Source organism: Bacillus sp. HMSC036E02 (assembly GCF_001836235.1).
Lineage (GTDB): Bacteria > Bacillota > Bacilli > Bacillales > Bacillaceae_G > Bacillus_A > Bacillus_A cereus.
The window spans coordinates 521-98,674 of sequence record NZ_KV827836.1 but is presented as its reverse complement, the minus strand read 5'-3'; the positions used below and the strand labels follow the sequence as shown (position 1 = coordinate 98,674).

The window sequence follows — 98,154 nt, the reverse complement described above, 5'->3', positions numbered from 1 at the left end:
AAAAACCGCCAATTGGCGGTTTTTTAATTTACCTTTTGCTCATTTTCCATTTCCCATAACTTTTCAAAAAATGGCTGTCCTTTTACGAGACGCTCGCATAATTGTTCATGCTTATCAGACCAGCCTGTTTTCGCTTCATCATACAGCTTAACCCAAATATCTTCAAATTCCATATGTTGAACCATTCCATATGCTGATGGATCCCACTCTGTGAACCAATAGCGAATTTCTGCTGTATTTTTCGTTGTATGTAATTGATCTAACGCCATAAATAATAATTGTTTTAGCTGTCTTTCTTTACGAGTCAAGCCATTCATAATGAAAGGCGATGGTGATAAAATGTGATGTTCTTTTTCTGTTTCTTCTACTTGGAACTCATACTTTTCTGCTTGTACGTTTTCTACCATCTCATATACCATCTGCTCTTGGCGTGGTATAAGTCTGCTTTTGCGAATTGGTACATTGTAGCCAATTGTGTCAATCGCAATAATTCCTTTTCCATCTGTAACAACAAAGCAATACTCTTGCTGCAAACGTTCATGATTTTTACGAATATAAGCCTTATGATGTACGTCTTCCAGCATTTTTTGCGGAAGCTCTAACAATTCGTTCTCGATGTAATGATATAATGTGGCATCTACTTTTAATAATGGCACTTGATCTAATAGCTCAATCGTATCATCTTTCCGCCATTCGTAAAAATGACAAACGTTATACCCATTTTCTTCACCTTCAAACCAATTTACCCATACATCATGTAGATATAACATTCACTACCCCTCACTTCACTACTGTTTGTACCAATCATTATGTTCATTTTTGCTTAACTTTATTCCACTTGAGGAAATATATTCTAATTATTATTTTTTCTTCTATTAATACTAAAAAAACAGGAAATAGAAATCCTGTTTTTTTATATATGAAATGTACTTGCTTTATTCAATATTTCTTTTGCATCTATAGATAATAAAGAAAGTGTATCTTCTCCTTCCAAAGTTACACAATCTTTGACAATATGAAATCCAAGCGCATAGCCAAGCATCTTCGGATAAGAGTGAAAGCCATTTAATAAGATGTCATGTTCCCTTGTTCCTCGTTTTATACTTATTCTTTCATGTACAATATTTTTCCAATAATAAATAGCCTCTTCCTTTGAAAGATACGTCGTCCACGGTGCATTGTTTTTTTCTGTATACCTTTCTGTTACTGCTTGTTCAGCTAGCCCTTCCATAATCATCGTATCAAGTAATGTATATTCTGTTTCTTTCGTCTCAATTTGATGTAACCTGCATATGTGATGATATTCATGCGCTAATAACACTTTTAATTCTTCTACCGAATTCCGTCCACATACGAATAAGAAAATAACATGACGCATAGATAATCCAGCCCTACCGTTATACTCTTCTTGTACAGTTCGATTATAGGAATCTGATAATAAAATAAAGACAGGGACATCTGGACCTTTTAACCAGTTTTTCAGTTTATCATACTCCAGGCTCAATTCTTTCCAAATTTCCTTTTCCTCTAATTCTTTAATTTCCTTTTCTCCGCGCATGATCGGGCGATACATCCCTTTTGAAATTAAAAAGCGATACAACCTTTCTTTTGGCAACGGAATATACTTCGTAAATTTCTCACAAAGTTTTTCTGGCCGCCCATAATATAAATGTAGCCATTCAGCTGTTTCAACAATCCCCATCTTTATCCCTCCTTTTTCTTATGTATATGCTACAGGAGAAAAAGGCGTAAAAATAAATAAGGAGTTTTTTCGCAATATATTGCGAAAAAACTCCTTATTTTATCTATTATTTATACGATTTAAATACTAATACTGCGTTATGACCACCGAATCCTAATGAATTACTTAACACCGCGTTTACTTCTTGGTGTCTCGCTTGATTCGGTACGTAATCTAAGTCACATTCTGGATCTGGTGTCTCATAGTTAATTGTTGGCGGAATTACTCCGTCTGTAATTGATTTAATAGAGAAAATCGCTTCAACAGCACCAGCTGCTCCTAATAAGTGACCTGTCATTGATTTCGTTGAGCTAATCGCTACTTTATACGCGTGCTCACCGAAAGTTTCTTTAATTGCCATCGTTTCATATTTTTCATTCGCATCCGTACTTGTACCATGCGCATTAATGTAATCAATATCTTCTGGCTGTAGGCCTGCATCAGCTAAAGCTTGACGCATTGCACGCACTCCGCCTTCACCACCAGGAGCAGGCATTGTAATATGGAACGCATCTCCAGTTGCACCATAACCAGCAATTTCCGCGTAAATGTGAGCACCACGCGCTAATGCGTGCTCTAATTCTTCAAGAATTAGAATACCTGAGCCTTCACCCATTACAAAACCGCTACGATTTTTATCAAATGGACGGCAAGCCGTTGCTGGGTCTTCATTAAATGTTAATGCTTTCGCTGAGCTAAATCCTGCGAATGCCATACTTGTTAGCGGTGCTTCTGCTCCGCCTGTAATCATTGCATCAGCATCACCACGCTGAATTGCTTTAAATGCATCACCAATTGAGTTTGCACCAGATGCACAAGCCGTTACAGAACAAGTGTTAATTCCTTTTGCTCCTGTTGCGATTGATACTTGACCTGCTGCCATATCCGGAATCATCATCGGTACGAAGAATGGGCTCACGCGGCGTGGGCCTTTCTCAGTAAAAATCTTAAATTGTTCTTCGTATGTTTCCATACCGCCAATACCTGATCCAATCCATACACCAATTCGAGGTCCGTTTTCTTCTGTAATTTCAAGCTTTGCATCTGCAACTGCCATTTTCGCTGCTGCTACTGCATATTGTGTAAAGCGGTCCATACGGCGCGCTTCTTTTTTATCAATATATTTCTCGACTTCAAAGTCGTTAATTTCTGCTGCTACTTTTGCTGGAAATAGTTCCGGATCAATTCTTGTAAGTCGTCCGATTCCAGATACACCCTTTTTAATGTTTTCCCATGCTGTTTCAACATCTGTTCCGACCGGTGTAACAGCTCCTAGTCCTGTAATTACGACCCTCTTTTTTTCCATACAAAATACACTCCTTTTTTTCTCTCAGTCCTTATTTACCCCAACGAAGAGCGACTGCTCCCCATGTTAATCCGCCACCAAAACCAACAAGTATAATTAAATCACCATCTTGAATACGTCCATTTTGCAATTCCTCTACCATTGCAATCGGAATTGAAGAAGCCGATGTATTACCAAACTTTTCAATTGTCATACTCATTTTTTCTTGTGGCAAATTTAATCTCTCTCTTGCAGATTCCATAATACGAATATTCGCTTGATGCGGTACTAAGAAATCCACATCCTCTTTTGTAAGACCAGCCTTATCCAGCACGCGAAGACAAGATTCACCAAGTTGACGAACGGCAAATTTAAAGACTTCTCTGCCATTCATCATAACATACTCGTCTTGATATAGATGCTTACCGCCGCTTCCGTCTGCTCCTAATTCGAAAGATAGAACGCCTCTTCCTTCTGAAACTGCTCCCATTACGATAGCACCGGCTCCGTCTCCAAATAATACCGCTGTATTTCGATCATTCCAGTCTACAATTTTAGATAGCTTATCACTACCAACTACTAATACGTTTTTATAAGTCCCCGTTTGAATAAATTGCTGCGCTGTAATCATTCCGTACATAAAACCAGCGCATGCTGCACCTACATCCATTGCAGCTGCATGTTTCGCTCCAATCGCTTCTTGAATGACACAAGCTACTGCTGGAAACGCACGATCTGGTGTTACTGTCGCCACTAAAATAAGATCGATATCTTCTCCGCTAACCCCTGCATCTTCAAGTGCTTTTTTTGCAGCCTCTACGGCCATATATGAAGTATCTATTGTATCATCGGCAATGCGTCTTTCTGCAATTCCCGTTCTCGTACGAATCCATTCATCGGATGTATCCATTATTTTTTCTAAATCGTGATTTGTGACTACTTTTTCTGGCACATATCTTCCGATCCCTAAAATGCCCACGTTCACATCGCAGCCCTCCGTTTTATATCAATTATTATGACTTGGTACTAATTTTAAAACATAAATGTATTTTTGTCTAGAATATATTTCGCATAAAACAGAAAGCTAACGCATTATCCACTTTATTTTTCATTAAAAGAAACAGAAACATACCTCTCAAATATAAAAAGACTCAAACCGCTTCTGTTCACGGTTCGAGCCTCTCTTCCATCTAAAAAGATGCTTTTTATTCTTTATCTGCTTTCCCGAGCTCATAAGCCTCGTTCATAACTTTCATTAACAACTCTAACACCGGCTGTGCCTTCTCCATATCAAGTGCAATTCCATTATCATCTAAAATTGCCTTTGCTTCCGGTAAATGCTTCATTGCGATTTGTAAAAACTGCATGCTTTTTTCGTTCATATTATACTCTTCCTCTCCATTAAAACTTTCACATACAATAGTGTAACACGCGTACTACCCTTCGTATAACTCTTTATATTTTTTCATGTGTGCCAGTTGCTTATTTAAACCGTATTCTAACGGAGTATTTCTTTTTATCGAAATTACTTCGATAGCCTCATCTCTTACTTCGCTATTATTTTTATTTACTTTATCATCCGCGCGTAAAAGATTCATACCTTTTTCCCATAATGACTGTTTACCACTAAGTAAATTGTATATACCAAGATGCGCCCCGTTCGTTCCATGTTCCCATAAGTATTCACATACATCTTCAACGTAAAGTAAATCATTCCCCTTTTCCTCAATCGTACAACGGCACTCTTTTTCAACTAATTCTGATAAAATAAGCTGATGAAACATCATAAAGGACGGTTGCCACGGTCCATATAATGTTGGAACTCGAAATACACTATATTGTAAATTCCCTTTTTTCAATCCTTCTTCTACTTTCAAAAATAGGCGCTTATTTTCGGATTCATCTGTACTTCCTACTTCAATAGAAGAAATTAAATTTAACTTCACTTTTTGTTCTTCACACATTCTTATAATTCGCTTTAAATATTGTAATATGACTCTTTCATTCCGAAATCCACTTTGCTGATTTGGCTCATATAAGCAAAAGTAAACAGTATCGAATCTCTCTTCCTCAACCGATCTCCATCCATCTTCATCTCTTATCGAATAATACGTAAATAACGCATTTCGCCCAATTAATAATAACTTCTCTTCATTAATTTTGGTCATACTATCGAATTCATCAAAATCAAGACCATAGACTTCCACTTCTTCTGCAATCATTTTATTTACAAGGTGATAACCTACAAACGTAAGTGCACCTATTATCAGCACGCGTTCCATACCACCAACCCTTTCCCTCTGAAACAAATAGCTCCTCATTTATGTATATGGGAGCTTCATAATTCTTCTTCATATTTTTTAAAGAAATCGGTCGTTTGCCTAACCATTTTATATTTCACATCTTGCAGATGGAACAAGACAGAAGTATCACATTGATTTAGTTGCCTCATTTTCTCATATCTACGCAACTGCTGTTTTCTTCCTCTTTTTTCTTGTGTTGATACGAAAATTTTAACAGGTACACAAGATGGAAGAAGCGTAAATGATTTCTTATTTATTTTTAATTCTAATTCTTCTTCTTTGGAATCATACGCCAAACTTAATTCCTTCACCAGTCTCTTGTAAAAAAACTTATGCTCTTTCTCAAACTCCACATATTCTGGTAAATCTAAACACGGATTTAACATAATGACAGAGCGTATACACTCAGGATATTTGTTCATCATTTCAAGTGCTACAAGTGCTCCCATACCATCTGCCATAATGTGCATTTTCGCATTCAATGTCTCTTTTCTCAACACAACGTCATATAAACGTTTTGCTAGACGAACAGATTGGTCGTTTCCCCAATGTCTTCCGTATAAATTAGAAGAAAAGACAGTGTAGCCTTGCTCAATAAGGCCATGTAAAAAATAAGATCTACCCGCATGCTGTGTCCATAAACTTGTACCATTCTCAATAAAGTAGTTGTAATCACCAAGAAGCATTACAGAAAATCCATTTGGCTTCTCCGGTAAATAAATGACACATGGTTCTTTTTCTAAGTAAAAAAAACGTTCCGTAATACTCATTTTTCCCCCGCCTTATTTTCTAAACATATAAAACCACTCTTTTATAATGTATGAACGGAATGCAAATTTGCGTTGAAAAATCTACAAATATTTTTCTATATTCTTTTTTCAATTGTGTTACAATAAGGACAGATTGAACGAATAGAGGTGTAAAATATGCGTTTCATTTGGGCATTAATTTGGTCGTTCTTACTTGTACATATGATGAGCTATGTAATCGGCTCTATGACTGGCGGTACATACGACTTTAACCAAGCGTCTATTTTCTCAGTTGTTCTTGCTGTGTTAGTACTCGCAATTTCAGCTGCAATTCCAAACGAGCCAGTAGAACAACACTAAAAAAAGAGTCCGGATTTTATCCGAACTCTTTTTTTATTTTTATTTCACATGAACGACTAATTCGTTATTTTCTACATCAACAACTACGTGACTATTGTCAGTAATTGTTCCTGCAATTAATTCTCGTGCTAATTTCGTTTCCACTTGACGTTGTACGTATCGTTTTAATGGACGAGCTCCGTACATTGGGTCGAAACCAGCTTCCACAACAAATTCTTTTGCTGCATCTGTTAATTCTACTGTAATGTGACGGTCAGCTAGACGACCTTGTAGTTCTTTTACAATTTTATCAACAATGCTTTTAATTTCATTCGTTGTAAGAGGTTTGAATAAAATAATTTCATCAACACGGTTTAAAAATTCAGGGCGGAAATGTCCTCTTAATTGTCCCATTACAAGGTCTCTTGATTCCTCTTTAATCGAACCATCTTCTTCTAATCCATCTAGTAAATGAGCAGATCCGATATTTGAAGTCATAATAATAACTGTATTTTTAAAGTCCACTGTACGACCTTGCGAATCTGTAATGCGCCCATCATCTAACATTTGTAATAAAATGTTGAATACTTCTGGATGTGCTTTTTCAATTTCATCTAATAAAACAACGGAATATGGTTTACGTCTTACCGCTTCAGTTAATTGACCACCTTCCTCATATCCTACATATCCAGGAGGTGCACCAATTAAGCGTGACACTGCGTGTTTCTCCATATACTCAGACATGTCAATGCGAATCATTTGCTCTTCACTATCGAATAAAGACTGGGCTAGCGTTTTTGCAAGTTCTGTTTTACCAACACCTGTTGGTCCTAAGAAGATGAAAGAACCAATCGGGCGGTTCGGATCTTTAATACCAGCGCGAGCACGAAGAACTGCGTCTGACACTAAGCTTACTGCTTCCTCTTGTCCGATGACACGCTCTGATAAGATTTGCTCTAAGCGTAATAATTTCTCGCGTTCACCTTCCACGAGTTTCGCAACAGGAATACCAGTCCAGCGTGAAACAATATCTGCAATTTCTTCTTCACTTACTTCCTCACGTAATAAACGATTTTCTTGTTTATTATGCGCGCCCATTTCTTCCGCTTCTTTTAACTCTTTTTCAATTGCTGGAATTTTTCCGTGACGAAGTTCGGCTGCTTTATTTAAATCGTAATTACCTTCTGCTTCTTCTAATTCACGACGCAGACGTTCTAAATGTTCACGTAAGTCACGAACTTTGTGAATTTCTTCTTTTTCTTTCTCCCATTTCGCTCTCATACCACTTGCAACTTCTTTTAAATCCGATAATTCACGTTGCAATGTTTTTAGACGCTCTTGGCTACCACGATCCGTTTCTTTTCCAAGAGCCGCTTCTTCAATTTCCAGCTGCATAATGCGGCGCGTTACTTCATCTAATTCTGTTGGCATAGAATCGATTTCTGTACGAATTGTTGCACACGCTTCATCAACAAGGTCAATTGCTTTATCAGGTAAGAATCGATCTGAAATATACCGATCTGATAAAACTGACGCTGCTACAATCGCACGGTCATGAATATTTACACCGTGATAAATTTCAAAGCGTTCTTTTAATCCACGTAAAATTGAAATTGTATCTTCAACAGTTGGTTCTTCTGCTAATACTTGTTGGAAACGTCTTTCTAGCGCTGGATCTTTCTCAATATATTTGCGATATTCATCGAGCGTCGTCGCCCCGATACAATGCAGTTCACCACGCGCAAGCATCGGTTTTAACATATTTCCTGCATCCATGGCTCCTTCTGTTTTACCAGCTCCAACTATTGTATGAAGTTCATCAATGAATAATAAAATGCGTCCTTCACTCTTTTTAATTTCATTTAATACAGCTTGCAGACGCTCTTCGAACTCACCACGGAATTTCGCACCTGCTACGAGTGCACTCATATCTAACGCAAAAATCGTTCTATCTTTCAATCCTTCAGGTACATCTTTTTTCACAATACGCTGTGCTAATCCTTCAACGATTGCTGTTTTACCAACACCTGGCTCCCCAATTAAAACCGGATTGTTTTTCGTTTTACGTGAAAGAATACGGATTACACGTCGTATTTCACTATCACGGCCGATTACAGGATCGATTTTCCCTGCTCTCACTTCCGCCACTAAATCACGGCCATATTTTTCTAACGCTTCATAAGTTGCTTCTGGATTTTGACTAGTCACTCTTTGATTCCCCCGAACTGTCATTAAAGACTGTAATAAGTTATCTTTCGTAATATGCAATCTTGTAAATAATTGATTTATATCGCCTTTTTCTTCAGAAAAAGCAAGCAATACATGTTCTACTGAAATGTAATCATCCTGCAGTTTTTCTGCTTCTTTCCCTGCTCTTACAAGCAGTTGTTGCAGAGCGCTCGTTACATACAATTTTCCAACTTCTGCACCGCTCCCCGTTACAGAAGGTTTCTTTTTAATTAAACTTTCTGCACCTTGCTTTAATGCTTCTATATCAACATTCATTTTTTGAAATATACGTACTGCTAATCCATCTTGCTCTTCTAATAATGCAAGTAATAGATGAACAGTATCCACCTCTTGGTGATGATGAGATACCGCTAAAGATTGGGCACTCATAATCGCCTCTTGTGTTTTTGTTGTCATTTGATTTAAGTCCATCTTTACAGCCCTCCAAAAGTTTGACTTTCTTTGACCTTTGATTTGATTATACGCCAACTGACTTTTTTATACAATAATTTTGCCTATGTATTTTCAAACTTATTATTTGAAAAAGAAAAAGAGAGCATTCATTATACTGCTAAAAAATACGGTAAATGAAATTACAATGTATAACGACAAAAAAGCCGCAATAATGATTGCGGCTTCTGTTACGGTTTTCTTTTATATGTCCACTGGCGGTTATGATTCGTGTTATCCGGAAACTTTTCACCGGCAGTTAATTTCACCATTTGCGGATCTTTCACCATACTTCCCGTTTCACCAATTTCTACGTAAATGCCATCATTCGGCGCTTTTTGTCCAGAACGAAACCTGCGATTTTGTCCCATCTTCATTCTCCTTCCATGACGTCTTGCCTCATTAGTATATCCATTTTAAAAGAAAGCTTTTCTGTCATGTTTAGGAAACAGTACTACATCTCATTCTTGTACATATATATGAATGACACAAGCGTAAGCAGGGATTTCTTTCCTACTTGTAGAAAAAAAAGAAACCAACCTACTCTAGGCTAGTTTCAAAGGAGAGTCAAACATATACGAGAAGATTACATGTTCATTATATGCCTCATCACACGAGCAATGTAACCCTTTTCACAATTTGTACATAATGAAAGAAACATTGTTTGAACTTTCTAAAAAGATGTTGACTTTTCTTAATTTCCAACGATAAATAGTAGACACCACAGCACTTTGAGACGTAAGATGGATATATAGTGAAATTTCCATCTATGGTGATTCCACCGAGTCTAACCTCTTATTTCTGCATATTAAAAACGGAAATACAGATAGATACAAAAAAATTATTATAAGAGGTGAAATTATGAACAAACAACATTTAATCGCATTAGACTTAGACGGCACTTTATTAACAGACAACAAAATAATTTCCACTCGAACGAAACATACAATTGCAAAAGCAAAGGAACAGGGACATATTGTTGTTATTTCAACAGGACGTCCATTCCGTGCTAGTTACGATTACTATAAAGAACTTGATCTTAACACACCTATCGTAAACTTTAACGGCGCTTACGTACATCATCCTCGTGATTCAAACTGGGGAACACATCACTCTCCTCTTGAGCTAGCAACAGCGCAAGAAATTGTCCGAGCTTGCTTTGATTTTGGCGTAAAAAATATATACGCGGAAGTAATGGACGATGTGTATGTTCGTGAAATTGATGAAGATAAAAAACATATTTTCGAATTCGGCTCTCCTAAGATTTTTACCGGAGACTTATTAAATATTTTAAACGATCATCCAACTTGCTTATTAATTGACGCACATGACGAGCATTCTACTGCAATTCGTCAACATTTAACGGATATGCATGCGGAAGTAATCGACCATAGAAAATGGGGCGCACCTTGGCCGATTATTGAAATTGTGAAAAGCGGATTAAATAAAGCAGTTGGATTACAAAAAATTTCTAGTCATTACAACATTCCACAAGAGCGAATTATCGCTTTCGGTGATGAAGATAATGATTTTGAAATGATTGAATTTGCTGGTCACGGCATCGCAATGGGAAATGCCATCCCTGAATTAAAATCACTCGCAAACCATACGACGTTAACGAACGAAGAAGATGGTATTGCTTTATATTTAGAAGAGGTTCTTGGGTTGTAATCTAAAAATTCCCTACTTATAGTTTCCTGCCAAATGTCCATACTATAAGTAGACGCATGAGACATTGCGTCGATTGTTTTCAGCTAAATAAAGGGGGTTTTTCGAATGGGTAAAAAGAACAAATCAAAACGTTTTATCCAACAAGGAGCCGATGCTGTTATGAAGCATGATGCAAGATTCCCGTACAGAGGTACATTAGCTGAGGCAGAAAAAGCAAGAAGTAACTCTTCTTTTGGAGGGGTTTAAATGGGGAACTTACTATTCCAACAAGCTAGAGATGCTGTTAAAAATGCCGTATCTTGTTCAAGCGGTACTGAGCAACAAGATCTCGTGTATAGAGCAAAAAATGCTTTGCAATCCGCTTACGCAAACTCTTCAACTGCTGAAAAAGTTCAGCTCCGTGAAATGCAAGAGCAATTGCAAAACATCACGAATTTACATTAAAAAAGAGGACCAACTTTGGTCCTCTTTAATCTTTCCGAAACAATCCGAACACCCCAACTGTTTGCAGTATATTTGTAAATGCACCTGGGTCCACTTGTTTAATAATCCTCTCTAATTCGTATAACTCGTAACGGGTAATAACCATCATTAACATTTCTTTATTTTCATTCGTATAAGCACCTGTTGCTGGTATCGTTGTAATCCCTCTTACTAATCGCGAGTGAATCGCCTTTCTTACGTCTGCCCCATTCTTCGTAACAATTAATGCTGTAATCTTTACATGACGAGTATGAATTGCATCAATAATTCTCGTTGATACATATAAAGTCACTAGCGTATACAACGCTTTTTCCCATCCATATACATAGCCAGCAGCGATAATGATAATTGCATTAAAAAAGAAAAAGTATGTACCGACAGGCTTATCTTTTATTTTTGATAAAATCATGGCGATAATATCTAATCCACCTGTAGAAGCACCCCACTTTAAAGCAATCCCTACTCCAATTGCCGAAATAATCCCGCCAAAAATCGCATTTAATATGATATCATTCGAAACCGCTCTAACAGGGATGATTTCTAGAAACAGAGTCATAAATATAACACAAAGAAAACTAAAAAAGGTGAAGGCCTTTCCAACCTTTTTCCACGCTAAAATAACGACAGGAATATTAAATAAGCTAAACAATACTCCCGTAGATATGTGAATCGATAAAAAATCACCTAATATTTGCGATAATAATTGAGACAATCCAGCAAAGCCGCTCGCATACACTTTTGCTGGTGTTAAAAATAAATTCATCCCAATCGCGTTTAATAAACCTGCGATGATTACAACGATTAACTTCTTTATAAGTTCAGTATAATTCAACTTCAAATCCATTTCGAATCCACCTTTACCCTTCATAAATGCACCGCTATACATAGTCTTTACGAAAAAGGAAATGATAAACGTACAACGTTTAGAAATGGAGTTGATACATATGCCACATACGAGTGATAACGACAAAAAAGCACGCGATAATAACGCAAAACGCACACAAAAAAATGAGCAAGAGCAAAAAAATATTCAGCAAGGTAAACGTGCATACTCTAAAAAGACCGATCACCTTTGATTCCATCGTACATCAACAATTATGTTGATGTACTTTTTTACATTTTAAAGGAAAAAAACATTAAAAATTCACTTCATGTTCACTTCTATATTCTACAATAGCGATAACATATTCGGATGAGGTGTTGGCATGAGAGGGAAACATATTTTCATTATTACTGCACTAATAAGTATATTGATGTTATCTGCTTGCGGACAAAAAAACGGCTCAGCTACAGTCGCTACAGCAACAGACTCGACCATTACAAAGGATAACTTCGAAAAACAATTGAAAGATCGTTACGGAAAAGACATGCTATACGAAATGATGGCACAAGACGTCATCACAAAAAAATATAAAGTATCTGATGAAGAGGTAAATAAAGAAGTAGAAAAGGTAAAAAAACAATATGGAGATCAATTCAAAAAAGTATTAGAAAATAATGGTTTAAAAGATGAAGAGGATTTTAAAAATCAAATTAAGTTCAAACTTGCTATGAATGAAGCGATTAAGAAAAGCATTACAGAGAAAGACGTAAAAGACCACTATAAGCCAGAAATTAAAGCGAGTCACATTTTAGTAAGTGACGAAAATGAAGCGAAAGAAATAAAGAGTAAACTAGATGCTGGTGCTTCATTTGAAGAATTAGCAAAACAAGAATCACAAGATCTACTATCAAAAGATAAAGGCGGAGACCTTGGATACTTCAATTCAGGTACAATGGCTCCTGAATTCGAAACGGCTGCCTACAAACTAAATGTTGGACAAATTAGCAATCCCGTAAAATCATCAAACGGTTATCACGTTATTAAATTAACTGATAAAAAAGATTTAAAACCTTACGATGAGGTAAAAAACTCTATTCGCAAAAACTTAGAGGAAGAACGTACTGCTGATCCTGTATTCAGCAAAAAATTGTTACAAGAGGAATTAAAAAAGGCAAATATTAAAATAAATGATAGTGATTTGAAAGATACATTTACTCTTGTTTCTCCGCAAGGAAATTAAAAAAAGCACACCCTTATCTTTTTAGATAAGGGTGTGCTTTTTAATCTTTCATCTTATTTCTTAAAGTACGTCCAACCTTCTTCTTGGTAAACCTTTTCTTCTTTCATCAACTTACCAAGTGCGCGCTTAAATGCAGCTTTACTCATGTTAAAGCGTTCTTTAATATCTTCTGGATGGCTCTTATCCCAAAACGGCATTGCTCCGCCTCGTTCTTCCATATATGCATAAATTACTGCAGCATCATCTTCCATTCCTTCTTCTTTACGAGGAAGAAGTGAAATGTTAATTGTACCGTCATCTTTTACGTCAATAATACGGCCCGTTACACGCTGACCGATGCGGACTTGTTCTTTTCTTTCTGTATGGTGTAGGAAAGCACGGAAATGCTCATCCGTTAGTATGAATGAACCAACTTGAAGTGAACGATATACACGTCCGTTTACGTTTTTATTACGCATAGATGGCGTTGCATCTACGATAATTTCTTGCATATCACTGTCTCTTGCCGGAAGAGCAATTAAACGATCACGATTCGTTAATTTTAACGTACAATATAATTCGTCGCCTACTTCTGGCCATACCGGCATATAAATCGGGAACTCATCAGCTGGAATTAGTATATCTTTTGACACACCAATATCAACAAACACACCTAAACTAGGAATAACTTCTACAACCTTTACCCAGTTCCAATCATAAGTTGTAATAATCGGTTCCTTCATTGTTGCTGAAATACGATTTTGGTGATCAAGGTATAAGAATACATCAATCGTATCGCCTTCTTCAATTTCTCCAGCCACTTCGTTTTTATGTAGGAAAATTTCTTCTTCTTCATTCCCAACCATATATCCGATTTCCGTTTCGCGTAAAACAGTTACCTGTTCAATCGATCCTATTTGCAAATACATATTTTTTAATTCCCTTCTATATATATAAAATTATCTTTTTTATCATTCCAAACAAAAGTTAATTATAACATGATTTTTCTTATATTTGTCCAACTGCCCAAAATTCACTATAATAAAATGAGGTTACATGAATATAAGTACGAAAACACTTAAGTCTAGACTCGTTTTCAGCTATACTTTAGTATGTACAGTACATAAAAAGATTAGAAATTTATTTGGAGGTGCTAACTATGGCAAAAGATAGTTCTTTTGACATCGTTTCGAAAGTAGAATTACCTGAAGTAACAAACGCAATTAATATCGCATTAAAAGAAATCCAAAACCGATATGACTTTAAAGGAAGTAAAAGTGATATTAAATTAGAAAAAGAAGTACTTGTTTTAACTTCTGATGACGAGTTTAAATTAGAGCAAGTAAAAGACGTTCTTATCTCTAAACTTGTAAAACGTAACGTTCCAATTAAGAACTTAGATTACGGAAAAGTTGAAGCTGCAACTGGCAACACTGTTCGCCAACGCGCAACACTTCAACAAGGTATCGATAAAGATAACGCGAAAAAAATTAACAACATCATTAAAGAAATGAAATTAAAAGTAAAAACACAAGTACAAGATGATCAAGTACGTGTTACAGCAAAAAGCCGTGATGACTTACAAGCAGTAATCGCAGCTGTTCGTAGCGCTGATTTACCAATCGACGTACAGTTCATTAACTACCGCTAAAAAGAAAACTCCTCTTAATTAGAGGAGTTTTCTTTTTTGTCTTGTAGAGACAATATTACGAGAACAAACTATAGAAAAAGGTATATGCGGTGAAAATCGCTAAGTGAACAGGGTCTAACCATACGCATACTTTACAAGTGACCGTATGATTAAACTAGGCCTTATTGTAGAATTTGTTTTATACATGTATTTAGCAGACCTTATTGAAAATAAGAAAAAGACACCTCAAGACGTTTCCCCCTTCGATTTGAATTACTTTTCTTAGTAACTACACCCTAGACCAAAGTCATCTTAAAAATCGCTGTAACTCATAATTCCTCCCCCCGCCAAAACGTAACAATTTATGAGTATAAGAATATTTCCCAACCTTTAATGTATTGTAAAATTAATAAGGAACTTAAAAAATGTTAATTAAAAAAGAGTTAGAAGTGGTTATATGAAGAAATTAATACTATGGTTTTTATTGGCCACATTCTCCCTAAATACTGTAGGATGTTCTAATAATGCGAATTCACTAACGGATAAGTCTAACTGTATCAACAAAGCTTGGTACAAAAAAACTATGTCATGTAATCATTTAAAAAAACATTAAATAGTTAATGATAAAAGTCATAAAAAAAGACACCTCAAAGCGCCTTCCTCCGACTTGAACCATCTTAATTTTAATTATATTTGGATGGAGTTAAAAAGAAGCATAAATTTTTAATAAAGATGCAACTATTGTTTATTTCAAAGGCCTTTCTCTATCCGTATGGACACAAAAACAGGTTAGGAAGAAGGCTTTTTCTCCCTAACCTGAAATCCCCCTCTCATTAGAGAAGTTTTCATTTTCGTATCGTTTCTCTTAAGAAATTTCATATCAACAGAATAACACTATTGCCCACCGAACAAACTTACAAATACAATAAGAAGACATGAACATAGAACGAGCAACTTCTCATCTACGTTTCCTTTTAACCGCAATTAAAAACGCAATAAATAATACATTTACACCAACGATTAAGGAGATAAATAACCAATTCACACCTGTTTCTCCGTTAACTTTATACACGTTTGATTCTTCACGCTTTAAAACGAGATAAAATTTCCCGTTTTCCTCTCTTATAATTTCATCCTGCAACAATCCTCTTAACTCTTGTTTTTCACCAATTGCACTTGCAGGTAAGGAGACTTTTTGTGTTTCTTTCGTATTATTAATTGCTACTAAAGTTACTTCATCTTTATATTTTCGTTTTAGTATGCTCATCCCGCTCTTATCATACAGAAGCTCAAACGTACCGCGTCGTAAAGACGGTCTCGCCTGCCTAAGTTCACCTAGTTTTGTTATGTGCTGCATAAATTTTTCGTCTGACTTAAAATCCATTAATCGTCTATTATCGGGTACACTTCCTCCATCTAATGCAATTTCAGTTCCGTAATAAAAATTCGGAATCCCAGGTGATGTTAACAAATAAGTAAGCGCCAGTTTTAAACGTGATGGCGGATAATACATATTTTCTTTTGCAATACGTGCATATCTTTTTGTTTCTTGATCATCTAAAAACGTAACAAAGTCCCCTTCTTTTTTACTCACATCGTATAACGATTTCACCGATACATCCGCTTCGGAAAACGATTCTACTATTTTTTCGTTGTATTCGCTATCCTCCTTTGTCATAATACGAAAATCTTTCTTTATCACTTGCATATCTTTTTGCGCGTTATCCCAAAAGGAACGCGGCTTTTTTTCACTATGTATAACATAACTTCCGTCTAAATCAACTTCTTTTATCCACCATTTCATTGCGTCAATTACCTGTCGTTCGTTTTCTCCAAGCGGAAATTGAAATACAACTTTCATTCCTTTTGCATGAGCTTCTTTTACAAGTTCTTTCACATCATTGTCTGTCCCGAAATGTTCATTTACCTTTTTAAAATTTCGCACGTCTAATCCATCGTACTTTCCACTTTCAAAAAGCGGCGAAAGCATAACGGTAGTAAAACCCATTTCTTTTATGTAATCCAACCTTTTTATAATTCCTCTTATATCCCCGCCTTGATACCCTTCTAAATTACCAACTTCTAATTGTTTGTCATTTTTCGGTTCTCCATTATTGAAGCGATCAATCATAATGGAGTATATAACTTCATCTTTCCACTCTCTTTTTTCGTCTGCAAAAGTATGTATTGGTACAAACAAAACAAAAGCTAAGCAAAAACAAATGAATAGTTTCCTAGTCCGTATTTTTCCCACACGCATCCCCCAAGTTTTTAATTGTAAGAATATTATACCAATTATCCGAGAGAAACGCATATGTCGATTTCAATCCTCACAAAATAATCTATGTTACATTTTCTAACATCATGTATATATTTTTCTGAATTTTTAGTTGATTTTTAGTTCCTTTTCGAATATGATATGAAACATAACAAAACTATGTTATTTTTTCTAACATTATAGGAGGAGAGCTCATGAATATGGGAGATACAGTTTTTATGTTTGTGACGACAGTAATGGTCATGTTGATGACACCAGGATTGGCACTTTTTTATGGAGGTATGGTTCGCAGCAAAAATGTACTCAGTACAACGATGCATAGTTATAGTGCAATGGCTATCGTTTCGATTCAATGGATTGTTATCGGCTATTCTTTATCATTCGGACCAGATTGGCACGGGCTTATCGGTACACTTGATTGGTTCGGTCTAAACGGAGTTACCTACGCACCAAATCCAGACTACTCATCTACTATTCCTCACAATTTATTCATGATGTTTCAACTCATGTTCGCCATTTTAACTCCAGCTTTAATTTCAGGTGCATTTGCTGAAAGAATGCGATTTTCTGCCTTTCTTATTTTTATCCTTCTATGGACAACGATTGTTTACAATCCTGTCGCTCATTGGGTATGGGGCGTCGGCGGGTGGCTAAGGGAACTTGGTGCACTAGACTTCGCTGGCGGAAACGTCGTTCACATCACTTCCGGAGTTGCTGGTCTTGTATTAGCTATTTTCCTTGGAAAACGAAAAAACATAAATGATTCTTCTCCTCACCATTTGCCATTTACAATGTTAGGAGCAGGTTTATTATGGTTTGGCTGGTTCGGTTTTAACGTCGGCAGCGCATTATCCTTAAACGACGTAGCTTTAACTGCATTTATTAATACAAATATAGCCGCCGCTGCCTCCGCTCTAACTTGGATGCTTTCTGAATGGTTCTTCCAATCAAAACCGACCGCAATGGGAGCTGCTTGCGGAGTTGTTTCTGGTCTAGTCGCTATTACACCAGCTTGCGGGTTCGTTACACCTTTCTACGCCCTTCTTATCGGAGCAATTGGTGGCATATTATGCTTTGGCGCCGTTTTCTTCTTAAAAACAAAATTTGGGTATGACGATACACTTGATGCCTTTGGATGCCACGGCATCGGAGGAACTTGGGGCGGTATTGCAACAGGACTATTTGCAACTACTACCGTAAACGGGGATGGTGCGAACGGATTGTTTTACGGAAACGCCGCGTTACTGTTTAAACAACTTATAGCGATTGGCGCAACATATGCATTCACAATCATCATGACGTATGCCATTATTAAAGCGATCAACTTCTTCCTCCCTGTTCGAGTAGATGAACATGAAGAACACATGGGTCTTGATATTTCAATGCATGGTGAGAAGGCTTATGAACATGCAGAGCGAGCAAACTAAAAAAGAGATGCAATCTATTAGTAATAGATTGCATCTCTTTTTTTGCGTACTAGGCAACATACCCCACCTAGTATAAACGTAAATATATCAACGGTTTTTTGGATATATCAACGATTTTTCAAATATATCGATTGTTTCTTTCAATATATCAACGTTTCGACACAAGATATCGATTTACCAACAAATTCCGACATAACGAAACTGAAGAATACCCGCGTGTAACTTTACACATAAAAAAGACGACCGAAGCCCGGTCGTCTTTTCCTATTTATTTCGGAGCATTTCCTACATATTGCGTAATATCAACATTTAATGCCTGCGCTAAACGCATACCGTATTCTTGATCTGCACGGAAGAAGTTACAAACAGCTAATAATTTTGTGCGTTCATTTACGTCTTTTAGATCATTTGTTAAGTTTGCAATTAAGTTATCTTGCTCTTCTTTAGAGAACGAACGGTAACGCTCACCTGCTTGTTTGAAGTCATTTGGTTTCTCAATTTTTTCACGAGATACATAGCCTTCTACTTTCATAGTTGAATCGCGGTAAGCTTTGTCTTCAACTGGATTCTCTGCATGACGACTCGGTTCGTAGTTGATTGTAGATGGGTTTTGATTCACTTGCATCGCACCATCACGTTGTTGATTCTGAACAGCTGCGTATGGGCAGTTTACAGGAATTTGTAAGTAATTTGCACCAAGACGATAACGCTGTGTATCTGGGTAAGAGAATAAACGACCTTGTAATAATTTATCTTCCGATGGCTCAATACCATTTACAGTTGCACTTGGAGAGAACGCTACTTGCTCTACTTCTGCAAAGAAGTTTTTCGGATTACGATTTAACGTCATTGTCCCTACTTCCATTAATGGGAAGCGATCTTCTGGCCATACTTTCGTTGGATCTAGTGGATCAAAGTCTAAAGAGTCCATTTCATCTAATTGCATAACTTGTACGTGTAAATCCCATTTTGGGTAATTTCCTTTTTCGATTGCATCGAACAAGTCACGAGTTGCATGATTGAAGTCTTTCCCTTGTACTTCTTGCACTTCTTTCGCATTTAAGTTACGTACACCTTGCTGTGGTTTCCAGTGGTATTTAATATAAACAATTTTGCCTTCTTCATTAATCCATTTAAATGAATGGACGCCGAAACCTTCCATTTCACGATAGCTTGCTGGTGTACCGTAATCAGAAAATACCCATGTCATCATATGTGTAGATTCTGGACTTAACGTCATGAAATCCCAATAACGATCTGGCGTTTGAATATTCGTATCAGGTGCTGGTTTTAAGGAATGTACCATATCAGGGAATTTAATTGCATCACGAATGAAGAAAACTGGTAAATGATTACCTACGATATCGTAGTTTCCTTCTTCTGTATAAAATTTAACAGCAAACCCACGTGGGTCACGTGCTGTTTCAGGAGAACCTTGACCATGAATAACCGTTGAAAAACGAACAAATACAGGCGTTTCAGTTCCTTCATTTTGTAAAAATGCTGCTTTCGTATATTGCTTCATACTATTTTTCGTTACGAATACACCGTGAGCACCTGCACCACGTGCATGCACAACACGCTCCGGAATACGTTCACGATCAAAGTGCGCAAGTTTTTCTACTAAATGATAGTCTTCTAATAATACTGGTCCACGACGACCAGCCGTACGAGAATTTTGGTTGTCTCCAACTGGAGCACCTTGGTTTGTTGTTAAGCGATTATTTGGATTCATCTAGGGGGATCCTCCTCTTTCTTTCGTAGTAATCATTATTTATTTAAAATCATTATAAATTAATTATTATTCAAAACTAAATCTTTGTCAACTATTTCCTTCACTTTTTTGGAAACAATTTCAGCCAAACAGTCGATAAATGCAGATTTTGCATTCGGCATATTTGGTCTGAAATATTTGGCATTTAATTCATCCGTTACAACTTTACATTCATAATCGTTGTCATATAAAACTTCTAAATGCTCCGCTACAAAACCAACTGGGCAATATACGAAAGATCCGTACCCATGCTCTTCATATAAATCTTTCGTTAAATCTTGCACATCTGGACCAATCCACGGATCTGGAGTATTCCCAGCACTTTGCCAACCGATTGTATAGTTTTGAATATTTGCAGCTTCTGCAATTAAATCTGCCGTATGCTTTAGTTGTTCTACATATGGGTCTCCTGTTGCAATAATTTTTTCTGGCAAACTATGCGCTGAAAAAATTACGACTGCTTTCTCTTTATTATCAATTTCTGTAAACGTCTCTTTTATTTGGTCTGCCCAATACGAAATAAATTTCGGTTCATCATACCATTGTTCAATTGGTTCAATAACAGGACCACCAATTTCTTGCGAAAGACGAATAGCACGGTCATTATACGCTTTAATGCTAAATGTAGAGTAATGTGGCGCTAATACGATACTAATCGCTTGCTCAATCCTATCACGCTTCATTTCTTCTACCGCATCTTCTATAAATGGTGCAATATGTTTTAAACCTAAGTAACAAGTAAATTCATACTCTGTAAATATGTTATTCATTGAATCTGTTAATTTATGCGCCTGTTCTTTCGTAATTTTTGCAAGCGGCGAAATTCCACCAATCGCTTTATAGCGCTCGATTAAATCTTGGAGTGCCTCTTTGGAAGGTTTACGACCGTGGCGAATATGTGTGTAGTACGCTTCTACATCATCTAATGATTCTGGCGTTCCATACGCCATTACGAGTAAACCTATTTTTTTCTTTGTCATCTATATAACACCTCAATTTTATAAATGAGAATCTTTTTCAAGAACATTTGTTTCCAATTATAGCAAACAACAATAAGTACGTAAAGATAATCATTCTAAATAAGTATTTTTTCTAATATGATTTTTAATTTCATTTGACAATTTCTTTAATAAAAAGCGACTTACATAAAAGTAAGTCGCTTTTCCCTTATTCCCTAATATTTACCCCATACTCTTTAAACCAAACGTGAATTTGTGCTAAATGAGCTAAAAGTTGAGGACCTGTCATTAATTGCCCGAACCAAGGTGATTGAAATGCACTGCCGCCAGACTGAATCAATCCGCTCAACTGCTCTTTATCAAATAGTTCGTGTAAAATTGAACCTTTATCTGTTAATAAATCTTGCAGCCATACTGTGACCGCTTTCGTATAGTGCGGATTATGCGTTTTCGGATACGGGCTCTTCTTTCTATATAAGATGTCATGCGGAAGCACATCTTCTAACGCTTTACGTAATAGACCTTTTTCGCGGTTTTTATACATTTTCATTTCCCAAGGAATATTCCACGCATATTCGACAAGACGATGATCTGCAAATGGAACACGTACTTCTAAGCTTGCCCCCATACTCATGCGGTCTTTTCTGTCTAATAATGTTGTCATAAACCATACCATATTTAAATAAAATAATTGGCGTCTTTTTGCTTCTAGCGGACTTTCCCCCTCTAAAATAGGAACTTCTTGAATCGACTCTTCATAACGCCTTTGTACATATTGTTGTAAATTTAATTTATTTCTCCATTCTTTTTTTAGAAGTTGTTCACGCGCTTCTGTAGAACGCATCCATGGAAATGCACTCGATTGTAAATCATCTTCTCTATAAAACCACGGATATCCACCAAATATTTCATCTGCACATTCTCCAGATAAGCCGACGACAAAATCTTGTTTAATTTCGCGGCAAAACCATAATAATGACGAATCGATATCTGCCATACCAGGCAAATCACGAACGAGTACCGCCTCCGTTAAATACTCTGCTAGTTTTTCATTCGAAATGACGCAACGATGATGAGTTGTTTGAAACGTCTCTGTCATCAAATTAATAAACGGAGCATCTGAATTTGGCTGAAACGCATTCGCTTTAAAGTATTTGTCATTATCTTCGTAATCAATTGAATACGTGTGTAATTGTCCTTTTCCTGATCTCTCGTATTCTTTCGCCGCAATAGCTGTAATAGCGCTCGAATCTACACCACCTGATAAAAAGGTACATAGTGGTACATCAGAAACAAGCTGTCTTGTAATGGCATCTTGTAGTAAAAAGCGCGTTTTCTCTACTGTTTCTTCAAAAGAGTCTTCATGTTTTTTACTTTCTACATTCCAATATCTCCATATACATAAACCGTTCTTTGAAAATGTCATCGCATGACCTGGACGTAATTCTTTTATACCAGCATAAATACCGTGGCCAGGCGTTCTTGACGGTCCGAGTCCGAATATTTCTGATAACCCTTCTAATGTTACTTCCGCCTTCACATCTGGATGCGACAATATCGCTTTTAACTCCGAACCAAATAGTAAGCGTCCGCTATCATATTTATAAAAAAGTGGCTTTACACCTAATCGATCTCTCGCAATAAATACTTGTTCTTTCTGTTCGTCCCATACTGCAAACGCATATATACCGTTTAAATGATCGACACATTCTTCTTTCCATTCAATATAAGAAGCTAATAATACTTCTGTATCAGAATGACCTTTGAACGTATACCCTCTTCTTAATAATTCCTTTCGAATGTCTTCTGTGTTATAAAGTTCACCGTTATAGCAAATGGCGTAATTCGTTTCATCTTTTAAACAAGTCATCGGCTGTTTACCGCCCTCAGGGTCTACAACGATTAACCGTTTATGCCCAAATGCGACATTTCCTTTAATCCAAACTTTATTATCATCCGGCCCCCGCTTCGCTAACGTCTCAGCCATCTTCGTAACGACATCTCTTTCTCCTTCTAATGAGCGTTTATAATCCACCCATCCTGTAATCCCGCACATATAAATCATCCTTCCATCTTATTTCTTTTCTTGAACGTGCAGTAATCCCCACCCTAAGAGTGCGGATCAAAAAATGAAAAACTTGACGATAACCTACTATCCACATATGGAATAGCATTCTCACTCAGTAAAACGTGTTTTATTGTATGCCCACCTATGTCTAGATGTGTCTAGTTATAAAGAACGCATGAACTGTCTATAACAGGAATAACTACTTTTCATAAAGGAGAAATCGTATATGATACAACGTAAACATATTTTATATAACCAGCCCCGTGCTCATACAGTCGGTAATGTAGAATATATAAACAATGAATGGGTATTCTTTGATGATGAAAATGATGAAGCGTTTCTATTAGAAGATATTGCCGAAGATGGGTTTGAAATTTTGTATAATAACAATTGGTTACCAGCCCGTTTCTATGAACAAGATGTATTACAAATCGCCAACGAGCAACACCATTTGCAAAATGGTGAAATGGTACGTATTCGAAAAAAGTTACTTCTTAGCTATAATGAATGGCTCGAGGAATTACCTGACTCTGTCTTCGCATTATTAACTGAATCATTGCAATCACTTCACTACTCTTTATATGATTGCATGTATTGTCATAATTATTTATCCTTCTTACCGAAAGAGGAGTCACGCGAAGGAGTAAATATTCTTTTGTTTGATAACGACGAAATGATCTGTACACTGCAGCACCATTTCGTACGTCACACTACGTCAAATAAAAATATGTTCCGTTTTACGAAAGTAAATGGAGAAGAGTTGCATATCGATGCGACATAAAAAATAAAAACCACCTTATCTCCCAAGTCTTTGAGATTATAAGGTGGTTTTATTTTTATTTGAATACGTACCAGCCAAGTGGCAATTTCAGTCCTAAGTATAATACTGCTACTAGCGCAACAATAAATAAGCCCCAAACCGCCCCTGTTGGTTTGTTTTTGCTCATTTTTACAAGAACCATTTCCATTCCGCCGATAACTAAAATACCAGCTAACATTTTCAGGCCGTACCACATGTGCATGCTACCTGTTGCTGTCTTCACAATACTCATGTACAACATGAAGCCTGTCACAATAATGATGATATACATTAGGCGAAGCCCCATATGTACACCTTTACCTTTTCTTCCCGCTGAATAAAGTGAATACGCAACGAAAAATAAAATTAAACCTAACGCCCATGCTGTAATATGCATATGTACCATCGTATCCCTTACCTCCTCTTTTCACACTTTTTCACTCTATATGATAACATGTTCATTTATTTTCAGGAAATGTTTCGCTTTTTTACATTTAAATGATATAATATTTAGAGTATTTACAAACTTCTTGTAATAACAAAAGGGGGAACAATCATGATTCAAACTAAGGATATTATCGAACTTACAGACACATACGGAGCAAATAACTATCACCCACTTCCAATCGTTATTTCTAAAGCAGAAGGTGTTTGGGTAGAAGATCCTGAAGGAAACCGCTATATGGACTTATTAAGTGCATATTCTGCAGTAAACCAAGGTCATCGTCACCCGAAAATTATTAACGCTTTAATTGACCAAGCTAATCGTGTTACGTTAACTTCTCGTGCTTTCCATAGCGATCAATTAGGTCCTTGGTACGAAAAAGTTGCGAAACTAACTAATAAAGAAATGGTACTTCCAATGAATACAGGTGCTGAAGCTGTTGAAACTGCAATTAAAACAGTTCGTCGCTGGGCTTATGATGTGAAGAAAGTAGAAGCAAACCGCGCTGAAATCATCGTTTGTGAAGATAACTTCCACGGACGTACAATGGGTTCTGTTTCTATGTCTTCAAACGAAGAGTACAAGCGTGGATTCGGTCCAATGCTTCCTGGCATCGTTGTAATTCCTTACGGTGATTTAGAAGCATTAAAAGCCGCAATTACACCAAACACAGCAGCATTCATTTTAGAGCCAATTCAAGGTGAAGCAGGAATTAACATCCCGCCAGCTGGTTACTTAAAAGAAGCTTTTGAAGTATGTAAAAAAGAAAACGTTTTATTTGTAGCAGATGAAATCCAAACTGGCTTAGGCCGTACTGGTAAAGTATTTGCTTGTGACTGGGACAATGTAACTCCTGACATGTACATACTTGGTAAAGCACTTGGCGGCGGTGTATTCCCAATCTCTTGCGTAGCAGCAAACCGCGACATTTTAGGCGTATTCGAGCCAGGTTCTCACGGTTCTACATTCGGTGGTAACCCACTTGCATGTGCTGTTTCTATCGCAGCTCTTGAAGTGTTAGAAGAAGAAAAATTAACAGAGCGTTCTCTTCAATTAGGAGAAAAATTAGTTGGGCAATTAAAAGAGATTGATAACCCAATGATCACTGAAGTTCGTGGTAAAGGTTTATTCATCGGTATCGAATTAAACGAACCAGCTCGTCCTTACTGTGAACAACTAAAAGCAGCTGGTCTACTATGTAAAGAAACACATGAAAACGTAATTCGTATCGCACCACCTCTAGTAATCTCTGAAGAAGATTTAGAGTGGGCATTCCAAAAAATTAAAGCTGTATTATCGTAATGATAGAGAGGTTGTCCGACATGTTAGGACAACCTCTTTCTTTTTATATTCATTTATATTAAGATAAATTTGTAATTTTCTGTATTTTAAAATCATAAAGGAGGTGCGATATGCTATTAAGATATGGTAAACATGGTAAACATATTAACTATTTAGCTACATCTTTTATTTTAGTTACATTCTTTGGCTTCCTACTTTCCACAACATGGCTTACTCACCACTCAACTCCTACTACATTCACACTACTGAAAGCATCATTTTGGACTGCTGTTATTCTTACTATCATTGGTTTTGGACGAGAAAAAAGCGCACTTACGGTTATACTATTTGGCATTTGCACACTTACATTCATTGGTCTTTACACTTTTTCCGTTATTGATTACCTCTATAACCCAAGGCCATAAAAAAGAGCTATCTTTTAACAAGATAGCTCTTTTCTTCACTTCACTACATTTCGCAAAGTACCAATTCCTTCTACTGTAATAACCACTTCATCACCAGCATGTAAAAACTTCGGTGGTGTGAAACCTTTTCCGACACCAGCTGGGGTTCCTGTTGCGATAATATCGCCTGGTTCTAAAGTCATTCCTTTACTTATCGTTGAAATAATTTCTTCTATTGAAAAAATCATTTTATTTGTGTTAGAAGTTTGCCTTACTTCTCCATTTACTACCGTTTCAATGTGTAATGCATTCGGCGCATTAACCACCGATTTATGAATTAAATACGGTCCCATCGGACAAAATGTATCGAAGCTTTTCCCAAGGAAAAACTGTTTATGTTTTCTTTGAATGTCTCGAGCTGTTACATCATTGATAATCGTATAACCAAAAACATGCTCAAGCGCTTTTTCTTTTTTAATTTGTTTCCCTCGCTTACCAATAACGATAGCTAATTCTCCTTCGTAATCTAGTTCGTCCGTTGCATGAGGGTGACCATTAATTTGCTCATTTATGCCAATAACTGTTGTTGGTGCTTTCGTAAAAATCATTATATTTTCTGGAATAGACTCTACTCCGCCCATTTCTACCGCATGCTCACGATAGTTTTTTCCAACGCACAAAATATTCTTTCTTGGCCTTGGAATCGGTGCTAATATTTTCACCTCTGTTAACGGATAATACGCCGCTTCCCCGTTCTCTTTTGCCCAATTTACAATTTCACATACTTTCTCAAAGCATTCAGTCCCTCTTTCAATACACTCTAACATTGTAATAGGGATTGTAACCTTTTCCCCTTTTTGTCTTTGCGCTTCTCTTAAGTGTAATACCTTTTCTTCTTCTTCATCCACAATACCTACAAATACCTTTTCTTCTTTCTTCGCCGTTACAAAACGCAATATTTCCACTCTCCATCCTAAAACTCATGCCCTTTAATTGTATTCGCATCCGTAAGAAAAAAACCTTCTCATGCACGCTAATTTTTACAATATTCTTCTCATACCCTATTCGTTACCCTTTATCATTTGGCATAAAATGTAGAAATTTTACTTTTTTTAGCGAATGCATTTCTTTTTTATGAAGTTTTTGTATAATATGTACTACATATATACTAAAAATTTCATTTAGAGATGGAGCCGATTTCAATGTTTGAGCAAGCGATTGAAAAAAAACGTGAAAAAATGATTTATTTTGCTGAACGCTATGGAATGACTTCTCAAAAAACAGTGGATTGTAGCCAAGAACTGGACAGGCTCTTAAATGTAATTTGTCATGTACATACGGATTTACACCCTAATCAAACGTTCAAAACACACACGCAATAATGCGTGTGTTTCTTTTATTTCAAAAAAATACACATTTTATTGGAAACGCCCATACAATAGTAGAAAAGAAAATTTTAAAAACGAAGGGTGTTTTGTATGCCAGCTATGGTCGGACATATTCGTATCGTCAATATTGGATCAAGTGGTATTTTTCATATTGGAGATGTATTTGCGATTAGGCCTATTAGTTACTCACGTGCTTTCGCCGGGGCCGGCTCTTTTAATGTTGGAGATAACGTTTCTGTCTACAATTATCAAAGTGCAACGACTGTCAACGATTCAGATGTCGTCGATCAAGCGATAATTGGTTCAACTTAAAGGGGGCGATTGTATTGAATTTTTACGTAAACCAAAGCATCATCATTAACAGCATTAAAATTGATAGCATTACAACCTCTTCTGTGTTCCAAATTGGTACTGCCGGAAGTATTAAAGCCCTATCTAAATTTTCAAATACGGGCGGATTTACGGAGCCGCTTCGCCCATTACAAGCGAAAGGACAAATTATTTCTATCAAACCATCAACTAGTTCTTCTTAAGACATCCTTGTCATAAATATATAGCAGGAATATTTTTACCCTCCCTATTGAAAAGGAGGTTTCACAAATGAATCAAGATATATATACTTACTTACACCAACTTCAACAAGCTCTTCAAACACAACAAGCAGCCATCCTGAATTTAGAAGATCAAGTGCGCCAACTCCAAGAAGAGCTTAACGAATTAAAAAATCGCCCCTCCTCTTCTGTAGGAAAAGTGGAATACAAATTCGATCAATTAAAAGTCGAAAATTTAAATGGTACTTTAAATATTGGTTTAAACCCATTTTCAGCAAAAGGACAACAAATTGAAGATTTTCAAGTGGATACAGAAACATTGAAGGTAAACCCTGAAACCGAAACAAACCCAGACTTTTATCAAGGTATCCTCCAAGAAATGCATCGATACTTAGATGAAGAAGCATATAATCGTATTCTCCATTTTGAACAAGAAGAGCAAACACCGCTTGATGAAATGTATCGACAAATGATGGTGGATGACATAAAAAAACAGATGGAGCATCGACTCCCTTATTATTTATCACAAGCGCAATCATATGAAGGTATTTCAACAGATCCAGATTATTTACGAGATATCATTATTCAGGCAATGAAACAAGATATTGACAAAGCCTTTCTCTCCTTTATTCAGCACATACCGGGAAATTTCCGAAAGGAGTAAGTATGTATGAACCTTAACGTTGTAAACCGTGAGTTAAAAGTCGGACAGATTAAAATGAACGGTGTATCGTCGTCCGCACTCTTTTTAATTGGAGATGCAAATCTCCTCATTCTATCTTCTATTCTCGATACACCATTTGAAACAGTTACAGAGGGTCCATTTGTACCATTAGTAACAGATGTCCCTCCTACTCCAGGTTAAGGAGACTGAGAAATTATGTTGCATCATGTGTCTATTGTCCAAAATGTTTCTATTATTTCTTTAGGGATTGCTGCTGTATTTCAAGTTGGAGATGCAAACCAAATGGAATTAAAAAGTAGAGCTATTGCCGTCCACCGTGAAATTCCTTTTTATATACGGGGAGAAGGTCGCTTTGATGCTTTTGAAATCTTTACAGATGAACACATTACAATTCCAAAACGAACGACAGATGTAAAATTAAACATTGTAAATGAATGCCCTTTTATTGAAGTGAATAACGTTGAATTACGCACACTTTTAAATTCTGGTTGCTTTCAAATTGGAAATGTTGATTATGGTTTTAATAACTCTCGTATTATACAAATCCGCCAATATATTACGGATGAACCTTCCGCACAATAATTCATATAGTAATTAAAAAGCTTAGTAAAGTAGGTGGATGGTATGCCTTCGGTTGTAGGAAATCTCGTCGTGCAAAACAGTAACGGCTCTTTCAACTTAGGAGATTTTTATAACGTATCTCCGAAAGAAAACACGAAAGCCTATAACGGATCTGGAGCTTCCAATGTTGGGTTTGTCGTGAATACGTTTAACGGTGTTAGTGCAACGAATACATTTGATTCTGATGTGGCAGATCAAGATCAGATTGGAACAGCGTAAAAAAAGTAGGAGAATATCTCCTACTTTTTTCTTTTATCTAATTCAAAATTATTAAAATAAAATTTTAATAAGCAAGAGCTTTACTGTCCACAAATAGTGGTATAAACAAGTAAGTAGTGAAGAGGCACTATTTCATTTTATTTAAATGATAACCCGCTCTCCTCCAAAGCCCTCCTAAGCTTCGGCAAAGATGCAGGTCCCATACCATGCAATTTTAATATTTCTTTTTCACTATATTTTGAGAGTTCTTCTACAGTTTGAATTCCATGGTGTTCTAATGCCCTTCTTGCTGGCGCTGAAAGAAGAGAGAGAAAACCTTCTTTTGGTTTTCTCTCTTTCTCACAGACTGGGCAAGTTGGACAATCGCTACTTTTATAGTACTCGTGTCCCTGTTCACAAGTTCTTAACGTTTTTTCCGTTACCATTTTCAAGCCCCTCTATTCTTCAATATTTACAACGTGATTCCCATCAAAGAAGTATAAACATTTCTCTTTTACAGGATGTTGTAAGCTTTTCTCCAGTGCTTTTGCATATAACGAAAGCTGCACTTTATATCGATCTTCTAAAATTGGTTTCGCTTGTTCGAATCCGCCTGGAAATTTCCCTTCAATCGTATCTGTTTTGAAATCGATTAGCGTAATACCATCTTCTTCTTCAATCATGCAGTCGATAACCCCTTGGACAAGAATCGATTCCCCGCTATTCCCTTGCCAATCTTGATATGCTTCTTCTGCTGCAAGCATCATCGTAAATGGTACTTCACGCTCAACGCTTTTCGCCGCTAATACCCTTTTACCTAAGTCACTGTCAAAGAATGAAATTACTTTTTCAATCGCTATTTCTTCCGCCTGCTCGAATGTTAATAATTCCTTATTTACCATTCCAGCAATTTGCTCTTGAAGAACTTCAACCGTAATCGGCTTCTTCAAATCAACATGCTGCATAACGGCATGGACTGCTGTTCCGCGCTCTGCGTACGTTAACCCTTTTTTCTCCATAAAGCGCGGACGTGTTTTAATTGGTGCACGTAGTTTTTTAATAAAGGCGTTATCGCTACCTTCTTCAGATTGATAATTTCTCTTTATTTCTGTAACAGATTGCTTTGCACGATGAGATGTCGCATCCTCATATCCGTACTTCCACATTAATCTGTCGTACACTTCTTCTTTCCGTTCACTTTGCAGGGGAACAGCCTTTTTCTCACGAAGCGCTTCTAACAATTCTTGTTTTTCTTCTTGAACTGGCTCTGGTGCAAGTAGCGTATTACCATCCACAACTTCTACTTTCCAGCTCGTGTCATACCCGTAAATTTCATCTGGAATACTTCCTTGTCCTAATTCAAGAAGCATTTCACTATCACGGTGTCTATATAATGAAGGTGCAATCCAGTCTAAATAACAAGACGCCCCGGCACGTATATGATCTGGTAATAACCATTCACTATGTTCCCTCGCATCAAGCCATTTTTCCATTTCCTTATTTGCATCCTTAACTGTTCCAATTAAAATTAACTTCTCTTTCGCACGCGTCAATGCTACGTATAGTACGCGCATTTCTTCCGCAATTAATTCCATTTTCATTTTACGCTTAATCGCAAGCTGTGATAATGTTGTATATTTAATTCGTTTACGCGGATCGATAAATTGCGAACCGAAACCGAAATCTTTATGCAATAAGAAACGTTTCATTAAGTCTTGTGTATTAAAACGACGACCGAGTCCAGCTACAAATACAACTGGGAACTCTAACCCTTTACTTTTATGAATCGTCATAATGCGAACAACGTCTTCTTGTTCACCGAGGGCCCTCGCCGTACCCATATCATCACCGCGTTCTAAAATACGTTCAATAAAACGTAAGAAACGGAATAATCCTCTAAATGATGTTGCTTCATATTGTCTTGCGCGGTCATATAGTACGCGTAAGTTTGCCTGCCTTTGCTTTCCAGCTGGTAAACCGCCAACGAAGTCGTAATAACCTGTCTCACCGTACACTTTCCAAATTAAATCAGAAAGTGATTGTTGGCGCGCGAATTCACGCCATCCTTGCAGTAAGTTATAAAACCACTCTAATTTATCATGAAGTTCTTGCTCCTCTTCAAGTGGTGCCCCTTTTAAGAATGAGCTCATTACTTCATAAAATGACCCTTTCTTTCCGTGAGCACGAAGCGTCGCAAGTTCTTCGTCATTTAATCCAACGATCGGTGAACGAAGTACTGCTGCAAGCGGGATATCTTGCATCGGATTATCAATAACGCGGAATACGTTCATCATAATATTTACTTCTGTCGCTTCAAAGTAACCAGTCGCAAGGTCTGCATATACTGGAATTCCTTGTAGTTTTAACTCTTCCATAATTTGCGGTGCCCACGGCATGGAGCGAAGTAAAATAACGAAGTCGCGGTATTGTACTGGGCGCATACTATCATTTTTACGGTCATACACTTCATAACCTGAATCAACCATCGCTTTAATGCGCTGCGCCATAAGACGAGCTTCAAGCTGTGCTTTTTCGACTTCTGCACCTTCTTCACCGTCTATTACTTCTTCTTCCGTTTGCTGAATGCACAGTAGTTCTGCCGCTACATCTTCACCTTCTGGATAGGTAGCACCTAACTTTAATTCAGCGTCTGCATCGTAGTCGATTTCTCCGACTTCTTCACCCATAATTTGTTTGAAGATAAAGTTCGTACCTGCTAGTACTTCATGACGACTACGGAAGTTTTTCGCTAAGTCGATCTTCATTCCACCGCCCAATCCTTCTTGTGTGAAGCGTTTATATTTTCCTAGGAATAGTCCTGGTTCGGCTAGTCGGAAACGATAAATCGACTGTTTTACGTCACCAACCATAAACAAGTTTCCTTCACTCTCAGAATCTTTCGTTACGAATTTAATAATAGATTCCTGTACAAAGTTCGTATCTTGATATTCATCGACTAATACTTCAGCAAATTTATTACGATATTGGAGCGCAACTGCTGACGGATTCATTTCACCATTTTCACTTTGTTCACTTAAAATTTGTAAACAAAAATGCTCTAAATCTGTGAAATCGACCATTCCTTTATCTCGCTTCATCGCTTGGAAACGCTCTGTAAATACTTTTACAAGTTGAACAAGCTTTTCTAATACTGGGTGCATATCTTGAAAATCTCGTAAGAAACTTTCAGGTTTTCGGCTAAATAACTCTTCTTGTAATTTCTTCACTTCATCTTTCGCTTTATTACGAAGAGAGTCTACTTGTTTTACAACATCTTCATTGTAATCACTTTTCTTAATACGCTTTAACGTTTGCCACGATACGTTTTGCATCGCTTCATACAAACTTGTCCACGACTCATGAGCAGCTGATGATAGCGTTCCAAGTAAAGCTAGATCTGCTTGCAGGGTTTCAATGCGAGGCGCTGGACCGTCAGGAAGCATTGCGAGTTCAGTTGCCTTACGAATATGCTGTTCCGCTGTTTCAAGCTGGAATTTCACATCTTCTAATAAATAAGAAGCATATACTAAATCTTCAATTGTCTTTCCTTCTACGTCATATGCTTCTACTAATTTATCAAGCCATTTTTCCGGATTTGGATGCGCTCTTGACTCTGTATGAAGCGCTAAAATCATACGTTGTAAGTCATCATCACTACGGTCACTCGTATAACGATCAACAAGTTCAAAGAAGATTGTATTATCTTCGATTCCGTACTCTTCTTCTAATATGTCATCTAGCACTTCTTCTTTTAACAATTCATTTTCTGTTTGATTAGCAATACGGAAACGAGGATCAACATCAAGCATGTAGTAATATCCTCTAATTACTTGTAAACAGAATGAGTGAATTGTTGAAATGGAAGCTTTATTTAATAGGCTCAGCTGCTTTCTTACGTGTTGAGAGCCTGGTTCATCAATTAATACCTTTTCTAACGCTTCCCCGATTCGGTTTTTCATCTCTTGCGCCGCTGCATTCGTAAATGTTACAACGAGCAGGCGGTCGACATCGACTGGATTCTCTTCATTAATAATCTTTTTAATAATACGTTCAACTAATACTGCTGTTTTACCTGATCCAGCTGCAGCCGCAACTAAAATATCACGCCCGTTCGCTACAACAGCTTTCCACTGGTCATCTGTCCATTGACTATCTTCTGGTTTTTTAGGCCAATTTTCTATCATTCTCCGCCAACCTCCTCTCTTATTTTCTCCATCGCTTCGCTATCTTTCATATCTTTTAACGATCGGAACTGATTATCTTCAAGTGACTCATCAAATTGACAAACAGATTTGAAGTTACAGAACGTACATGCTGCTTTATTTCCCATTTTATAAGGAGCAATATCGATAACACCTTCTGTAATATCTTTTCCGATATTTTCAAACGTATGGTGTACATATTTTTGCAGTACATTAAACTCTTGCTCACTTGCAATACTTGAACGCGCACTAAAGCTACCGTCTTTTTTCAGGCCAGCAGAAATAATATCTGAACTTCCTGTTGAAAGTTTGTTATCCATTAAACGAACAACGTCAGCATCTCCTAATACGAGTCCTTTCATTTTAAATTTCTTTAAAATTTCTTTTTCAATTTCAGCTTCAGATGCGTCACCTTTCATCTCAACGATTGGGTTATGAATATGGAAATACAATACACCAGCTGGTGATGCTGCGTGACCTTTTTTCATCCACGTCTGCGCATTCGAAGTAACAACATCTAAATACGTTAACATTTGAAGTGCTAATCCGTAATACACTTCCGTTAAATCTAACCCTTTTGAACTTGATTTATAATCAATAATACGTAAGAACGTCCCGTTTTCATCTTCTGCCTTATCAACACGGTCAATACGGCCGACAACTTCCATCTTCACACCATTTGGTAATGAGAATTCCATCGGCGGAAGTGAGCCTGTACCACCCATACCGAACGGCACTTCTAAATCAACTGGTACGAATCCGCTTGACTTCGCATGTTCACGAAGAATGATTGACGTACGGAAAATGATTTGTTGTAGTTTTTGTTTTAAATAGAAATGACGGTTTGAACTTAATAAAATTTGTCGTTGTAATAACGGTGCGATTTCTTCTATTACTAAAACAGAAAGATGCTCACACTCTTTTATGGATAAATCCGCCCAAGTACGGTTTTCACGCAATAGCTTGTCCGCAATTTTCTTTAATGCCGCATGGAATAATTCGCCGATGTCCGGCGCATCAAGCTTGAAAATATCACGCTCTCTAAGCGATAAACCGTGCTGCGCAAAATGAGCGTATGCACAACGGTTAAATAGTTCCATACGAGAGACGCTTCCTTTAATTATATCTCCGTATAAATCTCTACTTACTGCTGTACTTAGTTTCTTCGCACGATTTCGATAGAATAAACTTGATAAGACGCGGCTACTTTTTTGTTTCCATTCATCTGAAGTTACGTAGAAATTATATACGTCCCACCAAAAGTCTAAATTCCCTTCAAATCCGTATCGCTTCCACGTTTGTAGTTGCTGCATAACGTAAGATAACGTTACTTCTGGCGTTGCTACGTATGAAATTTGTTCTGAACGTGATAAATCGTTTACGTCATTCGTAATAAATGAATCTTTCACATTAGGGAACATTCTTTTTATTTTCTTAATAAAGCTAGACGCAAGTAACGTCTTTCCTTCTTCATCTGCAAGCGGGCATGAAATATATAACTTCTCAGATGCTCTCGTTACCATTTGATACATAACGAACTGTTCTTCTAACAAAGTTTGTCTCGTCGTTGGCGCTAATTCAATCCCTGCTGCACCAAGAACTTCTCTTTCTTCATCAGAAAGCATACCTTCGTCCATAGGTGCTGCTGGAATAACACCCTCATTTACACCTATAATAAACGTTGCTTTCACGTCAGATAACCTGGAGTGATCAATATTAGCAATTAACACTTGGTCTAATGACGGCGGAATGTTAGCAAATTGAAGTGCCTCAAGACCTGTCGACATAACGTCCGTAAACATAGAAAGAGACATTTTCTCTTCACCAAGCATCTCTACAAACGTATCAAGAAGGCTCATTACTTCTTCCCATACTTGTTCATGATCTGTCGCAAATAAGAAATCTCCACTTTCTTCTGCACGTATACGTAATTCTTCTAGTTTTTTCGGAACATCCAGCTCTTCTAGAAATAAGTAGACTGCTTCACACATTTGCATAACTGTTCCTGCACGCTTTAACCTTTTTTGCATGCGAATAACAGGTGTTCTTACAACGTCACGTAACCTATTTATTTTCTCTTCCATTTCACGTTCACTATCTGTGATCATCCCGTTCGTATCATCAAGAGAACGATAACGGCGATACATCCATGGATCCTCTGAAGTCCACCTCTTTCCTTGTACACCGTACGCTAAACAGTAATTTTCAAATTCATCCATTTCTTCACGCATCGTTTCTTTTCTTACGTCTAATGGATATAAAAGCTCTGTTTTCACGCAGCGGAACACCGCATCATAACGCCAATTCCCACTAATAATCTCGAGTGCAGAACGAATACATTCTACTAATGGGTGGTGTGACATCGGACGCTTTTCATCGATGAAGTGTGGGATATTGTAATCTGTAAATAACGTTCGCATCACATCGTAATAACTTTCCCCATTACGAAGAAGAACCGCAATATCTCGGTAACGATAGTTTTCCTCCGCCACAAGTTTACGAATTTCACGCGCAACACCTTCTACCTCTGCTCGTAAATTCGCAGCTGTACTAATCGTTACACTCGCTTCACCGTTAAATTTTTCATTCGGACGCGCTTCATAATGAGCTTCTAAATGTGCTAATGCCGGAGAATGAAAACGCGGCTGTTCCATAAGTGGAATTGTTTTTTCAATTTCTATTTTCTCTTCACGCGCTACTTGTTTGATTTTTTCATACGTTAACGTCGTTTCATAAAATAAATCAAGTTCATTTACTGGCTGCGCTAACGTTTTTTCATCTATCGTTAACGTGATCGTAACTCTCGCTCCGCAAATCATAAGCTGTCTTACAATCTCTAACTCTTGCGGGGAGAATGAATGAAATCCATCTATATAAATTTCCGCACCATTTACATATTCAGACTGCGGAAGCTTTTCCACTAGCAATTGTAGGTAGTCTTCTGAATCTAAATATTTTCCGATTAAAGCACGTTCAAAATCATCGTATAGTAACTGTAAATCATACACTTTATTCGCTAGTAACTTTTGTTCGGCACTGCTACTATGCGCATCTAATTGTTGCCACATTTCATATACGTTAGATGGCGTTACATTGTAACGTTTAAACTCTGCAATCATACTGCCAAGATGTTCAAAGAAACCGTTTTGCTCCGCTGCTTTTTGGAACACCGATAATCCATCTTTACGAGACTCTACAATTTTACGGAGTAACATATGTACACCCGCTTCATCAATATGAAGACGACTCGCTCCGCCAACTTCTTGTAGTACCTTCCACGCTAATCGTGAAAAACTAAAAACTTGTGCCCGAATAGAACCTCTTACATCCTCACTTCCAATTAACGCCTGCTGCGTCTGGAATGTCATCTGTTCTGGCACAAGATATAATATTGTTTTCCCTCTCGGGCGTTGTTTTAACTCTTCTTGCACTTCGCGTAAACAAAGTGTACTTTTTCCACTTCCCGCTCTACCAATCACAAATCGAAGTGACATGTAACCCCACCTTTCACTTACATAACGAACGTTAGTTTGCTACTATAATTGTATTATAGTACACGAAAAAAGACAAACTGAGTTGTTTGTCTTTTCTATACTTCTACTTCATTATATCAACCTTTTGAAAAATTCGTTTGCACCTCTTGAATTGGCCAATATCGCAAATCAACTTTACCGACAACTGTATCAGCTTTTACAAAGCCAAAGTGTCTACTATCCCAGCTCCCGAGCCGGTTATCACCTACTACAAAAATAAACCCGGGTGGCACCAGCTTTTCTTTCGTTAACTCTTCTAATGTAAAGTCGCCTGTTAGTTGCCTTCCATTTATCTCTTTCTTATACTTCTCTAAATACGGCTCATCAATAAATTGACCGTTTATATATAATTTATCCTGCTTATATTCAATATGATCTCCAGGTAAACCGATAACCCGCTTTACATAGTCCTCTTTTTTATTCGCATGAAATACCACAACGTCAAATCTGTTCAAGTCCCCAACTTGATAACTCACCTTATTTACAACTAGCATATTGCCATCTTGCAATGTCGGCATCATTGACTTCCCCTCTACAACATACGTTGAAAAGAAAAACGTTCGAAAAAATACAGCTAATAATACACCAATTAAAATTGTTCGTATCCACTCTATGCCTTCTTTTTTCAAAGTTTTCTTCATCTGCTTCTCCCCTTATCCTTTAATACTGAAGCTTTCCTTTACAAAGAAGACTATTCTTAATGTAGTTCTAACTTTACTTCGATTTTCTTACCGACATACCATAAAATAAAAATACCAATCGCTACAATAACTGATTTCACTGGATTATGAATAAATGACATTAAATCATGACCGATATACGTTAAAATAAAAATCATCACAAGTTTTCCGAATGCTAACGCTAGACCAAACTGTTTTACACTAATTCGGGATAAACCAGCGACAACATTTATTAGCGCTGACGGTGTAAACGGAAAACAAAATATAACAAAAATCGGTGCGAATCCTTTCCTTTCAATCCACCCCATTGCTTTTCGTACTCTCTCATGCTTATTTACAAACGAAAAGAAACGACTGCGACCAAAATGGCGGATGATGAAAAAGACAAGTAATGCACCCATTACTGATCCAAGCCATGAATAAAGAAAACCGAGCCAAAAGCCAAATGCAACAGCATTCGCCAGTACAAATACAATAAGCGGTAATGCTGGAATCAACGCCTCTATCATCGGTAAACCAATACCAAGAAGTGGTCCGAACGCTTTATAACTCTCAACAATATGATCCATATTTTCTGGTGAAAAATACTCTTTGATTGTCTGAAAATCCATTCTACACTTTACCCCTTTACTCTAAATACTATCCCTACTGTATCATTGCTTATATGAAAGAGGAAATGGTAGATACGACATACGGAGATGTATTTATTAAAGTTTCCATATCTTTCATAAGAATTCCTTCATTATTTAGCTATGATAATCTATCAATATTCGACAGGACGTGTCGTTCATTTTGTTATTTAGATTGTTTTTCGGTTTTTATCGGTAAATGAAATTATACTGGTGATTTTCTAAATATATCAATTACAACTCGTTTTTTCTAATATATCGCCTTATCTACAAAGACTGACTGACAAACAAAAAAAGAATGGGGATTCCCCCATCCTTTCACACTTCGCCTTCCTTCACAAAATACACCTTCTCATAAGCGGGTCTTAATGTTGATTCCTCTTTTTTATCGACCTCTTTAAAACAAGGATTCCCTTGTTTTTTCCTACGATCTTCATATTCAGTACGTAATTTCGCTGTACGATTTTGTTGATTTTCAAAACTAGTTTTTGATATTTCTAATTTCACAGCAAAGCCATTTATAAATCTAATAATAAGATTTCCATCTTCTAATTCTTTATTACTTTCAATATAAAAATGAGACAACCAAGCGCACTCTTTTCTAGAGTAAGAATAGGTAGGGAAAAAATAAAGTTGATCTGCTGGACTAATCGCAATCGGTGCTTTATGTGTAATATGAGTTAACTCTTTCGTTCCTTCTTTTCTGCCTAAGAAACTAGAGCCATGCTTGCGGCAACTTCTTTCTATAATATCTAGAGGTTTTTGAAATACGAAAAAAGAATCATTCATTTCAACGACTCGCGTAACAATTTTCTTTTCACTTAGAATAACAGGAAGTAAGGCCATCGTATTTTTCGTTACAACATAATTTTCGACATAGCGTTCCACTTTACTTTCCATACTCCATTATCTCCTTTTTTCCATTTATATTAGCAGCTGCATATATAATTTTAGCATCTATGAAAAGGAAATAGCTTACAAGTTCCGCTTTTTTACAATTTTTTATCATTTATCAAACATTTGTTAAACAATAAAATCACGATATAGAAATTAATTAATTTTAAAGTTATAAAAACAGCATTTATACTACCTATAAATATTTATTATCCATTCCTCATTTCACATCATTACAACAACTAACTTTGCTATAATTAAAATGTAAATCCAATATATGGAGGGCCACTATGGAAGAAAAAGAGATCCAACCATCGATTCAAATGAAAAATAGTAGCGTCATTATCGTGAAAAACTCAGCTAGTATTATATTCGGTTTATTTTTCATTCTGCTATTCTTTGCCAAACCGTTTCGTAAATCAAAATGTCCAGAATGTAAAAAACGTGAGAAGAAAAAATCAGGGCAAGAACATTAAAAGGCCTTCCTTTATGGAATGCCTTTTTACATTTGTAGTATCATTTTATTTATTCTTCTTCCCCCTAAAAAACGACTATATTTTCTTCCAAGGTTCTCTACATCTTTTTTGATTTGTAATATGATCCTTATATAAAACATGAGAAAGAGTATTTGTACTTGTTACCCGCTTTTAATTTTTATTAAAAAATTCAAATTTGTACATCTTTATCCATCACTAACAATTCGTTAATTAGTTAACTTTGCAATATAAGTTTTGTATATAATGTCATTCAAAAACACAATATATATAAGTAGCTATTTATAATTACATTGCTTTTTATCGAATTCTAAAAAGGAGTTGTATACTATGGATAAAGAAAATCCATTAAATCAGCAGGTTAATAGCATTCCCTCAGATGCTCTGAATACCCCTAGTAAGGAACAAGAACAACTGTTAGAAACATCATCTCAAAACGTACAAAATTCCAACAACAACGCTAACAAAAAAGATGTTACTCAAGGTCTATCTGGAAAAGATTTCCCCATTTCAACAGAGAATACAAATTTATAGTTATTTACTATCATACGCAGCAAATGCTCTTGCTGAACTAATTCTTCTACAGAAACTAATACGCATTCCAGATAATTTTTTACCAGTTGTAACATCGAAAAAGAGATTTAGATATAAAAACAGGCTCTAAAAAAACTTTCTCCACAACAAAAAAAGGATGGCATTAGCCATCCTTTTTTCCATCATCAACTATAAAATTATAGTTTGATTACGTTTTTAGCTTGAGGTCCACGGTTACCGTCTTCGATTTCGAAGCTAACTTTTTGACCTTCTTCTAAAGATTTGAAACCGTCAGTTTCGATTGCTGAGAAGTGTACGAATACGTCGTTTTCGCCTGGAACTTCGATGAAACCGAAACCTTTTTCGTTGTTAAACCATTTTACTTGTCCTGTTACTGCCATAATTATTTCCTCCTAAGAAAATACAAATTTTAAATTTTTTAGTCTTCCTGTCTAAAAAAAGAATCCACACATTATCAAATACGAAACATAAACTAGTTCTCACATACTTTTTCTCGTTCGTTTTCAGCACTTGATAACATATGGATTGCTTAATTTAACTATTCAACTGACATCATCATAGCACATTAAAATAAAATGTACAATCTTTTTCGAAAATAGAATTTCTAATTTTTAGTATTTCTTATAAAATATAATTATCTCTATTCTAAATAAGGAGGAGTTTATGACCAATAAAATTCCTAGAAAAACATTAAAAAGAATTGAAGAGGATATTGAAAATAATAATCTTGGAAAAGCAAGAGATAGATTGCATGGCCTCATCTTTACATACCCAAATGAATTACATCTTCGAAAACAACTCGGAGATATTTATTATAAATTACAATATCCAGAAATGGCTGGACGTTACTGGTATCTAGAAGAGCATAAAACAGGTATTATGCATGAGTCATGTTTATTATTTGAAAAATCAATGGGAAATAGTCCTCATCATATTGCACGTGCTTTAAAGTTTAAAGGCGATTCTAACCATATAAAAGGTTTGTATAAAGATCAACCTTTATCTTCAGTGCAGAAGAAAGTAGCAGAGGAGTTAATTTATGAGTATAAAGAAACATGGAAAGATAAGCTAGTTCCTTTTGGCTGTCTAGCATTGCTTGCTTCCCTTCTCTTTTCTGCCGTTGTTGGTCTATTCACTATTTGGAATTGGATTTTTTAATCACAGGGGGAATTTTCACATGTCAAACTACGCTAAAGAAGAAAGGCTAACAGGGGGAAACGTCTCAAGCGTATATCGTTCTAAAAATACTGTTCGGCGAGAGTTAAAGCCAGACAGTGAAAAGATTCATAAGCTATTGCAACATTTAGAAAACAAAGGATTTCATTATGCTCCAAAGTTTTTAGGTGTAGATGAAAAGGATAGAGAGATTTTATCCTTTATTGAAGGAGAAGCTGGCAATTATCCTTTAAAAGAATATATGCGATCTAATGATGTATTAAAAAAAATAGCAAAGATGCTCCGCCTTTACCATGATGCTGTAAGTGATTTTCCGTTATTAGCTGATTGGAAACCGATGGATCATACTCCAAATAACATTGAGGTTTTATGTCACAATGATTTTGCCATATATAACATTATTTTTAATAATAAGAAGCCAGTAGGGATTATTGATTTCGATGTTGCTGCTCCTGGTCCAAGACTATGGGATATCGCTTATACACTCTATACTTGTGTGCCTTTAAGTAGAGTGTATTATACTGAATCCGGTGAAGCCGTTCATTATGACTCATCGCAACATGCAGATCGTATTAAAGAGAGAGTGAATTTGTTCGTTCAGTCCTATGATAAAAATATGGATGAAGATTACTTAGGAATGGTGTTGCTTCGATTAGAAGGGTTATGTACATATATGAAACGAAAAGCTCAAGAAGGCGACTTGAATTTCCAAAGAATGATCGATGAAGGACATCTAGAGCATTATGAGAAAGATATGAAGTTTATTCGTGATCATAGGGCTGAGTGGAGTTGATTTAGTAATAAAGAAAAGTTAGTATCGTTTTTTGCCGACAACTCAATCTCTCTTTTCGAATCGTTTAGAAAATAACAAGGGGCACCTTTCAAAAAGGTGCCCCTTCCTTTTATTTCGTAAACTGTGCTTCTTCCGTAGATCCTTTTAACGCTGTCGTTGATGAAGTTCCGCCTGTAATCACTTGTGCCACTTCATCAAAGTAGCCTGTTCCTACTTCGCGTTGATGACGTGTTGCAGAGTAGCCATGTTTTTCAGCTGCGAATTCTGCTTGTTGTAGTTCAGAGTATGCTGCCATGCCGCGCTCTTTATAGCCACGTGCTAGTTCAAACATACCGTAATTTAATGAATGGAATCCAGCAAGTGTTACGAATTGGAACTTGTAACCGTAAGATGCGATTTCCTTTTGGAAGCTTGCAATTGTTTTTTCATCTAGTTTTTGTTTCCAGTTGAATGAAGGTGAGCAGTTATATGCAAGTAGCTTCCCTGGATGCTCCTTATGAATTGCGTCCGCAAATCGTTTTGCATCTTCTAAATTTGGTTCTGACGTTTCACACCAAACGAGGTCTGCGTACGGTGCATACGCTAAACCGCGCGCAATTGCTTGATCAAGACCTGCATTCGTACGGTAAAACCCTTCTGGTGTTCTTTCTCCTGTAATAAATGCTTTATCAACAGGATCAATATCGCTCGTAATTAAATCAGCTGCATCCGCATCTGTTCTTGCAACGATAATTGTCGGCACTCCCATTACATCTGCTGCAAGGCGTGCAGAAATTAAATTGCGTACTGCTGTTTGCGTTGGTAGTAGTACTTTTCCGCCTAAATGGCCACATTTTTTCTCTGAAGATAATTGATCTTCAAAATGCACACCTGATGCACCTGCTTCAATCATACCTTTCATCAGTTCGAATACATTTAATTGCCCACCAAATCCAGCTTCTGCATCTGCTACAATCGGTACGAAATAGTCTGTATCATCGCTTCCTTCCATATGCTGAATTTGATCCGCACGTTGAAGTGTTTGATTAATTCGTTTTACTACAGCAGGTACGCTGTTCGCTGGATATAAACTTTGGTCTGGATACATATGCCCAGAAAGGTTTGCATCAGCTGCTACTTGCCAACCACTTAAGTAAATCGCTTTTAACCCAGCTTTTACTTGTTGCATCGCTTGGTTTCCTGTTAATGCGCCAAGTGCGTTAATATAGTCTTCTGTATGAAGCGATGTCCAAAGCTTCTCAGCACCACGACGCGCTAACGTATGTTCAATATCAATTGACCCGCGCAGGCGAATTACATCTTCTGCCGAATATGGACGTGTGATACCTTTCCAACGCTCATCTAATTCCCAGCTTTCTTGTAACTTCTCGATTCTTTCGTTTTTCATTTGTTCCATCCCCTTTTCATTTTTTATAAAATTTCATAACCCGGTAATGTTAAAAATGGTACGAATTCATCATTTCGAACGAGATTTGTAAACAACGTTGTCGCCTCTTGGAATCTCCCTTTCTTAAAGGCTTCCTTACCAATCTCTCTTTCTATTTTTGCTAATTCTTCTTCTTTTAATTCTTCCATTAATTCAAGCGTAATATTACGACCATCATTTAGTTTTCCACCTTCATGACGAATCCATTGCCATACTTGTGCTCTTGAAATTTCAGCTGTTGCCGCATCTTCCATTAAGTTATAAATGGGTGCTGCTCCCCGTCCGCTTAACCAAGATGCAATATATTGAATACCTACGCTAATATTCATGCGAAGGCCCTCTTCTGTAATCGTTCCCACTGGTACCTCTAGTAAATCGCTTTCTGTTACACATATTTCTTCACGTTTTCTAAAAATTTGATTTGGTGTTTTCATAATGTGATTAAACACTTCCATTGCAACCGGTACAAGTCCAGGGTGGGCAACCCAAGTCCCGTCATGACCGTCTAAAGCTTCGCGTTCCTTATCAGCACGCACTTTTTCAAAAGCTGCTTCATTTGCTTCTGGATTATTTTTAATCGGAATTTGTGCCGCCATTCCTCCAATTGCTGGTGCATTACGGCGGTGACATGTTTGAATTACTTTCAAAGAATACGAACGCATAAATGGCGCCGTCATCGTGACTTGTGCTCTATCTGGTAGTAAGAATTTATTATGATTACGGAAACTCTTTAAAAAGCTAAAAATATAATCCCATCTTCCGCAGTTTAAGCCAGCAGAATGATCTTTTAGCTCATACAAAATTTCATCCATTTCAAACGAAGCGTGAATCGTTTCCAGTAACACAGTTGCTTTAATCGTTCCATTTGGAATGCCGATATATTTTTGAGCAAATACGAATACATCATTCCATAATCTCGCTTCTAAATAACTTTCCATTTTCGGTAAGTAAAAGTATGGGCCGCTCCCTTTTGCTAAAAGAGCTTTCGCATTATGGAAAAAGTACAAGCCGAAGTCTACTAAGCTACCCGACATATTTTTCCCATCAACTTGCATATGCTTTTCCTCTAAATGCCATCCTCTTGGACGTACAATGAGTACAGCTGTTTTCTCATTTAATCTATATTCTTTCCCTTTATCATTTTCATGTGAAATCGTTCCCTTTACTGCATCTCGTAAATTGATTTGACCTTCCACTGCATTTTCCCAAGTTGGTGAATTCGAATCTTCAAAATCCGCCATAAAAAGATGCGCTCCTGAATTTAAAGCGTTAATGACCATCTTTCTATCTACCGGTCCAGTAATCTCTACACGGCGATCCTCTAAGTCTTTTGGCAGCTTGGCAATTGTCCAATCCGCTTCACGTATGTGTTTTGTTTCTTCTAGAAACTTCGGAAACTCCCCTGCATCAATTCTCTTTTGTTTTTCTACACGTTTTTGTAAAAGTTCTATGCGGCGCTCATTAAAATTCTCATGTAGTTCCTTCAAAAAACTAAGCACCTCAGGTGTCAATATTTCGCTGTACGCTGGTAACATTTCTCCAACGAGTGTAACCCGTGAAGTTTGCGTCGACATATTAGCATCCCCTTCTTAAACTGTTTTATAACAGATTTGATTTCATGTTTTATATTATATAACAAATCTTCAGAAAAGGAAGTTTTTTTTGAAAATTCATTTCGCTTTTTTTCAAAACGCCATTCTTTCGCGCTTTATTTCATACAAAAAAGGCCGCTGTTATACAACAACGACCTTTTTGTATTATTTTTGAATTTCACTTTGACTAGTTAAACTTTATTACTGCCCTTGTTCCATATCATGCAATATTGCTCTATGTAAAAACTGTGCGTATTGTTCTCTCGTTACCTTCATAGACGGACCGAATTTACCTTCTCCGATTCCCAGTGTAATACCATTTGTTTGTACTGCACTAATTGCATTCGTTGCCCATGAATTTGCTGAAACATCATTAAAGTTATGAGATCCCTTTGCCTGTAGGTCAAAAGCATTCGTAAGAACTTGTGCCATTTCCGCACGCGTTAACGTCGCCTTCGGTCTAAAGTTTCCATTCTCGTCTCCCTGGAAAATTCCGATTTCCGTTAGAGCCAATATCTCCTCGATAAAGCTTGTTGAATTTTCATCGATATCTCCATATGGGTTTTCATATTCATCTTGTTCTTCCATATCAAACACACGGTAAATTAAAGCTGCAACTTGCTCACGTGTTACATTATCCCCAAAACCGAATATTCCATCGCCATATCCCAAAATAATTTCTTGTTCCGCTAATTCATGAATTGCCTCATATGCCCAATGTCCTTTTGGTACATCTTTAAATACAATTGTATTTGCTTTTTGCAACGGTGCACTTTCCGCTTTTACACTATTACTCTCTGCTGAGAATAACACCCCACCCATAATTGTTAATGCTGTAGCTGTTTTTAATAATTTTTTGCTCATCAAATTATCTCCCCAATATGTATATGTTTTTTTAAAAATATACAGAATAAATGGTATAGTGACAATATATTTTCCGACACATTTCGTGACGGTTTTGTGAATCATATTACACATCATGTCTTTTTCATCGGGTTGATTATAAAGCTTGTTTATAACCATAAAAATACATAAATACGAATAATAATTCTTTTTTAAACAAACAAAAAAGCACAAATTTTTCTATTTGTGCTTTCATATTTCACTCTACTTCCAATCCTCTTTCAAATGATAATTAATAATCGCATTATTAATAAACTGAGCATATTGTTCTCTAGGTACAGGGCGATTTAATTCATACATGCCATTCCCAGTTCCTCTCACAACATTATTAGATTGTAACGCACTAATTGCATCTTCTGCCCAGTGACCTTTTGGAATATCTTTAAATGTATGTTTTTGTTTCGTTTCAAAATTAAATGCTCGTTTTAAAATGACAGCCATTTCCGCTCTAGAGATTGGTGCTTTCGGCCTAAAATCCCCTTGGCCATCCCCTGTAAAAACACCACGTTTTGTTAACGCTAAAATTTCCTTTTTAAAAGTGGTTGTACTATCAGAAACATCTTTATATGGATTCGCTACTGGCCCTTCTTCTTTTATCTCAAGTGTTCTGTAAATAGTCCCAGCTACTTGTTCACGTGTTATAAGATCGCCAACACCATACTTCCCGTTTCCATACCCTAATATAATTTTATGATACGCTAAATCCATAATAGCATCATATGCCCAAAATCCGTATGGAACATCTTCAAACACAATCATTTGTGGATACTCTTCCGCTTTTACAGGCGTCACATTCGCCCCTGCAAATATACCTCCTGCCATTGTCGCAATCATCATTACACCCAATATTTTTTTCTTCATTATCCTCTCTCCCTATTTCATTCAAATAAAATGAACTTCATTGTTTCAGGAGTACTATTTTTTTGTGAATGTAAGATAAAATGCAAATCTTCTAGAAGAAATATTTCCACTACCTTTCTGCTTTATACCCCCTTCTTTCTTTTTCAAAAAGGAAGTTGTCACATCTAAGGTGTTATATACTAAAACATTCTACAATCTCTTTATAAACTCCTTTTCACTTTATAACTTCCCTTTATTGGCACCTAAAGGAGATGCCTAATGGAGATTACTATATTCATGGTTTATATTTCAGAGGTAGCATTTTTCGCTGAATTTTGAGGTGGGGGTCTTACTGCCCAGCAAATAACGAGATAAAAAAATCATCCTTTTTTCTTAAAAGAGGATGATTTTTTTATATTTATTAACACTCAAATATGCTACTACTTTTGAAGAGTAAATTGGGCAACTATTTGTTTTAATTTTCCTGCTGCGTTATGCATATGTTCAATTGAAACCGAAATCTCTTGAACAGATTTTTCTTGCTGTTGAATAGACTCTTTTACCCTATCAGTTCGGTCAGATGATCTTTGGGAAATTTGAGCCATGTCTTCTGCAGAAGCCGAGATTTCCTCACTACTCGCTGCAATTTCATCTGTAGACATAGATACCGTTTGAATTTGCTCAGATACTTGCTGTACTTTTTCTGTAATTGTTCCAAATACTTTTTCTGTATGCATTACTACTTGTGTACCTGCCTGTACCTCATTATCTACTTTCCCCATCATATGTACCGTATGGTTCGTTGTTCCCATAACTTGAGTAATAAGATTCTCAATTTGTTTTGCAGAATCACTAGATTGTTCTGCTAATTTCCGCACTTCATCTGCCACAATTGCAAATCCTCTACCACTTTCACCAGCACGTGCAGCCTCAATTGCGGCGTTTAATGCTAATAAGTTAATCTGGGAGGTAATACCTTGCATAACATCAATGATTTTAACAATTTCTTCTGATTGTTCTTTCATAGTCTCTACTTGTTTCACACCGCTATGTACCGAATTTTGGATTGTATCCATCTGTTGAATCATTTGTTTCATTAATTTGTTACCACTTTCTGCATCTAATGCTGATTGAGCAGATAATTCATTTACAGAGGATGATGTATTGACTATACTCTGCATTCCTTGCGTCAACTCTTCCATCGCACCCGCAGTTTGTTCCATTGCTTGCATTTGACTCTCTGCACCATTTGCAACTTCTTCAATATCCATAGTGATTTTCTTCGCTGCACTACTAGATACTTCTGATGCAGATACTACTCCGTCTGCATGTTGGAATAAAAGCTGAATATTATTCTCTACTTCTTGCATATTTGTTCTTAGCCCTGCAATCATCTCGTTAAAATTACTTACTAATACACCCAATTCATCCTTAGCAGTATAATCACCATGTACGGTTAAATCTCCTTCTTTCGCTCTTTCCATCATACGACTAACCGTTTGTAAAGGAGCAACTATGAGCTTGCTAATAATATAACTTACTATACATATAACGATTGTAGTAACTACTACAAGAATGATAAAGGTAATAACGGAACGATCAATCATTTTTTGAGAATCTTTAAATACTTGGTCAGCTAAATTTGAAACATACGATTCTAGATCCACTGCATAACCAGCTAACTCTATTCCCTTCGGTTTTAATTCCTTCTGAAATTCATTTACCATTTGTGGCTCATTTGTTGCCTTCGCCTTTTCAAATAATTTTTTATATGTATCTTTATAACTTGGTAAAGATTTCTTCATCTTCTGAAATAGTTCATCCTCTTGCTTACTTAAATTAAAACCATCATCATATTCTTTTAATAAAGAATCATATTTTTTAAGATCCTTTTCAATATTATCAATTATCCCCTCTTTATTTGCCACTTCATTTTGTGATGCCGTAATTAATTCTAGTAAGTTATATTCTAATGAATTTTGTGTACGAAGCATTCCTTCTAATAAAATTGCAGAATATTGATAATCATCTACTACAACCTCTGTATCATGCTTAATCTTATTAATAGAATTAATTGCTACACTGCTCATAATTACCATACCTAAAACTGCTAATGAAATAAGCGCTAATAATTTATATTTCACTTTTAAATTTTGTAAAAAATACATTTTTCCACCTTTATTCCTTTATATATAGATTTTTAGAATTTTATAGCTTATTATTTACAAAATCGCAATAAAAAGCAATGATAAATATTCCCAATATGAAACTTATATCTCTATAAAAAAAGAAGTAGCTATCATGCTACTCCTTTTTGCTTTGTTTCTCATATTGTTCAAACGTATGAATTCTTTCAAAAATTGGTGGGTGCGTGTATAAGAAAAATTTTACTAACGCAGGCGGATTTACTTGGCTTAAACTTGTTTTTGATAAATATTGAAAAGTTTTCACACCAGATTTCCCATCCTTCGTCATATTTAAAGCATATTGATCTGCCGCTCTTTCTTCTATACGTGAAACGTAGTTTGTTGCTGGTTGTGCTGCAAAAGAGAGGACAGAAGAAATTAAGAAAAATAAAGGTAAAATGGAGAAACATGCTACCTTTGAAATTTGCAATGTATCTCCCCATTTGCGAATACACATATTTATAATACGACTAATTAAAAACATACCTATAAACGATAGCAATACATAACTTGCAACGCCAAAATATATATGTTTCATAACATAATGCCCCATTTCATGGGCCATTATAAATAAAATCTCTTTATCTTTTAACTGCTTAAGTGTTGTATCCCACATTACAATACGGGCGTTAGGGCCAATTCCTGTTACGTAAGCATTTAATGCATTCGTTTTTTCTGACATATTTACTTCATATACGTGTTTAGCAGGAATGTCCGCTTTGTCTGCTATCGCTAAAATTTTCGTTTCTAATTCTTTATTTTTCAGCGTCGAGAAGTCGTTATACAGTGGATCAATAACGACAGGCTGTATGAATGTTAAAAAGATTGTAAATGGAACAGAGAGCGCCCATCCTGCGAGCCACCATCTCTTCGGAAATTTACGGATAAGCCATAATAGAACGGTAACTACGATTAACATAGTCGCATAACTTTCCCAAAAACCGATAACATGATCTTTTATCCAGCTTTGTGTACTTTGTGTTGAAATGCCGTAATCAACGGACACTTTCCGGCCAATCCATTGCATCGGTAAGGCAAGCACTGTTGTCAATAATGATAAATAAAAGAAATAAATCGCAACTTGCAAAACACTTATTTTAGTCGTTTCCTTCGACCATTTCTCAAACTTTCTTGAAATACCTAGCACAAGTACAAATAATAAAATAATCCATTCAAGAGGCGTCGCTAAAAAGTATAGAAAATTTTTCACGCGCGAATAATCTTGGCTTAGCGTAAGCTCTCTCGTACTCATAAACGTTTCTGGATCTGCACTCGTTCCCTTATACATGTCCGGAATAAGTTCATGATTCCATCCAAATAAATACCAATATATAAGTAACGCAAATCCAACGTACAAAAAAAGCGACCAACCGATAACCTTCTTCACGCTATTCCCTCCTCTATGCTGCCTGTCTATTATTATTGTAAGTTCGTACACGCTAAATTAGAACAAGCTTATTATGTGAATTGCTCTGGATCTTTTTATTTACATAAAAAAACTCTTCTACATAAGAAGAGTTTTACCTATCTTTAAACACTTTCTTCGGTTCACAATCCGTAATAAGGATCACACTTACAAACCAACACGCACCCTACTTGCTTTTTAGATAAAATAAAAAGCCTCTTTAAGGAAGTACATCTATTAATAAACTAAAATCTTGTAAAGAGAAAGAACTATATTTCATAATACCCTGTACAGCTAAAAGTAAAACAAGACCGATCACACACATATAGTTAACGCTTTCTTCATTCTTTTTTTCAGTAACCACTCCACCACTTATACATAAAATCCCTAGCAAATGGAGCGCTAAATACATGAAAAAATAAGCTTCCTCCCAGCGCAAAATAACATTCACTGTCGTTATTAACACTAGACTAAGTAAAATCAAATAAAAAAACTTATTTGATGATATCGTTTCATTCATATAATTTTATACACCCCTTTCAAATTTCGAATTAATGATGTTTCAAAGCTATAAAGTAAATGATTGTTTTCATACCATAAAACAAAAGGAAAGCCACCATTACTTTCTCGAATACTTTATGAATCCACATATACTTCTCTTCATTCTTTTTGAAGATGCGCTTCATCATTTCTTCTACAATTAGACCAAATATTAGTAAAACCCCGAACACAATAAGAAGAGAAATAATATTTTCTTTTAAATGAGTACTAGAAAATACGTAATACTCTGGAAACACAATCGTATCTACTACAGGTTGAAGCCAATGACAAACACTTCTATCACACATCTCTGTAATAGACGTAGAATCTATAATGTCTTTTAATATTTTTTCAACCGTCTTCTTCATCTTATTTACTCCCGACTACATCTGAAAAGCTCTTTTTCTGCTCTGCATATATAACTGGCACTTCTTTACTCCAATATTTGCGATTAACAAATAAAAAGATAAGTACTAAGTTTAATCCTGTTATAAAAATAATAAGTCCAGGAAAGAATGTCGTATAATTTGAGAAATCGGCAAAACTCATAATTTTTTCTCTACTTATTAGAAAAGACGCACCTATTACAAATGCATTGTTTAACATATGTATTGCAATTGGCATGAGTAAACTTTTCGTACGAATATATACGATTGACAATACGATGCTGAATATGGCTGCACCGAGGAAATCAACATGTAACAACGCAAACAATATTGCTACAACGATGGTCGCTATGCTCGTTCCCCATTTTGTTGCAAAACGTTGAAGTAAAAATCCGCGAAAAACAAATTCCCCGATAATTGGTGCGATGAATACGACCCTAATGACTTGAGATACATATCCCCCAGTACTATCTACAATTGGTTCATGCAGGGCGTTCATAATAAAGTCCGGTGTAATCCATGCAAAACTATACATATACAAAATAAGATACCCGTAACTAAACATGCATAACATAACCGTAATGTATAAAACTTGTACCAAGTTAAATGTTTCATTTTTATTAACAAATAATGAAAATGAAATGTGGTGCTTTCTATACTCATAAGAAATCCATACCATCGGAAGGATATAGAATATAAGGATATTTATAAAAGAAGAATTTTGTATATGAAATATACTTGTTAGCAAATCGCCACTACTTCTCGCTATTAAAATTAATAGTGCAAATACAATTAAAAAATATCTAGCTCGCATCACTTGAAACGGGTTCACACTCATCTCCTCCCCTATGTTACTTTTATCATATCATTTGATTCTTAATTTTTTGCGAAAGAAAACCTTAAAATTTCCTTAAAAATTCCATAAGTTACAAAATGATGATATGATATTCGAGAAAATTAGGAGGGATATTTATGTACCAAGCAAATATTTTACTCGTTGATGATGAAACAGCAATTTTACAATTACTAACTACCATTCTTGAAAAAGAAGGCTTTTCTCATATTACAACTGCAACATCAGCTGAAATAGCTTTATCTCTAACTAAGCAAAACAATTACGATTTAATTATTTTAGATGTAATGCTTCCTGGACAATCTGGTTTTGATATTTGTCCAATCATTCGCCAACAAACAGATTGTCCAATTTTCTTCCTATCAGCAAAAGCATCTGATTTAGATAAAATATCCGGATTTTCATACGGTGCAGATGATTATATTACGAAACCATTTAATCCATTAGAAGTAGTAGCACGTATGAAAGCACAGCTTCGGAGACATATGAAACAAACCGTACCACACGAACAAAAACCACACTCAATTTCATTTGGAAGATTTGAAATTGATCAGCACTCTGCAGAACTAACAGTAGATGGGCACATTGTCGAATGTTCTGCTCAACTCTTTCAACTACTACTCTTCTTTTGCGAGAATCCGAACTACGTATTTTCGAAAGAGGAAATATATGAAAAAGTTTGGGGAGCACCTGCCTATAATGGCGATGACAACACTGTTATGGTCCACATTCGAAAACTACGTGAAAAAATTGAACACGATCCAAGTAAACCAGAATATATAAAAACCGTTCGCGGGCTTGGTTATAAGTTCGTTACAAAGTAGGGTGACGATATGAATTTTAATAAACGACTTATTATTCAATTTATCATGCAACACGTTTTTGTTTTAGTTACATTACTTATCGCTGTAGTTGCTGCTTTTACTTATTTAATTTTTCTTCTTACTAGTACTTTATACGAACCTAACATTCCGGATTCTGATAGTTTTACAATTTCAAGATACATCTCTTCAGAAGATGGGCATATTTCGTTACAATCTGAAGTGCAAGATTTAATAAAGGAGAAAAATGATTGGCTCCAAGTTGTAGATGAAAACGGAAAAATCCTCTACCACTTTAATACACCAAATGATGTTCCGGATGCTTATACGAAGACATCTTTAGTCGCATATATACAGCATCATATCGAAAGCAATTATAAATTTACATATTGGGAAATTGAATTAGAAGAAAAGAAAGCACTTGTTATTTATGGTGGTATGTTAAAAAGCAATGCGTTACTGACAGCAATTCAAAAGGAGCATTCCTCTTTAACGATGGATTCGTTCGCATTAACAGATCAAGAAAAACAGTTACTGTCTAAAGAAAAAGCAACACTTCAAATATTTAATCAAAATGGCGAAGAGGTTTTTTCCTATCCAACTGGAAAGAAAAAAACATTTTCAGCAATACAAATTGCCCTTAATGAAAAAGAACCGTGGAATCATAAAGAAAACACGTCTAGCTTTTACGATGCAAATAGTGGCAACCTTCTCGTTGTAACTGCAAAAAATGAGCACTACTATCCAGATGACGAAATTGAAGATGTATTTACTAAGAAGTTTCTCATCGGATGCGGATTAATCCTTCTTATCGTATTTGTTTATTTAGTCATTCTTTCTATTTGGTACGGTAATAAATTCGGGAAACCGTTATTACATGCGATGCGCTGGCTTAAAAATATCGCTGGTGGAAAGTATGAAGAACCTATTAGTAAAAAAGGAAAACCCGTCAGGTTCCGGCGATCTGGTAAAGAAAAATGGTCATTCCGTTTGTTTAGAGATGTAACAAGTTCACTAGAACACCTTTCTATTACACTCAAAAAAAATGATGCGATGAGGCAAGTCCTCCAGCAAACACGAGAAGAATGGATTACCGGTCTAACACACGACTTAAAAACACCACTTAGCTCTATATATGGCTACGCATTATTACTCGAATCGAATCAATATAACTGGACTGATCGTGATATTCAGCAATTTGGTAGTGTTATGAAAGAGAAATCTCAATATATGACGACATTAATTGATGATTTAAGCTTAACGTATCAATTAAAAAATAACAGCCTTCCTGCCCAACACGTAAACGTTGAAATCAATCAGTTCGTTCAAAAAGTATTATTGCAATTTATTAATAATCCAACACTCCAAAATCAAAATATTGAATTCGTACCGAGCTCAAATAAAATTCAATATTTCATTGAAGAAAAATGGTTTCAGCGTATTATCGAAAACTTACTCGTAAACGCGGTAAAACATAATAATGAAACGACTAATGTCATCGTAAAACTATCACAAAACGCTAATTCCTTTACACTCTCCATTTCAGATGACGGAAAAGGAATGGATGAAAAAACGAAAGAACTTCTATTTGAACGATATTACCGCGGAACAAACACAGAAGAAAGCAACATTGGAACTGGACTTGGCCTAGCCATTACAAAACAGCTCGTTCATGCTCATAACGGAACAATTTCCGTTGATAGTGCACTCGGAAAAGGAACGACGATTATTCTTGTATTTCCGTTTCGTTCGTAGGAAAGACGCTATGTGGCGTCTTTTTTTCTTTTCTGGGAGAGTTTTGCGGTAATTGAAATTATGCAGATCGTTTTTTGGGGGTGTTTTAGCGGTATATGAAATTATATCGGCGATTTTTTGAATATATCGGCGCAACTCGAATTATATCAGCGATTTTTTGAATATATCAGCGCAACTCGAATTATATCAGCGATTTTCTAGATATATCGACTTACCGACAAAAACCGACAATACTAACCTACTTCCTCTACTACTATACAAAGTAAAAATAACCCTTCATAACTCACTATGAAAGGTCACTCCATATTTCAGCTATTTCCCTACTAACACAAACACATTCTCATCAGGTGCTTCCATTACTGCAACATGTCCTGATTCTGTTGGAAATGGTTCGCGAATCCACTTTACATCTTTATTATCTTTTAAACTCTCATACGTTTGTTGTACATCTTCTACTAATACTTCGACTTCCGTAAAATTAATATCCGGATGATTGCTTATTACTAACTCCGAACTTTTCTCATCTGGAAATTTCAATCCTATTAACGTCCAAATAGCTCCTTCTTCTAGTTCTCTCTCTATAATCCAGTTTTGCTCCATTCCCATTTCTTTATAAAAAGAAACGGATCTTTCTATATCTTTCGTATGTATAGATACACATTCTAGTTTTTTGAACATTTTCCCATTTCTCCTTTTATGAAAAAGCGAACCATCTCCCAATGATTCGCTCTTACCTTATTATTTTTTCTTCACCGGTATCCAAAGCTCTACTTGTGCAAACTCACTCTTATCTTCGTGGCAACGCTCATCGTACAGTTCAAACTCTGTAACTCCGCAATGTTCATACCCTGAATGCGGAAACCATTCTGAGAATACTGCATTCCAAGTTTGGTGAATAGACGATACCATTTCTTTATGAGGAACTTTCGGCGTTGTAAATACTGCATATGTTGCTGCAGGGAAAGTACGCTTTGCAATTTCATTTGGTACATTTTCAAAGTCTGTAACTTCCATTCCAATAATATAAGTGAAGTCCCCTGTTTCTAAATTAAAATCAGTACATAATCCAAGCTCTACCCATTGGCTCGTATCTTTACGATTCGGAATCGTTGTTCCAAGATCTTTTTGTAAATATTCTTGCCAAAATGCTGGGATGTCTTGATGGTTCTTCCCCTCTTTACTTGTCGTCTTCAGTTCATAACCTGCCATTAAAAATTCTGGTTTATTTACAATACGATATTCCATTTGTATGCCTCCTAAATACGGATTTAATTTTCTTTGCTTTACATTCACTCTGTAATACATCGGTGTTTCGATTTCTTGTTTTCGATATTCACTCGGTGTCATTTGAAATAATTTTTTAAAGGCTCTCGTGAACGTTTCGTGAGATTGAAAGCCATGCTCAAATGCGATATCAATAACTTTTTCATCCGTATGAGAAAGTTGATAAGCTGCCCGGGCTAACCTCCTCTTTCGAACATACTCCATTACTGTATCACCTACTAACGCCTGAAATACACGATGAAAATGCGACTCAGAAAAACCTGCAACCCGCGCTAAATTACGCAGCGTTTGTTTTTCCATTACATCTTCCTCAATATAATCAATTGACCTTTGAATTTGTGTTTCATAGCTTTCCATCTCTGTTCACCCGCCTTATATGTATTATGATAAAAGAGAACACAATCCAATTCTTGACGTTTTTTACTATAATTCCATAAAAAATTGTAACTTTTTTATATGTATTTCGTTGTTATGTATGAAGGGAGGGAAATGTAGTGAAACGCAAACAATCATTAGAAGAAATTTACTCAGAGCATATGCATGATTTATTTCGCTATCTTCTCTCCCTAACCGGAGATTCCCACTATGCGGAAGATCTCATGCAAGAAACATTTTACCGAATGCTCGTCCATATTGATTATTATAAAGGCGAAGAAATTAGGCCGTGGTTATTTACAATAGCCTACAACGCCTTTATCGATTGGTATCGAAAAGAAAAAAAGTATAACACAACTACAGTGGAAGAATTCCATTTACCAAACGTGCCAAGTACAGAACATGAATATTTCGTAAAACATGAGATTGCTAGTTGGTTAGACAGTTTATCTTCTCTTCCGCTCGAAAGACGAAATGTCCTACTACTACGAGATTACTATGGATTCTCCTATAAGGAAATAGCAGAAATGACTGGTCTCTCATTAGCGAAAGTGAAAATTGAATTACACAGGGGACGAAAAGAAATAAAAAGCATAAAGGAGTGATACAGATGGGCTGTGCAGAATTTAAAAAACTATGGAAGAAGTATGAAAATGGAACGCTCACGCATGATGAACAAGAACTGTTAGAAAGTCATATTGAGTCATGTGAAGAGTGTGAAGCTTACTTAGATGAGCTGTTAACAAAAACAGAACCAATTAAGAAAAAGTTACCTCCAAAAGATCTTAAAATTCCTTTTTGGAGAATTAAGTGGAAACATCGTTTACAAACGTTTGGTTTTATATTATCAATTTGCATCGTTATCTATATAATCGGCGGGGTATTATCAGCCTTTTATTTTCAAGCTAATAATGATAAAAGGCTAAAAGAAATTAGAGAGGTTCCTTCGCTGGCACTTGAAGCAACTATCCCAAATAGCCGCGTTATGGGAGGCGGAACAAGTGTAGAAGCTTTTTTCCGTACAAATAGCCAATTTGATTTAGTAAGAACCGTCGGTAAAAAAGAAATGCCACTTGGTACAATAGAAACAAAAAGCTTCTTATCATCTGTAGATATCACGAAGCAAACTTGGATGAATCCGTTCTATCAACCAAAACTCTTCTTTGTTCATCCCAAAACAGAGCAGGGTGATTATTTAAAGGATTCATCAAAAAAAGTATGGGATACACTTGCAAAAGTACATGATGGAACCGTTGCAGAAGTAGCAATTTCTTTTGATAAAGCTTACACTTTAAAAGAATTAGAACCGCTTTTATATAGCATATTCGAGGCACAAGAACTCCCTCCAACTCCTGTATGGTACGCTTTAGATACAGGACAAGAAAGAAAAAATGTAGATGACTATATCCTACATGGCGGAGAAGCTATAGGGTTTCCAGAACATGTAAGATTCCTCGATAATGAAACTGACGGGCAGAAAACGCAAGAAGACAAAGTAACCGAAATGATGCGCGTTCTTTCTATCCATAAAAAAACGGTAAGCAAAATAGCAGCGCTTTCTGAGAAAGAACTAAACTTAGATAAACGTTATCAATATGTAAAGGATAACGGTGTAAAAGTATACGGAATTGTTATTACTGGCCCATCGAAAGAGTTATTAAAATTACAAAACTCCCCGCACGTACGTTATGCGACTCTTGGAGATATTGAGATTTGGAATTGGTTTGATCATTAATAAAAAAGAAGTAGCGCTCTAAAAAAGATGCGCTACTTCTTTTTTATTCCGAAATCAATTTCACATACATCCCTCTCACCGCTTTTTCATAAGCAATATCACTCATCTGTCTTATGTTTTCTGACACAACAGACGACTGAACGATTTTTCCTTCACGAAGTAACGGCGGATCAATAAGACGCACTTTATTTTTCTGATGTAAATCATAATCGTTTCTATCTTCTTTTACTTTTACATTTCGATGAACTTTGCTTAATAAAGCTTCTACTTCGGGGTCATTACATTGTTGCAATTTTGAAATAAGCTCCTCATCTTCAAGAAGAAAATCATCTGCATGAATAATCCTTTTATGAAGAGCTACCTTTAACGTTTTCGCTAACATATCATTTCCGTAAATATTCATTGGTTCCATAAAGAAATCGATTACTTCCTTGTAATACGTTTCTGTAAACCATTCTGCCATTTCGACACTTTGAACAACCATTTTCCCATCTACAGCGATGACATCTTCTAAAAAACTGTGAACTTCTTCTAAAGAAACATACCCATATGTATACATATCTCGTAATGTATAATCCACTCTGTCTGCGCATAATTCTGGTGCTGACCTTTCGAGTAACGTCCATTTCGAATCATCTAACAAAATATCTTCATAGTTATAACCATACTTCGCAAGAATCGCTGGAATTTCTGAGTTTTTCACAACAGAACTAAATATCTCTTCATGATAACTTTCATCTTCATTATGAAAAACGTAATCAATCACGTGGGAAAAAGCAGTATGCGATACGTCATGCAGTAAACTAGCGATCTGTTCTTCTACTGAACCACCTAGTTTTTTCACTAACAACATAACACCAACTGAATGATCAAAGCGCGTTACATTCCATTTCTCGTTCATTAAGTAACTTGCGCCTGCTTGATGAATTCCCTTTAGTCTTTGCATAGATTTACTTGAAATTAATTCTTCTACTACTTGATCCACTTCAAATTCTCCGTATAGTACATCTAATATGATCACTTACAATCCCCCTTTATTTTGATCGAGTCTTATAATCTTATCTCTTTTATGAAATTAGCACCAACATAAATATTTATTGTTATTTGTTTTTATTAAAAAAAATAGAGAGCCATCAGCTCTCTATTTCATAACCCCTATTCAAATGTAACTTCTACCTGCACAATCTCCGACCTACTACCAAGTCTAAGCGGTGGTCCCCAAAACCCAAATCCAGAAGAAACAATTGCGTGGAACGCGCCTTTTTGTGCGTATCCCCAGTCTAGCTCGTACATTCTTCTCGTTACAATATGATTGGGCGCCATTTGTCCGCGGTGCGTATGACCGGATAATAATAAATCTACACCTGCCGCTGCTGCTTGTTTCAACTCAAATGGCTGGTGATCCATTGCGATAACAGGCATCGATTTATCTACCGTACTCATTAATTGTTCAAAGCTTTGACGATCTCGCTCTGTTTTATCTCTTCTTCCAACGAGATAAAAGTCATCTTCAATTGTAATTACTTCATCTAAAAGAATACGAATATCAATCTTATCCATCTCTTGTAAAAACTCTGGAACCGCTCTACCGTAGTATTCATGGTTCCCTAAAACACCATATACGCCTAATGGTGCTTTCATTTGTTTCATGATTGGTCCCATATTCTTTTGAATGAACACACCTGGATGATCATCGATAATATCACCTGGCAGTAAAATAATATCAGGTTCCATCTCATTTACATGACGAACAAGTCTTTTTAAATGCGAAACGCCAGACAGTTTACCGAAATGCATATCAGAAGCCATCGCAATGCGTAAACTTTTACGCTCCTCTACCTTTTTCGGTATGTGCACCTCGTACTTTCTTACTACCGGACTATACGCATTAAATACTCCATACGCAAAGATAAAGATAAATGCAGCTATCACAGCCGCCCCTGTCCAAATAATTGCCGCTTCTTTCTCTACTGAAAACTGTAAAAGAAAGACCATAATATTAGCTAATGGCAACAACATAAGCGCATATTGTATAACTGCAAACCAAATCGAACCTATCGTTCGCAGAAATGGCAAAAACTTAAACACTTGCACGAGAATGTACGCATATGAAATAAATGCAACTATAAAAGCATAATATCCCCAAGATTCCCAGCCAAATACCGCATGAAGCCAAACCCAGCCGTTCCAGCCAATGTAAAACATAAGTAGTGTGTATATAATTAATATGGTAAATATATTGAGATAACGAAGATTCTTCACAGCCAGCCTCCTTATTGATTTCTTCTATTATAACTTGTTATGCACTTATAACGTAAATATTAAGCACTTCAATCTTCAGAATAAGAACATTGATAAACATATTGTCTTAAAATTTTTAAGAACGGCTGTAATGGACATTTTTGAGTCTTAAGTGTTGGATGAAATTCTATTATCTTTATCCTTCAAAACTCATCTATGCAATTATGCATAACCATCCATTCCGTTTTATTTTCATGTTACGATATAAATGTAATACGACATATATCGACAAAAATAAAAGGAAGTGATTGTATGAAACGTTCTAAAACATACTTAAAATGTTTAGCATTATCCGCTGTTTTTGCTAGTAGCGCTGTAACTCTTTCAACACCTGCTGCTTATGCTCAAACAACATCGCAAGTTGTAACAGATATCGGGCAAAATGCAAAAACACATACGAGCTATAATACATTTAATAATGATCAAGCTGATAATATGACAATGTCTTTAAAGGTAACTTTTATCGATGACCCAAGCGCTGATAAACAGATTGCCGTTATTAATACAACTGGTAGTTTTCTAAAAGCAAATCCTACTATAAGTGATGCACCTATTGATAACTACCCAATCCCTGGCGCTAGTGCAACATTACGTTATCCTTCACAATATGATGTTGCATTTAACCTTCAAGATAACAGCGCTCGTTTCTTTAACGTAGCACCTACAAATGCTGTAGAAGAAACGACTGTAACATCTAGCGTATCTTATCAACTTGGTGGCTCTGTTAAAGCTTCTGTAACGCCTAATGGCCCTAGCGGTGAAGCTGGTGCAACTGGTCAAGTAACTTGGTCGGACTCTGTAAGCTATAAACAAACTAGTTATAAAACAAATTTAATTGACCAAACAAACAAAAACGTAAAATGGAACGTATTCTTTAACGGATATAACAATCAAAACTGGGGTATTTACACACGTGATTCCTACCATTCTTTATACGGAAACCAACTGTTTATGTACTCTCGCACATACCTATATGAATCTGATGCAAAAGGTAATTTAATACCGATGGATCAACTTCCAGCATTAACAAATAGTGGTTTCTCTCCTGGTATGATTGCTGTTGTTATCTCTGAAAAAAATACAGATCAATCTAACTTACAAGTCGCTTATACAAAACACGCCGACGACTACCAACTTCGTCCAGGCTACACATTCGGAACTGCAAACTGGGTTGGAAACAACGTAAAAGACGTTGATCAAAAAACATTTAATAAATTGTTCACACTAGATTGGAAGAATAAGAAATTAGTAGAGAAAAAATAAAGAAAACCGAACCTCCATTTAGATGATGGTTCGGTTTTTATTTAAATTACAAAATCCTCCGGAATAAACACTTTCACTTCTTTCGGCTGTACGTATACGAAATCACCCGCTTGAATGTTCAGCTGCTTGAACTGTTCTTTCGTAATTTCTGCTTCTAAATATTCATCTGTTCCGTCTCGTTTTAATTCTACATATACGACAGGTCCGACTGCGTGAGAATAAGATACTTTTGCGGGGATTGCATCTATGCTTTGTTTCGTACGAGAGATTGATAAGTCATGCGGCCTTACGTAGGCTATTCCGTCTACGTTGGAAACGTGCTTATGCTCTGGTGCTTCTAGTTCGACCGATCCTACATTTAGCTTTCCTTTATGAACGCGGCCGTGAAATAAATTTACATTTCCTAAAAAATCGTAAACGAACGGGCTTGCTGGGTTTTCATATACTTCTTCCGGTGTTCCCATTTGTTCAATGCGACCTTCATTCATTACAACGATACGGTCTGCAACGTCTAACGCTTCTTCTTGGTCATGCGTTACGAATACGCTCGTAATTTGAAATTCGTCATGTAATTTTCGGAGCCATCTTCGTAATTCTTTTCTCACCTTTGCATCGAGTGCACCGAACGGTTCATCAAGTAATAAAATTTTCGGTTCGACTGCAAGTGCCCGGGCTAGTGCAATACGTTGACGTTGTCCACCAGATAATTGCGCTGGATAACGTTTAGCAAAGTCATCCATTTTTACGAGCTTTAATAATTCTGTTACCTTTTCTTCTATCGCTTCTGCTGACGGTCTTAAGCTTTTCTTTCTTACTTTTAAACCGAAAGCGACATTCTCAAATACATTCATATGTTTAAAGAGCGCATAGTGCTGAAAGACGAAACCGACTTGCCTGTTTTTCACGTGAATGTCTGTTAAATCTTCTCCATCAAATGAAATAGAACCTCCATCCGCTTCTTCTAATCCTGCAATAATGCGTAATAACGTCGTTTTCCCAGAACCTGACGGGCCTAATAAGGCAACAAGTTCACCTTTTGGAATATCCAAATGAATGTCTGTTAGTGCTTGAAATGTACCATATTGCTTTGATACACCTTGAATTTGAATACTCACCGTAATCCCCCTTATTGTCGTTTTTCCATTCGCCATTCAATCCAGTTTTTTATAACGAGTGTAAACACTGCAATTAATGACATTAACGTCGCTACTGCAAATGCTGCTGAAAATTGATATTCATTGTACAAAATTTCAATATGGAGCGGCATCGTGTTCGTAATGCCACGCACGTGACCTGATACGACAGAAACGGCTCCAAACTCACCGATAGCACGGGCATTACATAGAATCATGCCGTATAAAAGACCCCATTTTATATTTGGAAGCGTAACGCGCCAAAACATTTTCCAGCCACTTGCGCCAAGTGATAAAGCTGCCTCTTCTTCACTTTTCCCTTGCGCCTGCATAACCGGAATTAATTCACGTGCAACGAACGGGAAGGTTACAAAGATTGTTGCGATAATAATACCTGGTACAGAGAAAATGATTTTCACTCCATGTTCAAGTAACCATTCGCCAAGAGCACCCCTCGGTGTGAAAAGTAAAACGAATACTAATCCTGCGATAACTGGTGACACAGCAAACGGCAGTTCAATAAGAGAGAGTAATACTTGTTTTCCTTTAAACTGAAACTTTGTAATAAGCCACGCGGCCGCTACCCCAAATATCGTATTAAGCGGCACAACGATTAACGCAACGAGAAGCGTTAATCTAATTGCTGAAAATGCTTCTTGATCTGTAATAGCGGCAATGTATACATCCATCCCTCTTTCAAAGGCTTTTAGAAAAATAGTTATGAGTGGCAGTAATAGAAAGAGAGATAAAAATAAAACTGTAATCGTAATTAATACGCCTGGTACAAGCTTAGATTCTTTTTTAGCTGATACGCTTTTTACTATTTTCTTTTCTAATAATGTTGGTTCCATTTTCTCTCCTCCTATTCACTTTTTAGTTCATGCCTTCTACTCCAGCTTTGAATCATATTAATAAGAAGAAGGAAAAGGAGGGAAATAATAAGCATCACGGTCGCTACAGCTGTTGCCCCCGCGTAATCATATTGTTCTAGTTTCGTCATAATCATCAGTGGTGCAATTTCTGTTTTCATCGGCATATTACCTGCGATGAAAACGACAGATCCGTATTCTCCTAATGCTCTTGCAAATGCGAGTGAAAAACCGGCAAGAAGAGCGGGAAAGATTTCTGGTAAAATGATTTTCACAAATATTTGTAAGCGGGATGCACCTAAACTCGAAGCTGCCTCTTCTACTTCTTTATCAATATTTTGCAGCACTGGTTGCACCATTCGAACGACAAATGGTAAACCGATAAAAGTAAGCGCAACGATAATTCCGAGTGGTGTAAAAGCTACTTTTATATGAAACAGACTAAATATTTTCCCAATCCATCCATTTTCCGCATAAAGCGTTGTAAGTGTAATACCAGCTACAGCTGTCGGAAGTGCAAACGGTAAATCAATGAGTCCATCTAATAGTCTTTTTCCTGGAAATTTGTAGCGTACGAGCACCCATGCTATTAATAAACCGAAAATGGCATTTACAATAGCAGCTGCAAATGAAGTTGTAAAACTAACTTGATAGGAATGCAACACACGCTCGTTCGTTATAACCCCAGCGAACTTCTTCCAACCTAACTGTGAAGTTTGAATAAATACGATAGAAAGTGGTATAAGTACAAATAAACTCATGTACAACATTGTAAATCCAAGCGATAATCCAAACCCTGGTAAAACACGTTTCTTCCTCATCCTCTTTCACCTCATCCCCCTTTAGCAGTACGCATTATTTTTGATAAATTTTATCGAATACGCCGCCGTCATTAAAGTGTTTCTCCTGCGCTTTTTTCCAGCCACCAAATAGTTCATCTACTGTAAATAATTGAACTTTCGGAAATTGAGATGTATATTTTTCTGCTACTTTTTCATTACGTGGACGATAAAAGTTTTTTGCCGCAATTTCCTGTCCTTTTTCTGAGTACAAATATTCAAGATACCCTTCTGCTACTTTTTTCGTTCCTTTTTTATCAACGACTTTATCTACAACCGCTACTGGTGGTTCTGCAAGTACACTAATAGAAGGGGTTACAATTTCAAATTTATCTTTTCCAAGCTCTTTTTGGGATAATAACGCTTCATTTTCCCATGCGATTAATACGTCACCAATTCCTTTTTCAACAAATGTTGTCGTTGCTCCGCGCGCTCCTGAATCTAATACTTCTACGTTTTTATAAATTTGGCTAACAAACTCTTTCGCCTTATCTTCACTATTATTATATTTTTTCAGTGCGTATCCCCACGCCGCTAAATAGTTCCAACGTGCCCCGCCTGATGTTTTTGGGTTTGGTGTAATGACAGACACACCTTTTTTCGTTAAATCATCCCAGTCTTTAATACCTTTCGGGTTTCCTTTTCGAACAAGAAATACAATTGTTGACGTGTATGGAGTGGAATTATTCGCAAGTCGCTTCTGCCAATCTTCTGCTAATTGTTTTTTCTTACTAATCGCATCAATATCATAAGCAAGTGCTAGTGTAACAACGTCTGCTTCTAAGCCATCAATAACAGAGCGCGCTTGACTTCCAGATCCCCCGTGTGATTGTTTTACATTTACTGTTTGCCCGTGCTTCTCTTTCCAATACTTCGCAAAATCTTTATTGAAATCTTGATATAACTCCCTCGTTGGATCATAAGAAACATTTAAAAGCTCAACTGTTTTTTTATCTCCACTTCCTTCAGAATTACTAGTGGATGTTGCCGAACCACACCCTGATAAAAGTACAACTGCTGATAATAAAACACCTGTACTTTTCATAAACGCTGTCTTACCCCACTTTTTCATCGTTAAGCCCCCTTAGTTTATACAATAGAAAAAGGCACACAATATATTCACAAATGTGAACATTGTGCGCCTTCAGTTTATCTGATTAGCTTCTAATGTATTCTATTCGATTTCTTTTCATTTTAATTCTGTAATTCACATGTGTCAACTTGGAATTTGAATTTTCTTATTAAACTAAAATATTGGCATACGTTGAGCCCAATGATTTTTCAAATCAGCAAATTCTTTTGGTAACTTACTATTTTCATTCCATTCTAATTTATATGCATTTACTAACACCGTAGCCATTGATTCACAGTCCACTACTCCATTTTGATTAAAATTACCGTTCTTATCACTTCCAGAGTTCATCCATAATTTAACAAATAAGATATTGCACCCGACGTAAGTGTTAATTTCTTCTGATCTACGTATGTCCCCTCCTTGTTGGTCATATACAGGTTTAAATATATGGCACCACCGCTTAATCAATACAAAAAAAATGAGGCAACCACCTCCAAAGATGGTTGCCTCATTTTTACACTTGCATCGCTTTCTCTCTCAATGCTCTTCTTAACAACTTACCCGTCGTATTCTTCGGCAATTCTATTAAAAACTCAATGCTTTTCGGCACTTTATATTTCGCTAAATGTAACGTACAGTAATGCATTAGTTCTTCTTCTGTTACGTTTGCTTGCTTCAAAACGACGTACGCTCGCACAGCTTCTCCTAAGTTTTCATCAGGAACACCGATTACGACAACTTCCGCTACTGATTCGTGCGTATATAATACTTCTTCTACTTCACGAGGGTATACGTTATAACCGCCAACTAAGACGATATCTTTTTTACGATCCACGATATAGAAGTAACCTTCTTCATCCATTTTCGCCAAGTCACCTGTATATAGCCAGCCGTCTTTCAATGTCGCAGCTGTATCTTCTGGTGCATTATAGTATCCTTTCATAACGTTAGGTCCGCGAACAATTAATTCACCGACTGCGCCGACAGGTACTTCTTCCCCAAGTTCATTTACGATTTTATTTTCTACATGCCAAATATTTGTGCCAATCGACCCTGGTTTACGAGGACGATCTAGCGGATTGAAACAAGTAACTGGTGATGCTTCTGATAAACCGTATCCTTCTGAAACAATAACGTTAAAACGTTTTTCAAAGTTTTGCAGAAGAGCAACAGGCATCGATGCACCACCGGAAATACAAAGGCGAAGCGTCTTCACATCTTCTGCGCTTGCTTCTTCAAATAAATATAAATAATTGTACATCGTCGGTACGCCAGCAAAGATCGTTGGTTCGTACGTGCGACAAATACGGAATACTTCTTTCGGACTAAATTTCGGTAACATTAAAATCGTTGCCCCGTTCACAATCGGTGCATTTACCGCAACTGTTAAACAGAATACATGGAACATAGGCAGTGCCGCAACAACGCGGTCATCAGCCGTATATTGTAAATACGACGCCACATCGTTCGCATTACTATATAAATTTTTATGTGTTAACATAGCGCCTTTCGGTTTTCCAGTTGTGCCCGATGTGTATAGAATAACCGCTACATCTTCTTCATCTAGTTCAGGACCTTCGTAAGTTGTATCTCCAGTCCCCACAAAACTAGTAAACGTTTTCATTTTTTCGGTTTCTGTATGGTTAAAATCTGATGAGGTTTCGCATATGATGATGTTTTCTAATGAAGGAAGTCTTGTTGTAAGAGATTGTATAACAGGTAGAAGGACGTCGAGTACGATGATTGTTTTTACATCTCCATTTTGTAAAATATAATGCATTTCGTCTGCTGTATAAATTGGATTAACTGGAATAACAGTTGCTCCGGCTTTCATTGTTCCGTATAAACCGACCAAAAAATGTGGTGAGTTCCCAACAACTAATGCGACATTGTCCCCTTTTCCAATGCCCATTTCTGCTAAATTGCTAGAAAACCTTGTGACCATTTTGTTTAATTGGTCATATGAGACCGACTGATCCATAAATATATAAGCCGGTTTTTCCCCCTTCTTTTTTGCCGTTTCAGCCAAAGATTGAACGAGATTCACAAAAACCCCACCTTTATAAAATTTAGAATATTTAAAAATTCTAAATTAATTATATTAAAAGAAAATTAAAGTGGCAAGTGATATTCTATTAACTGCATATAGACAGATCACCTTCTCTTAGTTTACTTTGGAAAAATAAGGGGACTTTATTTACAAGTAATTTATAACACTAGACCAAAAATCATTTTAGGATAATATGCGTTCATCTTTTCTCTAAGTTTAGTAAGTTCCTCTTTATTTAACGTCGTATGCTCTCCAAACAAGTTAATCGCGTCCGCCCCATCTTCATGAAAATACACCGTCACATATAATGCCGGTAACCCTATATTGTCTTCATCTATTGATAAGACGACATCTGGCGTTTTATTAACAGTGCTGAATGTTTCATTTCTTTTCCACTTCTTATTTTGAAACATGTCTTGTATATCATGTATCTTTCGTTTGTGATCTGTATGCGTAAAATATATAACATTATCCTCAGCCGGTTTTCCGATAGACAAAATTGTACGACTTGAGGGCAATCCACTGTTACACGCTGTCATTCCGATGACGAAGCTGAGTAATAATACAACGTACATCACCCTTTTCATTTCGATTCGCCTCCTTTTGAATATATATATTCCTTTATAAGAGGCAGATGTCCTGTGATTTTATGTTTTGCGGTAAATGAAATTATATGAGCGATTTTTCAGTTATATCAGCGCAGCTCGATTTATATCGGCGATTTTCCAAATATATCAGCGCAACTCGGTTTATATCGGCGATTCTCCAAATATATCAGCGCAACTCAATTTATATCGGCGATTTTTCAGTTATATCGACTTACCGACAAAACCTGACAATCTACGCAAAAAGAAAGAGGCTGCCCGTTATGGAAGCCTCCCTCATTTTTAGAAGAATAAATGTAAGAAATCTTCTGTTGTAATGTTACCGAAGTAGCGTGCGATATCTACGCCTTCTAAAGCTGCAGTGAATGCATCTTTATCGAACTGAACGCCTGTTAGACGCTCTTCAATATCATGAACATCTAGTGAACCGAAGAAGTCGCCGTAAATTTTGCATTCTGTTACTGTTCCTTTTTTCACTTCAAGACGAACGTCAACTTGTCCAACTGGGAAGCGGTGTGAATGTTGTAAGTTGAACTTCGGTGATTTTCCGTAGTTCCAATCCCAATTTTGGTAACGTTCTTCAGAAAGTTTATGGATCTCTTTCCAATCCTCTTCTGTTAATTCATACGTTGGGATTTCTGTTTCTCCTTCGAAAATTGTTTCTAGAAGAAGTTGTCTAAACTCTTCTGTCGTCATTTCTTCGTTTAGGAACTCTGTAATGTTCGCAACGCGGCTACGGATTGATTTAATACCTTTTGATTGGATTTTATCCATTTTTACTTTTAACGCTGATACGACGTGATCGATTTCAGAGTCAAATAGTAACGTACCGTGACTGAACATACGACCTTTCGTTGAGAACTGCGCATTACCCGAAATTTTTCTACCTTCAGCTAAAATGTCGTTACGACCACTTAGTTCTGCATTTACACCTAATTTACTAAGCGCTTTCGTTACAGGCTCAGTAAATTTTTTGAAGTTGCTGAAACTGTCTCCATCATCTTTTGTAATAAAACTGAAGTTTAAGTTTCCTAAATCATGATATACTGCGCCTCCGCCTGATAGACGACGAACGACATGAATACCTTTTTCTTTTACGTAATCTGCATTAATTTCTTCTACTGTGTTTTGGTTTTTACCAATGATAATCGAAGGCTCATTAATGTAAAACAGTAAATATGTTTCGTTAATATCTAAATTCTTCACACAATATTCTTCAATCGCTAAGTTTATTCTAGGATCTGTAATCCCTTTATTATCAATAAATAACATCGTATCACCTCATGAGTTCCATACGTAACCACTATGCGCTAACGTAATATGGCCACTGAAAATTTGTTTTGCTTCTGTTACTAAATCAGATGGGTTGCCTGTATGCGGTAAGTGCGTTAATAAAAGTTCTTTTACATTCGCATCTTTTGCAATACTTGCTACTTCTGTACTATTCATATGCCCTGCTTTTGCAGCCTCTTGATGTGCATACATATTACACTCACAAATGAAAAGATCAGCATCTTTCGTGAATGGAATGAATTCAGGAATATAACTTGAATCAGCGCTGTATACTACAGCATCATCTCCAGCTGTAATACGCATCGCAAAGCATGTAACAGGATGAACAGTTTTTAAGAACGAAATCGAGAATGGTCCAACTTGAAGTGTTTCTTCTGGATTGTACGCGATTCCTTTCGTATGTGGTTCATGTGTTAAAGAATGGAATCCATTCTCGTCAAACGTATGACCGTATATTGGTAATTCCGGTAGTTGCCTTGTTGTCGCACTCGTAATTAATCTCGCATATTGCAATACCCCGATATCCGCAACATGATCGTGATGATAGTGTGACAGTACAACTGCATCTATATGAGATGGTGTTATATATTTTTGAAGCTGTGCTAGTACACCACTACCACAGTCCACAAGTAAACGAAAACCATCGTGTTCAAACAAATACCCCGACGTTGCTTCTCCCGCTTCTGGAAAGCCGCCCCAAAAGCCGACAACAGTCATTTTCATATGTATCCATCCTTTCTAAAACCGAGTAGAAATGCATGTTTTACTTACATCCTACATTGTTAACTATAATCCATTTCCTAAACTTTTTCATTAATTTTCAATTTTGTTATAAAACAGTTATTGACTTTTATTTTTTGTACTAATACAATGATAGTAAGAAATGGAAATGGAGGGATTGACATGATCGATCAACCAATGGAGTTTTTCAGAAATTTACCGACGAAAACTTGTGCGCACTGCGGGAAAGAAATTGATGAGCAACACGAAGCATACCATAACAAATGTGATGATTGCGTTCACGAAGAATAGTAGTTTTTGAACATAAAAAAACCTAGCAGACATAGTCTACTAGGCTAATAACATCTTATCCTTCATCGTTGAACCTTTCACCAAGAGCTCCAGTTCAAACTCATACAATTCTTTTTTCCGATAATTTTTCGTATGGATTTTATCCATCATCAGGTCGACAACTTTTCTGGCCATTTCATCAATTGGCTGTTCAATTGTCGTAATACCTGGTTCTGTAATCTGCGATAATATTTGATTATCAAAACCGATAACAGCGAGATCATCTGGAATGCTCCAGTTATGGCGTTTCGCCTCTGAGATAATTCCAGCTGCTACCTCATCGCCTCCTGCCAAAATCGCGGTAGGATTTTTTTTGTCCTTTAATACTTCATGGAATATTCGTTTTCCATCTTCCCAAGAGAAAGCGTTTTCAAGAAAGTCAATCGCTTCTACTTGGCGGCTCTTCTCAGTTATTGCACGTAAAAAGCCCATTTTTCGCTGCTGGCTAACGACTTTGGTTTCGTTACCACGGCAAAAAATAAGATTACGATATCCTTGATCTAACACATGCTTCGCAGCTATGTATGCTCCTTGCGCATGATCAAACTTCACTGTTGGAATATTTGCTTCCTCAATATATTCATTACACAACACGATTGGACCGTGCTGTAAGTATGGCTCTACATCTTCCCACGGATTTTCTAGTGAACATAGAATAATCCCATCTACTTGTTTCGTAGATAATAATTGTAAATACTCCATCTCTTTTTCCGGTAAATATCTTGTTTGACAAATAATCAGTTTATATTTATGTTCAGAAGCAGCAATCTCGATTGCTTCAATAAATCTACTGAAGAAAGGATTTGTAATCCTTGGAACTAGCACCGCAATTGTTTCCGTTTTTTGTTTACGAAGCCTTCTCGCCGCAGAATTAGGAACGAAGCCTAAATGCTTCATTGCTAATTGAACCCTTTTTTTCTTCTCATCTGAAACATATGGATGATTATTAATCACCCTAGAAACCGTTGTCCTTGATAACCCTGCTAATTTCGCCACGTCCTCTATAGTCGACACGAAATTCTCCCCCTTTGCATGAAAACGTTTTCTTAAATTGATTATATAGTATATTATTGGAAACTGCAATATCGGTTGTTATGATTTTACTATATTAATATTATACATAGGTAAAAGTCTGTTAATGCAGGGGCAATATACTGCTTTTAGAAATTTACGTTATGTACATTCCTTTTCTTAATACCATATATTCTTTATTTAATATAAAAGCCCATCAATACATCATCTCCATATGATCCATCTTCATATTTAATTTGCTTTCGTTGTCTTCCTTCTTCTACAAAACCCATACGTTTGTACACTTTAATTGCCCGATCATTAACAGAAACTACACCTAAGCAAATTTTCTCTAAACCTTTCTGCCCTTTAGCCCAACTAATAAGAAATTCAATTAATTTCGTACCGATGCCTTGATTACAATACGCCTCTTTAATCCCCATTCCCATTGTGCCTGCGTGTTGTAACCGTTCTAGTTCATATCGGTTGAAAATTAAAAAGCCAACTACCTTCCCATCTACTTCATACACGATATAAAGATTTCCTTTCTCATTGCTTTTCCGTATCTTTTCTCTTTCTGCATTCATATCATTCGGTAACTTCTTCGGGGATACTATGAAAAACTTTGTAGTATTTTCCGATAATATAATTTCTTTTCTAATGTTCATTATTGCTTCTGCATCAGCCTCTTTTGCTAATCGTATCATTGAATCACCTCGTACTTTTTCTTTTAAAAAATAATATTAAAACTATAAAACGTCCAATATGCAATATTGCATATTGAGAATCTTTTTACTCTTGATACAATATTCATACATCAAAATAAAAGGAATGTATGCAATGAATCCAATCTTAACAGCTGCAAAACAACTATTACATAAAGAAGAAAAGATTTTATCTACTTTAAAATGTTCACTTACTGGCTATATGATTACGCATAAAGTCCCGTATCCTGGCATGTTACTTGCTACTAATCAAAGACTTCTCTTTTTTAGCCAATATAAAAACACATTCATTGCCGAATTTGATTATGAAAAAATTCTATCCATAGAAACGAAGAGAAGAATCTTTGACAAAAAAATAATATTTTACTATGAAGATGAATATATAACGCTTGGGTACATTACAAGTTCGAATGTTGAAGCGTTCATAGACTTACTACAAAGAAACAGCAAGACTAGCACAGGCTTATAATCAGCGGGGATCCCCTCGCTGATTCATTATTTTAACTCCTCCCACTTCGTCCAAACTTCTCTCCCGTTTATACGGTACATATTATCCTCTCTATCCATAAACCTATGTACAATAAATTCACGTCTAATTGTACAAAAATCATCATGATATTGTTTTATAAATGTATTAATTTCTTTTTCTGTATATTGATTTCCAGCATCTAACTTGCTAATTAAATGCTCTAACAATACTAGTTTCTTCTTCTTTTGACCTGGAATCGATTTTAAACGATCCTCTTTATCGAAAAAGTTACGAATGGTCGTATCACGGAATTTCATTTCACTTTCAGTCATTTTTTATCCTCCATCACTTTTTTTCTTTATCTTTTCACTTAAAATATCAATAAAGTAATATCCACCCATTAACACATAGTAGAACGTAAGTATTCCAAATGCATCTTTCATACTTGTATATACTTCTTTATCAAACAATATAGGTGAAAGGGCATAAACAAGAAAGATTATTAGCGGATTTACGATAAAATAATAAGTAAGATTGCCTTTCATCATATCAGCTCCTCTACCCTATGTTTCTCTGTAAATTGTTGTAATTCCTTTTCTTTCGTTTCTATAGCTTTTAGAAAGACTTATAGATGAACTAAGGAAAAGATGCCCTCTATTAAAATAAAAAAGCACCAAAAAGGTGCTTTTATCTACGCTTCAACCGATTGATTTTCAAGCACATTTTTAAATTTTCGTTTGTGCATCAAAGTTAAAGAAACGATTGTTCCAAATGATAATACAACGATAAAAATCATGAGTATTCCTATGTTTTTCCACATGAAGTCAAAGTCTCCACTCGATACGACTGCTTTCAATCCTGATACAGAGTATGTCATCGGTAACCAAGCATTGAATGGTTGTAAAAACTTCGGAATCAATTCTAGTGGGAATGTTCCGGCACTTGTTGTAAGCTGCATAATTAATGTGATGATGGCGATAAAACGGCCTGCATCACCAAATGCTGTTACTAAACATTGAATTAATGCGATAAAGGCTAAACTTGTAATGATGCTAAAGAGTATGAAGTATGGAATGCTTTGTACTTCTACACCTAATCCGAACAGTAATATAACATCTGCTACTATCGCTTGAATAATACCAACTGATAGTAAAACACCGAACTTACTAATAAACCAACTAAATCCTGATTTTGGAACGCCTACTGTATCACGTAATGGGTATACGATAGATAATAATAATGCCCCAACAAATAAACCGAGTGATAAGAAATACGGCGTAAATCCAGTTCCGTAGTTAGGAACTTCCGCCATTTTCTCTGTCTTCACTTTTACAGGACTTGCAAACATATCATACGTTTTATCCGTCCCTTTCACTTCACCAGTTTTCTCTGCCCCTTCGCCAAGTTTCTCAGCAAGTTCACCGGAACCATCATTTACTTTTACGAGGCCATCCGTTACTTTCCCTGATCCGTCTGCTAGTTTATTTACGCCGTCGATTAGCTGGGTTGAGCCAGTTGACATTTTGTTTAGGCCACCATTTAAATCGCCCAGACCAGTTGTTACTTGATTTGAGCCATCTGCTAATTTGGTTACTCCTACAGATAATGTACCTAAACCACCTGTTACTTGACTTGAACCGTCCGCTAATTGATTTATCCCACCTGCCATTTGATTTGCTCCTACAGATAACGTTCCTAAACCGCCTGTTACCTTTCCAGATCCATCAAACAATTGATTTACCCCATCAATTAATTGCCCTGATCCGTTTTTTAATTTATCTGCACCTACTTTAGCATTACCTAATCCTTCACCTAATCCATGAAACTTACTTACAAATTCGTTTTGTGCATTCGTTAATGTCTTAATACCACTCGTTAAATTTCCCACCTCTTCTGGATTCGGCATTTTGCTTTGCATCCCACTTGTCTTTTCACTGATTTCACCTTTTAATTGTTTTACTTCTTCATTTAATTTATTTGTTCCGCCTGCTACTCCAGCAGCTTTCTGTTGAACTGTCGCCGTACTTTTTACCGCATTTGTTATAAATGGCTGTAACTGCTCTTGATATTCTTTTGGTAAACTTTCAATTTGCTTTTGTAAATTTGCTACATCTTGCACTGCTGTTTTTGCATCCCTTGCTGTTGATTGAGTGAGTTCATTTAGCTGATTTACATTTTCTCCAGCTCCATCTATTTTCTCAGTTACTGTATTTAATATAGAAGGAACTTTCGACTGCATTTCCCCTAATCCTGCAACAGAGTTTTGTACTTTATTATTTAACTCTTGCAAACCCTTTTGAATCTCTTGAGAACCTTTCTCTAATTGACTTTGCCCTCCCGCAAGTTTTTCCATACCATTTGATAGTTCTGTTGTTCCTGTTTGTAATTCACCTGTTTTACTTACCAATATGCTCAGACCGTTCGTTACTTTCTCAGATCCATCACGCAATTCACTAATTCCTTTTTGCATTTCACCGGTTTTGCTATTTAACATATTTAAACCGTCTGTTACTTTCCCAGATCCATCTTGTAATTTCTCTATACCATTTTTGCTATTTAACGTATTTAAACCTGCTGTCACTTTTCCGGAGCCATCTTGTAATTTATTAGATCCATCTGCTAATTTCTGAACTCCATCCTTCATCTCCCCAGACTTCCCTTGCAGTGTATGAAGGCCATCCGTCACTTTACTTGAACCATCATGCAGCTCACTTGATCCGTCGTGTAGTTTATTTGCTCCTTCCGCCCCTTCTGCTAATCCTTTTGAGACGTCTTGAATGGAATCAAACATTTTCTCTGCATATGTTTTCGTTAACGTGCTTGCTACTTCACCTTTAATTTTTTCAATGGCTGTTCCGCCAATTTGTGAAGATAAGAAGTTCAAACTTTCGTTTGGAATATATTCTAAGTTTAATGGCTTCGGATCGTCTTTTAGTAACGTTGTAGCGTTACTTGAGAAGTCATTTGGAATGCGCACTAACATGTAATACTTTCTACCTTCCATTCCTTTCTTCGCTTCTTTTTCACTTACGAACTCCCATTTAAAACTTTTATTATCTTTTAAATTATCAACGAGCCCTTTTCCGACCTCAATTGATTTCCCATCAAATACTGCGCCTTTATCTAAATTGACTACTGCAACTGGTAAGTCATCTAACTGTTTATACGGATCCCAAAAGGCCCACAAAAACATCCCTGCATATAAAATCGGTACGAATAAGACCGCAATAATTGGAATTAATATTTTTTTACTTTTTATAATTTCCGTGAACTCTTTCCGAAGTAACTGATTCCCTTTCATAATTTCTCCCCCTTTTATAAAATGACCAAAATGTTCATATAGTCATTTTTACCCAAACAAAAAGGCTATACTTGTTCATACATATGCCTTATCCCCGAATTTATTACTATGCAACTTTTTCTTATTATGATTATAATTTTTCTATATCCCCCCTTAACTTAAATATATGACCGCATTGTTCATTTGGTCATTTTTTATAAAATTAAAAGGATTATCTTAGTTTGACAATCCTTTTAGTAAATAAAGTTCAAATAACTCTGCAATTTTTTCTTTTTCTAGCGGTTCGTGATTTTTTTCCCAATCAAAAATAAGCGATACATATAGACGAAGCATAATAAATGCTGTAATTTCTGGATCACATTTGCTAATTTCACCTTTTTCAATCGCAATTTTTAAATACGATTGAATAACAGAAACGATTTCCACATCAACTTGTTGCATCACTTCTTGTACTTCTTTCGTTCCCATATCGCGCTCTTCTTGAATTAATTTAATCATGAGCTGATGTTCTTTTCTAAATTCCAAGATGCTATATAATGCTCTATGTACATTTTCAAAAAATGAAACATCTGAACGAATTGCATTTTCTGCAACTTGCTTCATTTCTGTAATTAAATTAGAAATAATTTCACCAAATAGCTCTTCTTTATTTTTGAAAAAAGTATAAATCGTTCCTTTTCCTACATTCGCTAACTTCGCTACTTGATCCATCGTTGTTGCTTTATAACCGAACGCTGAAAAAGACTTTGTTGCAGCTTCAATAATAGAACGTTTTCGATCTATCGCCACATTGTCACCTCCAAAAATGACCGATTGGATAATATAGTCAATCAGTACATCTTTGATATTACCACACGCTTACATTCTATACAAGTTCTCTTTTTATTATTTCCAGTATAAAAAATTCCAGTCAAGTTATATCATACTGTCCATAGTTTATCAAAAAGTATACTTGTATGGAAAGCTAGAATATATTCATAAATAATTGCTGACTAGATCCCACTAGAAATTTAATAAAATAGACAGTGTTCTTAAAACCAAAGGTTTAAGAACACTGTCTATTATTTTGACATAGAAAGTAATATTTTCTCCATTTCTTTCTTAGTTAGCTCATCATCGATTATCTCTTCGTATATCTTTGTATCTCTTGTAAAAATATCATTCACTATGACAATTTGATAATCACTATTCTTACCTTGTGCTGGTACAAACATTTTAAGGCCTCTTAACTTCCCCTCTCCATGAGAAGATTTATTATATACCATTTCTTTCCCGTCTAAACTATAACTTTCTAGATTCTCTACTCCAGGCATCATATAGTGTAGCGGATCCTTAGTGCCATTACCATTACCATCCATATACATCCTTGACTGATAAATCGTAAAACCATATTTTCCTTTTGTATATTCTGATTTAATAACTAATTCTACATCTCTTCCAAAATATGAGTCAGCCCACTCTCTCTTTAACTCATAACCTTCAGGTATATAAGTCGGCTGCTTAATTTGATACGGTACATGTTCTTTTGCTTCTTCCATAGTATATGTTAAAGACTTCTGCAATTTATCATCAAAAGGTTTTAATTTCTTCTGAATAGTAGCTAGTCTTTCTTGATCAGCTTTCTTCAAGCGTTCAGGTTTATATTCCTTTGTATCTCCATCATAATTCTCAGGCACATTTTTCTTAACCATTGCTTTTTTCTGAATTTCGCTAGCCTCTTTAAATAATTGGACATATTGTTCAAATTCTTCTTTTGTAAAATTCTTTTCTGCCAAATACAAAAAATCTGTATCTCTTTTATATGATTTTATCGACATACCCCATTCTCTACTTGCATTCTCTGGTGTACCATATACTGTTTCTATCGCTTTTTCAAATGCAGGTTTATATTGCTTGTTTTCTACAACCTTTTCCTTCTGTCTTTCATCTCCCTCAGTTATCCTTGCATTTAATAAAAATCCGCCTGCTATAGCTGCTATCGCAATAACTCCGAGTAAAGAAAGACGATACGATTTCTTTTGGAATTTTTTAATCATAATGATTCTCCTTTTTAGTGTTCGTTTATTTCTACTTAAATTTGCTAGGCTTGGTACTTGATAGGAATAGTGTTCTAAAAGGGTAATAATTGTATGACCGTATGCAATTTGCTCCTCTTTATCTATAAAAGTAAGTGCATATGCATCACAGGCTAATTCTTGATCTTCTCGCATACAAAAATAGGCGTACCAAAGAATTGGATTGAACCAATTTAATAGGATTAAACTGTACATAATCCAATTTACAGCTACATCGTTTCTCTTAATATGAGCTAACTCATGGTAAAAGACATATTGTAATTGTTGTTCATTTAATACTTTCATATGTTTTTTTGATAGTAATACTTTCGGGCGAAAGAAACTAAAAACCGTTGGACTTGCAATCTTTCCTGCAAGACGTAATGAAACTGCCTTCTTCATTTTCATAGACTGCTTACAGCGATTAAACACTGTAGTGACCTGTTCGTCCGTAATATCCGGTTGTTTCTTTATGTAAGAATATAAACGTCTATTTGTAAGAAACGTGATGGCTGCTAATATGATTACCCCAGCTAGCCACACATACAAAGCAAGTTTGTATAAAGAAAATGTAGTCTGTTTTTCCGAACTGACTTTTACTTCCGGTTCGCTAGTTTTTGTCACCATTTTAGAATTTGATTCCAATTCCACTTTTCGGTCGCTTTCTATGTTCACTATATTCTCAGTAGCCGGCATATTTTTTGGAATAACTTCCGATACGCTAGAACTATAAGAAAGTAATGAGTAAATGCTATAAGAGCTATCTGGCGACCACGGTAAAAGGAGTCTTATCATTAATACGATCCACAGCATATATTGCCACCGGGGGGTTAATTTATTTCTAAATAGAACTTTTATACATAAAATAAATCCGACTAATATGCTAGCCATAAGTGACGTTTCTATAAGCCAATCAAAAAAATGAGGAAGGTATACATTTATAAGCGTGTTTATCATTTTTATCGATCCTTCCTCTTATTCTCCTCTGTCTTCTCATCTAAAATGCGTTTTAATTCATTAATATCTTCTGAAGATAATTTCTCCTCTTTTAAGAAATTAACAAGTAATGGCTTAAACGCTGCACCGCAAAAACGTTTTAGTAAAGATTTCGTTTCCACTTGCAAATAATTATCTTGTGATACTAACGGGTAATAAGCGTACATACGCCCTTTATCTTGATGGTAAGAAACGGCTTCCTTTTGCACTAATCGATTAATTAATGTGCGGATTGTTTTCGGTTTCCAGTCCATTGCATCTTCCAGTTCTTCTATAATTTCATTCGCTGTTTGCGGAGAATTCGACCAAAGTACTTTCATAATTTCTAATTCCGCTTCAGATATTTTAGGTAATTGATTTGTCATCGTATGTTTCACTCCTAAGTATTACATTTGTAATCTATAATTAAGATTACAAATGTAATACTTAATTGTCAACCATATTTTAGAAAAATTAATTTCAGCTAAACCTTACTTCACAACAACAAAATTCCTCTTTTTCAAATAATCAAATAAAAAAACAAGAAAATCTTTACAATTAATAGTAATATAGAAAATAGACAAGTTTATCAAAACAGTGGAGGCTTTTTCAGTCATGATGCGTGCACTTCGTTTAAATATAAAGCAAGCTTTTTGTAGTCGTATTTCTTTAATTATGATGCTTAGTGGATTCGTTCTTATTTGCATTTATCACTATTATTATGTAATTCGTTATTTAGGAAACGCAGCAAATGGTCCTATATCAACAGATTTAAAATGGATTGGATTTCGCGACAATGAAATGGATGTTTATTTATTATTAATGCCAGTTATTGCGAGTTTCCCCTTTAGTACAAGTTACAATTCGGATAAGTCCGATGGTTTTAAACCGTTTGTGAGTAAGGGGATTTCTATATTTCCTTATTCAGTAGCGAAATATATCGTTACGTTTTTTTGCGGAGGATTTCTTTATACACTTCCATTCATCTTATCGTTATTATTTTGCAAATTAACCATTCCAGACGGAACACCTACGGTTGGTTCAGGCATCATAAATGCTGATGGAATGTTCGCAAACCTATATTTTGATGCGCCTCTCACTTACATTGCTGTATATATCGGAATTAATTTTTTATTTGCAGGTTTAATGGCCCTTTTAGGACTTGCTGCATCTGTATGGTCACAAAAAGACTATATGGCAATTCTCTTTCCATTTGCAGCCGCCTCCATTCCTTACGTCCTGCTAAATACAATACTTCCTTCAATAGGCGGAGCACCTTTTCATTTATATGATCCGAAACAACCATTGCAAGGCATGTCACCATATATTTTAATGACGCAATGTGCTTTCTTCCTTTTCGTTAGCTTACTTATGTATATACAAGGAGTAAAGCGGGATAGAAAAAAATATAAAAGAAGACTGCAAAAAAGAGAGCGGTGTAGAAAAGCGTTTCAAGTATAATAAAACCCTAATTTCCTTACTATATTGGAAATTAGGGTTTATTTACTATTCACTTATGGCGTACCTGCCAACCCCCATAAAATAACGACCGCTACAAAATAAATTGCTTTAATACCTACAACTAAACATAATGAAACAATTGCATATTTACTTAATTCTCTTCTTGCACCTATTAAAGTGAAAATAACCGCCAAACTAAATGTTATATAAGAAGCTGCTGTATGTATTAAGTTATACGTAATATCTAGATTGCTTGTAAGTCCTGTTATATCAGCTACAAACTGAAGCATGATGATCGTACTAAAAAAAATTGCAAACTGATTCATTACCTTTCCATTTATTTGTAACTGCATTGTTGTCCCCCTTATTAAAAACTAAATATTCAATCAATTTTATCATTAGATTACAAAAAAAGGAATCATCTCTTTATACTATTCTATAACGATGCAAAAAAAGAACGCTTAGTCACCTAAGCGTTCCCCACTTTAAGAAGCCTTCTTCAAATCAATTTGAGCAAGTACTGGGTCGTGGTCACTTACACGTCCGTGTTCTTTCATAATGTTTGAGTTTAAGTGTACTGGGTCTACAATTGTGTGTGGTGCGATATTGTTTGTTACTAAAATATGATCTAACACTTGTGCATTTCCTTCGTGAATGTACGTGTAACGATTCTCTTTCGGCACTGTGTTTAACATATCTTTTAAGATTGTTCCCTCTAGTGTTTTTAGTGGTTTAGAGAATTCGAAATCGTTCATATCACCTAACACAACAACTGGTGCATTTGTATTCTTTTTCTGAATTCCTTGCACGAAATAATTTACTTCTTGTGCTAACTGAATTCGTTTGTCTTCACTCTTTAATACGAGCGGCTGCACTTTTCCAAATGGCGTTGCATCTCCTAGTTTTGAGTTTAAGTGATTTGCAACGACAACAATGTTTTGTCCTTGGAACGTAAATTCTGCCGCTAGCGGTTTACGTGTACTTTCAAACAATGGATTTTCGTCTCCAATACGAACAACATTCTTATCAAGTAACTTCGGTACCGTCGCTAATTTCACGCGTGATGGATTATAGAAGAAGCCGACGCGAATATTCGCTCCTGGTGCTCCTCCATCTTGATTATTGTTTGGAGCGATTTCTACATACTCATACTTCGGTCCACGAATTTCTAGAACTGCATCAATGATACGTTTTGCGCTTAATGACGCATCTGTTGTACCGTCATTAATTGATCCGTTATTATCTTGCATTTCCTCTACACCGATAATATCTGGCATTTTTAAATTGTATTTAATAGAATACGCTAACGCTTTTACTTTTTCATCTGTTGTTTCTTTTTTATTCGCCGAGAAGTTTTCAATGTTATATGTAGCAACCGTTAACTTATCAAGACGTGGCTGAATATTTGCCCCTAATTGCTTAAATCCACCATCCACTACAGCTGGCAGTTCTGTTATTGGCGAAATACGGAAAGAACCGTAATCATATCCTACTACCCCTGTTATATCTCCAGTAAAAGTATCTCCTACTTTTGCTACATAATCGCGAGGTACTTTTACAGAAAGGCGCTCTGGGTTTAATTGATTTTCATCTAATAGAGGTGTGCCATATTGTGTTACTATTTTATCTCCACCATTTTTTACTGTTACATATAAATTTCCGTTTTTCTGAGGTGTAATAATTTTTGGTGTTGGCATCGTAACACGCATACCTTCTATACTTTCATAGAAGTCGATTGCATCTTCATTTGGATCAAATAAACCAAATGCATCATTATCAATAATCTGGTCCGGGATTTTCACACCGTTTTCCCCAAGTACAATCGGTGCTGGCAAAGATTGATCTTTTGCGATTACAGCAACGCGGCTCGCTTTAATTTCAGTCGTCGTTAAGTCTGTTTCAAATCGCTCTGCATATCCTGGTCCAACATATTCTTCTACTACTCCATCAACTTGAATAAGATCTCCTACTGCTACATTCACATCTTTTTTATATACGTACATACCTTCTGAAGTAGCTGGATCATTATCTGGCTGATTATCTTCTATATAAAAGCCGTTTTTATCAAGCGCTGTGACAACGCCTTCCACATTGTTTACTTTCTTCCCGTTGTAAGGAGACATATGTGATTTCCCTTGAATGTCATGAATACGAACCTGTTCATTATTTACGATAATAAATGAAAATGTCGAAATTGCTGAAGGAATAAGTCCTTCTTTTTCTGCGATTGCTTTCACTACACTATTTTCATTCACTATAATTTGTCCATTATAACGAACACTTTTATTAGTAGGATTAGAGCCATCTAACGTATAGTAGATTGTTGCGCCTTCTGTATTCGTCGTTAATGTTACCGCTGTTCCTTTAGCAACTTCTCCACCGTTCGGTGAAGCTACTACATCGCTAACACGGTTTTGTCCTTCACCTTGAAACTTATAAGCTGTTACTGATTTTAGACCTGGGTTACTAAAATATAATTCAAGGGTCCCAGTCAAACTAACTTTCTTCCCGATATTTTCAGGGTGATCTTTTACATTCACTGCCGTTCTCACATCACCTTTCGGTAACTGAACGGGCATGATTTTGTCTGGATTCGTTTCGTTTGGCGAATCTGCAATTGCTACGTTTGTATCATCAAACTTAGCTGGATCCTTCGTATATTTAGAAGAACTTTGCGTATATCCAACAATATATCCTTCTACTATCCCCTTCGTTTTCCCTTGCTGCTTAAATACTTGAATTGCTTTTTCTACTGACATAGAAGCAGTTTCTTCTGCTTGCGCTAAAGTTCCAGTAAAGGAAAGCAATAGCAAGAATGATAAAAAGACACTTAACAATTTCTTCACAGCCATTTTCCTCTCTCTATTTCATATTTTCTCAGCATTTCTATCATAACAAATGATTCGTTATATAGAACTATATTTCGACAAATTTTACAAAAGATTTATTTAATTTACAAGCTTTCAAACTATAATACAAAATAATAATTTTACACCTTCTACAAATACACTCTATAATGTTAGAGAGAGAAAACAGAAAATATCGACATTTAATTGGCATGTAAAATGGATTCATTTGAATAGGAGTGATTGGATGGAAGTGCAAACAGAAACATACCGCGCAGCTATGAATGGAACATTAGAACGTCATTTTTCAGATATGATTGCCGTTATACCAACTAGAATTACAATTGAGCAGTTAAAACAGCGACTAGAAACGATCGCTACTAAAGTTGATGATTTAAAAATTGTTTATAGTGATGAGACAAGCCTTATTGTTGAATTACATATGGGTGAAACAGTCATACCGTATGAACTGCATATTGATGAACCGAACGATCCAGAAGGATATAAAATGTACAATAGACAAGATGCTACAATCGTAGATCGTAATTTTGAAGATGCAGCTTTCGGCACTGAAATTTTCACTCGTACGCTATTTGTAGGCGATGTACTGGACTGCTTTTTCCAGCAGTTACAGTTCTTATGGAATCTCGCCCCAGATTTGTTATTTGTAATCGATTCAAGTGCAGCAATGAAAGTGATATCTAGAAGCTATATTGAATATCACGTTGAAAATGAATTATTACCTGACATTCCTGACTTATACGTTATTCATTCCGTTTATGAAGACGATAAAGACGGTGAGCCTACGCAATATTGGTTTCATACACATGGTCTTTTAAGAGCAGGCGTAACTGAAATAGAGTTAATTATTCCAAATCGCATTTCTTCCTACTACGGCATTAGCGATCTCTTTCAAACATTTGCTAATAATGCCGTTGAGAATGGACAAGTCCCTATGAATGAGCCTATCGTTATCGCGCATAGTCAGCAAGGTTCTATACATACAGTCGCTGTTCCGTGGGAAAAAGGATTATCTTATATAGGGCATAAAACGAGTATGGACCAATTATCTTCAATCGAGGATGAAGAAGTGAAATTACAACCAATAGATGCACAAAATACATTCTTAGGCGGAATGGATGCCCGAGATGAATACCATCAATCTCCATCCGTTCTCTTATTCAAATTTAATACTTCAGAAGAATATATTGAAAGTTTTTTCAAAGAACACGAGGAAGCTACAGGGCTCATGTTCTATAAAACAAATAGTGAAACCGATCGTATGGCTTACAATGCGAAAAATACTTTTGGGTATTTCAGCAACATTTTTCACATTGAACAATCAAATGAAGATTTTCGTTTCCTTGCTAAGTTTGGTGTCTCCTACGAAGAAGGAAAAAGTGAACATATGTGGTTTGAAATGCAAAACATTACGGAAGATTTCATTCAAGGAATACTCATTAATGAACCATATTTCATAGAAGATATGAGTGAAGGAAATAGTTATCATTTAGATTTTGATAACTTAACAGAGTGGGTTATTTATGCAGGAGATGCTGTTATAAAGCCAAATAACTTATATATGTTTATTGGCGAATAAGTATTTTATATAATAAACGAAACGCCTTCAATATGATTGAAGGCGTTTCGTTTATTATAATTTATTGTGCGATTAATTCAGCATCTATTACTTTCTCCAAATGAGATAATACACGCTTTGCAGCTTCCTCACCTTGATTAATACAGTCTGGAAGTCCAGCGCCAGCATAGGAGCTACCTGCCAAGTATATACCTGGCAACTCTTTCTCCATAAATGTTGTGAGCTGTTTCATTCGCTCGTTATGGCCTACTGTATATTGAGGCATCGCTTCTTTCCAGCGACTTACGATTGTAAACTCTGGATCCTCTGTAATGTCCATCGTCTTTCGTAAATCTTCTAGTACGAGCTGAACGAGTTCTTCTTCAGTTTGTTCTACAACCGCTTCATCACCAGCACGCCCGACGTAGCAACGAAGGAGTGTTTTTCCTTCTGGCGTTGTATGCGGCCATTTTTTATGCGTCCACGTACATGCTGTAATGGTGTAATCGCTATTTCGTGATACGACAAATCCTGTACCATTAATATCACGCTGGATTGCAGACTTTTGGAAAGCAAGTGCCACATTCGCAACGGATGTGGATGGAATATTACGGAAGAAACGAAACTGCTTGTACTGAGCAAACATGGACGGCAATACTTTATGCGAAGTTGCCACTACGATGGCGTCCGCTTCTATTTCTTTTCCGTTACTAAGAGTAATTGTATAACCATCACCCTGTTTTGCAACTTTTTCAATGCGAGTTCCTTTTATTATCGTACCTTCATGCATCTTTACTTCGAGAGATTTTACGATAGATTCTAAACCTGTTTTCACTGTTTGGAACATTCCCTTTTTCGGTTCAGCTTTCTCTTCTTTCGGAGCGAGCATACGCATACCGAGTGAAATACTGCGATGTTCCTGCTCAATCTGATACATTTGCGGGAATGTTGACATTAAGCTCATTTGATCAATATCCCCTGCATAAATACCCGATAGTAACGGTTCTATTAAGTTTTCAACCACTTCGTTTCCAAGACGATGTCTGAAAAATTGTCCGAGTGATTGGTCAGATACTGGCTTTGACCTCGGCATTAATAGATCAAAACCAGCTCTTAGTTTACCAATTGGGGAGAACAGAGTGGAAAATAGAAACGGCGTAATTTGCGTTGGAATTCCCATCATTGATCCAGTCGGCATTTTATGTAACCGATTGTTTACGAGGATAAATGATTGACCGGCTTGATTATTTACAAGTTCATCGCCGAGACCCAATTCTTTCACTAATCTAGCTGCACTTTCTTTTCGTGCTAAGAAAGAATCCGGTCCGCGCTCAATTGTAAACCCATCTTTTCGAACGGTTTGAATTTTTCCGCCAAGTTTACCCGATGCTTCTATAAGTAATGTATCAATCGGCAAGTTTTTTTCATGAATATTTTTTTGTAAGTTATACATTGCTGTTAATCCAGTAATACCTCCGCCGACGATCACAACTTTTTTCCTCAAGCAGGCTCCCCCTTTCTTCTTACAGTACAGATTCTTTTTTCTTTAATACAACATCTGTTAAACAATCAATAAATGCGTCCGATGCATTTGGCATTTCTGGACGATAATATTTCGCACCAATTTCATCCGTTACAACTTTACACTCAAAGTCGTTGTCATATAAAACTTCTAAATGTTCCGCAACAAATCCAACTGGTGTATATACGAATGAAGTATAACCGTGCTTTTCATTTAGTTCTCTCGTTAAATCTTGTACATCTGGACCAATCCAAGGATCTGGTGTGTTTCCTGCACTTTGCCAGCCTACTGCATAGTTTGCTACTTCAGCTCCGCGCGCGATATAATCCGCTGTTTCATTTAATTGATCTGGATATGGATCGCCCATTGCAATAATTTTCTCTGGTAAGCTATGTGCAGATACGATTAATACTGCTTTTTCACGCTCTGCATCTGACATACCGTTATATATGCCTTTCACTGCATCAACCCAGTACTGGATGAATTTTGGCTCTTTATACCAGCTATCAATGCCGTGAATTGTTAAGTTTCCAAGTTTCTCAGCTTCTTCTTGTGCTCGTCCAACGTATGATTTCACGCTAAACGTAGAATAGTGAGGTGCAAGAACAAGTGCGATTGCATCTTGTATTCCGTCGTTATGCATATCTTTCACCGCATCTTCAATAAACGGTTCAATATGTTTTAAGCCAAGATACATATGGTACTCTACTTCATCTTGTACTTCATTTAAACGCTTCTCTAACTTCTTAGCTTGCTCTAATGTAATAGTAGCTAAAGGAGAAATACCACCAATTGCACGGTAACGCTCTGTTAAATCTTCCAGCATTTCAGGACTTGGCTTTCTTCCTCTGCGAATATGTGTATAGTAACGTTCAATATCTTCTTCTTTATATGGCGTTCCGTATGCCATTACAAGCAAACCAATTTTCTTTTTCATACAGCAATTCTCCTTTACTTCGCTAACTGCCCTTTAGAGTATTCATGAATAAATGTAGTTAAACGTTTTAATGTATCCGGATTTACTTCTGGGAATACACCGTGACCTAAGTTAAAGATATAACCCGGCTGTTTCATCCCTTGATCTAAAATACCTTTTACATGTTCTTCAATAACAGACCATGGTGCAAGTAAGAATGAAGGGTCCATATTACCTTGTACCGCCTTATGAACGCCACGTGCACGTGCTTCTTCAATCGGTAAGCGCCAGTCTAAGCCGACTACATCAAGCGGTAAGTCGTGCCACTCATTCACTAAGTGTGCAGCTCCTACGCCGTGCATAATCATCGGTACACCCATCTTACGAACTTCTGCAAAAATACGCTCCATTGCTGGTTTAATAAATACGCGATAATCTGCTACATTTACTGTTCCAACCCAAGAATCGAAAATTTGAACTGCTTTTGCTCCTGCGTTTATTTGCGCTTTTAAATATGTAATAACCATATCTGCTAGTTTATCCATTAAAGCGAACCAAGCTTTTGGCTCTGCATACATGAACGCTTTCGTATTATGGTAGTTACGAGATGGACCGCCTTCAATCATATAGCTCGCTAATGTAAATGGAGCTCCTGAAAAACCGATTAACGGTACGTCTAACATTTCTGTCGTTAATAAACGAATTGTATCTAGTATGTACGGTACGTCATCTTCTGGATTGATTTCCCCTAGTTTTTCTACGTCTTGTAAAGAACGGATTGGATTATCAATAACTGGGCCAATACCTGATTTAATTTCTACATCCACACCAATTGCAGGTAGTGGTGACATAATATCTTTATAAAGAATTGCTGCGTCTACGTTATATTGATCAACCGGCAATTTTGTAACGTAAGCACATAACTCTGGATTATGTGTAATTTCAAATAAAGAATACTTTTCTTTAATCTTTCTATATTCCGGCTGTGAACGACCTGCTTGACGCATATACCATGCTGGTACATAATCGGTACGTTCCCCCCTACATGCTTTTAAAAATGTCTCATTTATAGTTCTTACCAAGACCCTTGCTCCCTTCCTTACCAATGCTTCGAATACGTTCGATATTTATCTTTTTTTACTATACAGCTTGTAAAAACAAAATGCATAATATTATGTACGTTGTTCATTAAATTGACACAAACATTCTTAAAAACGCTTACTATTTTCACAACATTCTTATTATAACACAGAGAAAAACTATGGTTTAGCTACTTTTGACTTTTCTCCTTCACGATTCGTTTGTGTATTATATGGTACAACGTAAAAGCTCGGTTTTGAAAATATGTTAACGAACTTTTCCTCATATTCCCCAGCACCATTTACAGTGCTAACATGCGTATGAATTCCGTTCTCCACTCTATAGATTCGGTACATAATTCTGTTATCTGGAAGTGGCGTCCAGCTTAATTTTGCTTTAAATAAACCGAAAGGGCTAAATGATAGTTTCATTTTTACATCTTCAATTTTGCGCAGCCGAATCGGAGCGCCGATTGTTTCCACACCTTCAGGCTTCATAAACTTCTCTTTATGTTCTACATTAGCCTTCGTTAAAATTTTCTTAAACAATTTTGTCGCAGATGCACTTTCTCCTTGCAATTGATGCTCCTTATCCGTACGGTCATAACCAATCCAAACAGCGCCTACTAAGTTCGGTGTATAACCAACGAACCACATATCTCTTGCTCCCTTATCGTCATTTGGCAATGAAGTTGTACCCGTTTTTCCAGCTAGCGCACCGTTATATACACCAACTCTCGCTGTCCCTTCCTTCACAACTCCTTCTAGCATTTTCGTCATATACCATGCTGTCTGCTTCGAGAAGATTTTCGTCTCTACTTTTGGAGATTCCCCAATGACTGCACCGTGTCTGTTTAATACTTTATCAATAACGTGCGGCTCGATAATATTTCCATTTGCTAAAAATGAACGATACATTTTTACAAGATCAAATGTTGAAACGCCATTTTTCAATCCGCCAAGCGCTGTACTTAAACCAGCATCTGCAATATGAACATTTCCTTTTTCTAAATATTGCTTTCCTTCTTCTACCCCTAACTCATTTAATAAAGAAACTGCCGGTACATTTGCCGACTCTAAAATCGCATCATACATCGTCATTTCTTTTGAATACTCATGATTATAATTTCGAGGTTCATACCCTTCAAAAGAATTTCTTTCATTCGTTAATAAAGAATACGGATTATACTTTTTCGTTTCTAGTGCTGGTGCATAAACGATAAGTGGTTTTAAAACAGATCCAGGCTGCCTTTTGGCAAAAACACGATTAAATCCTCTCGGGACGTACTTTCTTCCCCCAATCGCCGCTTTAATCCCTCCCGTACGATTATCCATTAATAAGAAAGCACCTTGCGCCCCCTCTTCTTTCCCAGGGAAATTCCTTGCATCTTGAAACTGGTTATATGCTACCTTTTGAATCTTTTCATCCATAGGTACGACAAACGTATATCCTCCGCGAAGTACTTCTTGATGAGACAATCCGTATAAACGAGCGGCTTCATCTATGACCATATCAATATACGGCATATATGCAAGCTCATTCTCATCTAAATTTTTATATAGAGCAATTGTCTTCCCTTGATAACGAACGCTTTCTTCTGCAGTCAAATAGCCTTGTTTATGCATAAGTGACAACACTAGATCACGGCGTTCCTTACTCTTCTCTGCAGAATAGTACGGTGAATATCCGTTTGGTGACTTCGGAAGGCCTGCAAGCATTGCCCCTTCCTCTACTGTTAAATCCTCAACATTTTTATTAAAATACAACTTTGCTGCCGCTTGAATGCCGTAAGCCCCATGACCAAAATAAATATGATTCATATACATTTCAAGAATTTGTTGCTTCGTATATTTTTGCTCTAATTGAAGAGAAATTGCGACTTCCTTCAATTTGCGCGTAAATGTTTTTTCACGAGTTAAAAAGACGTTTTTAGCGAGTTGCTGCGTAATGGTACTACCGCCCTCTACCTTCTCTCTAGCTAACGTATCTTTATAAAGAGCCCGGAATATAGACGGATAATCAATCCCTTGATGCTCATAAAAACGAGAATCTTCCACCGCAACAAACGCCTGCTGCACATACTTCGGAATTTGCTCGATCGGTACGAGGTCTCTATTTTCTACATATAATTTCGTAATTTCTTTCCCTTTCTGGTCAACGATACGTGATGAAGAGTGGAAAACGAGCTGCTTTTCATCCATCATATAGCCACCAGCTAACACGATAAGTTTATAGAGTACAATCGCTACTACGAACGTTGCGACGCCGCCTAATAAAGTCCACTTTACTTTCTTCATACATCGTCCTTCTTTCCAAATGATGGTACATTTATTATTTGAAAAAGAAGTATCTTTATGTATATAATCTTCGAAGTTTTTTAAGAGAGTTGATATAATAGAAACAAACTAGTAAGGGGGCATTAAAATGAAGGCTATTATTTCATACGAAACACCTCTAGAACAAGCACATTTCACTGCAAAAAATAATGAAAAAGATATGTTTTATAAAGAAAATACAGAAGAATTAGTAGAAGGTTCACTTCAGTATGACGTACTAGATGCTGTCGGTGAATTCAAAGGACAACCTGGCTATATCGTTTGTAACAACATTTCTGTAACAGACGAAGGTCGCTCTGTATTTGAAAACCGCTTTAAAAACCGCGCAGGCCTTATCGAAAACGAACCAGGATTCCAAGCGATCCGCGTTCTACGCCCATTAAGCAACGATACATATGTCATCTTAACGATGTGGGAAACAGAGCAAAACTTTAAAGACTGGACAGAATCACGTTCATTCGAAAACGCTCATAAAAAACGTCCCACGCAAGCAGAAGGAAAACCTCAGACTCAAGCGCATCCACATGCGGAACAGCAAAAGAGTATTTTCTCTCGCCCTTCTTTTGTGACTACTTTTGATGTGTTAGTTTAATTTTTTTGAGTTTGGAGTTCGGAAACCACGGTATGTGAAATTATATCGGCGATTCTTCGAATATATCAACGCAACTCGAATTATATCAGCGTTTTTCTGAATATATCGGCGCAACTCGAATTATATCAGCGATTCTTCGAATATATCGACTTATCGACAAATCATGACACAAAAAGGAAACACCATTACACACCGGTGTTTCCTTTTTCTTTGTACCAATTATATATACGAAGTGAATCTTTTTTTCTCATATGCTTTACTTCATAACCCCGCCCAGCTACCGCTACAAGAGTTGTACATAATTCATCCTTTCTTTGAAAATACGATTGATTATAACCTACTGCTTGAACATGTCTTCTTCGCATTATTCCTGTATATTTCGAAAAATTACGATATACAACCGTTAGTTGATTTTCTCTTAATTCATAACCGCCACTTTTATATCTAGCATACGCAAGTAACGAAAACACGATAAATAACGGTAAAATAAAAAATAACGCAATATATTGTTTTAAATATATACTCACGCTAGCAATTAGAACTGTGAGTATGATACTTATTAACCAGCCCATAATGAAATAACGACGCAACGCTGTTTTTGGTAAGTGAGCGATCTCCGCTTCAATTTCATAAGGTAACTCTAAATATGTGAGCAGGTGCTGTACATCTTTTTTCTTCATAAAAGGATGCAGCATCACTTCATTACTTGCTGCTCCAATACTGTGAATTGCTTCCACTTCAACAGCGCAATAACCAAATGGCTGGCGAAGCATACATTCTTTTACAGTAATCGCTTGAATTCGGTGCAATTTTAAGACAAACTCTTTCTTTTCAAATAACCCTTGAACGATACGAATTTCTTCCCCTTTTCGCTCAATTTTAAAGTTTGCATATTTCAACACATATCCAGCCGTGGAAATAATCCATGAAATTGCCATTAAAATTAATGCTATTACAATTAGTTTATAAACACCGTTTCCCATCACATACGCTTCTACTTTACTTGTGAATCCTTCAGGAAGAACAAAATCAAACTTTGTGTAAAGAAGTACCAGTCCAGAAAACACTAGTCCGAACCGACCAGATGTAATCGCTGCTGCTAAAACCTCTTTCGCTGTTAACTGATAAACCGTCTTGCTTTCTTCCTCTTCTATTTCTTCTTTTACAGTAGTTTCTTTCTTATGTAATAAAGAGATTAAATGTTTTGCCTCGTCTTCTTTAATACCAGCCAACATCACTTCTGGTTCACTACCACCACCCGCTACTTCTATATTTAACTTCATAAGCCCAAGCATCTGATAAATGACATTAGAAGACGTACTAACATTTTGCACACGTTCTTTATTTAAATAACTTTCCTTCTTTACAAAAACACCGTGCTTTATATGTAAAATATTATTCTCAATCCAGTACACTTTAAAATACCATTTAATTGCTGAAAAAATAGCCATGATGAATAAAACAACCAGAAGGAAAAGATAAAATAAATACCAAGGTTCCACTTGTTCATCAGGTTTAAATAAAACAAGAATAATAAGTGGCAACAAACTCGCAACTCTAATACCTAACAATATCGTAATCGGATGTTGCCTCTTATACATCCTTATCACTCACTTTCGCAAGTTCTCCAATTTGTCTTTTTAGCTGTTCTGCTTCTTCTTTCGTTAAACCTGGAATACTATGAGAAGTTGCGGCTGTTGAAATGTGTAATTCTGCTAAATTATACTTTCTCATAATCGGCCCTTGCTCAATCGTTACGTGCTGCACACGGATCATCGGAATAAGTACGCGTTTTACAACGAACATTCCCTTTTGAATCTCAATCTCTTCTTCATTTAATCTGTAACTATAATAGCGCTGACGTAAATTTGGAAACACAAAATAATCAAGTGGTATAAATGTAATAGCTCCTGTTACTAATAGTCCAAACAACCAGCCCCACCAGTTAAAGTTAATCATAAAAAAGAAATACGCAATTACGACTGTTAGTATAACTGCCGTCCCAATTAAAGCGTGAATTCGCCACACTTTCAGCATATTAGAATGAATCTCCCTTTCTAACGGCTGCATCTCATCACTCCAATTCTATGAATTTATTACTTATATATTATCAAAAATAAGATTTCATATACATTTTTGTAAATTTATAGTCAAATAAAAATATATGAATCAAAAGCATATTAAAGAAAAACATACCTCAGTTTTGAAAATTATATATTATAAATATGAATTATATTGAACTAAAATAAACCTTACATGATTCATGTAAGGTTTATCGTTTTATACACAATATATTTCATTATTGTTGAGATATACTAGCATCGCTTTCAATTCGCTTTTCTTTTTGGCTCAGTTTTTTATCTTTAGATTTTTTTAATGTTAAAGTCATACCAATAAAAATAAAAAGAATTCCTGTTATTTGCATTAAAGTTGGACGGAATCCAGTAAGTACAGTATCTAATAATATTGCCACTGCCGGATCCAAAAAAACTAATATTGAGATTGTTTTTGTAGATAAATAGCGTAAACTATCAAAAAACAGATAATATACTATCCCTGTGTGAATAAAACCAGTAGCTATAATATATGTCCAATTACTTTGAGTGAGGCCACTAAAAGCATCTAAATCTATAAATGGTATTAAAAGAAATATCCCCAAGAATGTTTGTAAAAATGTCATTGCATACGCACTCATTTTGTTAATCCCTTTACCAAATAAAGTTGTAAATGCATAAAAGAGAGCTGCAAGAAATCCCCATATCATACCTGAAGACATTAATGAACCGACAGAGAAACTTCCATCGATACCAGCAATTAATAAAGCTCCTGCAAAACACACAACTATTGAAATGATAGATATTAATGTTAATTTTTCTTTAAAGACGATACTTCCAATTAACAGTACAATTACTGGTGCAAGATGATAAACCGAGATAGCAATTGTAACTGACATATTTTCAAAGGCTTTAAATAAGAAAACCCAATTAAATACTAAGAAAAAGCCACATATTAAAACTTGAATAACTTCTTTTCGTTCCCATTTATCTTGTTTATATTGCCCTGTAAGCAACCAGCATACACTTAAAAATATTGTCGCAAAAATACACCTTACAAACACTAATTCAAACGAAGGTAAGTTTGTTTGAACTGAAAAAAATCCAACTGATCCAAAGATAACCATTGATGCTATCATCTTTAAAGCCGGTACCGTTTTCTCTTGCTTAAAACTTTTTTGAAGCAAATTAATCCTCCTCCAATAAAAACTCGGTTTATAGTGAGAAAAACACCAGCCTAAAAAAGGACAGGTGCTTTTCCTCAAAAACACTCAATTATAAATTTTTCCCAGCAGTCCAACCACCATCAATTACAAAATTAGAACCAGTAATAAAGCGGGCCTGATCAGAAATCAAGTACTCAATACATGAAACAATATCCTGCGGCAACCCCCAAGTATCTAAAGATTGATTACTTTTTATCATAGACATCAAGGCTGTATTACTAAAGTATTCTTCTGTAAGTTCAGTTCTAATAACACCGGGAGAAATGCTATTCACCCTTATATTTTGCTTCCCAAATTCCATAGCCATCTGTTTAGTCAATCCGATTAAAGCATGCTTTGATGCAACATAAGCAGCTCGCTCTGGTTCAGCCATTAATCCAGAAACCGATGCTATATTCACAATACAACCTTTTATTTTCGATTCACACCATCGCTTAGCTACTTCCCTAGAAAGGATAAATGGGGCTACTAAATTTACATCAATTACTTTTTTAAACATATCATCGGATAAATGTAAAACAGGTGTTATCTCTCGAATACCAGCTGCATTTATTAATATATCAGGAGAAAGCTTTTCTAAATCTAATTGAGTAAAAAGATTATGAATCGCTTCGCTATTACTTAAATCAATTTGCACTACTTTCAAAGGCATATCTGTTTTCATATAATCTATTAAATTATTATTATTAATATCAAGCGCTATTACATGAAATGATTTTTCTAAAAAGTATTTTATACAAGCATGACCTATACCGCTATTGGCTCCAGAAATCATAATTATTTTATTCTCTCTCATTTTGTCTCCTTATAAGAAAATGTTACTAATAAAATATCACGAAAAGCCTCCGTACTACATTCTGTTCCAAGTGGCGTTACGGCATGGAAGACCTTTTGTCCAAATACTAAAGTTTCTAAAGGCTCCTTCAAACTTATAAACTGATTAATTTCCCGAGGAGAATTAGCTATTAAATTATCTCCACCAATAGCTGTATTACTTAAATTCATAAGGTGTAAAAACACTACTGGTTCATCATCTTTATGTAACCAAATAGGTGAACTAAAAGATGGTCTTTCTTTAGTAGCTTTATATCTTACTTGATGTAAACCTATAATTAAGTCTTTACTTGTATCTATTATATTTGTTTTAAATGCAAATTCAGTATCGAAGCGCACGATATTTTGAATTAAAGGATTATATAAAAAGCTATCATTTATGCTATTGAACTGTCTAACTTTCCCGCCATCGTCATAGTTATATTCTTTAGATTGGAAGTAATCATTACTATTATCTAAAATATAATCTGGTGAATCAACATACTTTATATACCTTGAATAAGATCTAGCACGGCATTCACCGTACGCATCATCTTCCAAATTATAATAATCTAACTGTGCTTGTGTTAATAAACGATGATTCTCTTCCTCTTGTAAAAAGATTTCATTTGAGATTTCAAGGAATCCTTTAGATTCAAATTCATGTACCTTTTCTTCTATGCTAAAGCCACTCATTTTACTAAGAACAAACGTCATTATAAAAACCTCCACACTATTGTATTTTTCTATCTCACCCTATGTTAGAAATGCAATAAGTAACCGAGATTCTTGCTTAATAAAATTAAAAATTATGATATTCAATTAATACACCAAATGAAATATACGTAATTCATTAAAATTATTTATTAAGCAATATTATATATCCTTTCGGATATTTTTTCTAATTATCTGAAGATTTATCAACATTAGTCTTAATATTCAAAAATAAAGAAATAGATTTTTCAGAAAGATAAAACTGCGCGTATTGCAATTATTTATGTATATAACTTTTTTAAAAATTATATTTTAAATATAGCTAGTTTTTTATAAATTTTTTGATATAATTACATACGGGAAAAGGGAAGAATTTTGTCTTCCCTTGTGTTTTTATTTGCATCTAGTACTTTTGCTAGATGCTTTTTTTTATGCTAAAAAAGGTATCCTCAAATACTTTGAGGATACCTTTTCACCTTTATTATCTCTGCTGTTTTCTACCTAATATGAGTAATCCAAAACTCATCATTACAAGAAGTGCTCCCATATATGGTTCCACAGGCATTTTCTGCCCTGTCTTCGGTAATTCTTTTTCAAGTTTCTCTGGATTCGGTGTTCCAGGCTTTTCTGGATCTGGTGTTCCAGGTTTTTCTGGATCTGGTGTTTCTGGGCCTGGTGGCGCTAAATGATTCAATTTGTTTAATACTTCTAATTGAACTGCATTTATCATTCCATTTGTAATTTCAAATGGAATTGGATTAGTTAATTTTTCATATCCTTTTGGTGCTTCTACTTCTACTAGTGTGTAGTTACCTACAGATAGATCTGTGATTTTTGCCTTTCCATCTTTATCTGTTGTTACTTTCACTACTATTTTTCCCTTTTCATCATGAACTTCAAACACAGCTCCTGATAAGACTTCCTTGCTTTCAGCAGCCATTTTTGTAATCTCCACTGAACCTTTGTCTAACTGTTCATTCTCTACTTGCAATGATAAGACTTTCGTCATACCTTTTGTAATTTCGAATGAAACTGGCTTTTCTAGTGGTTTGTAGCCTGCTGGTGTTTCTACTTCTACTAACTCATACTTTCCAATAGATAAATCTGAAACGTTTGCTTTTCCT

Annotated in this window: 98 protein-coding genes and 2 pseudogenes; 33 read left to right on the top strand and 67 right to left on the bottom strand. The window is 36.1% G+C overall.

The genetic code is table 11. The features are described 5' to 3' along the window. Nucleotides 1-23 precede the first annotated feature (23 nt). The 7 genes from HMPREF2590_RS12070 to HMPREF2590_RS12040 form a co-directional block, all read right to left on the bottom strand. Complete coding sequence (locus HMPREF2590_RS12070; RefSeq protein ID WP_000966128.1) at nt 24-770, bottom strand: YjbA family protein; 747 nt, start codon at nt 768-770, stop codon at nt 24-26. A 143-nt stretch (nt 771-913) separates the two neighbouring features. Continuing rightward, complete coding sequence (locus HMPREF2590_RS12065) at nt 914-1,702, bottom strand: DUF2268 domain-containing putative Zn-dependent protease (RefSeq protein WP_000513282.1); 789 nt, start codon at nt 1,700-1,702, stop codon at nt 914-916. A gap of 106 nt (nt 1,703-1,808) precedes the next feature. Next, on the bottom strand, nt 1,809-3,047 hold the full coding sequence (gene fabF, locus HMPREF2590_RS12060) for a beta-ketoacyl-ACP synthase II (RefSeq protein ID WP_000412656.1): 1,239 nt from the start codon (nt 3,045-3,047) through the stop codon (nt 1,809-1,811). 31 nt (nt 3,048-3,078) lie between these two features. Further along, nucleotides 3,079-4,011: a beta-ketoacyl-ACP synthase III gene (gene fabH, locus HMPREF2590_RS12055; RefSeq protein WP_001100533.1), complete on the bottom strand. Its 933-nt coding sequence runs from the start codon at nt 4,009-4,011 to the stop codon at nt 3,079-3,081. 220 nt (nt 4,012-4,231) lie between these two features. Beyond that, nucleotides 4,232-4,408 carry a ComZ family protein gene (locus tag HMPREF2590_RS12050; RefSeq protein WP_001986215.1) on the bottom strand — a complete coding sequence of 59 codons (177 nt, stop codon included), beginning with the start codon at nt 4,406-4,408 and terminating at the stop codon, nt 4,232-4,234. Nucleotides 4,409-4,462: 54 nt separating this feature from the next. Continuing rightward, a complete protein-coding gene (locus HMPREF2590_RS12045; RefSeq protein WP_001986101.1) occupies nt 4,463-5,335 on the bottom strand; it encodes an NAD-dependent epimerase/dehydratase family protein in 873 nt (290 codons plus the stop codon). 29 nt (nt 5,336-5,364) lie between these two features. Beyond that, nucleotides 5,365-6,099, bottom strand: coding sequence for a lipase family protein (locus HMPREF2590_RS12040; protein WP_000028714.1), 735 nt, complete (start codon nt 6,097-6,099; stop codon nt 5,365-5,367). A 156-nt stretch (nt 6,100-6,255) separates the two neighbouring features. Between HMPREF2590_RS12040 and HMPREF2590_RS12035 the strand changes: the two genes are divergently transcribed. Then, on the top strand, nt 6,256-6,438 hold the full coding sequence (locus HMPREF2590_RS12035) for a YjzD family protein (protein WP_001211116.1): 183 nt from the start codon (nt 6,256-6,258) through the stop codon (nt 6,436-6,438). 39 nt (nt 6,439-6,477) lie between these two features. Here HMPREF2590_RS12035 and clpB read toward each other — a convergent pair whose 3' ends face one another. Next, nucleotides 6,478-9,078 (bottom strand): ATP-dependent chaperone ClpB, encoded by a 2,601-nt coding sequence (gene clpB / locus HMPREF2590_RS12030; protein WP_000365404.1) that lies wholly within the window; start codon nt 9,076-9,078, stop codon nt 6,478-6,480. A 209-nt stretch (nt 9,079-9,287) separates the two neighbouring features. Beyond that, a complete protein-coding gene (locus HMPREF2590_RS12025; protein WP_000531421.1) occupies nt 9,288-9,467 on the bottom strand; it encodes a YjzC family protein in 180 nt (59 codons plus the stop codon). A gap of 490 nt (nt 9,468-9,957) precedes the next feature. Here HMPREF2590_RS12025 and HMPREF2590_RS12015 point away from each other — a divergent pair, with 490 nt between their 5' ends. From HMPREF2590_RS12015 to HMPREF2590_RS12005, 3 genes are all read left to right on the top strand, one after another. Continuing rightward, nucleotides 9,958-10,767, top strand: coding sequence for a Cof-type HAD-IIB family hydrolase (locus tag HMPREF2590_RS12015; RefSeq protein WP_001041233.1), 810 nt, complete (start codon nt 9,958-9,960; stop codon nt 10,765-10,767). A 105-nt stretch (nt 10,768-10,872) separates the two neighbouring features. Beyond that, nucleotides 10,873-11,013 carry a hypothetical protein gene (locus HMPREF2590_RS12010; protein WP_000516816.1) on the top strand — a complete coding sequence of 47 codons (141 nt, stop codon included), beginning with the start codon at nt 10,873-10,875 and terminating at the stop codon, nt 11,011-11,013. Then, on the top strand, nt 11,014-11,211 hold the full coding sequence (locus HMPREF2590_RS12005; protein ID WP_000527410.1) for a DUF3813 domain-containing protein: 198 nt from the start codon (nt 11,014-11,016) through the stop codon (nt 11,209-11,211). A gap of 25 nt (nt 11,212-11,236) precedes the next feature. Here HMPREF2590_RS12005 and HMPREF2590_RS12000 read toward each other — a convergent pair whose 3' ends face one another. Beyond that, nucleotides 11,237-12,094, bottom strand: coding sequence for a YitT family protein (locus tag HMPREF2590_RS12000; protein ID WP_000364431.1), 858 nt, complete (start codon nt 12,092-12,094; stop codon nt 11,237-11,239). Nucleotides 12,095-12,194: 100 nt separating this feature from the next. Here HMPREF2590_RS12000 and HMPREF2590_RS11995 point away from each other — a divergent pair, with 100 nt between their 5' ends. Both HMPREF2590_RS11995 and prsA read left to right on the top strand, forming a co-directional pair. Beyond that, entirely contained in the window at nt 12,195-12,326 is a 132-nt protein-coding gene (locus HMPREF2590_RS11995; protein ID WP_001120851.1) for a DUF3941 domain-containing protein, read from the top strand. Between the two features lie 129 nt (nt 12,327-12,455). Further along, nucleotides 12,456-13,313 (top strand): peptidylprolyl isomerase PrsA, encoded by an 858-nt coding sequence (gene prsA / locus HMPREF2590_RS11990; RefSeq protein ID WP_001214216.1) that lies wholly within the window; start codon nt 12,456-12,458, stop codon nt 13,311-13,313. 53 nt (nt 13,314-13,366) lie between these two features. Here prsA and HMPREF2590_RS11985 read toward each other — a convergent pair whose 3' ends face one another. After that, nucleotides 13,367-14,221 carry a CvfB family protein gene (locus HMPREF2590_RS11985; RefSeq protein WP_000281260.1) on the bottom strand — a complete coding sequence of 285 codons (855 nt, stop codon included), beginning with the start codon at nt 14,219-14,221 and terminating at the stop codon, nt 13,367-13,369. Between the two features lie 230 nt (nt 14,222-14,451). On the opposite strand from HMPREF2590_RS11985, the gene HMPREF2590_RS11980 reads away from it, so the two are divergent. Then, complete coding sequence (locus HMPREF2590_RS11980; protein WP_001040149.1) at nt 14,452-14,943, top strand: YajQ family cyclic di-GMP-binding protein; 492 nt, start codon at nt 14,452-14,454, stop codon at nt 14,941-14,943. 937 nt (nt 14,944-15,880) lie between these two features. Here the strand turns inward: HMPREF2590_RS11980 and HMPREF2590_RS11975 are convergent. Continuing rightward, a complete protein-coding gene (locus HMPREF2590_RS11975; protein WP_002098723.1) occupies nt 15,881-17,236 on the bottom strand; it encodes an alpha-amylase family glycosyl hydrolase in 1,356 nt (451 codons plus the stop codon). 158 nt (nt 17,237-17,394) lie between these two features. On the opposite strand from HMPREF2590_RS11975, the gene HMPREF2590_RS11965 reads away from it, so the two are divergent. Next, nucleotides 17,395-18,627 (top strand): ammonium transporter, encoded by a 1,233-nt coding sequence (locus tag HMPREF2590_RS11965; protein WP_001055853.1) that lies wholly within the window; start codon nt 17,395-17,397, stop codon nt 18,625-18,627. 268 nt (nt 18,628-18,895) lie between these two features. On the opposite strand, the gene katB is transcribed toward HMPREF2590_RS11965, so the two are convergent. The 3 genes from katB to asnB all read right to left on the bottom strand — a co-directional run bounded on the left by katB (nt 18,896) and on the right by asnB (nt 23,416). Next, nucleotides 18,896-20,362 carry a catalase KatB gene (gene katB / locus HMPREF2590_RS11960; protein ID WP_001069181.1) on the bottom strand — a complete coding sequence of 489 codons (1,467 nt, stop codon included), beginning with the start codon at nt 20,360-20,362 and terminating at the stop codon, nt 18,896-18,898. 59 nt (nt 20,363-20,421) lie between these two features. Then, entirely contained in the window at nt 20,422-21,381 is a 960-nt protein-coding gene (hemH, locus tag HMPREF2590_RS11955; protein WP_000162627.1) for a ferrochelatase, read from the bottom strand. A gap of 187 nt (nt 21,382-21,568) precedes the next feature. Beyond that, complete coding sequence (gene asnB, locus HMPREF2590_RS11950) at nt 21,569-23,416, bottom strand: asparagine synthase (glutamine-hydrolyzing) (protein ID WP_000334002.1); 1,848 nt, start codon at nt 23,414-23,416, stop codon at nt 21,569-21,571. Between the two features lie 238 nt (nt 23,417-23,654). On the opposite strand from asnB, the gene HMPREF2590_RS11945 reads away from it, so the two are divergent. After that, a complete protein-coding gene (locus tag HMPREF2590_RS11945) occupies nt 23,655-24,209 on the top strand; it encodes a DUF2777 domain-containing protein (RefSeq protein ID WP_000616047.1) in 555 nt (184 codons plus the stop codon). Between the two features lie 55 nt (nt 24,210-24,264). Here HMPREF2590_RS11945 and HMPREF2590_RS11940 read toward each other — a convergent pair whose 3' ends face one another. Continuing rightward, nucleotides 24,265-24,633, bottom strand: coding sequence for a YisL family protein (locus tag HMPREF2590_RS11940; protein ID WP_000233495.1), 369 nt, complete (start codon nt 24,631-24,633; stop codon nt 24,265-24,267). 150 nt (nt 24,634-24,783) lie between these two features. On the opposite strand from HMPREF2590_RS11940, the gene rocD reads away from it, so the two are divergent. Together rocD and HMPREF2590_RS11930 are read left to right on the top strand one after the other, a co-directional pair. Beyond that, the gene (rocD, locus tag HMPREF2590_RS11935; RefSeq protein WP_000616658.1) at nt 24,784-25,974 is read left to right on the top strand and encodes an ornithine aminotransferase; all 1,191 of its coding nucleotides are present in this window, start codon (nt 24,784-24,786) and stop codon (nt 25,972-25,974) included. A gap of 110 nt (nt 25,975-26,084) precedes the next feature. Further along, nucleotides 26,085-26,378: a hypothetical protein gene (locus tag HMPREF2590_RS11930; RefSeq protein ID WP_000926853.1), complete on the top strand. Its 294-nt coding sequence runs from the start codon at nt 26,085-26,087 to the stop codon at nt 26,376-26,378. A 35-nt stretch (nt 26,379-26,413) separates the two neighbouring features. Here the strand turns inward: HMPREF2590_RS11930 and HMPREF2590_RS11925 are convergent, their stop codons facing one another. Further along, complete coding sequence (locus HMPREF2590_RS11925; protein ID WP_001213075.1) at nt 26,414-27,313, bottom strand: fumarylacetoacetate hydrolase family protein; 900 nt, start codon at nt 27,311-27,313, stop codon at nt 26,414-26,416. A 246-nt stretch (nt 27,314-27,559) separates the two neighbouring features. On the opposite strand from HMPREF2590_RS11925, the gene HMPREF2590_RS11920 reads away from it, so the two are divergent. The 7 genes from HMPREF2590_RS11920 (at nt 27,560) to gerPF (ending at nt 29,821) form a co-directional block, all read left to right on the top strand. Continuing rightward, on the top strand, nt 27,560-27,739 hold the full coding sequence (locus HMPREF2590_RS11920) for an aspartyl-phosphate phosphatase Spo0E family protein (RefSeq protein WP_000462841.1): 180 nt from the start codon (nt 27,560-27,562) through the stop codon (nt 27,737-27,739). A 96-nt stretch (nt 27,740-27,835) separates the two neighbouring features. Next, on the top strand, nt 27,836-28,057 hold the full coding sequence (gene gerPA, locus HMPREF2590_RS11915; RefSeq protein WP_001111188.1) for a spore germination protein GerPA: 222 nt from the start codon (nt 27,836-27,838) through the stop codon (nt 28,055-28,057). 14 nt (nt 28,058-28,071) lie between these two features. Then, the gene (gerPB, locus tag HMPREF2590_RS11910) at nt 28,072-28,278 is read left to right on the top strand and encodes a spore germination protein GerPB (RefSeq protein WP_001012508.1); all 207 of its coding nucleotides are present in this window, start codon (nt 28,072-28,074) and stop codon (nt 28,276-28,278) included. 67 nt (nt 28,279-28,345) lie between these two features. After that, nucleotides 28,346-28,960 (top strand): spore germination protein GerPC, encoded by a 615-nt coding sequence (gene gerPC, locus HMPREF2590_RS11905; protein ID WP_001070759.1) that lies wholly within the window; start codon nt 28,346-28,348, stop codon nt 28,958-28,960. Between the two features lie 6 nt (nt 28,961-28,966). Further along, entirely contained in the window at nt 28,967-29,161 is a 195-nt protein-coding gene (gene gerPD, locus HMPREF2590_RS11900; RefSeq protein WP_001052807.1) for a spore germination protein GerPD, read from the top strand. A gap of 15 nt (nt 29,162-29,176) precedes the next feature. Further along, complete coding sequence (locus HMPREF2590_RS11895) at nt 29,177-29,563, top strand: spore germination protein GerPE (protein WP_000902319.1); 387 nt, start codon at nt 29,177-29,179, stop codon at nt 29,561-29,563. Between the two features lie 42 nt (nt 29,564-29,605). Further along, nucleotides 29,606-29,821 (top strand): spore germination protein GerPF, encoded by a 216-nt coding sequence (gene gerPF, locus HMPREF2590_RS11890; RefSeq protein WP_001141566.1) that lies wholly within the window; start codon nt 29,606-29,608, stop codon nt 29,819-29,821. Nucleotides 29,822-29,958: 137 nt separating this feature from the next. On the opposite strand, the gene HMPREF2590_RS11885 is transcribed toward gerPF, so the two are convergent. The 6 genes from HMPREF2590_RS11885 to HMPREF2590_RS11860 all read right to left on the bottom strand — a co-directional run bounded on the left by HMPREF2590_RS11885 (nt 29,959) and on the right by HMPREF2590_RS11860 (nt 39,744). After that, nucleotides 29,959-30,246 (bottom strand): RNA polymerase alpha subunit C-terminal domain-containing protein, encoded by a 288-nt coding sequence (locus HMPREF2590_RS11885; RefSeq protein ID WP_000255727.1) that lies wholly within the window; start codon nt 30,244-30,246, stop codon nt 29,959-29,961. A gap of 12 nt (nt 30,247-30,258) precedes the next feature. Next, on the bottom strand, nt 30,259-33,984 hold the full coding sequence (addA, locus tag HMPREF2590_RS11880; protein ID WP_003312670.1) for a helicase-exonuclease AddAB subunit AddA: 3,726 nt from the start codon (nt 33,982-33,984) through the stop codon (nt 30,259-30,261). Then, nucleotides 33,981-37,496: a helicase-exonuclease AddAB subunit AddB gene (addB, locus tag HMPREF2590_RS11875; protein WP_000058599.1), complete on the bottom strand. Its 3,516-nt coding sequence runs from the start codon at nt 37,494-37,496 to the stop codon at nt 33,981-33,983. Before addB ends, addA begins: the two co-directional genes overlap by 4 nt. A gap of 116 nt (nt 37,497-37,612) precedes the next feature. Continuing rightward, nucleotides 37,613-38,176 carry a signal peptidase I gene (gene lepB / locus HMPREF2590_RS11870; RefSeq protein ID WP_000751910.1) on the bottom strand — a complete coding sequence of 188 codons (564 nt, stop codon included), beginning with the start codon at nt 38,174-38,176 and terminating at the stop codon, nt 37,613-37,615. A 56-nt stretch (nt 38,177-38,232) separates the two neighbouring features. After that, nucleotides 38,233-38,826, bottom strand: a complete 594-nt coding sequence (locus HMPREF2590_RS11865; protein ID WP_000347517.1) for a TVP38/TMEM64 family protein — start codon at nt 38,824-38,826, stop codon at nt 38,233-38,235. Between the two features lie 336 nt (nt 38,827-39,162). Continuing rightward, nucleotides 39,163-39,744, bottom strand: coding sequence for a competence protein ComK (locus tag HMPREF2590_RS11860; RefSeq protein WP_000444439.1), 582 nt, complete (start codon nt 39,742-39,744; stop codon nt 39,163-39,165). A gap of 284 nt (nt 39,745-40,028) precedes the next feature. Between HMPREF2590_RS11860 and HMPREF2590_RS11855 the strand changes: the two genes are divergently transcribed. Together HMPREF2590_RS11855 and HMPREF2590_RS11850 are read left to right on the top strand one after the other, a co-directional pair. Further along, complete coding sequence (locus HMPREF2590_RS11855; RefSeq protein ID WP_000391372.1) at nt 40,029-40,214, top strand: hypothetical protein; 186 nt, start codon at nt 40,029-40,031, stop codon at nt 40,212-40,214. Between the two features lie 348 nt (nt 40,215-40,562). Continuing rightward, nucleotides 40,563-40,766, top strand: a complete 204-nt coding sequence (locus HMPREF2590_RS11850; protein ID WP_000356922.1) for a hypothetical protein — start codon at nt 40,563-40,565, stop codon at nt 40,764-40,766. Between the two features lie 197 nt (nt 40,767-40,963). Here the strand turns inward: HMPREF2590_RS11850 and cspA are convergent, their stop codons facing one another. Beyond that, entirely contained in the window at nt 40,964-41,167 is a 204-nt protein-coding gene (gene cspA, locus HMPREF2590_RS11845; protein WP_000301518.1) for an RNA chaperone/antiterminator CspA, read from the bottom strand. 283 nt (nt 41,168-41,450) lie between these two features. Here cspA and HMPREF2590_RS11840 point away from each other — a divergent pair, with 283 nt between their 5' ends. Both HMPREF2590_RS11840 and HMPREF2590_RS11835 read left to right on the top strand, forming a co-directional pair. Further along, entirely contained in the window at nt 41,451-41,945 is a 495-nt protein-coding gene (locus HMPREF2590_RS11840; RefSeq protein ID WP_000182395.1) for a DUF6584 family protein, read from the top strand. Between the two features lie 19 nt (nt 41,946-41,964). Beyond that, nucleotides 41,965-42,756, top strand: coding sequence for a phosphotransferase (locus tag HMPREF2590_RS11835; protein ID WP_003312665.1), 792 nt, complete (start codon nt 41,965-41,967; stop codon nt 42,754-42,756). Between the two features lie 109 nt (nt 42,757-42,865). On the opposite strand, the gene aceA is transcribed toward HMPREF2590_RS11835, so the two are convergent. The 10 genes and pseudogenes from aceA to HMPREF2590_RS11790 all read right to left on the bottom strand — a co-directional run bounded on the left by aceA (nt 42,866) and on the right by HMPREF2590_RS11790 (nt 52,866). After that, nucleotides 42,866-44,143, bottom strand: a complete 1,278-nt coding sequence (gene aceA / locus HMPREF2590_RS11830) for an isocitrate lyase (RefSeq protein WP_000787346.1) — start codon at nt 44,141-44,143, stop codon at nt 42,866-42,868. Between the two features lie 23 nt (nt 44,144-44,166). After that, complete coding sequence (gene aceB, locus HMPREF2590_RS11825) at nt 44,167-45,756, bottom strand: malate synthase A (RefSeq protein WP_000107348.1); 1,590 nt, start codon at nt 45,754-45,756, stop codon at nt 44,167-44,169. 219 nt (nt 45,757-45,975) lie between these two features. Beyond that, the gene (locus HMPREF2590_RS11820) at nt 45,976-46,743 is read right to left on the bottom strand and encodes an S-layer homology domain-containing protein (protein WP_113710744.1); all 768 of its coding nucleotides are present in this window, start codon (nt 46,741-46,743) and stop codon (nt 45,976-45,978) included. Nucleotides 46,744-46,881: 138 nt separating this feature from the next. After that, nucleotides 46,882-47,538, bottom strand: coding sequence for an S-layer homology domain-containing protein (locus tag HMPREF2590_RS11815; RefSeq protein WP_000727094.1), 657 nt, complete (start codon nt 47,536-47,538; stop codon nt 46,882-46,884). Nucleotides 47,539-47,957: 419 nt separating this feature from the next. Then, entirely contained in the window at nt 47,958-48,749 is a 792-nt protein-coding gene (locus HMPREF2590_RS31190) for a methyl-accepting chemotaxis protein (protein WP_404978265.1), read from the bottom strand. Nucleotides 48,750-48,905: 156 nt separating this feature from the next. Continuing rightward, nucleotides 48,906-49,685: pseudogene (locus HMPREF2590_RS31185) on the bottom strand (MCP four helix bundle domain-containing protein); the annotation flags it as partial. Nucleotides 49,686-49,821: 136 nt separating this feature from the next. Continuing rightward, the gene (locus HMPREF2590_RS11805; protein WP_070861404.1) at nt 49,822-51,090 is read right to left on the bottom strand and encodes a M48 family metallopeptidase; all 1,269 of its coding nucleotides are present in this window, start codon (nt 51,088-51,090) and stop codon (nt 49,822-49,824) included. Nucleotides 51,091-51,328: 238 nt separating this feature from the next. Beyond that, entirely contained in the window at nt 51,329-51,628 is a 300-nt protein-coding gene (locus HMPREF2590_RS11800; protein WP_001006050.1) for a DUF2101 family protein, read from the bottom strand. 31 nt (nt 51,629-51,659) lie between these two features. Further along, on the bottom strand, nt 51,660-52,016 hold the full coding sequence (locus HMPREF2590_RS11795; RefSeq protein ID WP_000754344.1) for a hypothetical protein: 357 nt from the start codon (nt 52,014-52,016) through the stop codon (nt 51,660-51,662). A 1-nt stretch (nt 52,017) separates the two neighbouring features. After that, nucleotides 52,018-52,866 carry a CPBP family intramembrane glutamic endopeptidase gene (locus HMPREF2590_RS11790; protein ID WP_001067986.1) on the bottom strand — a complete coding sequence of 283 codons (849 nt, stop codon included), beginning with the start codon at nt 52,864-52,866 and terminating at the stop codon, nt 52,018-52,020. Nucleotides 52,867-53,006: 140 nt separating this feature from the next. Between HMPREF2590_RS11790 and HMPREF2590_RS11785 the strand changes: the two genes are divergently transcribed. Together HMPREF2590_RS11785 and HMPREF2590_RS11780 are read left to right on the top strand one after the other, a co-directional pair. After that, nucleotides 53,007-53,711: a response regulator transcription factor gene (locus HMPREF2590_RS11785; RefSeq protein WP_000283864.1), complete on the top strand. Its 705-nt coding sequence runs from the start codon at nt 53,007-53,009 to the stop codon at nt 53,709-53,711. A gap of 9 nt (nt 53,712-53,720) precedes the next feature. Then, complete coding sequence (locus HMPREF2590_RS11780; RefSeq protein WP_001010439.1) at nt 53,721-55,463, top strand: sensor histidine kinase; 1,743 nt, start codon at nt 53,721-53,723, stop codon at nt 55,461-55,463. Nucleotides 55,464-55,775: 312 nt separating this feature from the next. On the opposite strand, the gene HMPREF2590_RS11775 is transcribed toward HMPREF2590_RS11780, so the two are convergent. Both HMPREF2590_RS11775 and HMPREF2590_RS11770 read right to left on the bottom strand, forming a co-directional pair. After that, nucleotides 55,776-56,141: a VOC family protein gene (locus tag HMPREF2590_RS11775; protein ID WP_000473641.1), complete on the bottom strand. Its 366-nt coding sequence runs from the start codon at nt 56,139-56,141 to the stop codon at nt 55,776-55,778. Nucleotides 56,142-56,201: 60 nt separating this feature from the next. Continuing rightward, on the bottom strand, nt 56,202-57,104 hold the full coding sequence (locus tag HMPREF2590_RS11770; RefSeq protein ID WP_000446853.1) for an AraC family transcriptional regulator: 903 nt from the start codon (nt 57,102-57,104) through the stop codon (nt 56,202-56,204). A 137-nt stretch (nt 57,105-57,241) separates the two neighbouring features. On the opposite strand from HMPREF2590_RS11770, the gene HMPREF2590_RS11765 reads away from it, so the two are divergent. Continuing rightward, nucleotides 57,242-57,727, top strand: coding sequence for an RNA polymerase sigma factor (locus HMPREF2590_RS11765; RefSeq protein ID WP_000823990.1), 486 nt, complete (start codon nt 57,242-57,244; stop codon nt 57,725-57,727). A gap of 5 nt (nt 57,728-57,732) precedes the next feature. Continuing rightward, a complete protein-coding gene (locus HMPREF2590_RS11760; RefSeq protein WP_000501655.1) occupies nt 57,733-58,857 on the top strand; it encodes an anti-sigma factor in 1,125 nt (374 codons plus the stop codon). A gap of 43 nt (nt 58,858-58,900) precedes the next feature. Here the strand turns inward: HMPREF2590_RS11760 and HMPREF2590_RS11755 are convergent, their stop codons facing one another. Further along, the gene (locus HMPREF2590_RS11755; protein ID WP_000584685.1) at nt 58,901-59,878 is read right to left on the bottom strand and encodes an HD domain-containing protein; all 978 of its coding nucleotides are present in this window, start codon (nt 59,876-59,878) and stop codon (nt 58,901-58,903) included. Nucleotides 59,879-60,012: 134 nt separating this feature from the next. Further along, nucleotides 60,013-61,119, bottom strand: a complete 1,107-nt coding sequence (locus HMPREF2590_RS11750; protein WP_000793732.1) for a metallophosphoesterase — start codon at nt 61,117-61,119, stop codon at nt 60,013-60,015. A gap of 34 nt (nt 61,120-61,153) precedes the next feature. Here HMPREF2590_RS11750 and HMPREF2590_RS31070 point away from each other — a divergent pair. Together HMPREF2590_RS31070 and cytK2 are read left to right on the top strand one after the other, a co-directional pair. Further along, a pseudogene (locus HMPREF2590_RS31070) lies at nt 61,154-61,267 on the top strand (TetR family transcriptional regulator); the annotation flags it as partial. A gap of 143 nt (nt 61,268-61,410) precedes the next feature. Next, nucleotides 61,411-62,421, top strand: coding sequence for a beta-channel forming cytolysin CytK2 (gene cytK2 / locus HMPREF2590_RS11740; protein ID WP_000830629.1), 1,011 nt, complete (start codon nt 61,411-61,413; stop codon nt 62,419-62,421). Nucleotides 62,422-62,462: 41 nt separating this feature from the next. On the opposite strand, the gene HMPREF2590_RS11735 is transcribed toward cytK2, so the two are convergent. From HMPREF2590_RS11735 to HMPREF2590_RS11690, 9 genes are all read right to left on the bottom strand, one after another. Beyond that, nucleotides 62,463-63,536, bottom strand: coding sequence for a sulfate/molybdate ABC transporter ATP-binding protein (locus HMPREF2590_RS11735; protein ID WP_000027091.1), 1,074 nt, complete (start codon nt 63,534-63,536; stop codon nt 62,463-62,465). A gap of 11 nt (nt 63,537-63,547) precedes the next feature. Beyond that, entirely contained in the window at nt 63,548-64,405 is an 858-nt protein-coding gene (gene cysW, locus HMPREF2590_RS11730) for a sulfate ABC transporter permease subunit CysW (RefSeq protein WP_000433831.1), read from the bottom strand. An 11-nt stretch (nt 64,406-64,416) separates the two neighbouring features. Beyond that, nucleotides 64,417-65,244, bottom strand: coding sequence for a sulfate ABC transporter permease subunit CysT (gene cysT / locus HMPREF2590_RS11725; RefSeq protein ID WP_001227879.1), 828 nt, complete (start codon nt 65,242-65,244; stop codon nt 64,417-64,419). A gap of 34 nt (nt 65,245-65,278) precedes the next feature. Further along, nucleotides 65,279-66,334 carry a sulfate ABC transporter substrate-binding protein gene (locus HMPREF2590_RS11720; RefSeq protein ID WP_000758703.1) on the bottom strand — a complete coding sequence of 352 codons (1,056 nt, stop codon included), beginning with the start codon at nt 66,332-66,334 and terminating at the stop codon, nt 65,279-65,281. 174 nt (nt 66,335-66,508) lie between these two features. Further along, nucleotides 66,509-66,685, bottom strand: coding sequence for a hypothetical protein (locus HMPREF2590_RS11715; RefSeq protein ID WP_043328703.1), 177 nt, complete (start codon nt 66,683-66,685; stop codon nt 66,509-66,511). Nucleotides 66,686-66,851: 166 nt separating this feature from the next. Further along, on the bottom strand, nt 66,852-68,384 hold the full coding sequence (locus tag HMPREF2590_RS11710; protein ID WP_001055200.1) for a fatty acid--CoA ligase family protein: 1,533 nt from the start codon (nt 68,382-68,384) through the stop codon (nt 66,852-66,854). Nucleotides 68,385-68,545: 161 nt separating this feature from the next. Next, complete coding sequence (locus HMPREF2590_RS11705; RefSeq protein ID WP_000832629.1) at nt 68,546-68,974, bottom strand: hypothetical protein; 429 nt, start codon at nt 68,972-68,974, stop codon at nt 68,546-68,548. A 300-nt stretch (nt 68,975-69,274) separates the two neighbouring features. Then, a complete protein-coding gene (gene lplA / locus HMPREF2590_RS11695) occupies nt 69,275-70,264 on the bottom strand; it encodes a lipoate--protein ligase (protein ID WP_000897280.1) in 990 nt (329 codons plus the stop codon). A 9-nt stretch (nt 70,265-70,273) separates the two neighbouring features. Then, nucleotides 70,274-71,008, bottom strand: coding sequence for an MBL fold metallo-hydrolase (locus tag HMPREF2590_RS11690; RefSeq protein WP_000784690.1), 735 nt, complete (start codon nt 71,006-71,008; stop codon nt 70,274-70,276). 180 nt (nt 71,009-71,188) lie between these two features. On the opposite strand from HMPREF2590_RS11690, the gene yhfH reads away from it, so the two are divergent. After that, nucleotides 71,189-71,317 carry a protein YhfH gene (gene yhfH, locus HMPREF2590_RS11685; protein ID WP_000567010.1) on the top strand — a complete coding sequence of 43 codons (129 nt, stop codon included), beginning with the start codon at nt 71,189-71,191 and terminating at the stop codon, nt 71,315-71,317. 39 nt (nt 71,318-71,356) lie between these two features. Here yhfH and HMPREF2590_RS11680 read toward each other — a convergent pair whose 3' ends face one another. Then, nucleotides 71,357-72,370 (bottom strand): LacI family DNA-binding transcriptional regulator, encoded by a 1,014-nt coding sequence (locus tag HMPREF2590_RS11680; protein WP_000103715.1) that lies wholly within the window; start codon nt 72,368-72,370, stop codon nt 71,357-71,359. Nucleotides 72,371-72,564: 194 nt separating this feature from the next. Further along, nucleotides 72,565-73,074, bottom strand: a complete 510-nt coding sequence (locus tag HMPREF2590_RS11675; RefSeq protein WP_000620019.1) for a GNAT family N-acetyltransferase — start codon at nt 73,072-73,074, stop codon at nt 72,565-72,567. 133 nt (nt 73,075-73,207) lie between these two features. Between HMPREF2590_RS11675 and HMPREF2590_RS11670 the strand changes: the two genes are divergently transcribed. Further along, complete coding sequence (locus HMPREF2590_RS11670; RefSeq protein WP_001068220.1) at nt 73,208-73,561, top strand: PH domain-containing protein; 354 nt, start codon at nt 73,208-73,210, stop codon at nt 73,559-73,561. A 26-nt stretch (nt 73,562-73,587) separates the two neighbouring features. Here the strand turns inward: HMPREF2590_RS11670 and HMPREF2590_RS11665 are convergent, their stop codons facing one another. From HMPREF2590_RS11665 to HMPREF2590_RS11640, 6 genes are all read right to left on the bottom strand, one after another. Beyond that, nucleotides 73,588-73,893 carry a DUF2087 domain-containing protein gene (locus HMPREF2590_RS11665; protein WP_000140286.1) on the bottom strand — a complete coding sequence of 102 codons (306 nt, stop codon included), beginning with the start codon at nt 73,891-73,893 and terminating at the stop codon, nt 73,588-73,590. Nucleotides 73,894-73,896: 3 nt separating this feature from the next. Further along, nucleotides 73,897-74,109 (bottom strand): hypothetical protein, encoded by a 213-nt coding sequence (locus tag HMPREF2590_RS11660; protein ID WP_001986098.1) that lies wholly within the window; start codon nt 74,107-74,109, stop codon nt 73,897-73,899. 143 nt (nt 74,110-74,252) lie between these two features. Then, on the bottom strand, nt 74,253-76,862 hold the full coding sequence (locus HMPREF2590_RS11655; protein ID WP_070861402.1) for a YhgE/Pip domain-containing protein: 2,610 nt from the start codon (nt 76,860-76,862) through the stop codon (nt 74,253-74,255). A gap of 216 nt (nt 76,863-77,078) precedes the next feature. Further along, nucleotides 77,079-77,651, bottom strand: a complete 573-nt coding sequence (locus tag HMPREF2590_RS11650) for a TetR/AcrR family transcriptional regulator (protein ID WP_000963378.1) — start codon at nt 77,649-77,651, stop codon at nt 77,079-77,081. Between the two features lie 272 nt (nt 77,652-77,923). After that, nucleotides 77,924-79,873, bottom strand: a complete 1,950-nt coding sequence (locus HMPREF2590_RS11645) for a M56 family metallopeptidase (RefSeq protein WP_000611130.1) — start codon at nt 79,871-79,873, stop codon at nt 77,924-77,926. A gap of 2 nt (nt 79,874-79,875) precedes the next feature. Continuing rightward, a complete protein-coding gene (locus HMPREF2590_RS11640) occupies nt 79,876-80,277 on the bottom strand; it encodes a BlaI/MecI/CopY family transcriptional regulator (protein ID WP_000184503.1) in 402 nt (133 codons plus the stop codon). A 229-nt stretch (nt 80,278-80,506) separates the two neighbouring features. Here HMPREF2590_RS11640 and HMPREF2590_RS11635 point away from each other — a divergent pair, with 229 nt between their 5' ends. Next, nucleotides 80,507-81,352, top strand: a complete 846-nt coding sequence (locus HMPREF2590_RS11635) for a hypothetical protein (protein WP_000984174.1) — start codon at nt 80,507-80,509, stop codon at nt 81,350-81,352. A gap of 53 nt (nt 81,353-81,405) precedes the next feature. On the opposite strand, the gene HMPREF2590_RS11630 is transcribed toward HMPREF2590_RS11635, so the two are convergent. Both HMPREF2590_RS11630 and HMPREF2590_RS11625 read right to left on the bottom strand, forming a co-directional pair. After that, nucleotides 81,406-81,705, bottom strand: coding sequence for a hypothetical protein (locus tag HMPREF2590_RS11630; protein WP_001176844.1), 300 nt, complete (start codon nt 81,703-81,705; stop codon nt 81,406-81,408). 132 nt (nt 81,706-81,837) lie between these two features. Continuing rightward, nucleotides 81,838-84,204: a DUF6359 domain-containing protein gene (locus tag HMPREF2590_RS11625; protein ID WP_050821708.1), complete on the bottom strand. Its 2,367-nt coding sequence runs from the start codon at nt 84,202-84,204 to the stop codon at nt 81,838-81,840. Between the two features lie 241 nt (nt 84,205-84,445). Between HMPREF2590_RS11625 and HMPREF2590_RS11620 the strand changes: the two genes are divergently transcribed. Continuing rightward, a complete protein-coding gene (locus tag HMPREF2590_RS11620; protein WP_000453718.1) occupies nt 84,446-85,798 on the top strand; it encodes a DUF4026 domain-containing protein in 1,353 nt (450 codons plus the stop codon). A 61-nt stretch (nt 85,799-85,859) separates the two neighbouring features. Here HMPREF2590_RS11620 and hemY read toward each other — a convergent pair whose 3' ends face one another. From hemY to HMPREF2590_RS11600, 4 genes are all read right to left on the bottom strand, one after another. Then, nucleotides 85,860-87,281 (bottom strand): protoporphyrinogen oxidase, encoded by a 1,422-nt coding sequence (gene hemY, locus HMPREF2590_RS11615; protein WP_001228111.1) that lies wholly within the window; start codon nt 87,279-87,281, stop codon nt 85,860-85,862. 19 nt (nt 87,282-87,300) lie between these two features. After that, nucleotides 87,301-88,236 (bottom strand): ferrochelatase, encoded by a 936-nt coding sequence (hemH, locus tag HMPREF2590_RS11610; RefSeq protein ID WP_000726780.1) that lies wholly within the window; start codon nt 88,234-88,236, stop codon nt 87,301-87,303. Between the two features lie 14 nt (nt 88,237-88,250). Then, nucleotides 88,251-89,297 (bottom strand): uroporphyrinogen decarboxylase, encoded by a 1,047-nt coding sequence (gene hemE, locus HMPREF2590_RS11605; protein ID WP_000252605.1) that lies wholly within the window; start codon nt 89,295-89,297, stop codon nt 88,251-88,253. A 177-nt stretch (nt 89,298-89,474) separates the two neighbouring features. Further along, a complete protein-coding gene (locus HMPREF2590_RS11600; protein ID WP_000756297.1) occupies nt 89,475-91,592 on the bottom strand; it encodes a transglycosylase domain-containing protein in 2,118 nt (705 codons plus the stop codon). Between the two features lie 127 nt (nt 91,593-91,719). Here HMPREF2590_RS11600 and hmoB point away from each other — a divergent pair, with 127 nt between their 5' ends. Further along, complete coding sequence (gene hmoB, locus HMPREF2590_RS11595) at nt 91,720-92,223, top strand: heme-degrading monooxygenase HmoB (RefSeq protein ID WP_000644071.1); 504 nt, start codon at nt 91,720-91,722, stop codon at nt 92,221-92,223. A gap of 185 nt (nt 92,224-92,408) precedes the next feature. Here hmoB and HMPREF2590_RS11590 read toward each other — a convergent pair whose 3' ends face one another. From HMPREF2590_RS11590 to HMPREF2590_RS11565, 6 genes are all read right to left on the bottom strand, one after another. Continuing rightward, a complete protein-coding gene (locus HMPREF2590_RS11590; protein WP_000278148.1) occupies nt 92,409-93,824 on the bottom strand; it encodes a PH domain-containing protein in 1,416 nt (471 codons plus the stop codon). Beyond that, entirely contained in the window at nt 93,817-94,293 is a 477-nt protein-coding gene (locus tag HMPREF2590_RS11585) for a PH domain-containing protein (protein ID WP_001182725.1), read from the bottom strand. Before HMPREF2590_RS11585 ends, HMPREF2590_RS11590 begins: the two co-directional genes overlap by 8 nt. 229 nt (nt 94,294-94,522) lie before the next feature. Further along, nucleotides 94,523-95,464 carry a DMT family transporter gene (locus HMPREF2590_RS11580; protein ID WP_000939630.1) on the bottom strand — a complete coding sequence of 314 codons (942 nt, stop codon included), beginning with the start codon at nt 95,462-95,464 and terminating at the stop codon, nt 94,523-94,525. A gap of 88 nt (nt 95,465-95,552) precedes the next feature. After that, nucleotides 95,553-96,299, bottom strand: coding sequence for an SDR family NAD(P)-dependent oxidoreductase (locus HMPREF2590_RS11575; RefSeq protein WP_001208941.1), 747 nt, complete (start codon nt 96,297-96,299; stop codon nt 95,553-95,555). Beyond that, on the bottom strand, nt 96,296-97,033 hold the full coding sequence (locus HMPREF2590_RS11570; protein WP_000144820.1) for a 2OG-Fe dioxygenase family protein: 738 nt from the start codon (nt 97,031-97,033) through the stop codon (nt 96,296-96,298). The genes HMPREF2590_RS11575 and HMPREF2590_RS11570 overlap by 4 nt, the downstream gene beginning before the upstream one ends. 478 nt (nt 97,034-97,511) lie before the next feature. Beyond that, nucleotides 97,512-98,154: MSCRAMM family protein (locus HMPREF2590_RS11565; RefSeq protein WP_141763534.1), on the bottom strand; the 643-nt coding region annotated here is incomplete at its 5' end.

Coding starts and splice junctions, on each gene's coding strand:
- HMPREF2590_RS12070 (WP_000966128.1), bottom strand. CDS start 770: ATGTTATATCTACATGATGTATGGGTAAATTGGTTTGAAGGTGAAGAA.
- HMPREF2590_RS12065 (WP_000513282.1), bottom strand. CDS start 1,702: ATGGGGATTGTTGAAACAGCTGAATGGCTACATTTATATTATGGGCGG.
- fabF (WP_000412656.1), bottom strand. CDS start 3,047: ATGGAAAAAAAGAGGGTCGTAATTACAGGACTAGGAGCTGTTACACCG.
- HMPREF2590_RS12050 (WP_001986215.1), bottom strand. CDS start 4,408: ATGAACGAAAAAAGCATGCAGTTTTTACAAATCGCAATGAAGCATTTA.
- HMPREF2590_RS12040 (WP_000028714.1), bottom strand. CDS start 6,099: ATGAGTATTACGGAACGTTTTTTTTACTTAGAAAAAGAACCATGTGTC.
- HMPREF2590_RS12035 (WP_001211116.1), top strand. CDS start 6,256: ATGCGTTTCATTTGGGCATTAATTTGGTCGTTCTTACTTGTACATATG.
- clpB (WP_000365404.1), bottom strand. CDS start 9,078: ATGGACTTAAATCAAATGACAACAAAAACACAAGAGGCGATTATGAGT.
- HMPREF2590_RS12025 (WP_000531421.1), bottom strand. CDS start 9,467: ATGGGACAAAATCGCAGGTTTCGTTCTGGACAAAAAGCGCCGAATGAT.
- HMPREF2590_RS12015 (WP_001041233.1), top strand. CDS start 9,958: ATGAACAAACAACATTTAATCGCATTAGACTTAGACGGCACTTTATTA.
- HMPREF2590_RS12010 (WP_000516816.1), top strand. CDS start 10,873: ATGGGTAAAAAGAACAAATCAAAACGTTTTATCCAACAAGGAGCCGAT.
- HMPREF2590_RS12005 (WP_000527410.1), top strand. CDS start 11,014: ATGGGGAACTTACTATTCCAACAAGCTAGAGATGCTGTTAAAAATGCC.
- HMPREF2590_RS12000 (WP_000364431.1), bottom strand. CDS start 12,094: ATGGATTTGAAGTTGAATTATACTGAACTTATAAAGAAGTTAATCGTT.
- HMPREF2590_RS11995 (WP_001120851.1), top strand. CDS start 12,195: ATGCCACATACGAGTGATAACGACAAAAAAGCACGCGATAATAACGCA.
- prsA (WP_001214216.1), top strand. CDS start 12,456: ATGAGAGGGAAACATATTTTCATTATTACTGCACTAATAAGTATATTG.
- HMPREF2590_RS11985 (WP_000281260.1), bottom strand. CDS start 14,221: ATGTATTTGCAAATAGGATCGATTGAACAGGTAACTGTTTTACGCGAA.
- HMPREF2590_RS11980 (WP_001040149.1), top strand. CDS start 14,452: ATGGCAAAAGATAGTTCTTTTGACATCGTTTCGAAAGTAGAATTACCT.
- HMPREF2590_RS11975 (WP_002098723.1), bottom strand. CDS start 17,236: ATGCGTTTCTCTCGGATAATTGGTATAATATTCTTACAATTAAAAACT.
- HMPREF2590_RS11965 (WP_001055853.1), top strand. CDS start 17,395: ATGAATATGGGAGATACAGTTTTTATGTTTGTGACGACAGTAATGGTC.
- katB (WP_001069181.1), bottom strand. CDS start 20,362: ATGAATCCAAATAATCGCTTAACAACAAACCAAGGTGCTCCAGTTGGA.
- hemH (WP_000162627.1), bottom strand. CDS start 21,381: ATGACAAAGAAAAAAATAGGTTTACTCGTAATGGCGTATGGAACGCCA.
- asnB (WP_000334002.1), bottom strand. CDS start 23,416: ATGTGCGGGATTACAGGATGGGTGGATTATAAACGCTCATTAGAAGGA.
- HMPREF2590_RS11945 (WP_000616047.1), top strand. CDS start 23,655: ATGATACAACGTAAACATATTTTATATAACCAGCCCCGTGCTCATACA.
- HMPREF2590_RS11940 (WP_000233495.1), bottom strand. CDS start 24,633: ATGGTACATATGCATATTACAGCATGGGCGTTAGGTTTAATTTTATTT.
- rocD (WP_000616658.1), top strand. CDS start 24,784: ATGATTCAAACTAAGGATATTATCGAACTTACAGACACATACGGAGCA.
- HMPREF2590_RS11930 (WP_000926853.1), top strand. CDS start 26,085: ATGCTATTAAGATATGGTAAACATGGTAAACATATTAACTATTTAGCT.
- HMPREF2590_RS11920 (WP_000462841.1), top strand. CDS start 27,560: ATGTTTGAGCAAGCGATTGAAAAAAAACGTGAAAAAATGATTTATTTT.
- gerPA (WP_001111188.1), top strand. CDS start 27,836: ATGCCAGCTATGGTCGGACATATTCGTATCGTCAATATTGGATCAAGT.
- gerPC (WP_001070759.1), top strand. CDS start 28,346: ATGAATCAAGATATATATACTTACTTACACCAACTTCAACAAGCTCTT.
- gerPD (WP_001052807.1), top strand. CDS start 28,967: ATGAACCTTAACGTTGTAAACCGTGAGTTAAAAGTCGGACAGATTAAA.
- HMPREF2590_RS11895 (WP_000902319.1), top strand. CDS start 29,177: ATGTTGCATCATGTGTCTATTGTCCAAAATGTTTCTATTATTTCTTTA.
- gerPF (WP_001141566.1), top strand. CDS start 29,606: ATGCCTTCGGTTGTAGGAAATCTCGTCGTGCAAAACAGTAACGGCTCT.
- HMPREF2590_RS11885 (WP_000255727.1), bottom strand. CDS start 30,246: ATGGTAACGGAAAAAACGTTAAGAACTTGTGAACAGGGACACGAGTAC.
- addA (WP_003312670.1), bottom strand. CDS start 33,984: ATGATAGAAAATTGGCCTAAAAAACCAGAAGATAGTCAATGGACAGAT.
- addB (WP_000058599.1), bottom strand. CDS start 37,496: ATGTCACTTCGATTTGTGATTGGTAGAGCGGGAAGTGGAAAAAGTACA.
- lepB (WP_000751910.1), bottom strand. CDS start 38,176: ATGAAGAAAACTTTGAAAAAAGAAGGCATAGAGTGGATACGAACAATT.
- HMPREF2590_RS11865 (WP_000347517.1), bottom strand. CDS start 38,826: ATGGATTTTCAGACAATCAAAGAGTATTTTTCACCAGAAAATATGGAT.
- HMPREF2590_RS11860 (WP_000444439.1), bottom strand. CDS start 39,744: ATGGAAAGTAAAGTGGAACGCTATGTCGAAAATTATGTTGTAACGAAA.
- HMPREF2590_RS11855 (WP_000391372.1), top strand. CDS start 40,029: ATGGAAGAAAAAGAGATCCAACCATCGATTCAAATGAAAAATAGTAGC.
- HMPREF2590_RS11850 (WP_000356922.1), top strand. CDS start 40,563: ATGGATAAAGAAAATCCATTAAATCAGCAGGTTAATAGCATTCCCTCA.
- cspA (WP_000301518.1), bottom strand. CDS start 41,167: ATGGCAGTAACAGGACAAGTAAAATGGTTTAACAACGAAAAAGGTTTC.
- HMPREF2590_RS11840 (WP_000182395.1), top strand. CDS start 41,451: ATGACCAATAAAATTCCTAGAAAAACATTAAAAAGAATTGAAGAGGAT.
- HMPREF2590_RS11835 (WP_003312665.1), top strand. CDS start 41,965: ATGTCAAACTACGCTAAAGAAGAAAGGCTAACAGGGGGAAACGTCTCA.
- aceA (WP_000787346.1), bottom strand. CDS start 44,143: ATGAAAAACGAAAGAATCGAGAAGTTACAAGAAAGCTGGGAATTAGAT.
- aceB (WP_000107348.1), bottom strand. CDS start 45,756: ATGTCGACGCAAACTTCACGGGTTACACTCGTTGGAGAAATGTTACCA.
- HMPREF2590_RS11820 (WP_113710744.1), bottom strand. CDS start 46,743: ATGATTCACAAAACCGTCACGAAATGTGTCGGAAAATATATTGTCACT.
- HMPREF2590_RS11815 (WP_000727094.1), bottom strand. CDS start 47,538: ATGAAGAAAAAAATATTGGGTGTAATGATGATTGCGACAATGGCAGGA.
- HMPREF2590_RS31190 (WP_404978265.1), bottom strand. CDS start 48,749: ATGCAAGCAATGGAACAAACTGCGGGTGCGATGGAAGAGTTGACGCAA.
- HMPREF2590_RS11800 (WP_001006050.1), bottom strand. CDS start 51,628: ATGAATGAAACGATATCATCAAATAAGTTTTTTTATTTGATTTTACTT.
- HMPREF2590_RS11795 (WP_000754344.1), bottom strand. CDS start 52,016: ATGAAGAAGACGGTTGAAAAAATATTAAAAGACATTATAGATTCTACG.
- HMPREF2590_RS11785 (WP_000283864.1), top strand. CDS start 53,007: ATGTACCAAGCAAATATTTTACTCGTTGATGATGAAACAGCAATTTTA.
- HMPREF2590_RS11780 (WP_001010439.1), top strand. CDS start 53,721: ATGAATTTTAATAAACGACTTATTATTCAATTTATCATGCAACACGTT.
- HMPREF2590_RS11775 (WP_000473641.1), bottom strand. CDS start 56,141: ATGTTCAAAAAACTAGAATGTGTATCTATACATACGAAAGATATAGAA.
- HMPREF2590_RS11770 (WP_000446853.1), bottom strand. CDS start 57,104: ATGGAAAGCTATGAAACACAAATTCAAAGGTCAATTGATTATATTGAG.
- HMPREF2590_RS11760 (WP_000501655.1), top strand. CDS start 57,733: ATGGGCTGTGCAGAATTTAAAAAACTATGGAAGAAGTATGAAAATGGA.
- cytK2 (WP_000830629.1), top strand. CDS start 61,411: ATGAAACGTTCTAAAACATACTTAAAATGTTTAGCATTATCCGCTGTT.
- cysW (WP_000433831.1), bottom strand. CDS start 64,405: ATGGAACCAACATTATTAGAAAAGAAAATAGTAAAAAGCGTATCAGCT.
- cysT (WP_001227879.1), bottom strand. CDS start 65,244: ATGAGGAAGAAACGTGTTTTACCAGGGTTTGGATTATCGCTTGGATTT.
- HMPREF2590_RS11720 (WP_000758703.1), bottom strand. CDS start 66,334: ATGAAAAAGTGGGGTAAGACAGCGTTTATGAAAAGTACAGGTGTTTTA.
- HMPREF2590_RS11715 (WP_043328703.1), bottom strand. CDS start 66,685: ATGAACTCTGGAAGTGATAAGAACGGTAATTTTAATCAAAATGGAGTA.
- HMPREF2590_RS11705 (WP_000832629.1), bottom strand. CDS start 68,974: ATGAAAAGGGTGATGTACGTTGTATTATTACTCAGCTTCGTCATCGGA.
- lplA (WP_000897280.1), bottom strand. CDS start 70,264: ATGTTATTTATTGATAATAAAGGGATTACAGATCCTAGAATAAACTTA.
- HMPREF2590_RS11690 (WP_000784690.1), bottom strand. CDS start 71,008: ATGAAAATGACTGTTGTCGGCTTTTGGGGCGGCTTTCCAGAAGCGGGA.
- yhfH (WP_000567010.1), top strand. CDS start 71,189: ATGATCGATCAACCAATGGAGTTTTTCAGAAATTTACCGACGAAAACT.
- HMPREF2590_RS11675 (WP_000620019.1), bottom strand. CDS start 73,074: ATGATACGATTAGCAAAAGAGGCTGATGCAGAAGCAATAATGAACATT.
- HMPREF2590_RS11670 (WP_001068220.1), top strand. CDS start 73,208: ATGAATCCAATCTTAACAGCTGCAAAACAACTATTACATAAAGAAGAA.
- HMPREF2590_RS11665 (WP_000140286.1), bottom strand. CDS start 73,893: ATGACTGAAAGTGAAATGAAATTCCGTGATACGACCATTCGTAACTTT.
- HMPREF2590_RS11660 (WP_001986098.1), bottom strand. CDS start 74,109: ATGATGAAAGGCAATCTTACTTATTATTTTATCGTAAATCCGCTAATA.
- HMPREF2590_RS11655 (WP_070861402.1), bottom strand. CDS start 76,862: ATGAAAGGGAATCAGTTACTTCGGAAAGAGTTCACGGAAATTATAAAA.
- HMPREF2590_RS11645 (WP_000611130.1), bottom strand. CDS start 79,873: ATGATAAACACGCTTATAAATGTATACCTTCCTCATTTTTTTGATTGG.
- HMPREF2590_RS11640 (WP_000184503.1), bottom strand. CDS start 80,277: ATGACAAATCAATTACCTAAAATATCTGAAGCGGAATTAGAAATTATG.
- HMPREF2590_RS11635 (WP_000984174.1), top strand. CDS start 80,507: ATGATGCGTGCACTTCGTTTAAATATAAAGCAAGCTTTTTGTAGTCGT.
- HMPREF2590_RS11630 (WP_001176844.1), bottom strand. CDS start 81,705: ATGCAGTTACAAATAAATGGAAAGGTAATGAATCAGTTTGCAATTTTT.
- HMPREF2590_RS11625 (WP_050821708.1), bottom strand. CDS start 84,204: ATGGCTGTGAAGAAATTGTTAAGTGTCTTTTTATCATTCTTGCTATTG.
- HMPREF2590_RS11620 (WP_000453718.1), top strand. CDS start 84,446: ATGGAAGTGCAAACAGAAACATACCGCGCAGCTATGAATGGAACATTA.
- hemH (WP_000726780.1), bottom strand. CDS start 88,236: ATGAAAAAGAAAATTGGTTTGCTTGTAATGGCATACGGAACGCCATAT.
- HMPREF2590_RS11600 (WP_000756297.1), bottom strand. CDS start 91,592: ATGAAGAAAGTAAAGTGGACTTTATTAGGCGGCGTCGCAACGTTCGTA.
- hmoB (WP_000644071.1), top strand. CDS start 91,720: ATGAAGGCTATTATTTCATACGAAACACCTCTAGAACAAGCACATTTC.
- HMPREF2590_RS11590 (WP_000278148.1), bottom strand. CDS start 93,824: ATGTATAAGAGGCAACATCCGATTACGATATTGTTAGGTATTAGAGTT.
- HMPREF2590_RS11585 (WP_001182725.1), bottom strand. CDS start 94,293: ATGCAGCCGTTAGAAAGGGAGATTCATTCTAATATGCTGAAAGTGTGG.
- HMPREF2590_RS11575 (WP_001208941.1), bottom strand. CDS start 96,299: ATGAGAGAGAATAAAATAATTATGATTTCTGGAGCCAATAGCGGTATA.
- HMPREF2590_RS11570 (WP_000144820.1), bottom strand. CDS start 97,033: ATGACGTTTGTTCTTAGTAAAATGAGTGGCTTTAGCATAGAAGAAAAG.